The 115,343-nt window shown below is 55.6% G+C and carries 100 protein-coding genes and 1 other RNA gene (1 of these 101 running past the window's edge); 27 read left to right on the forward strand and 74 right to left on the reverse strand.

What is annotated here, in order from left to right; genetic code table 11:
• Positions 1-623: 623 nt before the first annotated feature.
• The 35 genes from E0E37_RS17725 to E0E37_RS17900 all read right to left on the reverse strand — a co-directional run bounded on the left by E0E37_RS17725 (position 624) and on the right by E0E37_RS17900 (position 41,556).
• The gene (locus E0E37_RS17725; RefSeq protein ID WP_130864301.1) at positions 624-1,409 is read right to left on the reverse strand and encodes a hypothetical protein; all 786 of its coding nucleotides are present in this window, start codon (positions 1,407-1,409) and stop codon (positions 624-626) included.
• Between the two features lie 590 nt (positions 1,410-1,999).
• The gene (gene cls, locus E0E37_RS17730; protein ID WP_130864302.1) at positions 2,000-3,496 is read right to left on the reverse strand and encodes a cardiolipin synthase; all 1,497 of its coding nucleotides are present in this window, start codon (positions 3,494-3,496) and stop codon (positions 2,000-2,002) included.
• 41 nt (positions 3,497-3,537) lie between these two features.
• A complete protein-coding gene (locus tag E0E37_RS19135) occupies positions 3,538-4,773 on the reverse strand; it encodes a hypothetical protein (protein ID WP_330548599.1) in 1,236 nt (411 codons plus the stop codon).
• A gap of 990 nt (positions 4,774-5,763) precedes the next feature.
• Positions 5,764-6,339, reverse strand: coding sequence for an indolepyruvate oxidoreductase subunit beta (locus E0E37_RS17745; RefSeq protein WP_130864303.1), 576 nt, complete (start codon positions 6,337-6,339; stop codon positions 5,764-5,766).
• The gene (gene iorA, locus E0E37_RS17750; RefSeq protein WP_130864304.1) at positions 6,340-8,115 is read right to left on the reverse strand and encodes an indolepyruvate ferredoxin oxidoreductase subunit alpha; all 1,776 of its coding nucleotides are present in this window, start codon (positions 8,113-8,115) and stop codon (positions 6,340-6,342) included.
• A 91-nt stretch (positions 8,116-8,206) separates the two neighbouring features.
• Complete coding sequence (locus tag E0E37_RS17755; RefSeq protein ID WP_130864305.1) at positions 8,207-9,226, reverse strand: tetratricopeptide repeat protein; 1,020 nt, start codon at positions 9,224-9,226, stop codon at positions 8,207-8,209.
• Complete coding sequence (locus tag E0E37_RS17760) at positions 9,223-10,773, reverse strand: B12-binding domain-containing radical SAM protein (RefSeq protein WP_130864306.1); 1,551 nt, start codon at positions 10,771-10,773, stop codon at positions 9,223-9,225. Before E0E37_RS17760 ends, E0E37_RS17755 begins: the two co-directional genes overlap by 4 nt.
• Before the next feature lie 131 nt (positions 10,774-10,904).
• On the reverse strand, positions 10,905-11,777 hold the full coding sequence (locus tag E0E37_RS17765) for a radical SAM protein (RefSeq protein WP_130864307.1): 873 nt from the start codon (positions 11,775-11,777) through the stop codon (positions 10,905-10,907).
• Position 11,778: 1 nt separating this feature from the next.
• Positions 11,779-13,497, reverse strand: a complete 1,719-nt coding sequence (gene argS, locus E0E37_RS17770) for an arginine--tRNA ligase (RefSeq protein ID WP_130864308.1) — start codon at positions 13,495-13,497, stop codon at positions 11,779-11,781.
• A gap of 12 nt (positions 13,498-13,509) precedes the next feature.
• Positions 13,510-13,977 carry a DUF523 domain-containing protein gene (locus tag E0E37_RS17775; RefSeq protein WP_130864309.1) on the reverse strand — a complete coding sequence of 156 codons (468 nt, stop codon included), beginning with the start codon at positions 13,975-13,977 and terminating at the stop codon, positions 13,510-13,512.
• Between the two features lie 42 nt (positions 13,978-14,019).
• On the reverse strand, positions 14,020-16,389 hold the full coding sequence (locus E0E37_RS17780) for an endonuclease MutS2 (protein ID WP_130864310.1): 2,370 nt from the start codon (positions 16,387-16,389) through the stop codon (positions 14,020-14,022).
• Positions 16,390-16,405: 16 nt separating this feature from the next.
• Positions 16,406-17,029 carry a cell division protein ZapA gene (gene zapA, locus E0E37_RS17785; protein ID WP_130864311.1) on the reverse strand — a complete coding sequence of 208 codons (624 nt, stop codon included), beginning with the start codon at positions 17,027-17,029 and terminating at the stop codon, positions 16,406-16,408.
• 22 nt (positions 17,030-17,051) lie between these two features.
• Positions 17,052-19,484, reverse strand: coding sequence for a phenylalanine--tRNA ligase subunit beta (pheT, locus tag E0E37_RS17790; protein ID WP_130864312.1), 2,433 nt, complete (start codon positions 19,482-19,484; stop codon positions 17,052-17,054).
• Between the two features lie 20 nt (positions 19,485-19,504).
• Positions 19,505-20,527 (reverse strand): phenylalanine--tRNA ligase subunit alpha, encoded by a 1,023-nt coding sequence (gene pheS, locus E0E37_RS17795; protein WP_130864313.1) that lies wholly within the window; start codon positions 20,525-20,527, stop codon positions 19,505-19,507.
• A 3-nt stretch (positions 20,528-20,530) separates the two neighbouring features.
• Entirely contained in the window at positions 20,531-21,439 is a 909-nt protein-coding gene (locus E0E37_RS17800) for a TrmH family RNA methyltransferase (RefSeq protein ID WP_130864314.1), read from the reverse strand.
• A gap of 279 nt (positions 21,440-21,718) precedes the next feature.
• Positions 21,719-22,885 (reverse strand): cell division protein FtsZ, encoded by a 1,167-nt coding sequence (gene ftsZ / locus E0E37_RS17805; protein WP_130864315.1) that lies wholly within the window; start codon positions 22,883-22,885, stop codon positions 21,719-21,721.
• A gap of 61 nt (positions 22,886-22,946) precedes the next feature.
• Positions 22,947-23,327, reverse strand: coding sequence for a small basic family protein (locus tag E0E37_RS17810; RefSeq protein ID WP_130864316.1), 381 nt, complete (start codon positions 23,325-23,327; stop codon positions 22,947-22,949).
• On the reverse strand, positions 23,327-24,061 hold the full coding sequence (locus E0E37_RS17815) for a DUF881 domain-containing protein (protein ID WP_130864317.1): 735 nt from the start codon (positions 24,059-24,061) through the stop codon (positions 23,327-23,329). Before E0E37_RS17815 ends, E0E37_RS17810 begins: the two co-directional genes overlap by 1 nt.
• A 3-nt stretch (positions 24,062-24,064) precedes the next feature.
• On the reverse strand, positions 24,065-24,826 hold the full coding sequence (locus E0E37_RS17820; RefSeq protein WP_130864318.1) for a DUF881 domain-containing protein: 762 nt from the start codon (positions 24,824-24,826) through the stop codon (positions 24,065-24,067).
• 107 nt (positions 24,827-24,933) lie between these two features.
• Positions 24,934-25,698 carry a cell division protein FtsQ/DivIB gene (locus E0E37_RS17825; protein ID WP_130864319.1) on the reverse strand — a complete coding sequence of 255 codons (765 nt, stop codon included), beginning with the start codon at positions 25,696-25,698 and terminating at the stop codon, positions 24,934-24,936.
• A gap of 2 nt (positions 25,699-25,700) precedes the next feature.
• Complete coding sequence (gene murA / locus E0E37_RS17830) at positions 25,701-26,987, reverse strand: UDP-N-acetylglucosamine 1-carboxyvinyltransferase (RefSeq protein WP_130864320.1); 1,287 nt, start codon at positions 26,985-26,987, stop codon at positions 25,701-25,703.
• 125 nt (positions 26,988-27,112) lie between these two features.
• On the reverse strand, positions 27,113-28,225 hold the full coding sequence (gene murG, locus E0E37_RS17835) for an undecaprenyldiphospho-muramoylpentapeptide beta-N-acetylglucosaminyltransferase (protein WP_165445438.1): 1,113 nt from the start codon (positions 28,223-28,225) through the stop codon (positions 27,113-27,115).
• Positions 28,226-28,353: 128 nt separating this feature from the next.
• Complete coding sequence (gene ftsW / locus E0E37_RS17840) at positions 28,354-29,481, reverse strand: putative lipid II flippase FtsW (protein ID WP_130864322.1); 1,128 nt, start codon at positions 29,479-29,481, stop codon at positions 28,354-28,356.
• Between the two features lie 88 nt (positions 29,482-29,569).
• Complete coding sequence (gene murD, locus E0E37_RS17845; RefSeq protein WP_130864323.1) at positions 29,570-30,928, reverse strand: UDP-N-acetylmuramoyl-L-alanine--D-glutamate ligase; 1,359 nt, start codon at positions 30,926-30,928, stop codon at positions 29,570-29,572.
• An 83-nt stretch (positions 30,929-31,011) separates the two neighbouring features.
• Positions 31,012-31,995 carry a phospho-N-acetylmuramoyl-pentapeptide-transferase gene (gene mraY / locus E0E37_RS17850; protein ID WP_130864324.1) on the reverse strand — a complete coding sequence of 328 codons (984 nt, stop codon included), beginning with the start codon at positions 31,993-31,995 and terminating at the stop codon, positions 31,012-31,014.
• Positions 31,996-33,429, reverse strand: a complete 1,434-nt coding sequence (locus E0E37_RS17855; RefSeq protein ID WP_130864325.1) for a UDP-N-acetylmuramoyl-tripeptide--D-alanyl-D-alanine ligase — start codon at positions 33,427-33,429, stop codon at positions 31,996-31,998. It lies immediately after the preceding gene.
• Complete coding sequence (locus tag E0E37_RS17860; RefSeq protein ID WP_130864326.1) at positions 33,365-34,936, reverse strand: UDP-N-acetylmuramoyl-L-alanyl-D-glutamate--2,6-diaminopimelate ligase; 1,572 nt, start codon at positions 34,934-34,936, stop codon at positions 33,365-33,367. Before E0E37_RS17860 ends, E0E37_RS17855 begins: the two co-directional genes overlap by 65 nt.
• 127 nt (positions 34,937-35,063) lie before the next feature.
• A complete protein-coding gene (locus tag E0E37_RS17865) occupies positions 35,064-37,118 on the reverse strand; it encodes a penicillin-binding transpeptidase domain-containing protein (protein ID WP_165445439.1) in 2,055 nt (684 codons plus the stop codon).
• A 178-nt stretch (positions 37,119-37,296) separates the two neighbouring features.
• Positions 37,297-37,740 carry a cell division protein FtsL gene (locus tag E0E37_RS17870; RefSeq protein ID WP_130864328.1) on the reverse strand — a complete coding sequence of 148 codons (444 nt, stop codon included), beginning with the start codon at positions 37,738-37,740 and terminating at the stop codon, positions 37,297-37,299.
• A 27-nt stretch (positions 37,741-37,767) separates the two neighbouring features.
• Complete coding sequence (gene rsmH / locus E0E37_RS17875) at positions 37,768-38,703, reverse strand: 16S rRNA (cytosine(1402)-N(4))-methyltransferase RsmH (protein WP_130864329.1); 936 nt, start codon at positions 38,701-38,703, stop codon at positions 37,768-37,770.
• Positions 38,704-38,732: 29 nt separating this feature from the next.
• Complete coding sequence (mraZ, locus tag E0E37_RS17880; protein WP_130864330.1) at positions 38,733-39,164, reverse strand: division/cell wall cluster transcriptional repressor MraZ; 432 nt, start codon at positions 39,162-39,164, stop codon at positions 38,733-38,735.
• Between the two features lie 280 nt (positions 39,165-39,444).
• Positions 39,445-39,762 carry a hypothetical protein gene (locus E0E37_RS17885; protein ID WP_130864331.1) on the reverse strand — a complete coding sequence of 106 codons (318 nt, stop codon included), beginning with the start codon at positions 39,760-39,762 and terminating at the stop codon, positions 39,445-39,447.
• 18 nt (positions 39,763-39,780) lie between these two features.
• Positions 39,781-40,440 (reverse strand): hypothetical protein, encoded by a 660-nt coding sequence (locus tag E0E37_RS17890; protein WP_130864332.1) that lies wholly within the window; start codon positions 40,438-40,440, stop codon positions 39,781-39,783.
• Positions 40,433-41,038 (reverse strand): hypothetical protein, encoded by a 606-nt coding sequence (locus E0E37_RS17895; RefSeq protein WP_130864333.1) that lies wholly within the window; start codon positions 41,036-41,038, stop codon positions 40,433-40,435. The genes E0E37_RS17890 and E0E37_RS17895 overlap by 8 nt, the downstream gene beginning before the upstream one ends.
• Entirely contained in the window at positions 41,035-41,556 is a 522-nt protein-coding gene (locus tag E0E37_RS17900) for an RNA polymerase sigma factor (RefSeq protein ID WP_246019777.1), read from the reverse strand. The genes E0E37_RS17895 and E0E37_RS17900 overlap by 4 nt, the downstream gene beginning before the upstream one ends.
• A 390-nt stretch (positions 41,557-41,946) precedes the next feature.
• On the opposite strand from E0E37_RS17900, the gene E0E37_RS18755 reads away from it, so the two are divergent.
• Entirely contained in the window at positions 41,947-43,242 is a 1,296-nt protein-coding gene (locus E0E37_RS18755; protein WP_207302985.1) for a hypothetical protein, read from the forward strand.
• Positions 43,243-43,391: 149 nt separating this feature from the next.
• On the opposite strand, the gene E0E37_RS17910 is transcribed toward E0E37_RS18755, so the two are convergent.
• The 16 genes from E0E37_RS17910 to E0E37_RS19140 all read right to left on the reverse strand — a co-directional run bounded on the left by E0E37_RS17910 (position 43,392) and on the right by E0E37_RS19140 (position 65,354).
• Positions 43,392-44,735: a CynX/NimT family MFS transporter gene (locus tag E0E37_RS17910; RefSeq protein WP_130864334.1), complete on the reverse strand. Its 1,344-nt coding sequence runs from the start codon at positions 44,733-44,735 to the stop codon at positions 43,392-43,394.
• 94 nt (positions 44,736-44,829) lie between these two features.
• Positions 44,830-45,138 carry a PadR family transcriptional regulator gene (locus tag E0E37_RS17915; RefSeq protein WP_130864335.1) on the reverse strand — a complete coding sequence of 103 codons (309 nt, stop codon included), beginning with the start codon at positions 45,136-45,138 and terminating at the stop codon, positions 44,830-44,832.
• A 9-nt stretch (positions 45,139-45,147) separates the two neighbouring features.
• Positions 45,148-45,993 carry an RDD family protein gene (locus E0E37_RS17920; RefSeq protein ID WP_165445440.1) on the reverse strand — a complete coding sequence of 282 codons (846 nt, stop codon included), beginning with the start codon at positions 45,991-45,993 and terminating at the stop codon, positions 45,148-45,150.
• A gap of 141 nt (positions 45,994-46,134) precedes the next feature.
• The gene (locus E0E37_RS17925) at positions 46,135-47,034 is read right to left on the reverse strand and encodes an RDD family protein (RefSeq protein WP_130864337.1); all 900 of its coding nucleotides are present in this window, start codon (positions 47,032-47,034) and stop codon (positions 46,135-46,137) included.
• Positions 47,035-47,345: 311 nt separating this feature from the next.
• Positions 47,346-49,706, reverse strand: a complete 2,361-nt coding sequence (locus E0E37_RS17930) for a glycyl radical protein (RefSeq protein WP_165445441.1) — start codon at positions 49,704-49,706, stop codon at positions 47,346-47,348.
• Between the two features lie 33 nt (positions 49,707-49,739).
• The gene (locus E0E37_RS17935; RefSeq protein WP_130864339.1) at positions 49,740-50,684 is read right to left on the reverse strand and encodes a glycyl-radical enzyme activating protein; all 945 of its coding nucleotides are present in this window, start codon (positions 50,682-50,684) and stop codon (positions 49,740-49,742) included.
• On the reverse strand, positions 50,668-52,122 hold the full coding sequence (gene nhaC / locus E0E37_RS17940) for a Na+/H+ antiporter NhaC (protein ID WP_246019778.1): 1,455 nt from the start codon (positions 52,120-52,122) through the stop codon (positions 50,668-50,670). The genes E0E37_RS17935 and nhaC overlap by 17 nt, the downstream gene beginning before the upstream one ends.
• Before the next feature lie 608 nt (positions 52,123-52,730).
• Entirely contained in the window at positions 52,731-53,615 is an 885-nt protein-coding gene (locus E0E37_RS17945) for a LysR family transcriptional regulator (protein ID WP_130864340.1), read from the reverse strand.
• Between the two features lie 337 nt (positions 53,616-53,952).
• Positions 53,953-55,275, reverse strand: a complete 1,323-nt coding sequence (locus E0E37_RS17950) for a sodium-dependent transporter (protein WP_130864341.1) — start codon at positions 55,273-55,275, stop codon at positions 53,953-53,955.
• 1,773 nt (positions 55,276-57,048) lie between these two features.
• Complete coding sequence (gene sfsA / locus E0E37_RS17955; RefSeq protein ID WP_130864342.1) at positions 57,049-57,828, reverse strand: DNA/RNA nuclease SfsA; 780 nt, start codon at positions 57,826-57,828, stop codon at positions 57,049-57,051.
• A 7-nt stretch (positions 57,829-57,835) separates the two neighbouring features.
• The gene (locus E0E37_RS17960) at positions 57,836-58,387 is read right to left on the reverse strand and encodes a hypothetical protein (protein ID WP_130864343.1); all 552 of its coding nucleotides are present in this window, start codon (positions 58,385-58,387) and stop codon (positions 57,836-57,838) included.
• Between the two features lie 108 nt (positions 58,388-58,495).
• Complete coding sequence (locus E0E37_RS17965; protein ID WP_130864344.1) at positions 58,496-61,102, reverse strand: ABC transporter permease; 2,607 nt, start codon at positions 61,100-61,102, stop codon at positions 58,496-58,498.
• Positions 61,099-61,782, reverse strand: a complete 684-nt coding sequence (locus E0E37_RS17970; RefSeq protein WP_130864345.1) for an ABC transporter ATP-binding protein — start codon at positions 61,780-61,782, stop codon at positions 61,099-61,101. Before E0E37_RS17970 ends, E0E37_RS17965 begins: the two co-directional genes overlap by 4 nt.
• Before the next feature lie 263 nt (positions 61,783-62,045).
• The gene (locus E0E37_RS17975; RefSeq protein ID WP_130864346.1) at positions 62,046-63,047 is read right to left on the reverse strand and encodes a sensor histidine kinase; all 1,002 of its coding nucleotides are present in this window, start codon (positions 63,045-63,047) and stop codon (positions 62,046-62,048) included.
• 62 nt (positions 63,048-63,109) lie between these two features.
• Positions 63,110-63,865 carry a response regulator transcription factor gene (locus E0E37_RS17980; protein ID WP_130864347.1) on the reverse strand — a complete coding sequence of 252 codons (756 nt, stop codon included), beginning with the start codon at positions 63,863-63,865 and terminating at the stop codon, positions 63,110-63,112.
• A gap of 100 nt (positions 63,866-63,965) precedes the next feature.
• Complete coding sequence (locus E0E37_RS19140; RefSeq protein WP_330548600.1) at positions 63,966-65,354, reverse strand: NYN domain-containing protein; 1,389 nt, start codon at positions 65,352-65,354, stop codon at positions 63,966-63,968.
• Positions 65,355-66,028: 674 nt separating this feature from the next.
• Between E0E37_RS19140 and E0E37_RS17995 the strand changes: the two genes are divergently transcribed.
• From E0E37_RS17995 to E0E37_RS18015, 5 genes are all read left to right on the forward strand, one after another.
• Entirely contained in the window at positions 66,029-66,832 is an 804-nt protein-coding gene (locus tag E0E37_RS17995) for a hypothetical protein (protein WP_130864348.1), read from the forward strand.
• Positions 66,833-66,870: 38 nt separating this feature from the next.
• Positions 66,871-67,326 carry a DMT family transporter gene (locus E0E37_RS18000; RefSeq protein ID WP_130864349.1) on the forward strand — a complete coding sequence of 152 codons (456 nt, stop codon included), beginning with the start codon at positions 66,871-66,873 and terminating at the stop codon, positions 67,324-67,326.
• Positions 67,327-67,360: 34 nt separating this feature from the next.
• Positions 67,361-67,927 carry a DMT family transporter gene (locus E0E37_RS18005; protein WP_130864350.1) on the forward strand — a complete coding sequence of 189 codons (567 nt, stop codon included), beginning with the start codon at positions 67,361-67,363 and terminating at the stop codon, positions 67,925-67,927.
• 1 nt (position 67,928) lies between these two features.
• A complete protein-coding gene (locus E0E37_RS18010; protein ID WP_130864351.1) occupies positions 67,929-68,645 on the forward strand; it encodes a DUF6873 family GME fold protein in 717 nt (238 codons plus the stop codon).
• A 155-nt stretch (positions 68,646-68,800) separates the two neighbouring features.
• Positions 68,801-69,334, forward strand: a complete 534-nt coding sequence (locus E0E37_RS18015; protein WP_130864352.1) for a hypothetical protein — start codon at positions 68,801-68,803, stop codon at positions 69,332-69,334.
• A 229-nt stretch (positions 69,335-69,563) separates the two neighbouring features.
• Here the strand turns inward: E0E37_RS18015 and E0E37_RS18020 are convergent, their stop codons facing one another.
• From E0E37_RS18020 to E0E37_RS18035, 4 genes are all read right to left on the reverse strand, one after another.
• Positions 69,564-70,775: an ABC transporter permease gene (locus E0E37_RS18020; protein WP_130864353.1), complete on the reverse strand. Its 1,212-nt coding sequence runs from the start codon at positions 70,773-70,775 to the stop codon at positions 69,564-69,566.
• A complete protein-coding gene (locus tag E0E37_RS18025; RefSeq protein WP_130864354.1) occupies positions 70,769-71,470 on the reverse strand; it encodes an ABC transporter ATP-binding protein in 702 nt (233 codons plus the stop codon). The genes E0E37_RS18020 and E0E37_RS18025 overlap by 7 nt, the downstream gene beginning before the upstream one ends.
• Positions 71,471-71,480: 10 nt before the next feature.
• Positions 71,481-72,782, reverse strand: a complete 1,302-nt coding sequence (locus E0E37_RS18030) for an efflux RND transporter periplasmic adaptor subunit (RefSeq protein ID WP_165445442.1) — start codon at positions 72,780-72,782, stop codon at positions 71,481-71,483.
• A 325-nt stretch (positions 72,783-73,107) separates the two neighbouring features.
• Complete coding sequence (locus E0E37_RS18035; protein WP_130864356.1) at positions 73,108-74,295, reverse strand: serine hydrolase domain-containing protein; 1,188 nt, start codon at positions 74,293-74,295, stop codon at positions 73,108-73,110.
• A 413-nt stretch (positions 74,296-74,708) separates the two neighbouring features.
• Here E0E37_RS18035 and E0E37_RS18040 point away from each other — a divergent pair, with 413 nt between their 5' ends.
• The 6 genes from E0E37_RS18040 to E0E37_RS18065 all read left to right on the forward strand — a co-directional run bounded on the left by E0E37_RS18040 (position 74,709) and on the right by E0E37_RS18065 (position 80,503).
• Entirely contained in the window at positions 74,709-75,071 is a 363-nt protein-coding gene (locus E0E37_RS18040; RefSeq protein WP_130864357.1) for a molecular chaperone Hsp90, read from the forward strand.
• 450 nt (positions 75,072-75,521) lie between these two features.
• Positions 75,522-76,286, forward strand: coding sequence for a prolipoprotein diacylglyceryl transferase (lgt, locus tag E0E37_RS18045; protein WP_130864358.1), 765 nt, complete (start codon positions 75,522-75,524; stop codon positions 76,284-76,286).
• A gap of 141 nt (positions 76,287-76,427) precedes the next feature.
• On the forward strand, positions 76,428-77,522 hold the full coding sequence (gene ychF / locus E0E37_RS18050; RefSeq protein WP_130864359.1) for a redox-regulated ATPase YchF: 1,095 nt from the start codon (positions 76,428-76,430) through the stop codon (positions 77,520-77,522).
• A 34-nt stretch (positions 77,523-77,556) separates the two neighbouring features.
• Complete coding sequence (locus tag E0E37_RS18055; RefSeq protein ID WP_130864360.1) at positions 77,557-78,333, forward strand: IclR family transcriptional regulator; 777 nt, start codon at positions 77,557-77,559, stop codon at positions 78,331-78,333.
• A gap of 236 nt (positions 78,334-78,569) precedes the next feature.
• Positions 78,570-79,478, forward strand: coding sequence for a bifunctional 4-hydroxy-2-oxoglutarate aldolase/2-dehydro-3-deoxy-phosphogluconate aldolase (locus tag E0E37_RS18060; protein ID WP_165445443.1), 909 nt, complete (start codon positions 78,570-78,572; stop codon positions 79,476-79,478).
• Between the two features lie 2 nt (positions 79,479-79,480).
• A complete protein-coding gene (locus E0E37_RS18065; protein ID WP_130864362.1) occupies positions 79,481-80,503 on the forward strand; it encodes a sugar kinase in 1,023 nt (340 codons plus the stop codon).
• Positions 80,504-80,731: 228 nt separating this feature from the next.
• Here the strand turns inward: E0E37_RS18065 and ilvD are convergent, their stop codons facing one another.
• The 3 genes from ilvD to E0E37_RS18080 are packed head-to-tail and all read right to left on the reverse strand — an operon-like array spanning position 80,732 to position 84,737.
• A complete protein-coding gene (gene ilvD / locus E0E37_RS18070) occupies positions 80,732-82,378 on the reverse strand; it encodes a dihydroxy-acid dehydratase (RefSeq protein ID WP_330548601.1) in 1,647 nt (548 codons plus the stop codon).
• Between the two features lie 22 nt (positions 82,379-82,400).
• Positions 82,401-83,369: an agmatinase gene (gene speB, locus E0E37_RS18075; protein ID WP_130864364.1), complete on the reverse strand. Its 969-nt coding sequence runs from the start codon at positions 83,367-83,369 to the stop codon at positions 82,401-82,403.
• A 54-nt stretch (positions 83,370-83,423) separates the two neighbouring features.
• A complete protein-coding gene (locus E0E37_RS18080) occupies positions 83,424-84,737 on the reverse strand; it encodes a hypothetical protein (protein WP_130864365.1) in 1,314 nt (437 codons plus the stop codon).
• Between the two features lie 232 nt (positions 84,738-84,969).
• Here E0E37_RS18080 and E0E37_RS18085 point away from each other — a divergent pair, with 232 nt between their 5' ends.
• A complete protein-coding gene (locus tag E0E37_RS18085) occupies positions 84,970-85,725 on the forward strand; it encodes an IclR family transcriptional regulator (RefSeq protein WP_130864366.1) in 756 nt (251 codons plus the stop codon).
• 126 nt (positions 85,726-85,851) lie between these two features.
• On the opposite strand, the gene E0E37_RS18090 is transcribed toward E0E37_RS18085, so the two are convergent.
• Positions 85,852-87,552, reverse strand: a complete 1,701-nt coding sequence (locus E0E37_RS18090) for a sensor domain-containing diguanylate cyclase (RefSeq protein ID WP_130864367.1) — start codon at positions 87,550-87,552, stop codon at positions 85,852-85,854.
• A 360-nt stretch (positions 87,553-87,912) separates the two neighbouring features.
• Here E0E37_RS18090 and E0E37_RS18095 point away from each other — a divergent pair, with 360 nt between their 5' ends.
• From E0E37_RS18095 to E0E37_RS18125, 7 genes are all read left to right on the forward strand, one after another.
• Positions 87,913-88,752, forward strand: a complete 840-nt coding sequence (locus E0E37_RS18095) for an ABC transporter substrate-binding protein (RefSeq protein ID WP_130864368.1) — start codon at positions 87,913-87,915, stop codon at positions 88,750-88,752.
• A gap of 89 nt (positions 88,753-88,841) precedes the next feature.
• Entirely contained in the window at positions 88,842-89,609 is a 768-nt protein-coding gene (locus tag E0E37_RS18100; RefSeq protein ID WP_130864369.1) for an SDR family NAD(P)-dependent oxidoreductase, read from the forward strand.
• 23 nt (positions 89,610-89,632) lie between these two features.
• Positions 89,633-90,313, forward strand: a complete 681-nt coding sequence (locus E0E37_RS18105; RefSeq protein ID WP_130864370.1) for an amino acid ABC transporter permease — start codon at positions 89,633-89,635, stop codon at positions 90,311-90,313.
• Positions 90,314-90,347: 34 nt separating this feature from the next.
• The gene (locus tag E0E37_RS18110; protein WP_130864371.1) at positions 90,348-91,196 is read left to right on the forward strand and encodes a polysaccharide deacetylase family protein; all 849 of its coding nucleotides are present in this window, start codon (positions 90,348-90,350) and stop codon (positions 91,194-91,196) included.
• Positions 91,197-91,198: 2 nt separating this feature from the next.
• Positions 91,199-92,068, forward strand: a complete 870-nt coding sequence (locus E0E37_RS18115; RefSeq protein ID WP_130864372.1) for a polysaccharide deacetylase family protein — start codon at positions 91,199-91,201, stop codon at positions 92,066-92,068.
• A complete protein-coding gene (locus tag E0E37_RS18120) occupies positions 92,056-92,808 on the forward strand; it encodes an SDR family NAD(P)-dependent oxidoreductase (protein WP_130864373.1) in 753 nt (250 codons plus the stop codon). The genes E0E37_RS18115 and E0E37_RS18120 overlap by 13 nt, the downstream gene beginning before the upstream one ends.
• 22 nt (positions 92,809-92,830) lie before the next feature.
• Positions 92,831-93,565, forward strand: a complete 735-nt coding sequence (locus tag E0E37_RS18125; RefSeq protein WP_130864374.1) for an amino acid ABC transporter ATP-binding protein — start codon at positions 92,831-92,833, stop codon at positions 93,563-93,565.
• A 91-nt stretch (positions 93,566-93,656) separates the two neighbouring features.
• On the opposite strand, the gene E0E37_RS18130 is transcribed toward E0E37_RS18125, so the two are convergent.
• The 9 genes from E0E37_RS18130 to E0E37_RS18165 form a co-directional block, all read right to left on the reverse strand.
• On the reverse strand, positions 93,657-94,337 hold the full coding sequence (locus E0E37_RS18130) for a M23 family metallopeptidase (RefSeq protein ID WP_165445444.1): 681 nt from the start codon (positions 94,335-94,337) through the stop codon (positions 93,657-93,659).
• Between the two features lie 514 nt (positions 94,338-94,851).
• Positions 94,852-95,250, reverse strand: a complete 399-nt coding sequence (locus E0E37_RS18135) for a GIY-YIG nuclease family protein (protein WP_330548602.1) — start codon at positions 95,248-95,250, stop codon at positions 94,852-94,854.
• Positions 95,250-95,849, reverse strand: a complete 600-nt coding sequence (recR, locus tag E0E37_RS18140) for a recombination mediator RecR (RefSeq protein WP_130864376.1) — start codon at positions 95,847-95,849, stop codon at positions 95,250-95,252. Before recR ends, E0E37_RS18135 begins: the two co-directional genes overlap by 1 nt.
• Positions 95,850-95,854: 5 nt before the next feature.
• Positions 95,855-96,211 carry a YbaB/EbfC family nucleoid-associated protein gene (locus E0E37_RS18145; protein WP_130864377.1) on the reverse strand — a complete coding sequence of 119 codons (357 nt, stop codon included), beginning with the start codon at positions 96,209-96,211 and terminating at the stop codon, positions 95,855-95,857.
• 78 nt (positions 96,212-96,289) lie between these two features.
• Positions 96,290-96,514 carry a hypothetical protein gene (locus E0E37_RS18635; RefSeq protein WP_165445445.1) on the reverse strand — a complete coding sequence of 75 codons (225 nt, stop codon included), beginning with the start codon at positions 96,512-96,514 and terminating at the stop codon, positions 96,290-96,292.
• Between the two features lie 44 nt (positions 96,515-96,558).
• Positions 96,559-98,205 (reverse strand): DNA polymerase III subunit gamma/tau, encoded by a 1,647-nt coding sequence (dnaX, locus tag E0E37_RS18150; RefSeq protein ID WP_130864378.1) that lies wholly within the window; start codon positions 98,203-98,205, stop codon positions 96,559-96,561.
• Positions 98,206-98,310: 105 nt separating this feature from the next.
• Positions 98,311-98,410: signal recognition particle sRNA small type (gene ffs / locus E0E37_RS18155), an RNA gene on the reverse strand.
• A 340-nt stretch (positions 98,411-98,750) separates the two neighbouring features.
• Positions 98,751-100,028 carry an adenosylhomocysteinase gene (locus tag E0E37_RS18160; protein WP_130864379.1) on the reverse strand — a complete coding sequence of 426 codons (1,278 nt, stop codon included), beginning with the start codon at positions 100,026-100,028 and terminating at the stop codon, positions 98,751-98,753.
• Between the two features lie 110 nt (positions 100,029-100,138).
• A complete protein-coding gene (locus E0E37_RS18165) occupies positions 100,139-101,563 on the reverse strand; it encodes an MFS transporter (RefSeq protein ID WP_130864380.1) in 1,425 nt (474 codons plus the stop codon).
• A 208-nt stretch (positions 101,564-101,771) separates the two neighbouring features.
• Between E0E37_RS18165 and E0E37_RS18170 the strand changes: the two genes are divergently transcribed.
• The 4 genes from E0E37_RS18170 to E0E37_RS18185 all read left to right on the forward strand — a co-directional run bounded on the left by E0E37_RS18170 (position 101,772) and on the right by E0E37_RS18185 (position 106,273).
• Positions 101,772-102,437 carry a response regulator transcription factor gene (locus E0E37_RS18170; protein ID WP_130864381.1) on the forward strand — a complete coding sequence of 222 codons (666 nt, stop codon included), beginning with the start codon at positions 101,772-101,774 and terminating at the stop codon, positions 102,435-102,437.
• A complete protein-coding gene (locus E0E37_RS18175; RefSeq protein ID WP_130864382.1) occupies positions 102,434-103,447 on the forward strand; it encodes a sensor histidine kinase in 1,014 nt (337 codons plus the stop codon). Before E0E37_RS18170 ends, E0E37_RS18175 begins: the two co-directional genes overlap by 4 nt.
• A 128-nt stretch (positions 103,448-103,575) precedes the next feature.
• Positions 103,576-104,334, forward strand: a complete 759-nt coding sequence (locus tag E0E37_RS18180; RefSeq protein WP_130864383.1) for an ABC transporter ATP-binding protein — start codon at positions 103,576-103,578, stop codon at positions 104,332-104,334.
• Positions 104,321-106,273 carry an ABC transporter permease gene (locus E0E37_RS18185; RefSeq protein WP_130864384.1) on the forward strand — a complete coding sequence of 651 codons (1,953 nt, stop codon included), beginning with the start codon at positions 104,321-104,323 and terminating at the stop codon, positions 106,271-106,273. Before E0E37_RS18180 ends, E0E37_RS18185 begins: the two co-directional genes overlap by 14 nt.
• Positions 106,274-106,394: 121 nt before the next feature.
• On the opposite strand, the gene E0E37_RS18190 is transcribed toward E0E37_RS18185, so the two are convergent.
• From E0E37_RS18190 to E0E37_RS18215, 6 genes are all read right to left on the reverse strand, one after another.
• Positions 106,395-107,564 carry an iron-containing alcohol dehydrogenase gene (locus E0E37_RS18190; protein WP_130864385.1) on the reverse strand — a complete coding sequence of 390 codons (1,170 nt, stop codon included), beginning with the start codon at positions 107,562-107,564 and terminating at the stop codon, positions 106,395-106,397.
• 66 nt (positions 107,565-107,630) lie between these two features.
• Positions 107,631-108,701 carry an ADP-ribosylglycohydrolase family protein gene (locus E0E37_RS18195; RefSeq protein ID WP_130864386.1) on the reverse strand — a complete coding sequence of 357 codons (1,071 nt, stop codon included), beginning with the start codon at positions 108,699-108,701 and terminating at the stop codon, positions 107,631-107,633.
• A 1-nt stretch (position 108,702) separates the two neighbouring features.
• Positions 108,703-109,257, reverse strand: coding sequence for a M48 family metallopeptidase (locus tag E0E37_RS18200; RefSeq protein ID WP_130864387.1), 555 nt, complete (start codon positions 109,255-109,257; stop codon positions 108,703-108,705).
• A complete protein-coding gene (locus tag E0E37_RS18205; RefSeq protein ID WP_130864388.1) occupies positions 109,250-109,882 on the reverse strand; it encodes a GerMN domain-containing protein in 633 nt (210 codons plus the stop codon). Before E0E37_RS18205 ends, E0E37_RS18200 begins: the two co-directional genes overlap by 8 nt.
• Positions 109,883-109,993: 111 nt before the next feature.
• A complete protein-coding gene (locus tag E0E37_RS18210) occupies positions 109,994-111,298 on the reverse strand; it encodes a polysaccharide deacetylase family protein (protein ID WP_130864389.1) in 1,305 nt (434 codons plus the stop codon).
• Positions 111,299-111,474: 176 nt separating this feature from the next.
• Complete coding sequence (locus tag E0E37_RS18215; RefSeq protein WP_165445446.1) at positions 111,475-112,677, reverse strand: M20 family metallopeptidase; 1,203 nt, start codon at positions 112,675-112,677, stop codon at positions 111,475-111,477.
• Positions 112,678-113,039: 362 nt separating this feature from the next.
• On the opposite strand from E0E37_RS18215, the gene E0E37_RS18220 reads away from it, so the two are divergent.
• The 3 genes from E0E37_RS18220 to E0E37_RS18230 form a co-directional block, all read left to right on the forward strand.
• On the forward strand, positions 113,040-113,939 hold the full coding sequence (locus tag E0E37_RS18220; RefSeq protein ID WP_130864391.1) for a GDSL-type esterase/lipase family protein: 900 nt from the start codon (positions 113,040-113,042) through the stop codon (positions 113,937-113,939).
• A 105-nt stretch (positions 113,940-114,044) separates the two neighbouring features.
• Complete coding sequence (locus E0E37_RS18225; RefSeq protein WP_165445447.1) at positions 114,045-114,599, forward strand: DUF4358 domain-containing protein; 555 nt, start codon at positions 114,045-114,047, stop codon at positions 114,597-114,599.
• A 73-nt stretch (positions 114,600-114,672) separates the two neighbouring features.
• Positions 114,673-115,343: the beginning of an MBOAT family O-acyltransferase gene (locus E0E37_RS18230; RefSeq protein ID WP_130864393.1), read on the forward strand. The gene runs 805 nt beyond the window's last position; 671 of the gene's 1,476 nt are visible here — the first part of the coding sequence; it begins with the start codon at positions 114,673-114,675; its stop codon lies beyond the right edge, outside the window.

Raw genomic sequence — 115,343 nt, forward strand, 5'->3', positions numbered from 1 at the left:
GGCAGGCTGCTTCCGAGCGGCGGGCTGCTTCCGGGCGGCAGGCTGTTTCCGGGCGGCAGGCTGTTTCCGGGCGGCAGGCTGCTTCCGGGCGGAAGCGCCGCCTCCAAAAGCCGGAAATAGCCCGGCCTGGGCCGGGAGCGGCGCTGAGCTGTTCTTAAATGAAACTATCTATTGAAAGAAACGCGCAAAAAAGCTGCCTGCCCTTCACAGCACGCAGCCTTCCGCTTATTTCCCTGCTATTTCATCCCATCCTGGCTGAACCAAATCTATATCACAGTATGCCAGGCCGATTTTTTCTTTTTGACGTACCGTTACATGCCAAAAAGAAAAAAATGCTCTCGGCATTTTTCTCTAATGGTGATTTACCCTACACATATGATTAATATTTTACCATTTTTTCTTTTTGGCAGTTTTCTAGCTCTGAAAAGAAAAAAATAACGATACTTCTGCATTAGAATCACCCAGGCAGCTCTCTTTTTTTCGTTTTTGACAGTCCAGGAGCTGCCAAAAAACGAAAAAAGCACTTGTTTTTACATATTTATCCACATCTTCAGCGGCCGGTACCCACGATTGCATTAAGATTTTTTCTTTTTCGTATCAGAAATAGCTGCAAAAAGAAAAAATCAGAGAAGAACCAGATCAATAGCCCGCTGTATGGTTCCTGTGTTCAGAACTCCATTCTTCTCACTGGTGATGATCAGATTATCAAAAGGAACAAACTCGTTTTCCAGATACAAAGATATTTTTTTCGCCGCCTGGCTTGCATACAGCGGGTCGTCCATCATTCCAAAATGCTCCCAATATACAGTTTTATTTCGTCGGACAGATTCCGCTTCGAAGTCCGGTCGTATCATATGGCCTCCCAGATCCAGTTCCGGCTCATAACAGTATGGCACCTTGTTAAGCCGCAGATGATCTGCAATACTGGCTTCTGATTTCGATCTCACCCAAATACCGTCGCCAGTCAGGTGGTGCAGCCCCGATTCCCGAAATGGAGTCCCGCACGTAGCAGAAGGCGCCGGCTCCCCGGCGGGAAGCAGACCGGAGCCAAATCGTCGGAACGCCGCCCCATATGGTTCTTTCAGTGATCTGTATATTTCATCCGCTGTATATTCCCTATATTCCTTATTCACCTTTTCTAAAAACAGAATATCCTGATCCAGCCGCAGATCTCCGGCTTTCAGATACTCGCGGTAGATCAGCGTCCAGATCCCCTGCGGTTCCAGCTTCATCAGTCTTCCGCCTGTATTCGCTCCATAAAAATAGTCCTTCCCCGACGCGGCTCTCTTCCTGACCAGACGTATTTTTCGTTTATTGTAAACATCCGGTTTGTACAGCTCTTCTCCGATCTCCTCTTTCATCATTCTCAGCCGCTTCAGCTCTGCCTGGAGCTCATCCCGTAAACCCATTCCTCTCCTATCCTTACAATCACATGCAGCTTCCGACACGGTCGGTATCGGCACCGTCCTGGTCAGTCCCACGCTCCGCCAGGGAAACCTTCCCGGGCAGAGCCTTGACCAGATTCAACAGCTTATATTCCGAATCTAGATTCATGTCTTCTGACCAATCTCCCAGCCTGATACGGAAACATAGCTGTGCCAAGACCATACAAAGACCGCGCAAAAGGTGCGCGCTTGCCGTTCGCCAGCGCATCTGCGCTAAGACGGCGCGAACAGCCACACTGCCCATCCGCACGCACGAATTCCATATCATTTAATTTAAACCATTATATTACATTATAGATCGTATGTCAACTTGTTCCTTCACGCTTTTCTTTACTCATTTGGCATTCTTCGCGGGATGAAGTGAGCCGCAGCTACTCCGTTCATTTTACAAGGAAACTTGATCTGCGCTGCGGGCTCATATAACCGAACCCCGCTTGGTGATATTTCCTGCACAATGAAAAGACCGGCACGCTGTTTCCACAGACGCCCCGGTCTCTCAGATATAATTCCGTTTTCCTTTATCTTCTGTCCAGCCGCCGCTCTCTATATTGCCATCAAGCCAGCGGAGCGATGAACCGGCAGACAGATTCGCATATGTAATGCCAGCGTCCCCGCTGTTTCCATTCTTCCGCACAGACCTCCCGAGAATCTGCGATATCCCGCATATACTGATCCTTGCAGGTCAGCGCAAATTCCGTGTCGTAGACCAGCGTGTTTACCTCATAGTCCAGCTTAAAACTGCGTATATCCAGATTCGTCGTACCAACAGACGAGACGTGATCGTCGCTGACGAATGTCTTGGCATGCACAAAGCCCTTGTGAAAGTAGACCCGTATGCCGGCGTCCAGAAGATCCTGCACGTAAGAAAGCGCCACATAGTACACGTATTTCTTGTCGGGAATACCCGGCAGCATCAGCCGCACATCGACCCCCGACTGGGCCGCCAGCCGCATGGTCTCAAAGAGCGTTTCATCCGGCACAAAATAAGGCGACTGCATATAAACGTAGTCTTTCGCCGATGAAATGATCTTTATATAACTGTCTTTGTGGGTCTGATACCGGCTGTCGGGACCGCAGGAAATGATCTGAACGCCGGCTGTCCCCGGCTGCGCTTCTTCACCCTCCAAATGGGGGAAATACCGCTCGTTCATCGCTGCGATATTTTCTTTATACAGGGGATCCCGCAGCTTTTTGTTCTGCTTTTCAAGGAAGATCCAGTCTTCCAGGAATCGGAGCTGCAGATCCTGCACCGCCGGGCCGGTCACCCTTACGGAGGTGTCTCTCCAGGGATTCATTTTAGGATACAGGCTGAGATAATCGTCCCCCACGTTGATCCCGCCCGTATAGGCGATCTTCCCGTCGATCACGACCATTTTTCGATGCAGCCGGTAATTCACCAGCAAAATAGTCCGCAGATGGGAGGGAAGAAAACGCTGTACCTTTCCCCCTGCCTCTTCGATGGGCCGGAAATCCCTGCGAAACGTCTTCAGCCAGCCAAAGCCGTCGTAAACGACCTTGACTTCCACCCCCTCCGCCGCCTTTTTCGCCAGCAGATCGACAAAATCTTTTCCGATCTGATCTCTGGTCTTGATGATAAAATACAGCACATGGATCGTCTTTTTCGCCGCGGCGATCTCTTCAAACATCCTCGGAAACTTCTCCTGGCCGTTCACCAGCAGTTCCACTTTATTGTTCCGCGTGTAGAGACAGCCGGAATTTCTGGAGTTCATAACGATCATATCCCGGTACTTTTCCGTTACCGGATCCGTGAACTCCATCTGGTCGTTTCGGATCGCGTTGAGTTCAAAATCCTGAACCTTCATGTAATGATCCTCGATGTCCTTCATGCGGTAGGTCTTTGACATGATCTCCAGTTTATGCGTGCTTCCGAAAAAAAAGTACAATACAAAGCCCGCCACCGGTAAAAAGATCATTACCAGCAGCCAGGCGAAGGTGGTACTCATATCCCGACGCCGGAAAAAGATCAGCGAAAAAATCGAGATCGCATTGATACCATAGATCATAACGGGCAGTACAATGCTCCAAAACATAGCTACCTCCAAACTGCATTCATTTTTATGACTGTTCAGCCTCAGCGATCACCGTCTCCGCCGTCATTCCTCCCAGAAGCCCCCTTTGCGCCGCCTTCGCCAGCCTCATGACCATCGCCTTCTCCAGGAACATGCCCTTCGCCGGTTGTATGCCCGCCGGCTTCATGTCCGCCGCCTTCGCCGGCTGCGTCAACTCCGGCCGCCCCATCTTTTTTTCCGGCGCCCTTCTTCCCTTTTCCCTCTTTTTTCCCCGGTCTCTCTCTCAGGTCCCACACCGGTCCGTTCAGCCCGCCGTGCCTTACGCCCTGCTCCTGACCGTTTATCATGCTGTTAAGCAGATTTCCCCGTTCCGCATCGAACTTTTCCAGCCGCTCCAGGGTATTGTTCCGCTCCGCCAGGTGATCGATCTCTTTTTCAATGCTCTGTGAGATCTTTTCCCTCCGGACCTTATCCTCCGCTTCCGTCTGCCTGATCTCCTCCTCGGTCTTCATCTTTGGTATGAAGCGCCGTGCAAAAGTTCCTTTTCCTCTGCCCTTGATATAGAACATGCCGATGACGGAGAATACCACTGCCCCGATAAAGTTTACGAAAAGATCCGACATGGTATCATAGAGGCCGATATCGATGTATCCGCCGTAGTTCCACGTCTCCCCGTTGACGACGATGCTGTCGATGGGTATGGTCACTGCCACATTCCTCCCCGCAGGGTTGAGCAGAACGGAGGAAATGGATGTCAGGATCGTATCCTTCTGCATATCCGTATGGGTAAAATAATCCATTCCAAACTCAAAAAACTCCCACAGCACGCCCACGGTCATGGAAAAACAAAAAGCCACCAGCGCCACGAAGGCAGGCGACATCTGTACTGAGATCCGTTCATTCTGATTCAGTATATCGATCAGTGAAAACCCGATGGCCGCCATGAGAAAGCCGTTCATGGTGTGCAGCATATCGTCCCATCCGGGATAGTGCAGGTAATATTCGTTGATCTCGCCCATGATCTCCGCCGCGAAGATGAACAGCAGGATGATGACCTCCAGCGTGTTCGGCAACGCGATGTGCAGCTTTCTGTCCACGAATACGGGTATCATGAACAGTACCAGCGTCAGCACGCACAGAAATACATTGTTCCAGTTATCGTTAAATATCTCGGCGATCATCACCAGTATCACAAGAATACGCAGCACGATGTAAAGCACCGTGGTCTTTTTATGTGATCTGGCGTAAGATACGACCTCCTGTTTCGCGTGTTCTCTCTCTTTTTTTCTGTTTCTCAAACCGCAATCCACCTTCTTTCTGATCGGCCGCAGCGCCGGCCCTTTCTGCCCAACCTACCGCAGGCTATGCTGCTAGCAGTACCGCCCGCCGTACCGGGAAGGCCGTACAACACTGCGGCTGCGGGGCCCGACGGGCTCTACCGTTCTGCAGCTCGCCGTACCGGGAAGGCCGTACAACGCTGCAGCTGCGGGGCCCGGCGGGCTCTACCGTTCTGCAGCTGGCCGCCCCGACGGGCTCTCCCGTTCTATAGCCGGCAGCCACGACGGGCCTGCGCTCTGTCGCCGTACCGCCCGCAAGCCTGCGCACCGTTTCATTATTCCTGAATGACCGGCTCATGGGCTTTCGCCCCTGAACCCTTCCGCATCATCCATATAAAATATATTCAAAGGTTCTTCCATCCAACGCCTAACTACATTTTATATGGGTCATGCTCCCGCTTATCCATGGCATGCTGCCGCTCGGCTCCGGGAGAACGCCAAACAGTTCTCCCATAGGTGAAATCTACAAAAAAAATCGATTTTCACCTATTTTCACGGAAAAACAGAGCCGAATAACCGGTATTTTAAAACTAAATAGGTGAAAAGTCATTATTTAAGAGCTTTTCACCTATTTATTAGTTTATTTTATGTGATCTCTCAAAAAAATCTCAGATCTCGCCTATCCGCCGGCGCAAGCCTATGGTCAGTCCGTGTCCGAGACCAGAAATCCCAGATCGCAGACCGCACCGCCGGCGCAGGCCTCTGAGCAGACGCACACATCGGCTTCTGCGCCGCCTCAGAACACAAATTCCGGCGCAGGTCTCAGCGCAGACGCGCACACGCAGCCCGCCGCCGCAAGACACAGACCGCCGCAAGACGCGAACCGCACCGCCAGCACACAGACCACAGCCCGCCGCCGGCGCACAGACCCCCCCCAACACACCCCCCCCGCCGGCCCGAGCCCCGCCCCTGCCCCCGGCCCCGCCGGTCTCTCAAGCCGTTCTGGCCTTATTATACCTGTTTCATGCCCAGCTCAAACGCTTTAATGTTAATTTCCTCAAAGCCTTTTTTCACGTTATCCCGGATGGCCTGCTCCCAGTCGATGCCGGAAATGTTCAGAGCCGCCACCAGAGCGCCCAGCAGAACGATGTTCATGGTCTTGGGATTGCCCAGCTCTTTGGCCAGTTTTCCAGCCTCGAACACGGAAACGTCAGCCTTTCCCTTCAGCTCCTCCAGAATGCCCTGAGGATACTGGGCCGCACCCATGAGAATGGGAACGGAGGGGATCTCGAAATCGTTTACCACCATTTTGCCGCCCATTTTCAGATACTCGATCCAGCGCAGCGCTTCCATCTTCTCAAACGCCACGATGACGTCGGCCTGTCCCTTCCCGATGATGGGGGAGAAGACTTTTTCACCGAAGCGGATCTGTGTGCTCACGTTGCCGCCCCGCTGAGACATACCGTGGATCTCGGACATTTTTACGTCATAGCCCGCCGCCAGAAGACCGGAGGACAAAATTTTGCTGGCCAGTATGGTCCCCTGCCCGCCTACGCCGACAAGCAGTATGTTTTTTGCTTCCTTCATTTATTTTACCTCCTTGATCGCGTCAAACGGGCAGACCTGAGCACAGACGCCGCAGCCGGTGCAGGATTCTTTGTTGATGGTGATGGTATCGCCGGTGTAGATCGCCGGGCATCCCGTCTTGCTGCACATTTTACATTTCTTGCACTTATCCTGATCGATGACGCACTTTTTCGGAGACAGATCGAAGTTATCCTTGTCCTCCTGGGTGAATTTTTTCAGGATGCAGGGCCACTTCGTAATGATAACGCAGGGCTCATCCTTTGACAGCGCCTCGTCCAGAGCTTTGTTCACCTCGTCCAGCTTCAGGGGATTGACCGTATAGATGTTCTCCTTTTTCAGACCGATGGCCTGGCACAGCAGCGGAATATCCACCTCTCCGGTGGGTTCTCCCATGAGAGTCAGACCGGTCCCGGGGTTCTGCTGATGTCCCGTCATGCCTGTGATGCGGTTATCCAGAATGACGGAGACGGATGTTCCTTTATTGTATGCCACGTCCATGAGACTGGTGACTCCGGAGTGGAAGAAGGTGGAGTCGCCCAGCACCGCCACTACTTTTTTGTCGGATCCGGCCTGCTTGAAGATATTGGCCGCGCCGTGCCCGGTGCTGATGCTGGCGCCCATGCAGATGCACGTGTCCATAGCGGAGAGCGGAGCTGCGGAACCCAGCGTGTAGCAGCCGATATCGCCGGTTATCATGATATTTTTTCTCTGAGACAGCGCGTAGAAGAAACCTCTGTGAGGACATCCGGCGCACAGTGCCGGCGGTCTCACCACCGCGGTCAGATCGGACGTCAGCGTTTCCTCCTCCGTGCCGAACACGCCTTTTCTCACCAGATCGGGATTCAGCTCATCGAAGGCCGGAATGACCTCTTTGCCGGTGACTTCAATGCCCGCTTCGCGGATCTGACGCTCCATGTAGGGATCCATCTCTTCCACCACGTAGAGTTTCTTGACCTTTTTGGCGAAGGCTTTGATCTTTTCCATGGGCATGGGGAAGGTGAGACCCAGCTTGAGATAGGAAGCCTCGGGTCCGAATACGTCCTTCGCATACTGATAAGCCACGCCGGAGCTGATCACGCCGATCTCCGTTCCGGCCATCTCTTCCCGATTGAGATCCGTGCTGTTGGAAAGCTCCGTCATCGCAGCCAGGCGGCCCACCAGATTCTTTCTCATGACCTTCCCGTTGGCCGGAGTGGCGACAAACTTCGTGATCTTCTTCTCATAAGGGATCACATCTTTTTCCACCCGGTCCTCATATGTAACGGCGCTCTTGCTGTGGCAGATCCTGGTGGTCATGCGCAGCAGCACCGGAGTGTCGTACTTCTCTGAGAGCTCAAAGCCCAGCTTGGTGAATTCTTTGGCTTCCTGGCTGTCCGACGGCTCCAGCATCAGCAGTCTGGCCGCCGTGGCGTAGTTTCTGTTGTCCTGCTCATTCTGAGAGCTGTGCATGCCCGGATCGTCAGCGGAGACCAGCACCAGACCGCCGGTGACTCCTGTGTAGGCGAAGGTAAACAGAGGATCCGCCGCCACGTTGACGCCTACGTGCTTCATGGCCGCCAGCGCTCTGCCGCCTGCGATGGAAGCGCCGATGGCCGCTTCGAGAGCGACCTTTTCGTTAGGCGCCCATTCACAGTACAGGGAATCCTTGTACTCCGCCAGATTTTCCAGTATTTCCGTGCTGGGCGTGCCGGGATAAGCGGAAGCAAAACGCAGGCCCGCCTCGAACGCGCCCCGCGCGACGGCTTCGTTACCCGTCAGTAAATGTTTCTCTTTCATGTTCTCCTCCATTTCATATGGGCGGCGCGCCTTTCACGCCCGCCGCCTGTTGAACACGCGGACCGCTCTGCGCCGTCCGCTGCGTTTTTACCTATTCCGGACTGCTCACCAGAGCCAGCTTGCGCCGGTACTTTTCCGCCAGCTCAGCCTCGCCCCTGCTTTCGTAGAGCCGCGCCAGCTCCTCCATGGACTCCCCGTGGGACGGCGACAGACTCAGAGCCTTCCGAAAGCTGGCTATGGCTTCTTCCTCCTCGCCCATGCGGGCAAAGCCCACGCCCAGGTAATAGTGAAGGGGCCACCACCCGTCGAAGGACGTCTCCCTGTAGGGAAGCAGCGTGTCCACGCCCTCCCCCCAGCGGCCGGCCAGAATGTGATTGCAGCCGCCTTCTATCTTTATGGGGTCCGTCAGCTGTTCCATGCGCTGGCGGATCTCCTTTTTGTCTTTGCCGTTTTGGGAGTACTTCAGAAATTCCTTCCACACCAGAGCGGTCTTCTGATACAGTCCCAGATTCAGATAGGCGTAGCCCAGGAAATACCACGGCTCCGCAAAGGTGGGATAGATCTGGGTACAGAGCTCAAAATACTCGATGGACTCCGCCTTGAACTGACCGATATAGTTGGGATCGCCCCCCTCCTCAGCCAGATACAGTTCGCGGCAGACCCTGGCGTAGCTGTACATGGCGTGCATATTGTCCGGCGCCAGCACCAGCGCCGCCCGAAAGTGCACGGCGGCGGGCTCGAACTGTCCCTGTTCCGCCTCGTCCCGTCCTTCCCGGATGAGCGCGTCGACGATCTTATCATTGAAATAGTGCCTGATATAGCCGATGTACTGCGGCACATAGGCAAACTGCGGATTGATGCCCATGATCCGGGCCATGTTCTCCGCCACGTGGGCCAGAGGCAGACCTTTGGCGTGGAAATCCACCACGTCCTGGGGCCGCAGGGGTATGGGCACGCCCGTCATCAGCTCCGCCAGCCCCTCCTTTTCAAGATGGCTTTTCTGAAACTCGTCGAAGACAAAATCGTCGGCCAGCTTTTCCAGAAATTTTCCTACCCGGTCCTTTCTCGCAATGAAATCCGGGGCCGTCGGCTTTTTCTGTTCCTTTATCAATCCAGCTCCCATCCTTTTTTCTCAAATTTTTTTACCGCGTCAGGGTTCATGGTCCGTTTCAGGTCTCTCTCCAGCAGCTCGAAGACGATGGTCTCCCGCCTGCCGGGATGATCTTCCAATTCCTCTGTTTTTCCGTTTCTCCAGTGAAAGAAGGCGTAAAGTATGCGGTAAAGATCTTCTTTCCTGTGGGACCGATGCTGATGCCCGGAGACATAATAGTAATTCGCAAGGTCCTGATAAAAATCAAACGGCGTTTCCCAGAGCACGCAGGCCGCCCGCTCTACAGTCTCCTCAAAGCCGCCCCGGTTATAGTACAGATCCAGCACGTTCTCCACCATCTTCAGCCTCGCCAGGCCGTCCGCCGACAGGAACGCGTTTGAGATGACTTCATAGGGCGCCTGTCTGCGAAAGACGTAGCGGTATTCTGCGGTCATGTCCCGCAGCGGCGTGCCGGGCAGCAGCTTGAGAAAACCCAGCTGCAGATCGTGGGGCCTCAGCCGGTAGACGTCGTTAAAGGACTTCTTGAATGTGAGGTAATCCTCGTAGGGAAGCCCGGCGATCAGATCCAGATGAAGATGTACGCCGCCGAAGTTCCTGATGCGCTCCACATTTCTGGCCAGCCGCGGGAAATCGCAGCGGCGGCGGATGCTCTCCAGCGTGGCCGGATTGGTGGACTGCACGCCGATCTCCAGCTGAAACAGTCCCGGCCGGGCTCTGGAAAGCAGCTCAAGCATGGCCTCGTCCATGAGATCCCCGCAGACTTCAAAGTGAAAATTGGTCACACCGTTATCGTTGGTCACTAAATATTCCATGATCTCCGCGCAGCGCCGGGGATCGTAGTTAAAGGTCCTGTCGATGAACTTGACCTGCTTCACCCTCTTGTATATGAAATAGCTCAGATCCGTCCTGACCCGCGACATGGGAAGCGCCCGGATGGTCTTATCCACGGAGGACAGGCAATAGGCGCAGCGGAAGGGACAGCCCCGCACCGATTCGTAGTAGGCCACCTTGTCTTCCTCACAGGGCAGCGTGTGGTAGGGAAACGGTATGCTCTCAAAGACTTCAGGCGCAGCGGGCGGATTGGCGCGGATCCTCTCCTCCCTCCGGAACGCCAGTCCCGGAATGCCCCTGAGATCCGCTTCCGTCTGTGAACGCTCCCCCTGGGCCAGTTCCTCAAGCAGCAGGGAGAAGACCCGTTCCCCCTCCCCCGCGATGAGAAAATCCACAAACGGATGCTCCCAGAGTATGCGTTCCACATCGAAACTGACCTCCGGTCCCCCCAGCAGGATCTTCGTCTCCGGTCTGGCCTTTTTCAGATTCTCAGCCAGATAGAGCGTCCGCTCAATATTCCACACATAGCAGGAAAAGCAGACCAGTTCATAATCCCCCCGGATCAGCTCGCAGAAGATATAATCGTCGTCGTTATTGATGGTAAACTCCCGCAGCTCCGCCGGCACCCGCTTTTCCATCGCCGCCGCGTAGAGATATTTCAGCGCCAGATTGGAGTGGACGTATTTGGCATTCAAGGTTGTCAGTAGCAGTTTCATCGCGGCCTCCCGCCGTTTTTTTTATAACATAGGAAATATCGTCCGAAGACATTTCCTATGTTTCAAAAAAGTTTGCCTTGTGGAAGTGAGCCCGCAGGGCGAATAAGTTTTCTAAGGAAACTTTTTTACATTTACAGCATGCGGAAGTACTCTTCCTTCAGGACGTCAGCGTGTTCCTTGGCATAGCGGATCTGGGACAGCATGCGCTCCTTGTCCTGCGGCAGGTCGCCTTTCAGGGAAAGATAGTTGGAGGCGTGGTTGCTGCGGAATACGCAGGGCCGGTTCACGTTGATATGTTCCAGCATGAGCTCCGTCTCCAGCATGACCTCCTGGGGACTCAGCAGCTGAAACCGTCCTTCCTGGATCTCCTTTGTCAGCGGAGCTCCGGGGCCTGTCATCAGCGTCAGCAGTCCCACGTAGGACGGCTCCATCTCGCTGATCATGGTACCGCTCTCCACGGCGTGCTCCCGCCATCCGTCCCGGCCGGCAAGACCGGAGATAAAGGTGACGGAGGAGGCGATGTCCGCGTCTTCGATCTTGCGCACGGCCTCGATGAGCTCAGCCCGGGTGGAACCCTTGCAGATGGCGCTGAGCACCTTGTCGCTGCCGGACTCCGCGCCGATATAGATGATTCCCACGCCGCTGCCGCGGAGCTCCGCCAGCTCCTCCGGCGTCTTTCTGCGCACATCCCGGGCGGATCCATAGATCCCTACCCGCCGGCACTCGGGAAAGATCCTGCGGATCTCCGCCAGGATCGCCAGCAGTTTTTCGTTTTTCAGGCACAGGGCGTCGCCGTCGGCCAGAAAGATCTTATCCACCCGGCTGTAATATTTGCGTGCCATGCGCAGGTCTTCCAGCACATCTTCCAGCTTTCGCAGGTGAAATTTCTTATCCTTGTACATGTCGCAGAAGGTGCACTTGTTGTGAGCGCACCCCACCGTGACCTGCAGAATATAGCTTCTCGCCTCGCTGGGCGGTCTGAATATATTTCCTTCGTAACGCATCTTACATCTTTTCGGGAGCCTGGATTCCCAGCAGCGACAGACCGTTCTTTATTGTCTGCTTTGCAGCGTAAGTGAGGATCAGCTTGGCTTCCTTCTCCTTTTCATCGTCCACGAGTATGTGCTCGTCGTGATAGAACTTATTGAAACACTGAGCCACGTCCACAATGTGCCGCGTGACCACGGAGGGCTCGTACTTTTCACCGGCATCCAGCACGACTTCAGGGAAGCGGTAGATCAGCTTCGCCAGCTCGTAGGCGCTGTCCCCGCCGATGTAGGACATGTCGGCTGAGGCCGCGTCCGCCAGGGCTTTATCCGCAGCCGCTCCGGCGTTGCGCAGAACGCTGGCGGCTCTGGCGTGGGTGTACTGGACGTAAGGTCCTGTCTCGCCGTCGAAATTCAGCACTTTATCCCAGGAGAACACATAGTCCTTGATCCTGTTGTTGGAGAGTTCCTGGAACATGACCGCGCCGATGCCCACCATCTGAGCGGTCTCGTCGATACACTCCGTGTTGACGTTCTTCTCTCTGATGACTTCCTTGGTCTGCTCCACCGCCCGGTTGAGCACGTCTTCCAGAAAGACCACGCGGCCGTGGCGGGTGGACATGGTGCCCTCCTCCAGGCTCACCAGCCCGAAGGGTACGTGGATGCAGGAACGGGCCCAATCGTAGCCCATGAGCTCCACCACCTGGATCCACTGCTGAAAGTGCAGGTTCTGCTGGGAAGCGACCACGTAAATGTTCTTATAGAAATCATAGGTCTCTTTTCTGTATACGGCGGCGGCGATATCTCTGGTTATATACAGGGAAGAACCGTCGCTCTTGGTGATCAGCGCCGGGGGCAGTCCGTATTTTTCCAGATCCACGATCTGGGCGCCCTGAGAATCTTCAAGCAGCCCTTTTTCCTTCAGTTCCTGCAGGATCCTGGGCATCTTGTCGGAATAAAAGCTCTCTCCTGCATAGGAATCGTACTCGATCCCCAGCATCTTGTAGACCCGGCTGAATTCCTTCAGACTCTCGTCCCGGAACCACTGCCACAGCTCTGTCTCTTCTTTCTCGCCGTTTTCCAGCCTGGTGAATACGGCTCTCGCCTCGTCCTCCAGCGTGGGATCCTTTTCCGCCTCCTCATGGAATTTGACGTAATAACTCAGGAGCGTCTTGATGGGCTCGTTTATGACGTCTTCCTTTTTCCCCCACCGTCTGTAGGCCACGATCATCTTGCCGAACTGCGTTCCGTAATCGCCCAGGTGATTGATGCGGATCACATTGTAGCCCAGGAAGGAATAGATCTTGTTGATGGAATTTCCGATGACGGTACTTCTGATGTGACCGATGTGAAAGGGCTTGGCGATGTTCGGAGAGGAAAACTCCACGACCACGGGGCGGTTTCCGCCCACGTCGCTGGCTCCGTAGCGGTCTTTTTCACTGATGACCGCCTCCATCACCTCTCTTGTGAATTCCGCCCGGTCAATGAACATATTCAGGTACGCGTTTACGCTCTCCACTTTTGCAAAGAGCGGATCTCCAGCGATCTTTCCCGCCAGCTCCGCCGCGATCTGGGCCGGCGCCCTGCGCATGGTCTTGGCCAGGCGGAAGCAGGGAAACGCGTAGTCCCCCATCTTGCTGTCCTGCGGGATCTCAATGAGTTTTGCGATCTCCGACTGGTCCAGTCCCTCGATATGGCCGGCCAGCAGACCCGCGATTTTTTCTTTCATGTTCAGCATGACACTATCCTCCTATTTTATCACCTTTTCAGCTTCCACGAATTGTTCGATAAACTCCTCCTCCGTCATGACCGGAATGCCTTTCTCCTTCAGGAGAGCGGCGAAGAGACCGTCTCCGTCCACGGTGACTCTGCTGAAAGTCCCGTCGTAGACTTTTCCCGATCCGCAGGAGGGACTGCGCGCTTTCAGTATGGCGAGAGTCAGCTCTTCTCCGGCTTCCTCCGCCTTTTTTCGCGCCCGCTCATAGGCTTTTTCCGCTCCCCGCTGAAACGCCTCCGTCAGGTCCTCTCCAAAGGGATTTTTCACCCTGCCCTGCTGCAGTTCGGCCGGGGGCCGTGGTGCTTCCAGGCCTCCCATGGTCTCCGGGCAGACGGCTACGTAGCTTTTTCCTTTCAGATAATCCTTCAGCGCCGAGACGGTATTCGTTCCTCCGTTGTACTTGCACGGTATCCCCACCAGACATCCGCTCACTATATACATATTGCACCTCTCTATGGTCGCTCGATCAGATACGATCCGACTTTATTTGATCGTGACGATGGTGACTCCGTCGCCGCCCTCGTTATACGCTCCCTTTCGGAAGCTGTCCACGTGTCTGTGGCGGCGGAACATCTGCGCCAGCCCTTCCTTGAGGATGCCCGCGCCCCGCCCGTGAATGACGGTGACCTCGTGCAGCCCTGCCATGAAGGCGTCGTCCAGATATTTATCCACCAGCATTTCCGCCTCATCCAGATTCTTTCCCACAACATTGATGCTCATGGAGACGCTCTGGGCTTTACTTCGGTACATGGCGCCGAAACGCGTCTTTTTCGCATCCTTCTTTGAACCGTTTTCCCTGATGACGGAAATATTTTTAATATTCACAGTGACCTTCAGCAGCCCAACCTGAACTTGAAGATCTCCCTTGTCGTCGGGCAGCGTCAGAACGTTGCCCTTCTGGTCCAGGCTCAGCACCCGCACCCGCATGCCGGGCTTCAGTTCGCCCGGTCTGACCGGATCGGCGTTCTCCTGTACCTCCACCTTATCCTGATAACGCCCGGAAACTTCTCTGATCCGTTTTCTTGCGTTCTCCTGTCTGCGGTTCCGCTCGGCGGGGTCTTTGACCCGCTCCAGCTCCCGCAGCTCCTTCTGCACCTGATCGGCGAACTCCTTGGCCTCCCGCAGCATATCTCTGGCTTCTTCTTTGGCCCTGGACAGGATCTTTTCCCGCTGCTCCGCAAGTCTCTGCTCCCGCTGCTCCAGCGCTTCCTTCTGCTTTTTCATGGCCAGATTCAGGGCGATAGCCTCGTCTCTCTCATCCTCCGCCTCTTTCTTGTCCTGCTCGATCTTGGTGATGACGTCCTCAAACTCGATGTCGCCCTTTTCCAGCAGCGTTCTGGCGTGACCGATGATGGACTGAGACAGGCCCAGCTTTCGGGAGATCTCGAAGGCGTTTGACTTGCCGGGTATGCCGATGACCAGCCTGTAGGTGGGCGACAGCGTCTCCACGTTGAATTCCATGGAAGCGTTCTGCACGCCCGGGGTGGAGATGGCATATTTTTTCAGTTCCGTGTAATGGGTAGTGGCGATGGTCTTCGCCCCTCTGTCTCCCAGATATTCCAGTATGGAGATGGCCAGGGCCGCTCCCTCCGTGGGGTCCGTCCCCGCTCCCAATTCATCCAGCAGTACCAGAGTGGCATCGTCCGCATCCTCCGCGATTCCCACGATGTTTTGCATGTGGGAGGAAAAGGTGGACAGGCTCTGTTCGATGCTCTGTTCATCCCCGATGTCCGCAAAGACTTTGGCGAACACCGGCATCTCCGTCCCCCCCAGAGCGGGGACGTGCAGACCGCTCTGAGCCATCAGCACAAACAGTCCGACGGTCTTCAGCGTTACGGTCTTTCCTCCCGTGTTGGGACCCGTCACCACCAGCGTGTCGTAGTCCTTCCCCAGCGCAACGTTGATAGGGACTACCTTTCTGGGATCGATGAGGGGATGGCGCCCTTCCCTGATCCGCAGATATCCTCTGTCGTTGATCAGGGGCTCCGTGGCCCGCTGCGCCGCGGCCAGCTTGCCCTTGGCAAAGATAAAATCCAGCTGTACCAACAGCTTCTGATTGCTCTGAAGCTCTGCGGACGCCCCTCCGATCCGGGCGGAGAGCTCGGACAGGATACGGTGCATCTCCTTCTTTTCCGCCAGCTCCAGCTCCCGCAGCTCGTTGTTCATATCCACCACGGCCTGAGGTTCGATGAACAGCGTAGCGCCTGTGGAAGACTGATCGTGGACGATGCCGGGGAACTTTCCCCGGTTCTCCTGCTTGACTGGAATAACGTAGCGGCCCTGCCGCATGGTGACGATGGCGTCCTGCAGCAGCGCCCTGTTTTCCGATGAGGATAAAATGCTGCTGATCTTGGCCCGCAGACTGTCGTTCTGGCGCAGAATGCTTCTGCGTATGCGGCGAAGCTCCGGACTTGCGCTGTCCGCCATCTCGTCCTCGGACAGGATACAGCGGTCGATCTCCTCCTCCAGCGCCTTCTGCGCGCTGATCAGCTGCGCCAGCTCTCCGATGATGGGAAGCTCCGGCAGATCTGAAGTCAGAAAGGATCTTGCGTTTCTGGCCGCCTGCAGGTTGTACAGCACCTCCAGCAGCTGCTTCATAGTCAGTACGCCGCCTTTTTCCGCCAGGTGGACCCAGCCGGAAACGTCGTAAAACCCGCCCAGAGGCAGCGCCCCTTTATGCATAATAACGGAAACCGCTTCCGTGGTTTCCGCCAATGCGTCTTTTATCTCATGTATATTTTTATAAGGCGCAAGCTTCCCGATGCGCTCTTTTGTCATCGGGGAAGCCGCCTGTTCGCCTAAAAGGTCGATGATCTTGTTGTACTCCAAGACCCTGAAGGCCTTCTCATTCATATATCTGTTCTCCCGTTTACGGGCTCACCGTCTTTTTCAGACGGTCCAGCTCGCCCTTCAATTGAATGTTCTCCATCTGAAGGTCAAAAAAGCTGCTTTCCACATCTTTGCACTTGGCTTCCAGCTCCTTTACCAGAGCGCTGTTCTCGCTGCTGTTGCCTTCCTGACTGGCCAGCTTCTTCTCCAGCTCCTGATTCTCGGCCGTAAGACGCGCGCACTTCTTTTCCAGCTCCGTATACGCATTTGAGAGGTTCGTCAGCTCCATGATCTTTTCGCTGACAGTTTTCTGCAGCTGGTCCTTCTGCTCCAGGCTGCTCTGCGCCTCCTGCTTATACTGCAGAAAGTTTTTCTTCGCCTCGTCCCAGAGCTCTACGTAATGCTGCGTGTCCTTCTCCAGCTGAGCGCTCTTGCTCTGCAGCTGAGCGGCCATAGACGCCGCGGAAAAATAATCGTCCGCCGCGTTGACCGCCGCCAGCACTGCCAGCGCCGAAGTGGAGCCGTTGGGCAGAGCGGCGGCTACCTCGTGCATCTTGGAATCCACGTAGTCCGCCACCCGCATGATGTGTTCCCGGGACATCTCGCCGGAAACGATGTATTCCTGGCCGTAGATCTTGACCGTGACCTTGTTTACTTCTCCCATGGGACCGCCCTCCTAAATCTGCTTACATTTCACGGAGCTGAGCGCCGTATTCGTCCCGCAGACCGCCGAGCACTCTGTCGTGCACCTTGGACACTTCCTCATCCGTCAGCGTGTGATCCTGCGCCCTGTACACCAGGGTGAAGGCCACGCTCTTGCTTCCCGGAAGGATCGGCTTTCCTCTGTATACGTCGAAGAGAGCAACGCTCTCAAGCAGCTTCTTTCCTTCTTTTTTGATGACTGCTTCCAGCTGAGCCACCATGATCTCTTCTTTCACTACCATGGCGATATCCCGCTTGATGGAGGGATATTTGGGCAGCGGAGAATAGAGTTTCTCCGTGTCCGCCAGCTGGCAGAGTTGGTCGAAATCCAGTTCTGTGCAGAGCACCCGCGTTCCGATCCCGTACTTTTCCGCCACGTCGGGATGGATCTCGCCGATGATCCCCAGTTCCCTGTCGCCGGCGAAGATCTTCGCGCAGCGGCCGGGGTGGAAGGTCCCCACATTTTCCTCCGGACAGAAGCACAGTTCCCGGATACCCAGCTTGTAAAGCATCTCGCTCAGGATCCCCTTCAGAGTAAAGAAACTCTCCTGCTCGCCGTAGCAGGCGGCGCAGAGCATATCCTTTTCCTCCGGCAGCGGGTCCTCCAGATGGTGATTGTTGATAAATGTATTTCCCAGCTCAAATGCCCTCATGGCCAGCGTGTTTCTGGAATAGTTTCTCCCAAAAACCTCCAGCATATTCGGGATCAGCGTCGTTCTCATAACGCTGGTATCCTCTCCCAGAGGATTGATGAGCTTGATCAGCTTTCTTCCCTCCGCATCGTCTGCCATGCGGATGTTGTCCAGGCCCTTCGGACTCACGAAACTGTAGGTCTGGATCTCGTTCATGCCCAGTCCCAGCAGCGCGTCCTTGGCCATGTCCCGCAGCCGCTGCTTTCTGGACTTTTTCGCCTCGTCGTTGCTCCTGGGCAGCGTCACGGGGAGTTTGTCGTAGCCGTACATTCTGGCCACTTCCTCCACGAAATCCACCTCGGTCAGCAGGTCCTGCCGCACCGTGGGAGGCGTGACGTTCATGGTGTTGCCCAGACGGGAGACCTTCATCTCCAGACTCTCGAATATCTCCTCCATCTCCTTTGCGGAGAGCTCCACGCCCAGCATGGCGTTGACCCGTTCCGCCCGGACCTTGACGGACTCTGCCCTGTATTCCTTCGGATAGACGTCCACCGTTCCCCTGAGCACGGTTCCCGCGTTCAGGATCTCGATGAGACGGCACACCCGGTCCACGGCCTGTACGGTCAGATTGGGATCGATGCCCTTCTCAAAGCGCGCGGATGCTTCCGTGCGCAGTCCCAGTCTCTTCGAGGTCGCCCGGACGTTGTCCCCGTTGAAATTGGCGCCCTCTACCAGGATCATGGTCGTATCTTCCTCGATCTCCGAATTCAGACCGCCCATGATGCCCGCGATGCCGATAGCTTTCTCCGCATCCTTGATCATCAGCGCGTCCCCGGTCATCGTCCTCTCCGTGCCGTCCAGCGTGGTGAACGTTTCGCCTTCCTGGGCCGTATCTACGATGATCTGGTTTCCCGATACCGTGCGGATGTCGAAGGCGTGCAGGGGCTGGCCGTATTCCAGCATGACGTAGTTGGTAATGTCCACGATATTGTTGATGGGACGCATGCCCGCAAAGATCAGACACTTCTGCAGCCACCAGGGGGACTGCTCGATCTTGATGTCCTTCACCACTCTGGCCACGTACCGCCGGCAGTACTCCGGCTTTCTTATCTCCACGCTGATGAAATCCTTCGTCTTTTCCGCGCCCTTTTCCTCGCACTTCGTGTCGGGATAGCGAAGCTCCGTTCCAAACGTGGCCGCCGCCTCCCTGGCCATGCCGATCATGGACAGGCAGTCGGGACGGTTGGGCGTGATCTCGAAATCCACCACCGCGCATTCCAGTTCCAGCGCTTTTACGATATCCGTGCCTGCAGGGTACTCCCGATCCAGGATCCAGATCCCGTCTCTGTGGGCCACGGGCACGACCTTGTCCTCGAAGCCCAGCTCGGAGCAGGAACACAGCATGCCGTTGGATTCCACTCCTCTCAGCTTGCCTTTTTTGATGGTGACCCCGCCGGGCTGCTTGGGCTGACCGTGCAGCGGTCCCGGGATCCTGCTTCCGTGGAGAGCCACCGGTACGTAATCCCCCACGCTGATATTCGCCGCGCCTGTAACGATCTGCACCGGCTCGGACGCTCCGGTGTCGATCTGCGTGATCACCAGCTTATCCGCGTCGGGATGCTTTTCGATGGAGAGGATCTTTCCCACCACCACGTTCTCGATGCCCTGACCGAAATATTCCACAGTCTCCAGGTTGGAGCCGGACATGATCATCCGGTCGCAGAACTCATCCACGCTGACGTTGACGTCTGTATATTCTTCTAACCATTTAACAGGTACTAACATAATTGATTGCCTCCTCTGATCTATTTGAACTGCTGGATAAAGCGAACGTCGTTTTCGTAGAGCAGACGGATATCGTCCACCTCATATTTCAGCATCGCGATCCGCTCTACACCCATGCCGAAGGCAAAGCCGGTGTATTTCTCCGTGTCCACGTGTCCCACGGACAGTACGTTGGGATGGACCATGCCGCAGCCCAGGATCTCGATCCAGCCGCTGCCCTTACACACCTTGCATCCCTTGCCGCCGCACTTGAAACAGGATACGTCCATCTCTGCGGACGGCTCCGTAAACGGAAAGTGATGAGGGCGGAACTTGGTCTTTGCGTTAGAGCCGAAGAGCTGCTTGGCGAAAGCGTCCAGCGTTCCTTTCAGATCCGCCATGGAGATCCCTTCGTCCACCACCAGTCCTTCGACCTGATGGAACATGGGCGAATGGGTGGCGTCCGGCGTATCGCAGCGGAAGCACCGGCCCGGCGAGATCACCTTGATGGGCGGATCCTGCTTCATCAGCGTGCGCACCTGCACCGGAGACGTCTGCGTCCGCAGCAGCACATCCTCCGTGATGTAAAACGTATCCGACATGTCTCTGGACGGATGGTTTTTCGGCGCGTTCAGCGCGTCGAAATTGTGAAATACGGTCTCGATCTCCGGTCCCTCGGAGATGGAAAAGCCCATGCTCATAAAGACGCGGGATATCTCGTCGATGGTGATGGAGATCAGGTGCTTCGTCCCCAGGGGGGTAACGACGCCCGGCTCCGTCACGTCGATTTTTTCTTCTTTAAATTTCAGAGCTCTCTGCATATCCTTGAAGGCAGCGAATTTCTCATCCAGCAGGCGCTCGATCTCTGCTCTGGCGCTGTTGGCCGCCTGACCCATGATCTTTCTCTCTTCCGGCGAGAGCTTGCCCATGCCGCGGAGGATCTCCGTGATCCTTCCCTTCTTGCCCAGAAGCCGGACGCGCATCTCTTCCACTTCCGCCACGGCCTTCGCCGCAGACAGCTGCTCCCGCGCTTCTTCCATTATCGCCTTTAACTGATTCTGCATTGTCTATCCTCCATTTCTTTGTCTGACTGTTTCATACATCAATATGCCGGCGGCCACCGCCGCATTCAGGGATTCCAGATTCCCCGCCATGGGGATGGACAGGAGGCCGTCCGCCTCCTCAAGGAATTCGGCGCAGACGCCGTTTCCCTCGTTTCCGATGACCAGTGCCAGCTCGCTCTTCAGATCGCACTCATAGTAGAGCCGGCTTCCGTTCAGAGCGGTCGCGTAAACTTTTTTATGATTTCTGTGAAGCAGCTCCAGCGCCTGCCCCGGCGTGCCGCAGAAGTACACGGGCAGCCGAAACAGCGTGCCTGCGCATGCTCTCACCACCTTGGGACTGTAAATGTCTCCGCAGCCGGACAGGAGCAGCGCTCCTGAAAAGCCGGCTCCGTCCGCGGTCCGAAGCGCCGTCCCCAGGTTTCCCGGATCCTGCAGCCGGTCGAGGACCAGAATGTTGCCGTTGGATCTCCGCCCGCAGGGGGCTGATGAACGCCCAAACAGTTCTTCCTCCGTCCAGGTCCGTTTTTTCACCACGGCCATGACGCCCTGAGGGGTGTCCGTCTGCCCCAGGCGGTCAAAGAGACCGTCCGCCAGAAGCAGCACCTCCGGCCGGGTCTTTGGCCCGCCCTCCGCGCCGCCGCGCTCCAGAAGATCCAGCAGATCGCGGTACTCGCCGGTGTTCCTCAGCCCCGCAGGCAGCTCTCCGGGCCCGCATCGGCTCTCCCGGCCGGAAAACGCCGATCTCCTGAAAAGGACCAGCTCCGGGTCCACTCCGTTTTTCAGGGCTTCCATCAGCAGATTCGGTCCTTCTATGATGTAGCGCCCCTGCTTATCCCGCTGTTTTTTTCGGGTAAGCGCGGCAAAGTTTTTTACTTTTGAATTGTCCGGTGATGATATTTCCCGCAAATTCAAGCGTATTGTTCCTTTCCATTTTTCACGCGGAACACGCTGCGGTCTTACGCCCGCAAACGCCGGTTCCGATCTGGGAGAAGACTTATTGAAACGGCTGAAACCGGCCGCACGGATGGCTGCCGGTTTCCCCTCTCCTTGCTCTCTCCGGCAAAGTCCGGGCCTTCGCCCCTGATTCGCCGCTTTCTCCAAAAGAAGCCGGTATCACAACCGGCTTCTCATCCATACATGTGTAGAGCCAGACTCATGGCCGCCGCGGGTTCTTCACCCTGCCGGCCGGACTTAGAGGTTGCTCATTTTATCTCGTTTCAGGAAAGTCGGTATCTCGAAAGCCTCAGTCATCCTCTTTGTGAAGGAATCTTCCTCTTCAGCCGCTGCCGCCGGCTCCTGCTCATGGACCGGACGTTCCGTCTGAGTCTCCTCGGCGAATTTGCTGTTGATCTCCGCTCTGGCGTCCGAACTCTCCTTGCTGCCCGCCATCAGAATATCCGTCTGCCTGTCCTCAAAACCCGTGGCGATGACCGTGATGATGATCTCGTCCTTCAGTTCTTCTTTGACCGACGCTCCGAAGATGACGATGGCGTCTTTGTCCGCAGCCTGTTCGATCTGGTCGGCGGCCTCGTTGACCTCCAGCATTCCCAGATCGTATCCGCCCATGATGTTCAGCAGGATCGCCTTGGCCCCGCTGATCGAAGTCTCAAGCAGCGGACTTTCGATGGCGTCCTTGACCGCAGCGGCCACCCGGTCTTCGCCGGCGCCTCTTCCCACGCCCATGTGGGCGATCCCGCGGTCGCTCATGACTGTCTTCACATCGGCGAAGTCCAGATTGATGAGTCCCGCCTCTGCGATCAGATCCGAGATTCCCTGAACGCCCTGCTTCAGCACTTCGTCCGCCATGCTGAACGCCTGGACCATGGTCGTGTTTTTATCCGCGATCTCCAGCAGCTTGTCGTTTGGTACTACCACGAGGGAGTCTACATATTTTTTCAGGAACTTGATGCCCAATTCTGCGTGTTCTCTTCTCTTTTTGCCCTCAAATTTGAAAGGCCTGGTGACCACGCCCACGGTGAGGATGCCCTGATCCTTCGCCGCCTTGGCCACGATAGGCGCGGCTCCCGTTCCCGTTCCGCCGCCCATGCCGGCGGTGATGAACACCATGTCCGCTCCGGCGATAAATTTTTCCAGGTCGTCGATATTCTCTTCCGCGGCTTTCTGTCCCACCTCCGGGTTGGCGCCGGCGCCCAGCCCCTTTGTCAGTTTCTCTCCGATCTGGATCTTGGTCTCCGCCCTGGAACCTGCCAGAGCCTGCTTGTCCGTGTTGATCGCCATGAAGGTGACGCCCTTCAGGCCTGTCTCTATCATACGATTAACGGCGTTGCTTCCGCCTCCGCCGATACCAATTACTTTTATCTGTGCATTTTTCTCTTCACTAACTTCAAATTGTAACATCAAAGTAACCCCCCGTTACCAAAATAATATTAATTATATCACAATAGCCCCTTGACTGCACCTATTTCTTGTCGATATTATCATCTTTTTTCGGCTCTTTTCGCATGACATAGCGCTCCAGAAGGTGATGCCGGATCACGGCCAGATTATTGAACAGTCTTCCGCCAAAGGTAAATATTGCCGCATAGTAGATGGGCACGCCCAGCAGATCTCCAAGGTAGGTCAGCGCCCCCGCCAGAATGGCGTTGGTCACAAAGCCCGTCACAAAGACTACGCTGTTGTACTTGCCCTCCATCTGCGACCGTGCGGCTCCCATGAGGGAGTCCAGCGCCGCAAGCAGGGCCATGGTGATGTAAAACGCATACTCCGTGGGATAAGAAATGTTCAGCACGAAGCCGGCGATCAGACCGATCCCCAGTCCGACCAATATGATAAGAAACATCAATTTGTTTCACCTTCCTTTGTGATCGTCATATATTTGTACGAAAGCGGCCCGGTATAAGCCGGTATCTCAATATCTTCTTCCACCGTGCATTCAAAGCGCACGAATTCTTTGAGGATCAGACCGTTGCTTCCCGGCGCCATCATGGCCCCGTAAAGCCGCCCCGGATCCCCGATGGCCCGGATCACAAAAGGATTGGCCGTAAAGATACCGTTGATGCGGATGGTGTATCCGGAGCAGGTGATGGCCGACATGTCCACTACCCGGTGTCCGTTGATGGAGACTGCCTCCGCCCCTGCGGTCAGCAGGTCGTTCAATATCATCAGCACGTCGATATCGTGGACCAGCAGGTCGTTGACATTCTCGCCCTCGAACAGATCCCGCTCCGAATCCGCGATGACGATCTTTACGCCGTCGCCCTTCACCGGCACGCGGCCGCTGGCCATGCGGTAGTAATTCAGTTCCGCCTTCCCGCTGGCGATGAGCTCTTCCGTGTTGTCGTCCGCCGAGAGAGCCTCAAAATCGTCGATCTGCTTCTTCGCATCCTCGATCTGCAGTTCTGTGCGCCGTATGCTCTCTTTCTCGCTGTCGATGAGGACCTTCATGTCGTCCAGCGCTTTCGCCGAGACGTAGAGCTTCTCGCCTGTGGGCATCCCCATCTGCGTGGACAGCATGATCCCCGCCGCCAGCGCCACGAGAAGGACCGCCGCCGTTCCCTTTTTCAAACTCTTCACGGCCTAATCCTCCGCAGACGCGTCCGCGCCTTCCGCGTTTTCCTCATTGGGTTTTGCGTAGCGGAAATTGTAGGTCCCGCTGTATCGGGGGATCACCACGTCGTCCCGCCGCGCGATATCCACGCGGATGTTGTAGGGGTCGCTCTTCATCTTCTCTATAATGCCAAACCGGATGGTGATGGTTCCTTCCAGCGTGTCGGGGTCTCCGATGGCCTTCACCACATAGGGGGGCGCCGTAGGCCGGGTGTTGATGTTCACATTGTCGCCCGCAAGGCTGATCTCCGTGCTGGACACGATGCGCTCTCCGTTGATGGAGATGGCCTCCGCCCCCGCGTCTTTCAGCCGGTTGACCAGACTGAGCAGCAGTTCGTAATTGTACATCAGCGAACTGTACGTCTCGCTGTACTTATCTTCCGGCTCCGGATCCTCCAGCGTGATCACGATGCCGGGTCCCTTTACCTCCACCAGCCCCGCGGCCAGCTTGTACTTTTCCCGCTCGTCGTAGATCTGCTTCAGCGACTCGTCCTCCGCCGCCTTGTCGTTCATCATGTTTTCCAGACGGTCTTCCAGCTCGATCAGCTGCTGCGTCTGCGACTCATTCTGCGCCCGGAGCTTCTGCAGCTCCTGCTCATAGGCCTTTACCTTTACGCTGGGAACCAGTCCCCCCTGATCCGACCCCTGAATGCTGCTGATCTGCACCGAGATGATCAGACCGATGATGAGGGCCAGTATGCCGATCATAATGAGCCCGCCGAATTTTTTCATCCCTAATCCCCCTGTTTTCCTCTTGTTCCTTTCTGTTCAGACGGCGGAAACGGCGCGTCTCCCGCCGCTCCTCCGCTGTTTTCTCTGTCCTTGACGGCTTGTCCGCTCTATTCGATAAGCGGGCTCCAGGCCCACATATCGCTGGAATTGACCTTGATCACTCCCCGCTCGATGCCGTTCTCATACATATTATAAATAACCTTGCGGATATCGTCCATCCCATTCAGAATATTTTCCGGCTTGCCCTCGCAGATCAGATAATCGTAGATATAAGCTTTGATCAGCACGTTCGATATCTCGATCTTCTTGAAGTAGAGATCTCCCTCTTCCATGGCCGCCAGCAGCTTCAAAGTCTCTTCCAGCACATTGTTTTCTTCCACTTCCAGCGTATTTCCCGGCTCCATGCTCTTCACCGTCATACCCATGAGCAGCGGCAGCCGCGGCTCCTCCGATGTTCTGGAAAGCACGACCGCCGCGTCGTCGATGAGGATATATTCCGTGCCGTATGGAACCGCCGCGTATTCCACCCGTTCCTTAACGGTTATCACCACGGTCCCCGGCAGTTTTCTCTGGAGCTTAACGTCCTTCATGTACGGATCCGTCATCAGGCGGTCCTTCGCGTCTGACATGGAGGTCTCAAAGAGATTGGTCCCCTTCTTGATCCCGGACAGATCCACCACCTGCTCTTCCGTATAGTGGGATATACTTTTTACATCGATCCTCTGAATATCAAACACTTCTGAAGTGAGAAAATAATAGAGCCCTGTGCACAGAGCGATCAAAAGCAAAAACTTGAGCAGATAATGCTTTTTCTTCCTCTTCTTTTTCTTTCGTTTTTTCTTCCTTTTTAAGGCTTTTTCTTCTTCAGTCATGGTTATATTCTCTCTATTTTAGCGCCGAGATCGTTCAGCACTACTTCCAATTTATCATATCCACGGTCGATATGGCAAATATTTTCTACGACAGTTTCACCCTCCGCGGCCAGCCCCGCCAGGACCAGCGCCGCCCCGCCTCGCAGGTCTTCGGCCTGGACTCTGGCTCCATGGAGACCGGCAACTCCTGTAATATGAGCGGTCCTGCCGTCCACCGCCACATCCGCGCCCATGCGCAGAAGGCCGTCCACGTGCTTGAATCTGTTCTCAAAAATAGTTTCCGTTATTTTGCTTTCCCCCTCCGCCAAAGTCAGCAGAGAAAGAAACTGGGACTGCATGTCGGTGGGGAAGCCCGGATACGGCAGCGTCTTGATCTCCCGCACGGATCTGAGCCGGCGCGGCGCGGTGAGCCATATGGAGGTTTTATCCACCTTAACTCTGCAGCCCGCTTCCTTCAGTCTGGCCAGCGTCTGCGCCATCTGACTGGGCGCCGAATCCAGCAGCCGGATCTCGCCGCCCGTGATGGCGGCCGCCGCCAGATAGGTCCCCGCCTCGATGCGGTCCGGGATCACCCTGTGAACGCAGCCCGAAAGAGGCGCCGTCCCGCTTCCCGGCCCCGCCGCCCGGCGGTCTCCCACCCCGCAGATCACGATCTCGCCGGTTCCCGCCCCAGCCACCTGAGCGCCGCAGGCGTTCAGGAAATTCTGCAGGTCCTCGATCTCCGGCTCCCGGGCCGGATGAATGATATGTGTTTCGCCGCAGGCCGCAGCGGCGGCCATCATGAGATTCTCAGTGGCCCCCACGCTGGGAAACTCCATACGAATGGTAGCGCCCGTCAGCCGGCGGGCCCGGCAGACGATGCGGTGCGGATCTTCCTCGATCTCCGCCCCCAGCATTCTCAGTCCGGAAAGGTGGATGTCGATGGGCCTGTCGCCGATGGCGCAGCCTCCCGGCTGAGTCATGGCCACCTGGCCGCACCGGGCCAGAAGCGGGCCCATTAAAAAAACAGAAGACCGCATGCCCTTCATCAGGCGTTCGGGTATTTCCCACTGGTCCACTGTTTTCGCATCTACCCTTATGTTGTCCTCATCCCAGGTTACACTGCAGCCCAGCGACCTCAATATTTCGACCATCGTATGTACATCGGAAAGACTGGGGCACGAACAGATCTCGCACGGCTCTCCGGTGAGCACCGTTGCCGCCAGAATGGGAAGAACGCCGTTTTTCGCTCCTTTGAGCCTGTGATCTCCGGCCAGCTTCTCCCCGCCGGTTATATGATAACTATCCAATGAATTCCAACACCTCCACAAGAACATCTCTTTCTCTCATGCCTGATACTGTCATGATATGATATTCCCGCGAAAGCGTGACAAAAGACGTCAAAAAAGGACGGACCCTCAGGTCTGCCGCCGCCTCACTCTTTCTCTGACGCCGGTATGCTCAGATTGTCGTAAATGATATCCACAGCGTCCAGCTTGCCCGCCGCCGCGCTGGCCTTCGCCATGCGGTTGAGGATCTCCTTGTTGTTCTTCAGACGCATAATGGAACCGATGAGTTTTTCGTCGGTGAGGTCCTTTTCCTCAATGAGAATAGCTCCTCCTTTGTCCGCCACCACCTTGGCGTTGAAGTACTGGTGGTTTCCCGTCACGTTGGGCGAGGGGATGAGGATGCAGGCCTTTCCGCAGGCCGTGATCTCGGAGACGGTCAGCGCGCCGGACCGGCTGATGACCAGATCCGACGCAAACAGGTATTCGTGCATGTTGTCCGCGTAAGGCATCAGCGTCACATTGCCGCTGAGATCGACCCCGCTCTCCGCCAGCTCCTTCTTGATCCGCTCAAAGTAGATGCGCCCGGTGATGAAAAACAGCTTCACGTCCTCCATGCCGTTGACCGCCGCCACCACGTCCTTCATGGTGCTGTTGATCTTGCCGGCCCCCCGGCTGCCGCCGAAACACAGGATCACGAAATCCCGGTCCCGCACGCCCAGTTTCTCACGGTAATTGAAAGCGCCGCCCACCAGAAAGCTCTTGCGTATGGGATTGCCCGTCACCACCAGTTTTTCCGGATGCCGGAAGTACTGCTTTGCCTCCGCAAAACTGACGAATACTTTGTCCACATGCTTTTCCAGCACCTTGTTGGTCACGCCGGGGAAGGCGTTCTGCTCGTGGATATAGGTGGGTATGCCCATCTTGTGCGCCGCCCGCACCACCGGACCGCAGACATATCCCCCCGTGCCGATGACCAGATCGGGCTGAAATTCTTTTATGATCGCCCGGGCCTCCCGATCTCCTTTCAGCAGGTCCATGGCCGTTTTCACATTTTTCCAGATCTGTTTTCTGTGAATGCCGCTGACGGTGATAAACCGGATGGGATATCCGTTCTTCGGCACCAGTTCCTTTTCCATCCCTTTTTCCGTTCCCACGAACAGGATCTCCGCCTGGGGATGTTTTCTCTTAATCTTGTCTGCGATGGCGACGGCGGGGTAGATATGCCCTCCCGTGCCGCCTCCGGTCATGATTACCTTCATAAAAGCACGCGACTCCTCTCTCAAAAGCGCCCGCATATCCTGCGCCGGGCGCGGCGCATCAACAGCGCGCCTGCGGCGCGCCGGCAGCAGGTCAGCGCATCGGCGGCGCGCAGGCGGCCCATCAGCCGTCAGTTGGCCGAATGACGCGAAATATTGATCATGACGCCCATGGAAGCCATCATCAAAAGCAGGGCGTTGCCGCCATAGCTGACCAGCGGCAGAATGATGCCTGTGGGCGGCATCGAGGACGTGACGACGGCGATATTCAGCACCACCTGCACGCCCACCATAACGGAGATCCCCGAAGCCAGCAGCATGCTGAACAGATCCGGCGCGTTAAATGCGATGTGACAGCAGCGCCAGATCAGGACCAAATAGACCGCCATCAGGATCAGACAGCCGATAAATCCCAGCTCCTCGCCGATGATCGCAAATATGAAATCGTTCTGGGGCTCCGGCAGATACAGCGTCTTCTGGATGCTTTTTCCCAGCCCCACGCCAAACAGCCCGCCCGAACCCAGAGCCAGCAGGGACTGGACTACCTGCCACCCCGTGCCCAGAGGGTCGGCGAAGGGATCCCGGAAACTCATCATGCGCGCCAGACGATAGTCCCCTCCCGGCACCACGTAGATCATTGCCAGCACGGCGGCCACGCCCACGGCGCCCACGCCCCCCAGATAAAACCAGTTCAGCCCCGCCATAAACATAATGCCTACGATAATGCCCGCGATGGTGATGGCTGTGGACAGATTGGGCTGCATCATGATCAGCCCGCAGATCAGTCCCAGAAGTCCCACCATGGGCAGCACGCCATCTTTGAAGGACTTGATCACATCAGGCCGGCGACTGAGATACCAGGCCACGAACATGATGCAGGCCACCTTGGCGATCTCTCCGGGCATGATCGTTACCGGTCCCAGGGGGATCCACCGGGCCGCGCCCTTGGCGCTCTTGCTGATGCCGGGGATCAGCACCAGGATCAGCAGGACCACGCTGACGGCCATGGCCGGCGCCGCCAGCTTTTTGTACCATTTGTAATCGAAAAGCGAGCAGAATATAAAGGCGCAGGTGCCCAGCACAGCCCACATGATATCCTGCCGAAGCCAGTAATATGGCGTTCCCTTCTGACTGATGGAAACATAGTAGCTGGCTGAAAATACCATAATGATACCGAAGACCACCAGTCCCATGACGATGAAAGTCAGCAGAAAGTCCCCCGTTTTCAATTTACTTGTCAGTCTTTTCGTCTTTGCCATCCCGTTCTCCCATACCTGTTATTTTGCTCCGGCGGTCCGGGCCCTCCGCTGTTCCCCTGAGTCCGACGCCTCCGCCCCCCGAAGAGACCTACCGTTCCAGTCTTCTAACACAGTCCTTGAAATGCCGTCCCCTTTGTTCGTAGCTGTCGTACATATCCCAGCTGGCGCAGGCCGGCGAGAGCAGGACCGTATCGCCGGGTCTTGCCAGCTCCGATCCCTTCCGCACGCATTCTTCCATATCCCGGCACATTACGATATCCGTAAAATCCATGAAGCGGGCCGTCTCTGCGATCTTCTCCGCCGTATCCCCCAGCAGCAGAAGATAGCGCACCTTGCCGTCAAACGCCCTGATATATCCCTCAAAAGACGCCTTCTTATCGTACCCGCCGGCGATGAGCACCACGCCGGTCTTCATGGCCTCCAGCGCTTTGATCGCCGCGTCGGGGTTGGTCCCCTTTGAATCGTTTACATAGCGGACGCCGTTTACTTCCCCGGCAAATTCCAGCCGGTGCTCCACCCCCTGAAACTCCCGCAGCGTCTTTCCGATCACTTCCGGTTCCACGCCGGAAAAATAGCTGATGGCAGCGGCGGCCAGCGCGTTTTCCAGATTGTGCGCGCCGGGTATGATCAGTTCGGAGACGCCGCAGATGTCGGACAACTCCGCTTCCTCGTCCAGAATGACGATCCGTTCGTCCCTGACGAAGGCCCCCAGCGGCAGCTCCGCTTTTCTGCTGAACGGCACCACTCTGGCTCTGCAGCCGGAGGTGAGCTTCCAGCTCGTCTCGTCGTCGTAATTGACCACAAAATAGTCCTCCGGACATTGATTCTCAAAGATCCGGGCCTTGGCGGCCGCATAGTTTTCCAGATTTCCGTGGCGGTCCAGATGATCCGGCGTCACATTGAGCAGAGCGGATACGATGGGATGAAAGGTATCGATGGTCTCCAGCTGAAAGCTGCTGGTCTCCGTCACCATCCAGGTGTCTTCGTCAGCTTCCACGGCCCGCTTTACCACGGCCACGCCGATATTGCCCGCCACTTCCGTCCTTCGCCGGGCATTGCGGAAGATCTCTCCCACCAGCGTGGTGGTGGTGGTCTTTCCGTTGGTTCCCGTTATGGCCACGTACTTGCCTTTTCCCAGTCTCCAGGCCAGTTCCAGCTCTCCGATGATCTCCGCGCCCGCCTCCTTCGCCGCCTGTACAAAGGGGATGGAGAGCGGCGCTCCCGGGCTCATGATAAGGCAGTCAAAACTGTCGATCTCCTCCGGATCCTGGGCGAAAAAGCCCCTGATCCCCTTGATCTTCAGATAATTCAGCAGCTGCGGATCCATTTTTTCCTCCGGCTGTTTGTCGTACACGCTCACGTCCGCCCCCCGCGCCGTCAGCACTTCCGCCGCAGCCACTCCGGATTTTCCCATTCCGACGACTAAATATTTCTTATCCTGTTCCATCTTTTTCCCTTCTTTCTGCGTCATATCATTGTAGCGGGACGACGTCCGTTGATCCGCTTCCTCACCCGAAACGTTTCATCTTATTATATGATCAGCAGGCTGAGCACGCACAGGGCCAGCGTGACCAGCCAGAATACCAGCACGACCTTCGTCTCCTTCCAGCCGCCCAGCTCGAAGTGGTGGTGCAGCGGCGCCATGCGGAATACCCGCTTGCCGTTCCTCGTCTTGTAGCTCACCACCTGAATGATGACGGAAAGAGCCTCTGCCACGTAGACTCCCCCGGCAATGGGAATGATCAGCTCGATGTTCATTAAAATAGCCGCCGCGGCGATGCCGCCGCCCAGGGCCATGGATCCCGTGTCCCCCATAAAGATCTTCGCGGGATATTTATTGTACAGAAGAAATCCCATACACGCGCCGGCAATACTGGCGCAGAACGCCGTGGGCGCAGTAAAATGAAAGGCGGTCCCCACGATGGCCAGAAACAGGGCCACGATAGCCGTCACCCCGGAAGCCAGACCGTCCAGACCGTCGGTCAGGTTGACGCTGTTGGCCATCGCCACGATGACAAAGGCCACGAATGGAACGTAGAACCATCCGAAATCCCAGTGCTGATCGATGACAGGGACGAATATGGTGGTGCCGTAGACGGAGACCCGGCACTGGTAGAAGGCCACCCCGCAGGCGATGGCGATCTGCAGGATCAGCTTCTGCACCGCTGTCAGGCCCAGGTTCCGCTTCATGGCAACTTTGACGAAATCGTCGATGAATCCGATAGCGCCGAATCCCACGAAAGCGCCCAGCAGGATCCAGAGATCCGTATTCATGCGGCCGGAGGTAAAACAGGTGATCAGAACGGCCACGATCATGGCCAGTCCGCCCATGGTGGGCGTACCCGATTTGACCATATGGGATTTCGGTCCCTCTTCCCGGATGCTCTGCCCCGCTTTGATCCTCCTCAGCACCGGTATAAAGATCGGCACTGCCGCCGCCGTGATGATGAAGGATACCAATAGCTTCACCGCCAGCGGAAAATATTCCCCTGTCATTATCTGTGTGTCGTTCATTTATAAGCTCCTTATCGCGCCCGCCACCTCAGTCATCCGCATGCTGTTGGAACCCTTCACCAACACCACGTCCCCCGGTTTTATGATCTGGGATATGGCTGCGAGAAGCGGCTCTTTCGTATCGTGCCAGATCACTCTGGCGGCGCCGGCGGAAGCGGCTCTGGCCCCCTCCGCTATGTATTTGGCATTTTGCCCTATAGATATTACCACATCTACTTTCTTTTGGGAAGCATATTCCCCCACCGACCTGTGATATTCTTCCGCCGTGTCGCCCATCTCCAAAATATCGGCAAGGATCGCCACTTTTCTGCGTCCCTCCACCGACATGAGAACGTCGATGGCGGCCATCATGGAGTCCGGGCTGGCGTTGTACGTGTCGTCGATCAGTTTGATCCCGCTGCACTCTTCGATCTGCAGCCGTCTGGATTCGGGTTCCATTTTTTCCAGAGCTTTCGCCGCTTCCTCAAGGGAAACGCCGCACTCCACGCCCGCCGCCACGGCAAGCATGGCGTTAAAACCGTTGTGATTTCCCAGAAGGGGCAGGTGAAAATCCTGCGTCTGCCCTTTGTAGGTCAGCCGGAAAGAGATGCCCCCGTCGCCCAGATCTTTTCGCTCCGAGAGCCGGCAGTCCGCGCCGCTGTTTTCGCCCGCCGTGATGATATCGAAATTGCCTCCGTACTTATAATTCTCCCGATACTTCTCCTGCATACATGCTGAAACAGATTTTGTTGTTAAAAGATCGTTGTCAGAGTTTATGATGAGGCAGTCGTCTTCTGACATAAAGTCTGTGATCTCCATCTTCGCTTTCAGAATGTTTTCTCTGGTCTTCAGGTATTCGATGTGGGACGTTCCGATGTTGGTGATGACGGCGATCTCGGGCCTGACGATATCCGCCAGAACACTGATCTCCCCGAAGCTGCTCATGCCCATCTCAAAGACCGCGGCCTCCGTGTCTTCCTCCACCGTAAAAGCCGTCAGCGGCATACCGATCTCATTGTTGAAATTCCCCAGATTGCGCACAGCCCGGTACTTCGACGAAAGGATCGCATAGAGCATTTCCTTCGTGGTAGTTTTTCCCGTACTGCCGGTGACCGCCAGCTTTTTGATCTGAAAGAGTCCCAGGTAATAACGGGCCAGTTCCTGAAGCCCCTTGGTGGTATCTTCCACCCTGATGATGTTGGCCTCCCGGCAGCTGTCGGAGAGTTCTGCGATCACAGCGTCGTCGGAGAGCAGAAAGGACCGGCATCCCGCTTCCGCCGCATTTTTGGCAAACCGGTGGCCGTCCTGCTTTGCTCCCCTGATGGCCACGAACAGATCGCCCTGCTGTGCATTCCTCGAATCGATGACGATCTTCTTCACCAGATCGTTCTCATTGCCTCTGGCAAGGCTCCCCTTTGCTCCCTGCGCAATTTGTCTGATTGTAAGTGCTTTCATCCTTTACCTCCTTCAGCGCCCTGCGGACCGTGTCCCGGTCGCTGAAATAATTTTTTGAACCCCCGATAAGCTGGTACGTCTCATGGCCCTTTCCGGCAATGACGATCACATCTCCCGGTTCGTATCGTTTTAAGGCTCTCTCTATGGCCTCTTTTCTCCCCTCGATCACTTCGTAGCGGCCGCCCGTCTCTTTCATCCCCGCCTCGATCTCCGCGGAGATGACTTCCTGAGACTCCGTTCTGGGGTTATCGCTGGTGATGATGCTGAGATCTGCCAGCGTTCCCGCGATCCTGCCCATGACGGGCCGCTTGCTTCTGTCCCGGTCTCCTCCGCAGCCAAACACGGTGATCAGCCGGCCCTTTGTAAAGCTCCTGGCGGTGCGGAGAACGTTTTCCAGCGCGTCCGGCGTGTGAGCGTAATCCACGATGACCGTCATATCCCTGTCGTTTGGCACCAGTTCAAACCGCCCCGGAGCGCCGCCGAAATCCGCCAGCGCCGCCGCCACGTCCTCCGGAGGTATTCCCAGCAGCACTCCGCAGGCCGCGGCCTCCACGGCGTTGTACACGTTGAACAGGCCCGGCACCGAAAGTCTCAGTTCGCAGAGGAGCGAGTTTTCCGCTCCCCGCGCGGCGTCTCCCGTTCTGCGGTACAGTTCCACCGTGCTTCCCCGCTCTGTCATGCAGCCGGTCTTCCCGTAAAAATCCGCGTCGGGATCGGAAAGCGAACAGCTGTACACTTCCTTCCCATCCTCCCGCAGTTCCCGGCAGAGCCTGGCTCCGTACCCGTCGTCCAGATTGACCACGCTCACCCCCCGGGTCATGTAAAACAGTTTCTTCTTGGCCTGATAGTAGTCCTCCATGGTCTTGTGAAAGTCCATGTGGTCTCCTGTCAGGTTGGTGAAAACAGCCCCGTCGAATTCGATCCCTTCCACCCGGCCCAGGGCCAGGCCGTGAGAGGATACCTCCATGGCGCAGTCTGTCAATCCATTTTTGTGCATGGCGCTGAGAAGATCCCATATCTCAAAGGATTCCGGCGTGGTGCGCCCTGCGTCCCGATCTTTGCTCCCGGCACCCACGTGATAGCCGATGGTGCCGATGACGCCGCAGTCGCGTCCCTCCTGAGTAAAGATCCGCTGCAGCATATAGGTGACGGTGGTCTTGCCGTTGGTGCCCGTCACCCCCAGGATCCTCATGTCCCCTGCCGGGTTGCCGTAAAAAGCCTTGGCCACTCTGGCCAGCACCGCCCGGGTGCTCTCCACCCGGATCACCGGGAAGGGCCTCCCTCCGATATCTTCCTCCGTCAGCACCGCCGCCGCGCCTTTCCACGCCGCGTCCGCCGCGTAGATATGGCCGTTGGTATGTTCGCCTGTCAGACAGACGAACAGATTCCCTTCCTCAACTTTTCTGGAATCAAAGGCAATGCCTGTGATCTCCGTTTTTTCTGCCGTATCTCTGATGTCCTCCGGACACTTTATCCCCGTTTCGTGAAGCAGTACTGATAGCTTCATACGGGTACTTCCTTTCCTTCTTATTTATATTTAATTATAAATATCGTATCAAACGGGACCCTTCGGTCTGCCTTTCAATCCGGCGCCGCATCTTCCCGGGGCTCCGCCTTTTCTTTTCCCTTTCCCTCTATTTATAATAGATCGTTACGGTGGAATCGATGGGCACCTTCTCCCCGGCTTTGGGATACTGATCCACCACGGGCAGATCTCCCGGCGATTCGACAGCGGGGGAGATGACGTATTTCAGCTGCTGGCCTCCCAGCACGCCGATGGCTTCCTCCGCGGTCTGGCCGACGACATTGGGCACCTGGGTCATCTGACTGTCAATCTGCTTTTGCTCTTCCGCCGTATACTGGGGCGCGATGTTCAGATAGCGCAGCACATCTTCCAGAATGATCTTGACGCCGGGCGCGGCCGTCTGGCTTCCGTAGTGGAGACCCTGAGGCTCGTCGACGATGAGCAGCACCGCGATCTGCGGATCGTCCATGGGCGCCATTCCCAGGAAGGACGAGTAATACTTGCCCTCGGCGTAACGGCCGTTTTCCGGCTTCTGCGCCGTAGCCGTCTTTCCTCCGATGCGGTAGCCCATGATCTTTGCCGTTCCGCCGCCTCCCTTGGAGACCACGGCTTCCATCATCAGCCGCACTTCAGCCGCCGTCTGCTCCGAGACGACCTGACGCACCACTTTCGGTTCGATCTCCTGCACCACGTTGCCGTCGCTGTCTGTCAGCGCCTTGACCAGATGGGGCTCCATGAGCTTTCCGCCGTTGCCGATGGCGCAGATCGCACGGATCAGGCTGACGGGCGTCACGGCGATGCCCTGACCGAAAGACATGGTGGCAAGACCCACAGGTCCGGCCGATTCCTTTTTCTGCAGGATATTTTCTCCCTCTCCCGGGAAGTCGACCCCCGTCTTTTCCCCCATGCCAAATTTCATGAGTCCGTCGTAATACTTATCCCAGCCCATGCGCTGAGCCAGCGCGATAAACACGGGATTACAGGAGTTCTGCACGCCTTCTGTCAGCGTTTCCGGCCCGTGGTTCTGCGGAAATTTGGAGCAGCGGATCCTGGTCCCCGCCACGTTGACATAACCCTGACAGACGAAATGATCGTTGGGATAGGTCACGCCTGTCTCCAGCGCGATGGCTGTGGTCAGCAGCTTAAAGGTGGAACCGGGCTCGTATGTATCGCTGATCAGCGGATTTCTCCACATCTCATTCCAGTATTCCTGTTTTTCTTCGTTGTTCATGGCTTCCACTTTAGCCGCCTCGGCGGGATCCGTAGGCGTACGCGGATCGTTGGGGTCAAAATCAGGCGTCACCGCCATGGCCAGGATCTCTCCGGTGGAAGGCTGCATGGCGATGCACATGACGCGTTTCGCCTGAGTATTTGCCATGACCTGATCCATGGCCTTTTCCACGTAATGCTGGATGACCTCGTCGATGGTCAGCACTACGTTCAGCCCGTCTTCTGCCTGAAAGTATTTTTCCACTCCGTACGTCAGGCTGCGTCCGCCGATGTCTTTGCTCTTGATCCATCGGCCCGGTATGCCCGACAGGTACTTATTGTATTTCAGTTCGATGCCCGACAGCCCCTGATTGTCGTCGGTGGTGCTCCCCAGCAGATGGGATGCGAAGGCCCCCAGCGGGTAGTAACGCTTTACATCCTCTGCGATCTCGATTCCGTATATCTTTTTCTCCGGCTCTTTCTTCATATCGGCGTTCAGACCGGCCCGAATGAGATCCGCCTTGTCCTTATCCACGTATTTGGCCACGCGCACCAGCAGCCGGTCGGCGGTGATGATCTCCCTCACCTCGGTCTCGTCCATCTCCAGGATCTCAGCCAGATTTTTTGCCGTGCGGTTGATCCGTATCTCATTCTCATCCTTCTTCAGCGTATTGTCCTTTACCGACGACGGGCGCACCCAGATGGTGTTCGTCACGGCGCTCACCGCCAGTTCCTTGCCGTTTCTGTCATACAGGATCCCCCGCTTGGCCGAGATCGGCACGTCGCTGGTCTGCTGCTCGACGGCCTTGCGGGAGTACTCTTCCCCGTCCACGATCTGGACCCATCCCACGCGAAGGGCCAGCAGCGCTGACAGCACGCAGATGACTCCGAAGAAAAAGATCAGCCGTTTTTTGTTTTTATTGGTGCTTGGTATGATGACCTTGGATTCTTTCATGTATCGTTCCCCTTTTTTCGATCTCCCAGGCCGCCGAAGCCTGCGCTTAAGACCGCAGCGCTTCAACCTCTCCGGTCCCGGCGGCATCCCCTTCGTATTAAAAAAGCCGAGTTCCTCATTTTCCCTAATGCAATTACCCGGCTTCTTCTATTCTCTATGAAATTATATCGCTGCAAATTTAATTATATGCCTGCTCCTTCAGCGCCATGGCGAAATTACCGGCCGGTTCGGTGTCGGCCTGAATGTAGATCACCTCGCTCATCGAGGGGTAGACCATGCCCAGTCTGGCGACGGCTTTTTCCTCAATGATCTGAATGTTGGTGGCGCTTTTGATCTTAACGTCCAGATTCTGGATCTCACCCTGAAGGACTTTGGAATCCTCCATCATCTTATTGATGTCGTACTGAATCTTGGCCGAATAGGCGGTCACAGCGATAAATCCGATGAAAAGTGCGCCAAAAAGCACGGTCAGCATCAACATGCGCAGCTTGTCCTTAGCGGACAGCGCAGCAGTTCCGGTCTTTGGCTTCTCCTGTCTGATCCTTTCCTGAACGGGCTTCATATCAATTCCGTACTTTTGATAACGAACCTGCTGTTCATACCACTTTTCTGCTGCAATCATGTGAAATAACCTCTTAACTTCTCAAAATTATTTTTTCTCGATCACTCGTAGCTTAGCGCTCCTGGCCCGCGGGTTCAGCCGGATCTCCTGTTCCGACGGCACGAAGGGCTTTCCGCTTACCTTTTTTACATCCGGTTTTTTCCCGCAGACACACACCGGAAATTCCTTTGGACACGTGCAGGGCGAAAGCCTGGCGGCAAAACGCTCTTTGACGATGCGGTCTTCCAGGGAATGGAATGTAATAATGCACAGTCTTCCCCCCGGAGCCAGCACGTCGATAAACGCGTCCACGGCCTTTTCCAGCTGACCGAGCTCATCGTTCACTTCTATGCGGATGGCCTGAAACGTCCGTTTGGCCGGATGTGGCCCTTCCCTTCTCGCCGAGGCGGGAATGGCCGCCTTGATAATTTCCACCAGCTGCCCGGTGGTTACGATGGGCCTGTTCTTACGTTCTCTTACGATAAATTGACTGATCCGGGCGGCCCACCGTTCTTCCCCGTATCTTTTTATGATTCCGGCGAGCTCTTCCTCACCGTAGGTATTGACCACAGTTTCCGCGGTCAAACCATCGTCTCTGTTCATTCGCATGTCCAGAGGCGCGTTCTGCATGTAGGAAAAGCCCCTCTCGGCGTTGTCGAGCTGGAAGGACGAAACGCCCAAATCCAGCACGGCACCGTCAATCGCTTGAATATCAAGCTCTTCTAAGATTTGTTTGATGTCAGAGTAGTTGCTTTGAACCAGCCGTTTCCCGCAGTCGTACCGCTTCAAATTTTCCCCTGCGGCAGTCAGCGCGTCCCGATCCCTGTCAATTCCTATCAGAATCCCCTTTTGACTGAGGCGTTCACAGATCCCACTTGCGTGGCCTCCGCCGCCCAGGGTCCCGTCCGCGTAAATGCCGTCCGGCCTGATGTTCAAATTCTGAATGGATTCTTTAAACAGAACGGAAACATGTTTAAATTCCATACTCAACCTCTGCTTCACTGGTCATGTTTTTAAATTTTGTACAGCTCCATCTGTGCGGCAAATTCGTTGGGGTCCAGATTGCCGCCGTTCTCAGCGCTTTCGTAGATCTGTTTGCTCCAGATCTCCACCCGTTCGAGCACTCCGATCGTGACCAGTTCCTTATCGATGTGCGCGTACGTTCTCAGGCCGGGCGGAATGGTCAACCTCCCCTGCTTGTCCACTTCGCTCTCCACCGCGCTGGCGTAAAAATAGCGGACAAAGGATCTCGCTTTTGCGTCGGAAAGCGGCAGCGTGGCCAGCTTTTCCTGCAATTTCATCCACTGCTCCATGGGATAGATGTAAAGGCACTCGTCCAGTCCCTTTGTAAGGACACACTTATACCCCAACTCATCCCGGAACTTGGAAGGGACGATCATCCTGCCTTTGGCGTCTATTGAATTTTGATATTCGCCCATCAGCATCCGAGAATCCTCCACTGTTTTTACGGTATCTCCACTATACTCCACTTCACTCCACTTCGCAACCACTTCACCTCAAAAAATGGGGCAATTATGTCTAAATTATTTCAGATTCTTTAAATTTTGAAATCTAAATAATTTCATTTTACAAGATATTGTGTGTTTAATTTTTATTTATACCGATATATAGGCGTGGAGCAAAAATCAAAAAAGTGGAGGGATTTGTTCTCCTTTTTCTGGAAAAACAGATCCGCTCCACTTTTATTCTTTCATTTCCGCGCCGCTAATCGTACCAGACGCCGTTGTGCCACACGACTCCGGAGTGCTCCAGGAACAATTCTCCCGCCGCCATGCACCAGGCAAAGCCGATGAGACAGATGATCAGGAAGATCGCCCAGCCGTCGTAGCGCATTTTATCATCCTTATTGATGAAATACGAGATCAGCACCTCCATGCCCAGCAGGATCAGCACCACGGGCCAGAACCGCATGACAAAGAGCAGATCCACGGCCCCCGGCGCGAACAGATGGACAAGATAGACCGCGCCCACGGCGATCAGCATCGCGCCCAGCGTAAAGGTCCCCACCCTTCGGTTTTTCATAATGGTCGTCCCCCTTTTTTACAGCTCCTCCGAGCGATCCTCGGAGCAGCTCTCCAGCCTGCCCGCATCGCCGTATCCATGACCGGCTTCCCCGGCGTTTCGCTCCGCAGCGTCCGCTTCAAAGGGATCGCTCTTTTTCATTTCGTCCTCCGGTCCATAAAACATTTCCCGCTTCTTCCCTTTCACGAGGGCCAGCCCCACCAGAATGATCAGCACGCCCACGATCAGCTGCGGAATGACATAGGAGATCTCCGAGATCGCCCGAACCACCACATGGGGCAGCAGCCCGTAATTCCACACAAAATGCATCACTACATTATTCCACAGCGCATAGACGCCTACGATGATCAGACCGATGCCCACCGCCCCTCTGATCCTGGAGTCCCCCAGATTCAGCATCCGCAGCGCGCCCAGGTCGAACAGGTAGCCGTCTTCCTGCATATAAAAGTCTTCGTCATCCTGAAACCGCAGGTTGATGCAGTCAAAGAAGGAGTAGAACCATACCACCGGCGCCAGCAGACCCAGCGCGCCCAGGTTCAGCCACGACGCCACAAACCAGATGACCGCGAACAGCCCCATGATGGAAACGCCGCGCTTCATGAACCCGTTGAACATATGTCCCGCTCCCGGGACCATCGCAAATACGATCGTCCAGAATTTACTTCTTTTCTTAATCATTATTTCTAACCTCCCAATGGATTATCTCTTTTGAAAAATCGCTCAGATCCTGCGTGATCCTGTTGATCATGCTTAGATCCGGGTTCAGCACTCTGCTCTGGGACAGCGCGCTCATGCTCATGGTAAACGTGCCCGAGAACAGCATGATCAGCGTCACACAGGCCGCCACCGCCACCCGGCAGGAATACCTGCGGTACTCCCGTTTCTTCTCCTGGGGCGTCTGCCGCCTGCCCGGCTCCAATGAGCCTTCCGTCCGCCGCGCCGGCACATTTGCCCGCCGCCGGTCCTCTGCAGAGCCTCCGCCGGAAGTTCTCTGCGGATCTTCGCCGGAATTCTGCAGCAGCTTTCTTCCCAGCGAGAGCGGAGTGGCCGTTATGCGCAGCCGGCTCATCTTTCGTTCCACGCCCTCTGCAAACTGCGGAGGCAGCGGGATCAGATCCCGCTCCGCAAAGCTTTCCGCGAAACTCTGCGCGCACAGATCGCATTCTCCGATGTGAAGGAGCGCTCTCTGTTTCTCTTCCGCCGAGAGCCGGCCGTTTTTCAGCATTTCGATCATCTGATCTGACAGATGGATCTCTTTCCTTTCGTTTCCGCTCATGCGGATCCCTCCTTCCACAACTTTTTCAGCATAGCTTTCGCCCTGTAGATCTGAGTCTGAACGGTCTTTACATTCTTGTCCGTCCGCCGGGCGATGTCCTGCGGACTTTCCTCATTCAGGAAGTAGGACACGGCGATGCTCTGATAGGGCTCTTTCAGTTTCCTGCAGCAGGCCAGCATCCGTTCCCGCACATCCGCGGAAAGGAGAGCTTCCTCCGGAGACTGACCGTCTGACGCAATGGCGGCGAAGACTTCGTCCTCCGCCGGTTTTACTTTATTGTTGGCAGCGCTCTTGAGAAAATCCCTGCACTTATTCGTCGCGATCCTGGTGAGCCACGCTTTCTCGTTCTTTCCGTCGAAGGAATCCAGATGGCGGTAGGCGGAGACGAAAGTCTCCTGCGCCAGGTCCTCGCTCTGAAAGTAATCCCCTGTCATCGAGTAGCATACGGTAAACACCAGCCTGCCATATTCTTTCATATAATATTCCAATTGTTCTTTGTGGTCGAGAATCGCTTTCACCTCCCTGTCATTATCCCGACCCCAATTCCCCTTTTCACTTATTAAAACGAGACTGCCCGATGGATGTCTTCAGTTTTTTTCAGCTTTTACGATTCTATCATCCTTTTTTTCATCGGGAAACAATGCCGGCTTTCTTTCTTTTCAGAAATTACGGTTTTCCGGTAGCACTCCGGCGGCCTTCTCATATACTGTAAGTAACTGAAGCCCCAGCGCTTCAGTGGATCCGTCTGTTTTGGCGCCTCTTTCGCGCAGAAGTACCCTTACATATTGCGCAATATGAGCCAGAGCGGCCTACCATATGCGCAGGACCGGCATTTTCAGCCGGGAGCGCGGTCCGCCGCAGGGCTTATCAATATGTGAATGATAAATTCAGAAAGAGGTATATCAATCATGAGTCAAAATAAAGCGGGTTCCTGCCTCCGTCGTAGAAGCTCCTGCCTGGGCAATGTCTGCGGCACCAGCATCGATCTGGAGGATGTTCGCTTCACAGCGAAGAAATCTAATTTAGTATACATGGATAAGGTATTTTCTTATAACGACGCAACCGGCTGCCCTCTGGTCGTGCCTATCAACACGGGCGGAGACAGCGCACCTTACTACAAAACCACGCTCACCTTATGCCAGAACGGATGCGGCTGCGGATGCGGCTGCAACTGCGGATGCAGCGCCGGGCTTGACGCCAACGCTCAGTTCACAGTAGAAGACTCCTACGTCCTGGTCGAGGTATTCCAGCCGGCGGCCAACTCGATGCTCTCTCCCTGTCAGGTAACGGTAGACGGCTATCCCGTCGACAGCGTCACCCAGATGGGCGGACAGTACCTGGCGGAGACCACCAACCTGATCCCCAGGATCCAGAAAGACCGCTGTCTGGAAGCCGGTCTTCCCACGAAGACGTTCTTCCTGATCAGCAACGCAGGTCCCTGGGTCTTCCGGGCCAAGTTTGTCCTGACCGGAACGGTATCCACCGGCGGTCAGTGCAGCAACTTCCGTCTGGAGATCGAGAACGCCCCCGAATGCCCGAATATCGCTCTGCCCAGCGACAGATTATCCAACTTTGTTATCAACGATCTAAGCCTTCCCTGCACCATCAAGGGCATGTCCCCGGCTATCCGCTTCCAGTTTGGCGCTAACGCCCAGCTGCAGAATCCGCGGCTCACAGTAGCCTGCGAAGGCGCCGGCGTAGGTACGCCCTGCGAGACCTGCGCCTGCAATGTGGGCCTGACCGCAAATATTGTATTCGAACCGACTGTCCAGACAGAAGTCATCAGAAAGACTCTGTTCTGCGTAGACGCCTGCGAAGCAATGATCCCGTGTCAGGGCTCCCTCGAAGAGCAGCTGGCGGACGAAGATGAAGTCTGCCCCGACCCCTATGCTCCGGACTGCCGCTGCGGTTCCGGAAACACCGGTGTCGGCGGCGTCTCCACTGGATGCGGCTGTGAGAACAACTGCACCGCCGGCGGTTCCTGCAGCTGCGGAGGCAGCGTAGGCGGAACGGCCACTACAGGCTGCGGCTGCGGCAATTCCACTGCCGGCGGCTGTGGATGCGGCGGATGCGGATGCGGCTCCTGCGGAGGAAACAGCGGCTGCGGATGCGGATGCGGCGACCACTGCCACAATCCCGGAATTCAGCCCAGAACCGCTCCGGCTACCTACCAGGCGATCGGATGCAACGGCTGCAGCTGGTAGACCCGGGCTCCGTCCCGCCTGCGGCTTTCCGCCTCAGACGGGCGAACAGGTCCGGCCGTGCTGATTAGATTTTCAGTTGACCGACGCGAAAAACACGCAAAACCCGCCCTGCCCGGATACTTCTGTCCGGGAGGGCGGGTTTCTTCATTTTATTTCTGCGGGCTGGCGTACAGCGTTTTTTTCCTGCCCACCAGAACGCCGAACACAGCCATGGCGCTTCCCACCGCCAGATAGAACAGCACCGCTGCAGACCACGTTTCCGTCAGATCGTACAAAACGCCAGACAGCGCCGGGCCCACGGCCGCCAGCAGATATCCCACGCTCTGGGCCATGCCGGAAAGCTCCGCCGTCTCCGCCGCGTCGCGCCCCACCACACCGATGGTCGTCAGGATCCACGAGAGCGAGGCTCCGCTGGCCAGCCCTGCCACCGCCATAAAAACGGCGCCCAGCGCGAAACCTGTGCCGGAAGGAGCTACAAACAGCATGCCGGAAAGCCCCACCACAAAAGCAACCGCAATGCCGCTTCCAAGCAGGCTCTGATTCCTGCTGCGTTCGTAGATCACCGCCGTGGCCATGTTGGCCGCGATCCCCGCCGCCTGAAAGATCAGCGCCAGCAGGCTGGCTCCCTCTGGAGAAACGCCTCGCGCCTGAACGATGGTCGGCATCCACGATGAGGTGGAGTAAAAGAGCAGCGACTGCAGCCCCATAAACAGGGTGATACACCATGCGGCTCCAGAGGTCCAGACGCCGGATCTGCCGGCAGACCGGTCCCCGGTCCCGCCGGTCCTGCCGTCTTCATTCGGAGCTTTGGGCCCGTGCCCTCCCCCCTTTCCGGCTGTCCCACTGTTTCCGGCGCCGGCTGCGGCCGGCTCCCCTTTCTTCATCTGGATCAGCCACATCAGCAGCGCCGCCAGGGCCGGGACAGTCCAGATGCCCAGAGCCCCCCGCCATCCCCAGCCCAGACGCAAAGACATGGGAAGACTGGCTCCCGCTCCCACGGCGGCAAAAGTCCCCATGGCCGCCGTGTAGATACTGGTCATGGACCCTACCTTATCCGGAAACCACTTTCTGATCATGCTGGGGATCATAACGTTGCCCACGGCAATGCCCAGTCCCATGAGGACCGTGCCGCCGAACAACCCCGCCGCCCCATCCGAGCAGCGGATGGCAAGCCCCGCCAGAATGGCCGTCAGCGCGATCAATATGGTCTTCGGAATGCCGAGGCGTTTTCCCATATTTCCCACAAAGGGAGAAAAAAATCCGAAGGCCAGCGGCGGCAGAGTGGTGATCAGCCCCATGAGGCTGCTGGAAGCGCCCAGTTCTTCGCTGATCGCGCTCACCTGGGGTCCCACCACCGTGATCGGACCTCTCAGAGTAAAGCTGATAAAAACGATGCACGCAAGAAGAAAACCGCCCGAGGCGGCTTTTCCGATCACTTTTTTTTCGCCGTCCCCCCCTGCGCCGGACAGACGGCCGTCTCTTTCTTTGCCCATTTACATTTCCTCTTTTCTCCTGTTCCCTATATTCTAATGTAGATCGGCCATTCTGTCCATGCCGGATTTTTCCCTGTGCGATTTTGCGCGCCGTCTAACGCATCCTTTCCACGCTCTCCGTCAGCCGTTCCCATTCGGAAACCATGCGCGCCGTGTACTCCAGACCGGCGGGCGTAATGTGATAATACTTTCTCTGGGGGCCGCCGGAGGGTACGTCCTTCATATAATTTTCCGTATACGCCTCGCTTTTCAGCCGGCGCAGGATGGTGTAGATCGAACCGTCGTACACCTCCGGGAACGCGTCCTGAATGATCTTCATGATCTCATAGCCATACATGTCTTTCTTTCTGAGCTGAAGAAGAATACACATTTCCAGAACGCCTTTCTTCAACTGTGCGTCCATATCCCCCTCCTACCCTCTTCTCTCATCGAAGACCACGGTCGTATCCGCCACCAGATCCTGAACGGTCTTATTAAAATCCGAGCTGCATCCCCATATAAAGGAAAACAGATTGAGGAGCCCCGAAGTCATGCCGCTGGCGATGCCCTTGATCAGAAACTCTCTCATGACAGCCTCCATAAACGTTATTTTTTGCCCGCTGAGACGCACGACCCTGATCTTAAACAGCCATTTGCCCGGAGTATAGCCGTTGGTAGCCCAGACGAAAACAGCGGTCAGCAGGTTCATGCACCCCACCGCAGCCACCAGCAGCAGAGTCATAAGCTGAAAATAGACAGTCAGCCTGCCGCCCCAATAGCCGTAACGTCCGTCGGACAGCAGCATGGGAATGCCCAGAATGACCAGACCGACGAATATCAATAGTGCGATCTGGATCACCCCGTCTGTCAGATAGGCCGCAAGACGGGTCCCCATGGGAGCCATGCGTCCGGCGAAGGGTCCATATCTGGCATCTGCCGCCGGCTCTTTCCGAAATGCATCCCTGGCCTGATCAGCCGCGGCGCGGGCCTCCGCTTCCGCCGCTCTGGCCGCCCTGGCCTCATTCTCCGCCATGCGGGCCCGCTCTTCCGCCTCCCTGGCCGCCGTCTCCCTCTTTTTCAGCTCGTCCTCCTCCAGGATGGTCCGCGCGATCTTTGCCGGCGACCCAAGCTCGTCGGCCACTTCCTGCTCGCTCTTTCCCTCCGCCGACGCGTTCTCAAACACGTCGCCGTAATCCGAGGTGATCTCCCGGATATCCGCGTCCGGCAGCCTTCCCTCCAGACTGTACCGCAATTCTTTTAAGAATTCCTCTTTTCTCATCCCCTGCATTTCCTTTCTTATATCATTCTCCCTGTTTTTCCACACCTTCCGCCGGCGGGGACGCCGACGCCCGCTCCGCTGCCGCACTGCGGCACTACTTCTGCCGCAGTTCCCCGGTCTTTCTTCTGTTGTGCCGCTCCTTTACCGCCTCGGCGCTCTTACCACCGTGGTCTGGGCGGCCAGATCCTGCACCGTTTTATGGTCCTCCGTCACGCATCCCCACACGAAGGACGCCATATTCAAAAATCCCTTCAGCAGACTGTTGGCGATCCCTTTGATCAGGCATTCGCGAAACAGCGCGTCCAAAAAACGGATCTTCCCGCCGGAGAGCTTTACCACCCGGATCTTCATCAGCCACTTTCCCGGCGTATAGCCGTTGGTCAGCCACAGACAGAGCGTGGAGAACAGCATAACGCCTCCGAACACCAGCATGGACACGGCGTAGATCCCGGAAAAAATCATCGGTACAGAACCGTAGTACATATTCTTCAGATATCCCGGAACCTGCTGGAACATGCCGTGCCTGTGCATCATCCCTTCAAAGGAAGATCCGTGACCGCTCCAGCTATAGTCGCCATAGCCGCTATAGCTGCCGAAAGTCCTCCAGACCAGGGCGAGAAACAGCGTCAGGATCAGGATGGCGGCCAGACCCAGCAGATTGTCGATGAGCCAGGCCCCGAACCTTGCGCCCATCGAGGCCAGATCCCTGCACGCCACATCCGGATCCGCCTGCGCCACTCTGGACTTCACCGACTCCGCGGCTCTGTTTACTTTCTTTTGAAAATCGGTATACTGCCTGTCCCCGGTTCCGCCGGATCCAGTTTCCGCTGTCCCGGCCTGGACTTCTTCTCTTTCCAGGAGCCGCCTGCTCAGCTTCGCAGGCGAACCTATTTCCGCAGAGATCTCGTCCTCTGTCCTTCCTGCGGACAGACCTTCTTCAAAACGGTCCGCGTACTCCCCCGTCAGCGCGGAGACCCGCGCCGCATCCAGGCGCCCCTCAAGCCCATACTGCAGTTCCCGCAAAAACTCGTCTTTTCTCATCTTCCCCTCCCTGCTGCCCCGCACTGCATCTGCCCATGCAGCTATTATTCATTGATTACTATTTACTAAACAATAGTTTGATATCATCATACTAGCACACTACTATTCATTGCGCAATAGTAACGGGACATTTTTCTCAGATTCTCCCCCCTCCGGCCATTTCAAAAGGGAGCGTGCGGATCCCGCACGCTCCCTCTATAGATCGAACCACACCCTGCCGGTCCGGAGACCGGCACTTCAACGACGCCGCGCCGTCAGAGCGTCATGCATCATGCCTTCCAGCGTCTGTCCGGCGGCGCTCCTCACCTTCCTTACAACCCCTGCTGGGCTGTCCGGGCGATGATGTTTTCCTGAACGTCCTTATCCAACTCGATAAAGTAGGCGGAATATCCCGCTACGCGGACCATCAGATTTCTGTGTTTTTCGGGGTGCACCTGCGCGTCCCGCAGAGTCTCTTCGTCCACTACATTCACCTGAACGTGCTCCCCGTACTCATCGAAGTAGGATCTCACCAGAGTTCCCAGGATCTCCAGACCCTTTTCCCCCTTCACGATCACCGGATCGAATTTCTGGTTCAGCAGCGTTCCGATCAGCGGCCGGAACTGATCGATCTTGGAAACGGACCGCAGAGCCGCCGTCGGTCCATTCACGTCTCTGGACATGACCGGCGACGCGTTGTCCGCAAGTGCGTCGAAGGCGAAGCGCCCGTCAGGCGTCGCTCCCACGCTCTTTCCCTGCAGAACGTTGAAGGACTGGGACAGCACTGACAGCACGTATTTCCCGTATCTGGAATCCGGGTACTTTTCTACTTCGTCCACTGCGCTCTCCACGATCTGACGCGCGATCTCATCTACGTAATCGTCGTCGTTTCCGTACTTCGGCGCTCCGTTCAGCAGCATCTGGCGCAGTCTCTCATGTCCCTCAAAATTGACGGACAGCGCCTCCTTCAGCTCGTCGAAACCGATCTTTTTCTCATCGTAGACAAATTTCTTCACCGCCGCCATGGAGTCCGCCGCGTTGGCCAGGGCCGTGATGAAGGAACCGGAGAAGTTGTACTTCGCTCCGCCCTCCTGCAGCGTCTTGCCTTTTTCGATGCAATCGTCTACCAGGCAGGAAGACAACAGCGCAGGCACCATGTTTGCCTGACAGGCGCCTACCACGTTGTACGCGTCGCACATCAGCTTCGTGAAATATTCCATCTGTCTGCGGTAAGCGGCCATGAAGTCGTCAAAGGTTTCAAAGGTTTTCGGATCTCCCGTCTTTATCCCTACCTGCCTGCCGGTCAGCGGATCGATCCCGTCGTTGAGCACGAACTCAACCAGCTTCACCGTGTTGATATAGCCTACTACCGGACGGCCGTCGGTCTTTCCCGTCACGTAGTTTTCCACACAGCCTTCGATGCTCCAGTCTCTGGCTTCCTTGATGGTGGCGCCCTTTGACAGGACCAGCGGAATGATCAGCTTGTCGTTGAACATGGCCGGAGTGGCCAGGCCATCCTGGATCATCGTCAGCGCCTTTTTGAAGAAATTCTTGTCGATATTGTCGTGATAGCGGAAGGAAACGGTGGGCTGCGTGGTCTTCACCTCGCTGGTGGCCTGCAGGATGCAGAAGGAGAACTCGTTTACCGCGTCCTTGCCGTCCGGCGTCACGCCTCCCACCGCGCAGTTCTGCCACATGGGATAGCCGGCGAAGGCCTGCGCGTCGAAGTCGTCTCTCACTTTGATGATCTCCGTGATCTTGATCCACAGGCATTCGATCATCTCAACGCACTGATCGAAAGTGATCCTGCCCTCCTCCAGGTCTTTCTTGTAGAAGGGATACATGGTCTGATCGAACCGACCCAGGCCGATCGAATGGCCGTTGGTCTCGATCTGCATGATCAGGTGCATAAACCAGAAGAACTGCAGGGCCTCATAAGTGCTCTGGGGCGCCTTCTCAGGCACGTTGCCGCAGTTCGCCGCGATCTGCAGAAGCTCTGCTTTCCGCTTTTCATCGCTTTCCTTCTCTGCCATCTCCCGGGCCAGCTTCGCATAGCGGTGTGCAAACGCGATCGCTCCCTCACAGGCGATGATCACGCCCTGCCAGAAATCGATCTGCCGCTGTGTGTCGTGATTTACGTATTCCACAGCAGCGATCTTTTCTTTTGCGCGCTCTATCACGCCCGACAGACCTATGCTCAGGATCCTGGGATAGTTAGGCACCACGTGACCGGTGGAAGTTGTCCGCGATCCCACGGACAGTACGCCCAGCTGTTCCGCCTGCAGCACTTCCGGCGTCAGCTTTTCGTCCACCAGTTCCTTGAAACTGCTGTCCCTCCAGAATTCCAGCGTTTCAGCCAGCTGTTTTTTCTCTTCGTCTCCGATCATAAGAGGGTCCGTGGGGCGGGTGGAGAATGTGTCGATGGTATCCATGATCCAGTTCGCGCCAAACTCCGGAAATACCGGTACGCCGCGGTACTCTTTCGCCTGATTTCCGGCAAAGAGTTCGTCGTCCGCTATGTAGATCGTCATATTTTCCAGCAGGTATTTCAGAAGTTTTGCCCGCCGCAGCATGGGCGTATCACAGGAACACTGCCTGTAAAATTCCGTCATCAGCTGCGCCCGCTCGATACAGATATGCGGTTTTGTCTCGCGCATCCGGTCTCTCAATTTTTCCACACGATTTGTCAGCATTTTTCTACCTCCCATAAATCACTTTGCAGAATCCTAATTTTTTCCCTCGAACCGGCAGGCTTTTCCCGCCGGATGAAGGATTTTGTTCATTAAATCCACATAGCCGTACATGGTCTCATCCGGAGGCGTCTGCAGACCCTTCAGCGGATACTCCCTGCCCAGCATCGCGTACTTATGTTCACCCAGAGCGTGGTAAGCCAGAAGTTCCACTTCCCTGACTCCGGGAACAGACGCCGCCAGCCGGGCGATGCCCTCCAGATTTTCGGTCTCGTCATTGCAGCCGGGGACCACCGGCACTCTGACTGTCATGCTGTGGCCCGAGGCGCTGATCTTTAACAGGTTTTCTATGATCTTTTCATTGCCTTTCCCCGTCAGCTGCCTGTGACGCTGAGAATCGATATGCTTAACATCGAAAAAGATATCGTCGATGTACGCCAGCGCCGGCGCAAAATCGTCATAATCTGCGCAGCCGCAGGTCTCGACAGCCACGCTGATCCCCAGTTCTTTACAGGATCTCGCCGCCTCCAGCAAAAATTCTGGATGCGTCAGAGGTTCGCCTCCTGAAAAGGTGACGCCTCCGCCGGAATTGGTATAATAAGTCCGGTCTCTGGCGATGGCTTCGGTCAGTTCAGCCACTGACCGGGCCTCCCCGACGAAACGCTTGGACCTCGCATAGCACGCCTCTGTACAGACGCCGCAGAGATCGCAGCGGCTCCGGTCGATCATGCCGCGTCCGTCCTCCCGGCGAACGATACATCCCCGGGGACATTCTTCCATACACACATTGCAGCCGATGCACCGCGATTCTGTTTCCGCGATCTCCAGACCGTACTCCTGCGATTCCGGATTGGCGCACCAGAGGCACCGCATGGGGCATCCCTTGAGGAAGACCAGCGTGCGTATGCCCGGGCCGTCGTGAATGGAACATTTCTGAACGTTGAATACCAGAGTTTCCCGTTCGTTATGCTTCCGCAACATCTTTCACCTCGTCTGATTTTCCGGGTTTCTTCGTGTACAGTACGCCGAAACCGGTAATGGCGCAGATCACCGCAAAGATCGGAGTGGCATATCCCATCAGATAGTACGGCGCGTATTCCGCCACGGCCACGCCCAGGGTCAGCGAACAGTAGATGCCGTTGGTGCCCCAGGGGACCAGCGGCGCCATAACGGTGGCTCCATCCTGGATAGTCCTTCCCAGAACTCTGCGGTCGATGCCCTGTCTGTCGAAGTTTCTTCCCATAGCGTTGGCCGGAAGCAGCATGGCCAGATAGGGGTCCGCCGCAAAGAAGCTCAGCGCCATAGCCATGACCAGCGTAGTGGTGATCAGGCCCACGCGGTTTTTCGTGAGGTTGCTGATCTTTCCGATCACTTTGCTCATAACGCCGGTGCGTTCCAGACAGCCAGCCAGCGCCAGCGAAAACAGCATCAGCATTACCGTGGAGGTCATGGAATTCAGACCGCCTCTCGTGAGCAGGCTGTCAATGACGGAGACTCCCGTATCGGACACGTATCCGGTATGCATGAACTTCAGACAGGAAGCGATATCCTGTCCCTGGACGACAAAGGTAAAGGAAGCTCCCAGCAGGGACGCGATGATCATCGTGGGAATGGCAGGCACTTTCATGATGATCATGGACAGCAGCAGGATCAGAGGGATGAGCAGCACCGGCGTCAGATTGAAAGACGCTTCCAGTCCGCTGGTGATCGCCTGGATCTGGGAGGTATCAGCCGTGCCCGAGCCGTATCTGAATCCCAGCACAACAAAGATGACAGCGCTGACCACCAGGGACGGACCCGTAGTGTAGATCATCGCCCGGACGACCTCGTAAAGACCGCCCCTGGACACTGCCGCAGCAAAGTTGCATGTATCGGAGACAGGCGACTGTTTGTCGCCGAAGTAAGCGCCGCAAAGGATCGCTCCGGCGGTCAGTCCTACCGGGATGCCCAGGCCGATGCCCACGCCCATGAAGGCCACGCCGATGGTGCCTACCGTGGTCCAGGAAGAGCCTGTGACGATGGACATGATACAGCAGAGCAGCAGGATGGAGAGCAGAAACCACTGAGGCGAAAAGATCTGCAGTCCGTAGTAGATGACCAGAGGAACGGTGCCGCTGGACATCCACGTGCCCACCGTCACGCCGATCAGGCAGATGATCAGGATCGCTTCAATGGATTCCGAGATGCTCCTGCAGATGCTGTCTCTCATATCATTCCACGGAATATGTAAATAAGAGCTGTAGATCAGCAGAACGGTCACGCTCAGTAAAATAGGCATATGCGGATCGAGTTTAAGCCCGACGACGCCGAACAGCAGCACGGCGATGGCCAGCAGCAGAACAATGATGGACATGCCGAAAGACGATTCTCTCTCCGGCACGATCTCTTTTGGTTTCCCGTTATTTTTAAGTAATGTCATGATTGCACTTTCCTTTCCCCATAAGGTCAGGCACAGCCGGCATTCACCCGTCTGTGCCAGTGTAATGCACATAGATTTTATAATTTTCAAACAATTGCTTTTGGATCATACCATTTTGTTTCTCATAAAATTGTCTCGCTTTTGAATAATCAGACAATTTTTCGCGGACAAACTTCAGATCTACCGTTCTGCATCACCACCGTTCCCTCCATGTCAACTGTAATTATGAACCAAATTAATGCTGATCAGGCAAAATTCGTCCACTACAATTCTGCATTGTGGAATTCGCGATTCCGAATTGTTGCGTTCATTATAGCTCTGTGTTATAAATCTGTCAATCCTATTTTTTCATTCCACAATACGGAACAACAGCGGTCAGAAGATGCTTCGAGGATCCTTTCACAGCCGCTGCCCGGGCATTTTTCAGGGAAAAATATGGCATCTGTTCTTTCTGCCAAATCAATAAATTCCGAATATTTAAATTGCAAAAAAATACATACTGCGGATCGCCGCCCGGCAGTATGTACGTTCAGAAAAAGTATTTTTTTATTATGTGTAAAAAATTGGTTCGTCAGCTGCGCCCCGCTGCCGGCAAACGGCAGATCGGATCACAGAACATCAAAGCAATCTGTCTCCGCGAGATACTTGAGAAATGTCTTGGCGATGACGGATGTGTTTCCCACCGGCAGAGACGCGATCCCGATGGTTCTGTACTGCGGCGGATCCAGCGGTTTTACGGAAAGGGCAAAAGTGGTTTTCCTCAAGATCAATTCCGGCATGATGCCCACCCCGAATCCGTGCGCCACCATCGAGAGCACCGACAGATCGTCATTGAGGGCGTATTTCACTTTGAGCGGACCTTTACAGCCGCAGAGAACAGCCTGAATATCTTTGTCACATCCTTCCATGGGCACGACAAAGGGTTCCTGTATGACTTCCTCCAGCGTCAGCGTCTCCTTCGAGGCCAGAGGATGATCCGGATGCAGCAGCACCAACATGGGATCCTTCTTCAGCGGCCGGAAGACCAGCGGCGCCGCCACCGGGGCGGTCAAAAAACCGCAGTCGATCCTGCCCTGAAGGATCCAGGCGATGATATCGCCGTAATCGCCGGTAAGCAGTTCAAACTCCACCAGCGGATATTTCTCTCTGAACGACAGGATAATGTCCGGCACCCAATGGGCCGACACGCTGGTAAAGGTTCCGACTCTGATCGTTCCGGCGACCACATTGTTGATGCGAAAAATAGTCTGTGCCAGATTCCTCTGCTGGTTGACCAGATTCTGGATCGGCTCCAGTATCCGCCTTCCGTCGTCGGTGAGCGCCACGCCGCTGCTCTTTCGCACGAACAGGGGAAAGCCCGTTTCCTTTTCCAGCGCTGCGATGGCATGGCTGACGCCGGACTGGGTATAGTTCAGCACCTCGGCGGTCTTTGTTATATTTCCCAATTCGACCACTTTTAGAAATATCTCATAACGGTTTATGTTTGCGTTCACTTCCACTCGCCTCCAAGTCAGTACAATTTGTAATACCGGCCATTAACAACATTCTCTTGCCGAATGCCGCGGTTTCACTATAATGGATTATGACAGGAAAAACAAGCAGAAATATCAGTCAACTGTGGAGGAGTGATCGAATTGTCCGACAAAAGGCAGACAGGAAAGCGGACCGCCAGGGCCGCTGGGATCATCGCGCATAAAAACAAAACTGCGGTATGCGTCCCCAGTGGGAGAGCATACCGCAGCTTTGCCGCCGAAGGATCCTTTTGCATTTGACCTGCGGCTCTGCCCGCAGTGCAAGATGATCCTTCGTCATTGTGTTATGTGTTATCAGTTAAAACAGAGAGAGAATTGCAGTGATTGCAAAGTATGCGAAGGCAGGTACGGCGATAAACTTGTAAAGAACATCGACCCAGCTTCCATACTGCAGAGCGGAAGTCGGATTGTACCACTCCGTTCTGATCTTCTTGGCTCCGATGATCCACGCCAGGTAGAAGGCGATCACCGCCGCAGTTACGCAGTAGAATACGTTTCCTACCAGATTATCGGTGAAGGCGAAGAACGCATCGTTCCAAACGCAGGGGATCGCACCCAGACACGAAACGATCGTTACTACCGCGATACCCTTGGCACGGCTCCACTTCAGACCATCCATGAGACAGGTTACCGGGATCTCCATCATGGAAAGCGTGGTGGACAGTCCCGCGAAGAACAGAGCCACCATGAAGAGTACAAACCAGATCATTCCTCCGGAGATCTGCGAGAATACCAGCGGCAGCGACTGGAAGATCAGTCCTTTGCCTGCCGTGGGATCCAGACCGAAGAGCACTACGGCGGGGATCGTGGCAAATCCGCAGAGTACGCAGATCAGCAGCTGTGTAATGTTGACTGTTACAAAGTCCGTGGCAAGGTCGGCTTTATCCGACATGTAGCTTCCGTAGGTCAGCAGATATCCAGGTCCAAGGCCTACTGCGAAGAGCGCCATACCGGCCGCTTCCATCCACAGGTTTACATTGCCCAGTCCTTTCAGATTCGGCGACAGATAGAAGTTCAGACCTTCCGTGATCCCATCCAGCATGAATACTCTCACGCAGATGATGATCAGGAACAGGAACATGATCGGCAGCAGGATCTTGCAGCATTTTTCAACGCCCTTCTGGATGCCTTTCAGGCTGATGACCGCCGTCACGATGATGATCGCCACAACGCACAGATAGATGGCGAGCCGGTTGTCATTCACGCTGGTGTAAAAGGCTTCCGAATTTTCCAGGAACGGCGCGCCTGCAAACGTGTAATAAATGTACATGAGAACGGTTCCCATGATGACCGGATAATAGAACATCAATCCCAGAGGAGTAGCCGCCATCAGGTAACCAAACGCGGTTCCCTTCTTGCCTGCTATTTCTCCCAGCGTGCCGACAGCGCTCTTTTTATATTTCCGTCCCAGAGCGCTCTCCGCCCATCCGGCGGGGATTACAATAATTATACTGATGATAACAAAGGCGAGAACAAAAGCTCCGCCGCCGTACTTGGCCGTGAGCATCGGGAACCGCCACATGGCGCCCACGCCTACGGACATTCCCAGAGTGGAGAGTATGTAGCCGATTCTGGATCCCCAGCCATCGCTTCTTGCAGCATTTGCGTTGTCATTACTCATAGGTAAAAACCTCCATAAATCTTAATGCATCTCGTATTCTAGTATACACCCATCTTAAATTTGGTCTTTTTTCAGCGAATAAGCGATCAGCGCCAGACTACCGCCTCCCAGTCCGCCTAAATACAGGATCAACATGATCCATGCGCCCATTGACATACCATCTACCTCCTTTCCTCTCTTACTCTCTCCCGCAGCCGCGGATCACACGATTCCATACCATTGTCAGATTTTTTGGATTTTCATTGCCAGGTTCAGTATTCACACCCATTTCGATGTCTACAGGTTTAGAATAATCAGACAATTTTCTTTATGATTGCCCTTCCTCATCCTTTTTCCATTTTGTTTGCCCCACAAAACGTTTCTGCAATGTCCTTTCTGACATTCATCCGCCGCCCGTATCAATTCGTTCATTCTACAATGCGGAATCATAAATTCCATTTTTAATTATAGTCCGTTGTTATAAAAGTGTCAATATGGAATTTTAAATTCCGTATATTTGAATAAAATAAATCAAAATCACCCTGTCAACAAAAAATAATTTTCCTGAATCGACAAAAAGCTTTAATATGTGATCGCCCCGCCCAGACATTGATCAGCCGCCCGTCACCCGTTTCCAAGCCGTCAATCAGGCATTTGTCAAGGTCGCCCGGGGGTTCGCGCTCCTGCCGTTTCCTTTCGCCGAGACAGATCGAGTCAGTTCAGGGCAGTACAAAGCAGTTCAGAGCAGATCGCCGCCCCATCTCATCCAATTCCATTTTCGCCGATTTCAAAAGTCAATTTCTTTCCGATTGTTGAAACGCCTTACAGGAATTCCAGGCCGCAGGGGCCCCGCTTCCCCAGATCGTTACGCCCCCCATCGTCTCTGCCGAGGACCGGCGGACCGCCAATTTGACTGCGAATCTGCCTGACTTCAGGCGCCCCGGGCACCAGGGGCCCCGCTTCCCCAGATCGTTATGCCCCCATCGTCTCTGCCGGGACCGGCGGACCACCAATTTGACTGCGAATCTGCCTGACTTCAGGCGCCCCGGGCACCAGGGGCCCCGCTTCCCCAGATGGTTGCGCTCCCCCCATCGTCTCTGCCGGGACCGCCGGACTGCGGATAGGTGAAAACACCAAAAAAAAATGTAAATCCCCGAAATACACTCAAAATTCAGCGATAATCTCGCAATATTTGCCGCCAAATAGGTGAGAATCAATTTTTTGCTAAATTCTCACCTATCCGGTAGCCCTTTTTCGGTGAGATCGGGAAAAAAATCTTCATTTCACCTATCTGCCCTCAGCATCCTCAGCCCTGTAGATACTGACAGTCGTCAAGCGCCGGCAATCCGCCGCGCAACATCCTCCCCGCCGGCCCCACCGGCCCCGACAGCCCCAACGACCCTCAACATTCCCCGCCGCCCTCCGCCGAAGCTGGCCCCCGGGGACCGGCACCCCTGCTGGGGCCTGTAACTTGACAAAGACCTCCCCTCGGGGACCCCGCGCCGCCGGAAACCAACGATCTGCCAAGGACCGCTGAGCCCCGCAGGCTGCCGGCAGACCCGGCGCCCCTGCAGAATAATAAAAAGTTTCCCTGGCAAACACGGTCCGCCCTGCGGACTGGCTTTCACAAGGAAACTTTTAAGGTAGGCTTTTTTGTTATTCCGTCAATATCGCCAACGAAAGGCGATATTTCCTACATAAAAAAGCGCCCCTTCCGGCTGTCTCCTGCCGGAAAGAACGCTTTAAACAGAATGCCGCCACATTTTTGAGCCATCCTGTTCTCTTTTATTGTTGTTATCTTTTCCCCTCATCCGGTCCATGTGCGAAAAGCTGCACCGGGATCCTCTGATCCACCGTCAGGGAGTCCGGCTCCACAATGCAGTCCCAGGCCAGCACATGCACTCCCGCCTCAGCCGCCTGCCGCAGCGCGTCGCCGAAGGCTCGGTGGGTCCTGTCGTTGGGCTCCACCCGCGTTATGGATTTCATCTGCACCACAAAGATAAGATAGGCTTCCATGCCCTGTTCCTTCACTCGACAGAGCTCGCCGATATGCTTCACGCCCCGCTCCGTGGGGGCGTCAGGAAAACGTGCCACCCCGTCTTCCTCCAGCGTCACGCCCTTTACCTCGATGTAAGCCTTTCCGCTGGGGACTTGCCCTTCGACTTGCGATTCCAGATAAAAATCGAACCGCGAACCGCCGAACACGGACTCCGGTTTCAGAAGTCCGATCTCTCCGGGAAAGCCCGGCAGCAGAATCCCTCCGCTTCTCAGTGCTTCCGCTACCACCTTGTTGGGCGCCTGAGAGTCCATATTGATCAAAAGCGTTTTCTCTTTCTTCCCCGGCTTCGCCGGGATCCTTTTCTCCACCGCAATGAGATCATAGCGGGTCTTCCGGCTGCCCATGGCGTCCCCGTGATCCTCCAGATATACGGCGGCGCCGGGCAGGAGCAGTTCCCCGCATCGGCCGGTGTTCTTTACGTGGACTGTTTCCACCGTTCCCTGGATCTCCACCCTGGCCACAAAGCGGTTGGGCCGTTCCAGAAAAACGCCTTGTTTTACTCTGCCATACTTCACTTCAACATCACCGTCCCAGGGAGGCTCCGCCCGCTCCGTCCTTTTTCGTTCTGGAGACCATCCGCGCGGGTTTTCTTTTCACGCGGTAGACCGGATACCGGCCCCGGCCTTTTTTGTCCGGATCAGGGATCTCCCCCCGATCAATGGCTTCCTGCTGCTTTACGGACTGAAAATTGAACGTAGCGTGCAGCAGACACATAAAAACAAAGATGACGCCGAACAACGCTTCAAAGCCCGGGCCATTATGCACATAGAGAGAAAACGTCCAGATCATCCCGAAAATTCCCATGCCCACGGAGATCGCGCCGCTGGTCTTCGACGGTCCTTTTTTTCGTTTGCCCTTGCCACCGCCGCCTTGCCTTGCTCTGGCTCCGGCGCCGTACCTCCCTCTGACTCCGCGCCCGGCCCTTTCTCTAACTCCGCGCCCGGCCCTTGATCCAGCCCCGGCCCCGGCCCCGGCTCCGCCGCCGTACCCTGCGCCGTCCCCGCCGCTTCTTCCCTGCTCGCACATAATATTTATCCCGGTTTGCCTGTCGTCCCTGTTTTTCCTAAGTACCATACCGCTCTCCTCCATTATTAAAGACACGATATTATTCTAGCACAGTTTTCATAAAAAAGCGAGAAAAGCGCGGTCCCTGTCCGGATATGGGCAGGGACCGCGCTGCTATCAGATCGTTTCTTCTCTCAGGCTTTCGATAATATTTTCTTTTTTGATCTTGGCGGAGGCGTATACCATGGTGGAAAAGACCATGAGAAATACGGCCAGCACCGCCACGGCTACGCTCTTCCACGGGATGAGGAAGGGATAATCGAAGCTGTTTGCCAGACTCCTGTAGAGGAGCAGCATCACCAGCAGGGACAGCGGCAATCCGTAGATCAGCGCCTTCAAGCCGTAGAAAATGCTTTCGTATCGGATCATGCGGCCAAAGCCTCCGGGCGTCATGCCGATGGAGCGCAGCATGGCAAATTCCCGTCTGCGCAGCGCCACGCTGGTGGAGATCGTGTTGAAAATGTTCGCCGCGCAGATCAGGGTGATCAGCGTGATGAATCCGTACACGAACACGCCCATGAGGAACATCATCTGTTCTTCGCTTCTGCGCATCTCCGCCACGCTGAACACGTAGATGTCCTGCTGGTCCATGGCCTCCAGCTCCTCTGCCAGCTTCAGCGGCTCGGTGCCGGACAGGTACACTGTGTGGTTAAAGCCGGCGTGCAGCGAGTTCTCCTCCAGTTTGCTGATCAGTTTGTCCTGTACTGCCATGGACACCACGAATACGGCGTCTTTGGGAGCATATTTCGTGGACACGCCCACAGGAAGCTCGTCGGTAAAGCCCGCCATGGTCAATTCATCCACCGCGACCATCTCCGATCCTTCCTCCTGTGTATCGGGACTGCTGTAAAGCGACCATTTTTCCCCGAATTTCGGCTCTATGACTGTTTTGGTCACATATTTTCCCGCCATATCGTCGATGTAGGTGATGGTGTTGACCACCACAGCCGCCATGGCGTCCGGATCCAGAAGCGTCCGCACATCGACGCCCGCGGCTCCGGCGTAGTCCCTCAATGAATCGTCGTCCAGTGCGATGACTCTGCTCTGCAGAAAGTCTGAGGATTCCGGCGTCTCAAAGTAGAGTTCCCTCACCTCCACCGAAGAATCGGCATACGCGGCGTTTCTGATCTCTGCGACGAGAGCTTCCGCATTTTCCGCCCCCTGATAGATGTTCACATGGGTGTCGTACTCGATGTCATCCGTGGTCATCTGATAGGAACGTTTCAGATTGTCCCCGAAGTATGACACAGAGAGAAACAGGACCAGGCTGATGACCAGAGAAAAGACCGTAGCTTTGTACCTCCGCCTGTTGCGCTTCAGATTTTTAAGCGCTACATCGCCCTCGATGCCGAAGATCTTCGCTGTCAGCTTTGAGGTTCGGACCGTTCTGCCCGTGAGCTTTACATCCGTGGTCTGCCGGATGGCGTCGATGGGCGCTACCTTTGCGGCCCGCCTTGCCGGAGCGTACACGGAAATAAAGATGGTCAGCGCCGACAGCAGCACAGCCGCGGCGATAATGCCCGGGCTGACCAGCGCGTGAAGCTCCGTCTGGACTGTGAGCAGCTCCTTCATCGTGGGATTGATGAATCGGAACGTGATCTCGATCCCCGCGATCCCGCTGGCGATGCCGATGGGAATGCTGATCAGACCGATGACAAGTCCTTCAAAAAATACGGAATTCCGTTTCTGCCGCGCTGTAGCTCCCACGCTGGACAACATGCCAAGATGCCGGAACCGTTCTGACACGGAGATAGCAAACGCGTTGTAGATCAGCGAGACGGAGCCGATGATGATGATCCCCATGATGACGATGGAAAGCCCGGTGAGCGTGCTTCTCACCTGGTCATTTCCCACGATCCCCATATAGCGCAGGAGATCATTGTTGAATTCATACTCGGAAACGCCCAGTTCTTTGGCCATTTCCTTGGCGTGCCCGAACAAATTTACATCCGGCGCCTTCAGGATCACATACGCCCTGCATGTAGCTCCGTAATCCGCCGGCTGCCGGGATCCCGATCCTGTCCCGGCCAGGGCCGTTGGATCCAGATAAGACAGACAGGTGTATCCCGGAAAAGACGAGTACTCAAAGGACGGTGTTTCAATGATGCCCACGATCGTATAGGTGCGCATCTCCAGGGGCTTCAGATATTCCTTCTGATCGGCAGTGGTCTTCATATAACTATTGTATTGTCCCAGGGACGCCTGGTAAGGCTCCCCGGTGTCGGGCAATACGCCGATTCCGATCCGTTCCCCCAGATTCAGAGTCAGCGTATCGCCCACCTGCCACGTTCCCTTCTCCCTTTTCAGAAGTCCTTCCGTGACCACCAATTCTCCGCTGTTTTCCGGAAGCCTCCCCTCTCTCAGATGGACGGGCATATTTTCAAAAGCCGTGCTGTTAAACTCCTGAACAAACAGATAGGGCCGGTAAATGCTTTTGGGATCTGCGATCTCCGCCCAGCCTACGTCCCTTTTGACCGACACCGCCTGAGTGTCCGGGTCCTCTCTCAGCGCAGAGAGCTGATCGGCGTCCACGCCCACATACTGCACGTGCCACAGGCCGTTTCTGGCGATGCTGTCCCGGACCATCATGTCCAGAAAAGACAAGGAGATCGTCGCCACCGCAGTGATCATCGCCGTGGAGATGATCACGCCCACGATGGTGACCAGCGTCCTTCGCCGGTTCATGAGCATATGTTTCATAGTCAGTTTGTTAACGATATTCATTGGCGGATCACCTCGTCTTTGGCGATGCTGCCGTCCTCGATGGCGATGATCCGATCGGCCTGCAGCGCGATCTTCTCATCGTGAGTGATGATGATCAGCGTCTGCCGGTAATTCCTGTTGAACATTTTCAGAAGCGAAACGATGTCTTCGCTGTTTTTGCTGTCCAGATTTCCCGTAGGCTCGTCCGCCAGCACGATGGCTGGATTGTTGGCCAGAGCTCTGCCGATGGACACTCTCTGCTGCTGTCCTCCGGAAAGCTGATTGGGCAGGTGACCTAGCCTGTCTCCAAGTCCCAGAATGCGGATCAGCTCGTCGAAATGGCTCCGATCGATCTTCTGCCCGTCCAGGAGCAGCGGCAGATTGATATTTTCTTCCACGTTCAGAACGGGGATCAGATTGTAGAACTGATAGATCAGCCCCATCTGTCTCCTGCGGAAGATCGCCAGATTCGTCTCGTTCAGCGCGTAGATGTCCGTATCATTTACATAGACCCTGCCTGACGTGGGCCGGTCCACTCCCCCCAGCATGTGCAGCAGTGTTGATTTTCCACTTCCCGATGGTCCGATGATAGCCAGAAACTGGCCCTCGGGCACAGTGAAGCTCACATCGTCCAGCGCCCTCACCGCCGTTTCCCCTGAACCGTAGGTTTTGCACAGGTGCTCTACCTTTAAAATCTCCATACAGATACCCCTTTCACAGTTTGCTCTCTCCGATCTCAGGTCCGGAGATACCGGCGCCTGCGGACAGAACCGAGCGTTTCTTTTGTGTTCATCGTCTATGATATGCGGCGCAGATTACGGTTTCGTGACTGGTTTCTTACAGAATTGTCACTGTTCCCATGTTTTTCGTCCTGGACGTCAGCCGGCTGAATACAAAGAGGAACGGCCCGCGCCGTTCCCCGTGCTTGTCCATTTTTATTCCCGGACGTTTTCCTCCGGCCTGCTCAGACCACCTGCTTGTAAAATCGAAAACGAAAGGCGCTCCCTTTTCCTTCCTCGCTGTCCACGGTCAGATCTCCCCTCTGCCGTTTCACGATGCTCTGGGCCATGGCCAGGCCGATGCCCGCGCTGTCCTTTCCCGCGTTTTTCCCACGGTAAAAGCGTTTAAATATGTATGGGAGATCCTCTTTGTCGATCCCGTTTCCACTGTCCGCCACAATGATCTCCGTGAACAGCGGATTTTCCGAAAAAGTAACCGACAGACGCCCGCCCTCCGGTGTGTGCTCCACACAGTTTTTCATTACATTCAGCAGCGCCTCCGCCGTCCAGTCTATGTCCCCTGTAAAACTGGCCGCGGGGTCTCCCTCCACGGTGACCGTCTGATTTTTTACATCCATTGGAATGATGATCGGCTCGATGGCCTGTTCGATCACATCCGTCACGTAGACCTTTTCCTCGGAAAAGACAGCTGTTCCCGCATCGATCTTGGAGAGTTTGAGCAGGGTGGTCAAAAGCCAGTCCATTCTGCATACCTGCGACTGGATGCGCTTTGTAAACGTTTCCCTCTGCTCCCGGTCCAGATCCTCATTTCCCAGCAGGTCTGCCATGAGCGTCATGGAAGTCAGCGGCGTCTTCAGCTGATGCGAGATATCCGCGATGGCGTCAGCCAGCCGCTGCTGGTCGTTTTTGTACATGGCTCCCTGCTCGGACAGCATGCGGGTGACTTTGTATATCTCACTTCTGAGGATGGAGAGCTCCCCTTCCTCGTTGTCTCTCACGTCCAGTTCAGTTTCCCCCGCGCAGATGCGCCGCAGCGCTTCCGCCAGCTTCTCGATCTTTCCGTAGCGATTCTTCAGAAAGCCCCACTCCACGGCCAGCATGACCGCGGAAAAGATCGCGCATGCCAGACCATAGACCGGTCCTGCAAAAAATGCCGCGGCTGTCAGCGCGGCGCAGAACGCCCCCATTGCCGTGAACTGCCGCCGGATCTCTTTATTTCTCCACATACCCTTATACCTTTACTATCCTTATCCCCGCATTGCCGCAGCCGATCCCCTGCCGGCCGCCGTCAATCCCCGGCGCGGTATCCGAAACCTCTGACCGTCTCGATGAGCCGCGGTCTGGCCGGATCTTCCTCCAGCTTCTCCCGCAGCCGTTTTATGTAAACGCTCACCGTGTTGTCATTGACAAAATCCCCGGCTACGTCCCATATTCCCTCCAACAGCTGGCTGCGCGACAGCACCTGACCTTTGTGTCTGGCAAAGGTCAAAAGCAGCCGGTATTCCAGCGCCGTCAGCTGCACCTCTCGCCATGTCCCGTCTCTGCGGAATACCCGCGCCTCCGCCATGCGGATCTCCAGATTTCCGAAATGGATCACGTCCTCCGCCTGACGGGCGGCATTTTTTCCCGCCCCGTTTTTCTCCGCGGAGCCGTCGTCCCGGCTCACTCCGTTCTGACCGGAACACCGCCGCAGGACGGAGCGGATGCGGGAAATCAACTCCCGTATCCGAAAAGGCTTGGTGATGTAGTCGTCCGCTCCCATATCCAGTCCCATGACCACGCTCACTTCCGCGTCGCACGCTGTCAGAAATATGACCGGGATCTGCCGTTCCTGCGCTCTGGCCAGCTTACACAGATCATAGCCCGTACCGTCCGGCAGCGTCACATCCAGCAGACAGAGGTCCGCTTCCATCCGAACGATGTGCTCCGCCGCCGCAGCGGCCACCGAACAGGACAGGACTTTAAATCCCTCCTGCTCCAGCGCATATTGCAGTCCCTGGCGGATATCGTCGTCATCCTCCGCCACCAGAATCCGTGTTTTCATATCTTTAAGCCCTGTCTCCATAAGTCCCGGCCGCTGTGGCCGTCTCCCCCCGTCTGTTCACCGGCGCTTCACCCTGTCCTGTGAAGCCTCCGATTTCCCATCATTCCCGTTCTCTGACATAGACCAGCCTGTTGTTGGAATTTCCGCCCGGCTCCGATTTGATCTCGAACAGGTCCAGCGATTTGATAAATGGCGTCAGCTTGCTGAATCCATAATTTCTCACGTCAAAATCCGGATACCGCTTGGTCAGCCGATTTCCCAGATCTCCGATAAACACCCACTCGTCCTCGTCGGCGCTCTCTGCCACCATGGTGGCCAGCGCTTCCCGGATCGTTTCCAGACTGGTCATCTCCGCAGGCTCGTCCTCATATTCTTCTTCGCTGTCAAAGAGGATGATCCCCACGTCCTCAGGCCGCAGTTTTCCCCCTCTGCCCATGTCTTTTGCATCCCTGGCCGGGGTCTCCTGCGCCGGTACATCCTGACCAGAAACTTCCTGGCCTGCCGGGATCCCCGACACTGCTCCGGCTTCCTTTGACGGATCCGCGCCGTCGGCGGCATGCTGCTTCCCTCCGGCGTTCTGTCCGGCTTCCTGGCCGCTGTTTTTTCGGCCGGCGTTCTTCCCGCCTCCGCTCTTCTCCATCTCGGGGACCTGAACAGACTCGTGTTCCGCATCGGCGGCCGCCTGATCCGCTTTGCCCGTCCTCCCCTTCTTTCTGGAAGCGCCTCTGGCCGCCTTTTCCTTTTCCGGCTTTGGCTGGTCCGCTTTTCCGCCTACATTCTGAGCCCCATCGTCCCTGGCGCCGTCCTTCTGCGCTGTCTTTGCCGCCGCTTTCTCCGCGGCAGCCGTCTCCGCCGCTTCTTTCGCCGCAGCCGCTTCCGCCGCTCTTGCGGCGGCCTCCCGTTCCAGCTGCGCTTCTCTGGCGGCGTGGGCCGCCTTCTCGCCCGCAGCCGCTGCCGCAGCTGAAGCAGCCGCTTCCTTCTCTGCTTTTGTCATGCGGCCTCTCTTCGCCGCTTGACCCGACCGCCTGGTCTCCTGCGTCTTCGGCGCAGCCTGTCCCGATAAAATATCCAGATATTTAAACTTATTGCAGGCTGAGATGAAGGCTTTCGGCGTCTTCTGCTCGCCCATTCCCACCACCATCATGCCGGATTCCCGCAGTCTGGACGCCAGACGCGTAAAATCGCTGTCGCTGCTGACCAGACAGAACCCCTCCACATTTCCTGAATACAGAATATCCATGGCGTCGATGATCATTGCTGAATCCGTGGCGTTTTTTCCTGTAGTATAGCCGTACTGCTGGATCGGAGTGATGGAGTGCTCCAGCAGCACCCGTTTCCACGGTCCCATCTCCGCTCTGGTCCAGTCTCCATAGATCCTCTTGTAAGTGGCGACCCCGTCGTTTGAAATCTCATCCAGAATCACCTTTACATACTTATTTGAAATATTGTCTGCGTCGATCAGAACGGCAAACCTTTTGTCTCCCGGCATACATGCCTCTCCTTCCTCTGCTGAAGCCGCCCGCGGCTCGCTGTCCGCCGGCTGTTCCCACACTTAAAAATTTAACCCCGCTGCCCGGATCTGCCTGCAGACCTCATCGTCCATCTGCGTCATGCCCTTTCCCCGTGGACCCGTCTGTCCGGAGGTAAAAACATTTCACCCTGTCCGTCCGCAGCGCGGTACTTATTTATGTAAAGAAGAAGCGCCCCCCGCAATCAATATAACGAGTTTGAACGCGATCTTCTTTCATTTTATCCCGAATATTTACTTTTTCTGCTGGCCGCAGGCCATCATGCTGCGATCCGCCCATGGCGTCCGCCGCGCACAGAATCAGATATAATAGCCGGCCCTGCGGCTATTCTGTCCTGACCGGACGCAGGCCGTCGGGACAGAATCCGCGCATGGCGTCCGCCGCGCACAGAATCTATATAATAGCCGCCCTGCGGCTATTATATCACAAATACGCGCCAGTTACGGCGCAATCTTCGCATTATACCATTCCAATACAATATTTATCCCGAAACCGCCGGGTCTTCTGGGACGCCTGCGGAGGAAATGAAAAACCTCAGGCCTTCACAGGTAATCCGAATTTTTTTCTTCATTTATATCTATACTAAATGTGCGGACCGCCGTCCGCTTTTATTTCTCAGTGCAGGAGGCGCGGTATGAATAAACCGTACATTAATAAAGCGTACATGAAGTGGTGGATAGCCATGCTCGTATTCACCATCGCCCTCGTAGTCCCCTGCGCGCTCATGCCGCAGATCCTGGATTATTATGACAGGCCGGGAAGCTGGGTCTATAATAGTCCTTTCCACAAAGACGATCTCTTAAACTTCTACGCCGCTTTTTTTACATTTCTGGGCACGGTCCTTTTGGGCGTGGGCGCCGTTTTTCTCAGCCAGCAGGCCAATGATATGAACAAGCGTCTGATCAAAATTGAAGAAAACAATTACATCCCGACCATAGACATCAACGGCATGGCGCCGGAAGAGCTGAAAGAATTTCTGCCCAAGGACGTTTTCGCCATCAATCTGGACGATTCCTTCACGGACATCACCGACAGCATGGAGCTGAGTCCGGAGACCGACGGAGACGTACTGGTCCTGACCATGACCAATGTCAGCCGAACGGATATCATCAATATCGAGCTGTTCAAACTGGGACTGAAGCTGAAATACGACGACGGCCGTTCCCAACCCATTACTTACGAGACGCTGACCATTTCGCTGAATAATAAAGTGCCCTATCAGAGCACCATACCCTTTCTCATCGGGGGCATCCGCCTGACGGACGAAATGCTTCAGGGAAATCCCATGCTCTCTCTGACCGTGGAATTTCATTCCACCAACTTTCTGGGCGAAGTCTACGTACAGAAGATCAAGTTCGATCTCATCTCGCTCTGGGACCGGCAAATTAATTTCCCCGCGGTGGAAAACAAGCGCAACATTATGGTATACTCATATTGATCGCGCGGCCTGAGCGCCGCTTTTCAGGAGGTCTTATCATGTATGCCATTTATGCTCTGATCAGTTTTCTCGTGGGCGTCGCCACCAACGTGCAGTCCGGCGTCAACGGACAGATCCGCCTTCTCACCGGCAACGCCGTCTTTGCTTCTTTCGCCAACTTCATAGGCGGAACGATCCTTCTGGTGATGCTGCTGATACTGTTTGCAGGACTGGGAGTCTGGCCCATGCCGGAACGGGGCCTGCTCTCACGCACCCGTTGGTGGACATGGATGGGCGGGCCGCTGGGGCTGATCTACGTCATGGCCCTGGTCCTTCTTCCCCCTCTCATCGGGTACGCCGCCTTCTTCAGCATGCTGGTGGCCGGTCAGCTCTTCCTTTCCGTCACGCTGGATCACAAAGGCTGGCTGGTGGAGCGCATCCGGCGTGCGGATAAGGTCCGGGCAGCGGGGGTCCTTCTGCTCCTGGCCGGGGCGGTCCTCATCCAAAATTCTTAAGAGCAAAGCAAGTCAGGAAAGGCGGCTTTTACATATGAGTCTTTTATTCAGCATGATCAGTTTTCTCACGGGCGCTGCCGTGACGATGCAGTCGGCGGTCAACGGCCGGCTGCGCGCAGCCTCGGGCAACCCTGTATTCGCATCTCTGTTCAGCTTTCTGGGCGGAATGGTCCTTCTGGTCGTCATGCTCCCGCTGGCGTCCGCTCTGGGCATTTATCCCCTGCCCTCCTGGGACGTGCTCCTCAGCACGAAGTGGTGGATGTGGACGGGCGGCGTCTTCGGCACCGCTCTGGTATTCTGTTCTATACTGATCCCCCCGAAGATCGGCTTCGGCGCCTATTTCAGCATGATGGTAGCCGGTCAGCTGACCGGGTCCGTTCTGGCGGACGCCACAGGCTTTCTCGGCAGTCAGGTCCATCCTGTCTCCCCTCTGCGGCTGCTGGGGGTGATCCTGCTCATCGCCGGCGCCGTTCTGGTCCAGCGTCCCGGAAGATCATCTGATGCAGATGCCTCAGCCGCCGAAATAGACGCTCCAGTCTCAGATGCGGATGTGGCAGAGAACGCTGAGACTGTTTCCCATGTCAAAGGCGGGGATGCCTGATATGAAACAGCAAACGGAACGGAGACCCGGACGGGAGCCGGCGGCGTATTCCCCAATACCGGCCCGCCCAATACCCAACGTATATTATTCACAGGAAATATATCCGCAGGTAAAAGCCTGCATCTCCCGCTTTCCCGGGGCCGTGCCCGCTGAGATCCGACCCTCGGCGCTCACCTACGCGGCTGTGGCTTCCCACGCGGATCTCTACTGCTGCGCTCTGGGGGACCGCATCCTCACCGGCGTTCCCGCCGGTCCCGATTATCCGCTGAATACAGGTTTCTGCGGCGTACAGCTGGGAGAATTCTTCGTCCACAATCTTCGCTTCACAGCGCCGGAGGTCCGCTCCGAGGTAAAGCGGCTGGGACTGACGGAGATCAACGTCCGGCAGGGTTACACAAAGTGCGGCCTGGTGGTGGTAAACGGCGGCCGGAAGCCCGCCGTGATTACTTCCGACCGCGGGCTGGAGAAGGCTCTCGCCCCCTATCCCATCGACGTCCTGACCGTTTCCACGGGCCATGTGCTTCTGCCCGGTTTTCCATACGGGTTTCTCGGCGGCGCTTCCGGTCTGCTGGGCCATACCGTACTCTTTCACGGCGATCTGTCCGCCCACCCTGATTTCCACCGGATCTGCGCCTTCATCCGAGCCCGGGACAGAACTCCCCTGTGGTTTCCCGGTCTCCCGCTGTCGGACATCGGCTCGATTATTACACTTCTGTGACATTGTGATTACTCTTTTCCGATGCTATTGAAAAACCACCGGGCCAGGCATAGAATGATCCATATAGGATGCCAGACTCTCGCCTGTTGGTTTGAGAAAAATGGCTGCGTTCAGTTTGGAAAGGAGGACTCGGAAGTCGTCCGGGGCTATTTAGAATGAAAAAACTCATACACCGCGGGTACTCTCTCGTCCTGATCCTCCTGCTGCTCTCAGCTGTGGCCGCCGCCGCGCTGACCGGCTGCGGAGACGCCATGGGCGATGAGGAAACTCCGGAAATAACCATCGCTTACCTCGAAGGGGCGTATGCGCAGCAGCTGATGAACGACGGAGCAGAAAAACTTCTCGGTTCCATCGAGCTGAACAAAAACGAAAGCGATGAGATCGAAATGATCCTTCATCCCAAAGAGATCGTGGAGGACAGTTCCGCGCCGGACGGATACCGCATCGACAGCTTTGCTCTGAATCGCACGTTTACCATACCGGAGCAGGCTTACACAACTTACCTCTCTCCCGACGGAGACGGGGAGCCGCAGATCCTCACCCCGGCGGATTTTTACACGGCGGTCACATCCGATTATGAAAAATCCGGGGCAGACTTTTCCGAGTACGGCAATCACATCCTGTACGATGTATACGCGCTGGAAAATCAGACTCTGCTGATCCTGGCTCACCACACATCATACGAATAAAAGGCTTACATGCGCCGCGGCTCTGGCTGCGGCTTTTTATTTGCCTTCCCGCAGCCGTCGGCCCCCCGGTCTGCGCCCACATCAGCTGTGAGAGAGGCGATCACCGGATATGCCACGCAGCGTATAGACGGAGACTTTACGGATCTGTTCGGTAATGAAAACGGGCGGCCGCGCGGATATGCTCCGCGCAGCCGCCCGCTTCCTTTATGTTTGGGTTGACGTAAGCGATTTATTCGAAGCGCAGCGCCTCGATGGGATCCAGCTTTGCCGCCCGTCTGGCCGGATAGATTCCGAAGAAAACGCCGACCACGGCGGAAAAGCCCACCGCCAAAACGATGACCATGGGGTTGATGACAAAATCCACCCCGAAGGCAGACATACCTACGGCCGCGATGCCGCAGCCCAGTGTCGTTCCAATAAGTCCGCCGATGGCTGATATGATCATGGATTCCGTCAGGAACTGAAACAGTATGTCTCCCGTCCTGGCGCCCAGTGATTTTCTGATGCCGATCTCTCTCGTCCGCTCTGTCACGGATACCAGCATAATATTCATGATGCCTATTCCGCCTACCAGAAGCGAGATTCCGGCGATGATGCCGATGGCCGTGGATACCGTGGAAAGCATACTGGTCATCATATTGGCCTGGGCCTCTGCAGATTCGTACATGTAGTATCCCTCCGGCATGCCCTTCATCTTGGCCATGTAAGCCGTGATCTTTTCACCTGCCTCCGTCTGGTTCACGCCTTCCGCCGTATACATGTAAAAGTATGCGGTCCAGTCGGCCTGGCTGGGCATCAGCGAGTAGGGAATGTAACCGAAGTCGTTCTGACTGGTGTTCATGGCGGTGAAGATCGAGTCTTCTTCCTTGTAGACGCCGACCACCGTGAATTCCTTGAGTTCTTCTTCCACGGTCAGGTCCACGGTCTTGCCCACCGCGTTCTCCGTGCCGAACATCTTTTTTGCCGTCTTTGCCTCGATGACCAGACGGGGTTTGGCCCCATTTACGTCGGCCTCGTTGATGTAACGGCCGTAGATCATATTCAGATTCAGCATCTTGTCCCTGCCCGCCGCCGTTCCGGACATGCTGATCTTTCCATCCAGCCTTCCGATGCGATAATCGCTGGAAGCGCTCACATTTGGATCAATATAGGCGATGTACTCCGGGAACTTTGCCTTCAGGGTATTCATGTCATCCCTGTCAAACAGCGCGTCTGAGGGGATATAATCGTCGATCATGTTCCAGTTTGGATAGGTGACCATGGCGCTTTTTCCCACGGAAGCGAACTGTTTATCCAGAACTCCCTGCATGCTGGAACCGATAGCCGTGATGGCGATGACCGAGCTGATGCCGATGATGATGCCCAGCATGGTCAGAAAGGACCGCATTTTGTTGATGCGGATCGCATTCAGCGCCAGCTTTATGTTTTCAATGATCAGCACGGCGCTCCCCCCTTCCTCTCATCGCTGATGATGCAGCCGTCACGGAAGGTGATGACGCGGTCTGTAAATTCTGCGATGTCCGGTTCGTGGGTCACGATGATCACCGTATTGCCCTCTTCCCGGTTCAGGCTTGTAAAGATATCCATGATCTCCACAGATGATCTGCTGTCCAGATTTCCCGTTGGCTCGTCGGCCAGGATGATGGGCGGCTGGTTGGCCAGCGCTCTGGCGATAGCCACCCTCTGCTTCTGCCCGCCGGATATTTCGTTGGGCATGTGAAACGACCGCGCTCCGATGCCCACTTTGTCCAGCAGCAGCTGCGCCCGCTCTTCCCGCTGCGCCGCCGGCACCTTGGCGTAGACCATGGGAAGCTCCACGTTCTTCAGGGCGCTGGTCCTGGGGATCAGGTTGAAAGACTGGAAAACAAAGCCGATCTTCTGGTTTCTGATCCATGATAGCTCGTTGTCGTCCAGCTCCCGCACATCGACTCCGTCCAGATAATAATGTCCGTCCGTGGGCCGGTCCAAGCAGCCCAGTATGTTCATCAGTGTCGATTTACCCGAGCCGGAGGCGCCCATGATGGCGATGTACTCGCCCTTATTCACCGTCAGGTTGAGCCGCTTCAGCGCTTCCACCTGAATGTCCCCGTTCTGATAGACCTTCACCAGATTATCAATTCGTATAATCTCTCCCATCACCGGCCTCCTACTCTGCCGCCGCGCCGTCGGGAACGCCGCCGTCCGCTCCTGCCGCGCCCGCGCCGGCGGGTACGATGACCTGGCCGTCGGTCATACCAGGAGTGGGACTGAGCACGATGATGTCCCCTTCCTTCACATTATCGGAGGTGACCTCGATATAAAAATCGCTTTCCAGCCCGGTGGTGATCACCTGCTTTACCAGCTTGTTGTCCTTGGACACGGTAAACAGGTAGGTCTCTCCCGTGGCCTGGTCAGCCTGGATCGCATCCAGAGGCACCGCCACCGCGTTTTTGCTCTCATTTACGAGAATATCTGCTTTGGCCGTAACGCCTGCGATCAGTCCCGAACCGTTGGTGACGTCGATCTTGACCGGAATGACCATTTCTTTTCCGGAGGAATCCTTCAGCTCTCCGGTGGGAGCGATGTGGGATACCACGCCTTCCGCCGTATTTCCGCCCAGTACCTCAGCGGAGATGTTTACCTTCTGGCCCACCTGTATCTTGCTGATGTCGTACTCGCTGGCCTTTACCTGCATCTTCAGGCTGGACAGATCCTCGACCACGAACAGCGCCGTACCGTTGGCCATTTGGCTGGCGGTAAAACCTACCTTGGCGTTTACACGGGTCACAACGCCGCTGATGGGGCTGGTGATCCGCAGGTCTTCATTGTCGGTCCGGTCCACCTTGGCGATGGCCAGCGACGTCTTCGCATTCTCGTAAGCGGTCTCCGCCTTCTGGAACTCCTGCTCGGAGATCACGCCTTCCGAATAAAGTTTTTTCGATGTATCGTAATCGAATTTCGCGGACTCCAGATTGTTCTGGGCCTGCTGAATATCATACTTCTGCGTTCTGTTGGAGGTATCTTCCTTATCCTTCAGCGTCGCCAGCAGCTGACCCGCAGATACTGTATCTCCCTCCCTGACGGAGATAGAGACGATCTCCCTGTCCAGCGCGGAACTGACCTCCGCCCGATCGTTTCCTTCCACAGTTCCCTTGATGGAAATGACCTGCTGAACATCCATGCGTTCGACCGTACCCGTAGAAGTGGGCATCACCGGTTCGCCGCCGCCCATAAATACCTTCGCCGCTGCCACTACTATCAGCAGTACCACCACTGCGGCGATTATTTTCTTTTTCTTGCCCTTCTTCTTGCCTTTTGGCATGCCGTAAGGCGCCTTACTATGACCCTCAGGCGCCGCGGCGTTTCCCGCCGGGCTCTCCGGCGCGTCCGCCCCGGAACCATCGCCGGCTCCCCCGATGATCGCCGACTGCGATTTCTGCATCTGATCTGATTTCTTTTTCCCAAACATGTTTTTTCCTCCCTTTTGCATCAGCCGCTTTTCTCGCGTCCGCAGACGCCTCGTCGGCGCGCCTGACCGACAGTCTCTGTTCGGTCTGTCCCGCTGCCGGCATGCTGTTCTCTCTGCGGCGCGGCCCTGCCTCGGACCGCCATCCGCGTTTCCGCGGTCCCCGTGCGGCAGCCGGTCCATTTCCCCGGCTTTTTTCATTTACAACTACAAAACGAAGTATAACACAGATTATCTTCATATTTCTTGTCAAATTTCTTACGATAAAGTGACTAAATTGATACAATCCGCGGTCAAAACCCTCTGTCTGGGTGAATGCAGCTGATTTTTAACACGATTCCAGAACCGCTTTCAAAAGACGCTTGGCCACCCGTTTGACCGGAGCTTTGGTCACATTGGAATTGACCAGCAGCGTCAGATCCAGTTCCGGACAGATCCAGAAGCTGGCCCGGAATCCCTGATCCGTCCCCTCGTGGCCGTACAGCGTGTAGCCCTCCTGCTCCCGAATAAACCAGCTCAGCCCGATGTGCTCCCCGTTGTTGGGAACGACGGCCCGCGGTCTCCATACCTCCTCATAATACGCCGGCGGGAACAGCTGCGGTCCGTGGCCGCCGCAGGCGTGGGCCAGATGGGCCCGCGCGAACCGCTCCATATCCTCCTGACATGAACTCAGCGTTGAGCTGGCGCAGTGTTCCCGGTTGTAGGGATAGTGCGTCTCCAGTTTCAGCTTCCCCTCCTCCGTTCTCCCGTGAGGCATGGCCATGGGCGGATCCGACAGCCGCGCCAGATTCTGCAGGTCAAGCAGGCGCCTGAGTTCATCTGTCTTCCCCGGCGATCTCCAGTCCCCGCTCTCCAGCCCGGCGAATTCCCGCAGCTGAAATCCCCTCTCGAAGGTCCTCAGCGTAGAACGCTCCATGCCGAGAGGTTCAAATATATTCTTTTTTATATAATCTTCCAGCGTTTCCCCGGCTGTCTCCTCGATCACTGCGCCCAGTATCTCATAGCCCACATCGGAATAAGAAAAACTATTTCCTCTGTCTTCGTGAACGAAGGGCATGGCCATCACTTCCGGTGAAACAGCGTAACGTCTCAGAGCGCCGTCGTCGGTCTCCGGCTTTTCCCAGCCAAAATGCTCCACATTGCTCAGTCCCGAGGTGTGCGTCAAAAGCTGCAGCAGCGTCACGTCCCCCAGCCCCCGCGGCGCCTGCCGGTATTCCGCAAGCAGATCGGCCAGCCGGTCCTCCGGAGCCAGCAGGCCCCGTTCCCACAGCTGGACCGCCGCCGTGCCCACGAAGAGCTTCGTCACTGACGCCATATGAAAAATATGGTCGGGGGTCAGCTGCCTGCCGTTTTCAACGCTGTCACGTCCCGCAGCCCCTCTCCACGCGAATCCGGCCCCGAACTTCTTCCCTCCGCCGCCTCCGCTGACGCTGGCAGCGATCCCCGGAAGCGCGTATTCTTCCAGAGCTTCCTCCAGCAGACCATCCAGTTTATCTCCAATTCTCTTTTCCAGCATAAAAATCCTCCTCCAAGTTTCTGTCTCTTATCTTACCACAGCACCGCCGGAAAGCACCACCACTATTCTGGGTTCCGGCAGCAGCAGCCCGGCGCTTTTTTCCAGTCCGGTCCGCGCGCCGCGGTCCCCCACGGCAAGATCACCCTGTCCCGCCTTCGGCGCCGCCGGCAGACAGACCGGCCGGAGGGCGGCTGGCAGAACAATACAGGCAGACCGGTGGACCGGCGGGACGCGGCCGTCAGAATAAGACCGGGAGACCAAAAGATCGGCAGCCCGGCAGAGCAAAACTGACAGAACAGCAGCATGGCAGAGCGGCTGGGCATCCTGCGGGAAATGGAATTGCAACCGCCGAATGATCGTGGTAAAATTTAAACATGGATAAAATTCAGAAAGCAGGAAAGGGGAGATCAGCTATGGATAAAAAAGAAGTAATGGATTTTGTTGTTCAAAAGACCCGTGAATTGATCGAGGCGCCCACATGCAGCAGTGAAACAAAGGCCGCGGCGCAGGCCTGGCTGGAAGCGGTTGGAACCGGTAAGGAAGCCGAAGAAACGAAAAAATATATCGAGGAACTGGAAGCGGATATCATGCCCATCGACAATCTGATCGCTTTCGCGGGATCCGACGCGGGAGTTCAGTACTTCGGAGCGGAAACCGCCGGAAATATTGTGGAACACGCCAGGGAGATCAAAGCAGCAGGAGCAGCGTACTGCGATTGTCCGGCCTGCGCCGTGGTGGCCGAGATCCTGGAAAAGAAAGACTCCCTTCTGGGATAACGCACAAAACCGAACCTGCGCGGCCGCGCTCTTACACGGCCGCGCGGCGTCCCGTTTCATCTGCCTTGCTTTATAACACGAACAGTAAAAGATCGTTGTTTTTCAGGCATCTGGAACACATTTTAGGGCATCCGTCAGCATTGACCGATGCCTTTTCTTTCTTCTCCCGCTGTTCAGAGTGACCGCCGCTTTTTGTTTTTTTATGTGTAATCCGTGAACTTCCCTCTGTTTTCCTTGTACCCCAACCGGTTCTATTGTATAATGAAACATTGAAACGACAGGCGGAACCGATGTTTAAAACAGCCCTGCCTCAGCAATAATAGAAATTGAGAAAAACTTCCGGATCTCCCGCCGCCCTGGCGGCCGTGGGGCAGACCGCATTTCCGAATTCCGCGCAGGTTTTGAACAGAGACAAAAGAAATAACAGCTGTAAAGGAGAACCCAACAGAGATGCCTACACCTACATCGCGCATTGCGTTTACCATCTTCGGACTGGACGTCATGTGGTACGGAATACTTATCACCCTCGGCATGGCCCTGGCGCTGGTCTTCGCCTATAAACGGGCGCCGCGCCATCACATTGATTCCGAGCACATCATCGACATCGGTCTGATCTGCATCCCCGCCGCCATCGTTGGCGCGCGGCTGTACTACGTCGCCTTCCACTGGGAAAATTACGCGGGCGACATCATGAAGATCATCAATATCCGCACAGGAGGCCTGGCCATTCACGGCGGCCTGATCTTCGGCATGATCGCCGGGATCCTGCTGTGCCGGCGCTGGAAGATCCAGCCTCTGAACGGTCTAGATCTGGTGGCCCCCGGGATCGCTCTGGCTCAGTCCATCGGCCGCTGGGGCAATTACTTTAACGGCGAAGCCCACGGCGGTCCCACGAACCTGCCCTGGGCCATCGAGGTAAACGGCCAGATGGTACACCCGACCTTTCTCTACGAATCGATCTGGTGTTTCCTTCTCTTCTTCCTGCTGCTGTATATCGACAACAATCGAAAATTTGACGGACAGACCTTCCTGCTCTACGGGATCCTCTATTCCTTCGAGCGTTTCTTCGTGGAAGGACTGCGCACGGACAGCCTGATGATCGGAAATACGATCCGCACCGCGCAGCTGGTCAGCGCTGTGGTCTTTGTGCTCTTTATTCTCTGGTACATCTATCTGGCCAGAAAAAACAGCACGAAGGGAAGGATCTTCTATTGAATATTCCCTGACCTGCATTGACAGATCTGTCTGACAGGTCGACCCATCCAGTCATATAAGGAAAAACTATTCATCAATCGGCGGCCGGCGGTCTGACATCAGGTCCGGGACCGGCGCCGCAGAACCGGAGGTAAAAGTAAAATGAAATTAGGTATTGTCGGACTGCCCAATGTGGGAAAGAGCACACTGTTCAACGCCATCACCAAAGCCGGCGCGGAAGCGGCCAACTACCCCTTCTGTACCATTGAACCCAACGTAGGCGTGGTGACCGTTCCGGACGAACGGCTGAAGGTGCTGCACGAAATGTACAACTCCAAAAAGACCGTATATACGGCCATTGAGTTTTACGATATTGCCGGACTGGTAAAAGGCGCGTCCAAGGGAGAGGGCCTGGGCAACAAATTCCTGGGCCACATCCGCGAGGTAGCCGCCATCGTCCACGTCGTCCGCTGCTTCGAGGATCCCAACGTGGTCCACGTGGACGGAAAGGTCGATCCCCTTTCCGATATCGAGACCATCAACATGGAGCTCATCCTCTCCGATCTGGAAGTGCTGGAACGCCGCATTCAGAAGACCCAGAAAAACCTGAAGGGCGACAAGAGTCTTCAGGCAGAGCTGGACATGCTGAAAAAAGTCCAGTCCACTCTGGAACAGGGACTGACGGCCAGGACACTCGACCTGACGGAAGAGGAAGACGAATTCGTAAAAAGTCTGGACCTCCTCTCCTACAAACCGATCATCTATGTGGCCAACGTAGCCGAGGATGAAGTGGCCGCAGCCGACGAAAACGAATATGTAAAAAAAGTCCGCGAATTTGCGGCCGGCGAAGGCTCCGAAGTGGTCGTCATCAGCGCCAGAGTGGAAGCGGAGATCGCAGAACTGCCCGACGACGAACGCGCCATGTTCCTGCAGGAACTGGGCATCTCAGAATCTGGACTGGATCAGCTGGTAAAAGCCTGTTACCGCCTGCTGGACCTCATCTCCTTCCTCACCGCAGGGGAGCCGGAAGTGCGGGCCTGGACCATCAAACGCGGTTCCAAAGCGCCTCAGGCCGCCGGAAAGATCCACTCCGACTTTGAAAAGGGCTTCATCCGCGCCGAGACCATCGCCTACGACAAGCTGATCGAGTGCGGCGGCAATCTGGCCACCGCCAAGGAAAAGGGTCTGATCCGTTCCGAAGGAAAGGACTACATAGTAAAGGACGGGGATGTGATGCACTTCCTCTTCAACGTGTAGTCTCCCTCTTCTGTGGATAGAAAGGAGACCGTGTATGTCAGAAATTCCCAATAAAATTGCTGTCATTGAAAAAGCAGTCCGGATCCTGGAATTCATGGTCGACTACCCATACGGTATCTCCCTGAGCGAACTGGAATCCGGCGTTCAGCTCAACAAGAGTACCATATATCGCATCCTTTTTACGCTGAAAGACAATGGGTATATCATACAGAATCCGGACGACGCCAAGTACCGCATCGGTCCCCGCTTTCTGCTCTATCAATCGGTCTTTGATGAAACGGATCTGGCAAGGGCCGCCTCGCCTGAGCTTCGACGCCTGGCTGCTTCCACAGGTGATATCTGCCATCTGGTCATCCGCGATCACTGCGAGGGCGTTTACATCGACAAAGTGGATCCTCCGGAGTCCAGTGGTATCGCAGTCCGTTCCCGCGTTGGCGCCAGAGTCCCACTGCACTGTACTTCCGTCGGTAAAGTTCTGCTGGCCGACCTGTCTGAAGGCGAAGTGGATGATATTATCGCTGCGGCCGGTCTGCCGGCTCGAACCCCCCAGACCATCACTGACCCCCTGCGCCTGAAGCGCGAGCTGGACTTAGTCCGCCGTCAGGGATATGCTGTGGATGATCTGGAAAATGAAGAAAACGTGCGCTGCGTGGCTGCTCCGATCCGAGACCATGTGGGCAAAGTCGTCGCTGCCGTCTCCTCGACCGGTACCATCCTCAGCGTCACTTCGCAGACGATGCCCTCCATCATCTGTGAAGTGCGGCACTGCGGCGAACAGATCTCCCGAAGTCTGGGCTACAGAATCAAATAATCCTGACCCACGCCGTCCCGGTATGAGAAAACTCTCACGCCGGGGCCTTTTATTTTCAGTTGAATCTGCGTCCCATATTTACTTTGTCACGCTTACCTGCTATAATTAATTTATGAAACAACGTTTTACTATGTGAAATAAACGATTAATATCCATGGCCGTGGCTTTTTGCAGGCAGGACTGTTATTTCCCCTGTCCCGGAGAAAGCACGGCAATGTATGAAAGGAAACGCTGTTATGAATCAGACAATGGAAAAGCTTAATCAGATCGGGATGATTCCAGTTGTCAAGCTGGAAGATATCAGCAAAGCTCTGCCTTTGGCCCGAGCGCTGACGGCGGGCGGCATTCCTGCGGCGGAAGTCACCTTCCGAGCGTCGGGAGCTGAAAAAGTGATCGCCCAATTACGGGAATCATTTCCCGATATGGTTGTGGGCGCGGGCACGGTCCTCAATATCCGACAGGCCGTTCAAGCCATAGACGCCGGTGCTCTCTATATTGTATCTCCCGGATTGAATCCAGAAATTGTATCCTTCTGCCAGGAAAAAAATATTCCTGTCATCCCTGGCTGCGCTACGCCTACTGAATTGGAAAGGGCCGTCTCCCTGGGCGTGAACGTCGTAAAATTCTTTCCAGCGGAGCAAAATGGAGGTCTGGCAGGAATTAAAGCTCTCTGCGGGCCTTACGACGGTGTCCGCTTTATTCCCACTGGAGGCGTTAACCTCCGAAATCTTTCTGATTATCTCTCCCATCCCCGCATCTTTGCCTGCGGCGGCACTTTTATGGCTCCCCCGGAACTGATTGAAAAAAACGATTGGGACGGGATCGCCGCGCTCTGCCGCAGCGCTGTGGACGAGACGCTGGGCATCACCCCCTGCGGCTCTCTCTCTCTGCTTCTGGAACAGTTGATCGGCGTTACGCCGGCCTCCGAAGATCAAACCCCATGCGATCATTATGAAAAAGAAGTTTCCTGCCTGCAGATCACAGTCAATTCTCTGCCCCGAGCCTGTTACTGGTTAAAGCAGAAAGGGATCGAAGTCCTTGACCCCGCCCTGGAAGAGGATGCCGGCGTCTCTCATGCGTCTGTCCTCATCAAAGGTGTTCCCCCCTTCTCGATCCGGTTGATTCAGAAACAGAGAGGAGCATAGCTATGGCAAAGTACATTACGTTTGGAGAAATCATGCTCAGACTTGCCCCTGAAGGATATCTGCGTTTCTTCCAGAATAGCATCCTGGAAGCCACTTTCGGCGGCGGCGAAGCGAATGTGGCTGTATCCTTAGCCAATTTCGGCCTGGATACAGCTTTTATCACCCGTCTTCCCGATAACGAGATCGGGCAAAGTGCGGTAAACGGTCTGCGATATTTTGGTGTGGATACGTCAAAGATAGTGCGCGGAGGCAGCCGCATCGGAATTTACTTTATGGAAAGGGGCGCCTCCCAGCGGCCATCCAGAGTCATCTACGACCGTGCTCATTCCGCGGTCAGCGAAGCGTCGGCAGACGATTTCGACTGGAATGTTATTATGGAGGGCGCACAATGGTTTCACTTTACCGGAATCACGCCGGCCCTGGGCGCCAATGTGGCGGAAATCTGTCTGGAAGCCTGCCGGACCGCAAAAGAAAAAGGACTCATGGTCAGCTGTGACTTAAATTTCCGCAAGAAACTGTGGACTGTCGCGGAGGCGGGCCGCGCTATGGAACGGCTGATGCCCTACGTAGACGTATGTATCGCCAATGAGGAGGACGCGGAAAAAGTATTTGGCATCAAGGCTCCAGATACCGATATCACCGGAGGCAGACTGAGCTGGAAGGGTTACTCTGCCGTAGCCCGGCAGCTTGCGGACCGCTTTGGTTTTCAAACCGTGGCGATCACTCTGCGCGAAAGCATCTCGGCCAACGACAACAATTGGTCTGCGATGTTGTATCAGGACGGGCAATTCTACCGCTCTCAAAAATACCCGATCCGTATCGTTGATCGCGTAGGCGGAGGCGACAGTTTCGGAGCCGGTCTGATCTACGGCCTATCCTGCGGTATGACACCTCAAGCTTCTCTGGACTTCGCAGTGGCCGCCTCCTGTCTAAAGCATTCCGTAGAGGGGGATTACAACCGGGTATCTGTCTCAGAGGTCAAAGCTCTGATGAACGGCGACGGTTCCGGTCGGGTACAGCGGTGACCGGCCTTTTATAAACTGCTTTCCGTCAATATGGCCCAGCTCAGCGCCGTCGATACAGCTGGTACTGAGCGGGCCATTATCCTGCAGAAATGAAAAACAGGTGAACCATTTTTCCAATGAGTCTCACCTGTTTTTCTATTATACCATGATTGGCCGCAGGCCATCATGGTATAATCCCTGCATGGCGTCCGCCGTGCACAGAATCATATAATATCCGCTATGCAGATATTATCTCATGTAACCGCCATCCATAGCGCAGACAGCATTCCGTCGATATAATGTCAACACGGACCCGCATCCCAGGATCTCCGTCTCTTGTTTTAAGAAATCGCTCTGTCGGGCTGCCTCCTTTTTCCGCAACAGAAAATCGATATCGGGAGCGTCCAGCCGCCGATTTGCAATGTCGATCACGATCAGATCCCCGTCCCTGAGCAGACCGATATTTCCCCCTTCTGCTGCTTCCGGCGAAACGTGGCCAACGCACGGTCCTCTGCCGGCTCCGGAAAAACGTCCGTCCGTGACGATAGCCGTAGAATCGGACAGTATACGGTCGGAACACAGGGCTTCCGTGGTATAGAACATTTCCGGCATTCCTCTGCCCTGGGGTCCGGCAAAGGGGATCACGATCACATCACCCGGTTTTATTCTCCCTTCGAGGATCGCTTCTCTGGCCTGCCGTTCTTCTGCAAAAACTTTAGCCCGTCCTTTAAAACAAAGCATTGACTCCGATATTCCGGTACATTTGATCACGGCCCCTTTTTCTGCAATGTTGCCTTTCAATACGGCCACAGCGCCGTGATCCGCTATTCTCCGGATCAGATCACCGCGCTTCAGTCCGAAATTGTCCAGATAGCCCTCCATATATTCCATATATCCGCTGCATCTCAGATCTTCCAGATTTTCTCCCAGAGTTTTCCCTGTAACAGTGAGCGTATCCAGACACAGGTGGTCTCTGATCTCCATCATCAACCGCGGTACGCCTCCGGCATACCAGAAAAGATCGGTGGAATACTGTCCCGCCGGTCTGGTATTTACCATGAAGGGTACACGGCGGTGGACTGCGTCAAATTCCTCTGCTCTGAAACTTATACCTACCTCTCTCGCCACAGCGGGCAGATGAAGCAGAGCGTTGGTGGATCCCCCCAGCGCACTGTGGACGGCGGCCGCGTTTCGAAACGCGTTTTCTGTCAGTATATCCGCGGATGTAATTCCGCGTTCCGCCAACACGGCTGCCTGCTGTCCTGCCGATCTCGCTAAACGGTCTGCATAATTTGTATTGGCCGGTACGAGCGCGCTCCACGGAAGCGACAATCCAAGTGCTTCCGCCATAGCCTGCATCGTGCCGGCCGTACCCATGAACTGACACGCGCCGCAGGAAGTACAGGCGTCGATCTGATACCGCTTCATTTCTCCTTCAGAAAGCTGCCCCCTCCGGAAATCGGCGGACATCGTTCCGATCTGTTCCAGTGTCAGCCCGGCGGCAGCGCGTTCCATGACTCCGCCGGGTACGAAAATGGACGGAAGCTTCATACGGGCCATCGCCATGAGATGAGCGGGCACAGACTTATCGCACGATGCTGCGCAGACCATGCCATCAAAAGCGTTGGCTCTGCAGTGGATCTCTATCATTCCCGCCATGAGATCCCGGGAAAGAAGCGAATAGTTCATACCCTCGTGTCCCTGAGCGATACCGTCGCAAATATCAGTAACTGTAAAACGGGAAGGTTTTGCCCCGGCATATTTCAGCCCATCCTCCGCCATGCGGGAGAGCCGGTCCAGATGCACGCTTCCGGGATGGCTGTCGCCGAAAGATGTTTCCACCAGGATCTGCTTTCTATCCAGATCCTCCCCGCTCCATCCCATCCCCTGCCTCAATGCCGCTATCTCCGGCGCCTGTTCATCCAGCCGCATAACTCTCGCTGTCCCGTTTTTTCCGCAGTGCCAAAATAGAGATAAATTCATGGATCACATTAGCGGCCATCTGCGCGGTGATCCCCGCTGGATCCAGCGCCGGCAGTACCTCTACCACATCGAAGCCTATAAAATTCAGATCCTTTGCCTCCCGGATAAGCGCCATGGTCTCATAGCCTGTAAATCCCCCGACTTCCGCAGTACCAGTGCCAGGCGCATAGGCGGGATCGACAAAATCGATGTCAAATGAAAAAAATACTTTTCTGTCTCTCACTCGCTGCCGGATCAATTCACCTGTTTGTCCCACACCCAGTTCGTGGATCTGATTTGCAGTAATAACCTCGATCCCCAGTCTCTGCGAAACTTCCAGATCCTCTGCCGCGTACTGAGATCCCCTTATGCCAACCTGAATGGATGCGGTTCCATCGATAAGACCCTCCTCTGCCGCTCTGCGGAAGGGAGTTCCGTGAGTATATTTCTTGCCCCAATAATTATCCCATGTATCGGTATGAGAATCAAAATGGAGCAGCGCCACCGGACCGTACTTCTTTGCAGCAGCCCTGAGTTCCGCCAGTGTGATGGAATGATCGCCGCCAATAGAAAGAGGTACCACACCCGCTTCAAAAAGAGGCGTCAGTTCTGCTTCGATCAAGCGGTAAGAGTCCTCGATAAAGCCGGGCAGTACGCTGAGATCTCCATAATCCACTCCTGATAACCACTCAAAAATATCCACACCCAGATTCAGACTGTAGGGGCGCAGCAAAATCGAGTTCTCTCTTACTGATGCCGGGCCAAAACGCTGCCCCGGTTTAAATGCCGCGCCGGTGTCAAACGGAATGCCCACTACAGCAAAATCCATTTCTTCTGTCGTTCTCACACAAGGCAGCTTCATAAAGGTCCGTATACCGCAAAATCTGGGTGTCTCCAATGCGTTTGCAGGAAAATATTTCTTCATTTTTTTCCTTTCCCCGCGCCTGCGGACGCCGTCCGGCGGCGCGGCCTCCCCGTCCTAAAAGTCGATCCGGTAAGTGAGATCCCTGATTCCCCGCATGGACATATGGGATCTGCAAAGTTTCTGATACAGACGCCACTGCTCATCCGTATTCTTTGTCATCGCTTTGTAGTAGTCTCTCATCACATCGCGGGCGTAATCATGCGACACAAAATGACCGTCGTCGGCAGCCAATCGGTCCACAGTCTGTGCTCCCGACCCCGGAGCCGCAAATAGATATTTTTCTAAAAAAGCTCCCGCTTCTTCTTTGTCCCAGACGCCGTTCCACCTGTTTCTGGTCGCTTCCAGCTTTCCATAACCTGCGAGATCGCGGAACCGATGCCATAAAGGCATGCAGGCAGCCAGACTTTTATCCAGCCGGCCTTGCTCAAAGATCACTTCCCTTTCAAAATCCACCAGCTGTTCTATGGAATGATCAAAGCACATGTATACCGCCATACGGGCCGAACCCTCGCAGAATGCGCTTGAGGGAGAATACTGCGCTATGATCTGCATTTCCGGAAAACAAGTGTCGATCATGGTTTTCAAACGCAGTTCAAAATAAGTCAGATGTCCCGGCTCCATCTCGTGACCGATCATCTCTACTACCTTGTCCACGGTAAATGGATAATCCAGCGCAAAATTCCGTTCCATTTCGATGTGGTCATACTCATAGCCAAACAGGATGGAAAGGAACTCCATCTCTCCGCCCAGATCCCGAAATCTGAGGCGCGGCATATTGCCTGACGAAATGTCCATGTTTTTCACGGCGCAGTCATGAAAAACATGTGTGGCTGCTGTGAGTACCGCGGGAACCCGGTCTCGGGGGATCGTTATTCTGTTCTCAAAATTCATTACACGCTCTGCGACTGGTCCCTTCCCCGGCAGTGCTGCGTCCAGTTCCTGCTTCATGGCGTCAAAAACTGCGTAATCGCAGTCAGGGGCCCTCAGACTGTAACATCCCTCCGTCATCGCGTCATAGGACATCGTCTCGCCCAATAGTACTCTGGTGCGTGTCTGTAAATTTATAGTGTGATCGATCAGATAATTTACTCGGTCAAGCTCGGCTTCCGCCGCGCTCTTCCTGTAAAGTTCCAGACTTTCCTGCAAATGCACCGACTCGTCCAGAATATTCTTCAGTGTTCGTCCCTCTTTCTTCTCGCCGAGATCCACATAGGGATATATTTTATACTCCCTGCTAAAATTCATAGATTCCCGTCTCCAAAAAGGCTTGTCGGCGTACCAATAGACGTCCCATGGATCATATTTGGTTTTGCACAGTGTCAGATCCACATACCTCTGGGCCAACGAATTCAAAATGGTTTCAGACATTTGGGCACCTCCTTCTTTTATCTCCTTCGCGATCAGTTTGTTTCATTATACGAAATAAGTTTCAAAATTATTTATTTTCTGATATTTTAGCATTGCATTTTACCCCTGTCAACTGTTAATATTCTTGTGAGAAAAGAAACATCCTGATATAATAAATATGATTTTCACAGATTTTACCTTAGAAAGGAAATGCTTTTGATCTGTCGTCACAGTGAAAAAGCCAGGTTAAAACATGGAAATACAACCTGTTCAATCTCTCGAAAGAGCGCTCACGCTTTTGGAGCAGCTTGCCCTCAACCATCCTTCCGGTGCTACTCTGACCGAACTGGCGTCTGAAACCTCGCTGAACAAAACGACAGCCTACAGATTACTGGCGACGTTTATATCTTTTGGTTACATCAGCAAGGATCTGAACGGCACATATCGGCTGACCAGAAGGCTTCTGGAATTGGGCGGCACAGCCATGCCGGACCGCGACCTGCTAACAGTGGCGCGGCCCTATCTTGATAATCTCTCCGACTTTTGCGGAGAAGCCGTACATTTTGTCGTCCCCGAGGGACCGAATATACTTTATATCTACAAAGTGGATTCCGGTGTAAACTCTGTGCGTATGGCCTCCAGTGTGGGCAAAACCGCTCCAATGTACTGTACCGCCGTGGGCAAGAGCATACTGGCAGCTATGAGTGTTCAGGAAACAGAGGAGATCTGGCATTCTAGTGATATCCGCCAGTTTACGAAAAACACAGTGACAGATTTTTCGCGTCTGACTGAACAACTGGCACAGGTCCGCACCTCTGGTTATGCTCTTGATGATGAGGAAAATGAGACCGGAGTTCGCTGCATCGCAGCAGCCGTTTTGAATCACAAGAAAAGACCGGTGGCCGCTCTCAGCATCTCCGCTCCGGCAGTCCGGCTGGATGAATCAAGAACGAAGCTGCTGATTCCTTATGTTCTGGAAGCTGCCAAAAAGATCTCTTTTTTTCTGTAAGTGATCTGAACAGTTTAATTTAACAGAATATGCGGAAACATAAACGAATGATATTTCCTTGATATAAAAAACCGGAGTGCCTCTCACTCCGGTTTTTACCATTTGCTTCTTTTCTTTTAGATGGAATTATTTAGTCTCTCGATTTTGCGCCTCTTTCCAGCGGCGTTTGTCCTGATACATCAACCCGTCAGCCCGTGACAGAAGTCTTGACATGGTATCCGCTTCAGAAAAGTGGAAGCGGTCGCAGCCCAGTGCAATACTCAGTTCCAGCGTATGGCAGCGGTTATATTGTTCCAGCGCGGCGTCCAGCCGAGACCGTACCGCCCTGGCAGCGGATTCAGACCGGTCGAACAGCAGCAGAACGAATTCGTCTCCGCCTACGCGGTAGACTGTGGCTTCCCCGCCCACGGCGGTGCACAGGATCTGAGCGGCCTGTCGGATCAACCCATCTCCGGCGGCGTGACCCAGCGTGTCGTTCGTCTCTTTCAGATTGTTGATATCCGCAGAGATGCACCAGATAGAAGAATAACTCTCCAGCTTTTCCTGCACTTCGATGAGCTTCTCCTCAAAGGCCGTCCGGTTTGCAAGCCCGGTGAGCGCATCCGTATATGCCATTTGACGGTAGGCCCCTGATCGGAGATAGCTTTCGTAATAGCGCAGGTTCTGCCGAAGCAGGTAACCGGTCTGAAGCAGCAGAAACACCAGCACGCCCAGCTGGAATCCCACCGCTTTTTGGTAAAATGCCGGCAGATAAAAGCGAAAAATATCTGCCAGCGCACCCACCAATACCGGGAAAAAGGCCAGAAGCGACCACCACCGTCCGTTTTGCTTCCGACCTGCCGATACCAGCGCCGGGAACAGCAGAAGCGCAGACAGAGTCATCAGCAGATGGGTGACTGTCAGACCTCTGCGCAGTTCCCAGCCGAGACAGAAATGGAACAGTGTCTGGATCGTAAAATTGATAAAAAGAATACAGCAGCCCGCTGTCAAAAGCATTCGGAACCGCGCCGTGCAGACTTCCACCGCCAGCGCCAGAAGCGGGATAGGCATCAGCATGAACAGCAGGAATTCCATCAGGTAGATCAGATATGAATTCGGTACGAACAGGTGAATGGTGTCGGTGATGATGAGAGAGTATAGGGAGAACATCAGGGCGAACAGGCCGATATGTAAATAGCTGGCCTGAAAGGTCTGCGTATCCTCCTTCTGGGCCGTCGTGCACAGTGCCTGCAGGCCGCAGATCAGCAAAAACAATCCGAAGCAGAAGATAGCGGCGGTGATGATCAGCCCCAACAGCTCGTCGGCTATCATCCCATGGATCAACGCGCCTGCGGAACCGATCTGCGGAACGGATATTTCATAGAGGACGCTGTCTCCCAGCAGGGGCTGGGTCTCGATCCGCAGCACACCGCTCTCCTCCGGCAGCGGAAACAGGGTAAAGACCTTTCCCCGGGTCTTATCCCGGCCCTCCGGCCTGCATAGACAACGACCCAGCTCTTCCCCGTTCCAGAACAGCCGCGCGTTCTGATATTTGGCGTAAAACAGCAGACTCCGGAGACTGCCGTCCCCGGCCGGGAGGACCCTTTCCAAACTGCGGCCCTCCGGCCGGTAGGTCTGCTTGACAGGCAGTTCCACGCTGTTTCCCTCTTCATCCGTCCAGCCGCTTTCCAGCAAGGTCACGTCTTTGGGCAGCAGCGGACTTTTGTCCGCGCAGCGGGCAGACAAAAGGGCCGCCAGAAGGATCCCGGCCGATACGCCCACAAGCAGCAGAATCAAACGCCGGGATCTCTGCGGTCCCTGCCTCATGTCACAAATGATCTGCTTCATATCCGTTCCTCCGCTCCCAGATAATCGTTCTCTGTTCTCATTTTCGATCCGGCAGACTGACTAGACCGGGTCTTTTTTCTACTGCATATTTTAGCAAAAAGAATCTGGTCTGCGGGGCAAAGTGCGGATTTGGTATCATTTTGCGCGAAATTTGCAAACCCGAATAAATCAAAGCGGCAAAAAATTTATGAATAGTAGGTCGATGCTTTAAATGTATTCGTCTTTCTCTGTTCTGATTTTTCAGAAAATAATGTTGACACAGAATGAAAAAAGGGTTATTTTAAACTTAACAATAGTGAAACTTGTTTCATAATACGAAATCACTGCGATTGCTTTAGAAAATGAGAAGGGAGTACAATTATGAAAAAACTGAGAAAAAGCTTACTGTTCATCCTGACAGGTCTGTTGTCACTGACCCTGATCGTGGGCTGTGGGGACAGTGAGACTTCCGGACCGGATTCCGGTGAGGCAACGACAGGGCTTCCTCTGTCCGGGCAGCATTTCATCATTGCCGTCAATGCAGAAAATGCGCCGATGGAGAGCGTCGATCCCAGCGGTGAATACATCGGTTTTAGTGTAGATCTGGCGGCGGCTCTGGCGGACAGACTTGGATTTACCTATGAATGGAGCGATATGGAATTCTTTGGTCTTATCGGTTCTATTCAGGAAGGCCGGGCCGATATGATCCTTTCCTCCATCTCCGCCACTGACGAGCGGCGCGAGATGGTAGACTTCTCCGATGGGTATTTTCAGCCGATCACCTGTATTATTTCCGCCAAGGACAGCGGGATCTCCACTATTGAAGATCTGAACGGCAGGAAGGTCGGCGGAGCTACAGGCACCCTCTTTGAAAAATACGCCCAGACCATACCCGGTGTCAATTACGTCAGCTTTGACAGTACGGTTCCGGCGATCGAGATCATCGGCACCAGTCAGCTGGACGCCATCATTGAAAGTTCAAGTTACGGTGAACGCTATGCAGCGGGCAAGGATCTGGATGTCCATGTTATTCCTAAAAGCGTGATCAGAGAATACGCTCCGTTTTATGCGATAGCATTCCCAAAAGGTTCCGATGAAAATGTAAAACTGTTCAATGAAGCACTGGCTGAACTGGAGACGGACGGAACTCTCCAGGAGCTGCGCTCTGAGTGGCTTGGTCAGGATTATGTTGACAAACTGGCTATTTTCAATGAAGAGTAAATCGCTCCTCCATATTTCCGCGCCAGTCCGCTCTCCTCAGGGGACGCGGACCGGCGCGGACTAGCATCTGAATGCGGAAAGGGTTCTATATGAATAAAATGATCTCCGAAAACATTTACTCCTTTTACGCTCTGGAAGGAAAATCAGCGATCGTTACAGGCGCCGGCAACGGTATCGGAAAGGCAACTGCCCGGCTGCTGGCAGCCTTCGGCGCAAACGTTATGCTCTGCGATATCGAAGAAGAAAGCGCGGAAGCCGCAGCCGGGCAGATCTGTGCAGAAGGTGGACGTGCCGTCTCGATGTACTGCGATATCACCGATCGAGATCTGATCGAAAAGACCGTAAACAAAACGGTGGAGGAATTCGGCACTGTGGACATTCTGGTCAATAACGGCGCTACACTAGGCGGAGGCAAGCCCATTGCGAAAGTCGACCCGCCCGAGTTTGCCCGCCTGATCGATACAAATCTGACCGGCGTCTTCTATTTTATTTACGCAGTGCTGCCCATTATGCGTGCAAAAAAATATGGTAAGATCATCAACATCAGCTCTGGAGCCGGAGTAGTGGGAGGTGAAACGGACTTCCATTATGCGGCAGCGAAAGGCGGGGTCATCGCCATGAGCAAGGGACTGGCAAGAGAATTGGGGCATGAATCGATCAACGTCAACGTAGTCGCTCCCGGGCTGACCAACACACGCATGGCCCACGAATGGGAATTTGAGCCGGCCCTCAAGCGATTTTACCGCGTCGGCGAGCCCGTGGATATGGCCGCCGCCGTTGTTTTTCTCGCCTCTGACGCCGCAGGTTATTTCTCGGGGCAGGTCATCTCCCCCAACGGCGGCGAATACATGATCTGATACAATTTCAGGAGGTGAATCAATTGACTGCGTTCATGGACCATATGATCACGATCTCCGCCTACACACCGCGGTTTATAGACGGGATAGGCATTACTCTGTATATGACAGTGGTCTGCGTCGTCGGCGGCTTTGTTCTGGCTGTTCCTATTGCCCTTATGAAGATATCGAGAGTGCGGCTCCTGCGCACGATCGGTTATGTCTATACGGACATCTTCCGCAGTGTGCCGGCGCTGGTCATCCTGTATATCTCATACTTTGCGATACCTTCCATGTTTAAGGTCTCTGTCTCCGCTACCACCGCTGCTTTTATCACACTTTCCATGGTGTCGGCGGCCTATGTTTCGGAAGCTCTGCGCGGCGGCGTAGAAGCGATAGACGTCGGACAGAAAGAAGCCGCCAAAGCTCTGGGAATTCCCTACAGCCGTACAATGATGAGCATCGTGCTTCCCCAAGCCCTTCGCTCCATTCTGCCTTCCCTGGTCAACGAGATGGTCGGAAACTTGAAAAGCACATCACTCATATCGATCATCGGCGTAGCCGATCTGATGCGCGTTTCCCGTCAAGTCATGGCCGATACCTTCATCACGTTTGAACCACTGCTCATCGCTGCAGTAATTTACTACGTTCTTACAAAAATACTGTCAGTCTTCGCAAAAAAATTGGAAACGAGAATCAACAGAGGGGCCCGAAAAGCGCTCTGATCCCGCAGCCGGACTCTGATACGGAGGTTATTCGATGAAAAAAACAACTTGGTCCGGACATGCAAAATGCGCATTTTCTTTCGGCTGGGATCTGGACGGTGAAACGATCTGGCGTAACAAGTCCAAAAATTTCCCCGGCGGAGAAACATTTATCCGCAGCCGCTCCGTGGGTGCTTTCGGGCCCATGAGAGGCGCCTACCGTATCCTGGACATAATGGATAAATACCATCTGAAAAGCACCTGGTTCATTCCCGCCGAAAATGTGGCGCGTTATCCTCAGCTGGTCAGAGAAATTCAGGCGGCTGGTCATGAGATAGCTAACCACGGACTTGATCACAGTCCCTTTTATGGCAGCACGCCCGAGGCGCAGCTGGATAATATCCGACGCAGCCAGGATATTTTTCTTCAGGTACTGGGAAAAAAGGCAGTCGGTTTTCGTCCTACCGGGCCCCTTCTGCCGGAAACAGAAGACGCCCTGTTCAGCGACAGTTCCACCCTCTATTACAGCCGTGGATTGGCCGAGGAAGAAATCTGCTTTTGTACGGCATCGGATGGGAAGCAGACCGGCGTCGTCAGCCTGCCCTGCCGTCAGGAACTGGACGAGTACATACAAATGGTTTATTGCTCCTACCCTCCTATCCCTACCGGTCAGGATCGGATCGCGCCGTACGCCGACGTACTCGCCGGATTTCTGCGGGAATTACAGGGAGGCGCCCGTTTCGGCAGCGCAATGAGCACAGCTTTCCATCCGCAGGTGTCCGGCACCCCCGGTAAATCTCTCATCATTGAAAAGCTGTGTGAATATATTGCCTCCACACCCGATATCTGGTGCGCCACCTGCGAGGAGGTCGCCGCCCTCTGGAAAAAATCCATGGAGGAATAAATATGTTTATCAAAAAGACACAATGGCCCGGCGGAGCCGAATGCGCAGTCATGATCTCCGTCAATCTGGATGCAGAATATTTTCCCAGGGTCTTCGACCCTGATCTGGAAGTAGAAAATGTACAAAATTTCTGCCGCATGGGACAGACTGGAATGGAGATCGGACTTCCGCGCCTGCTGAAACTGCTGGTCCGCTATCGGCTCAACGCTACCTTTTTCGTCCCCGGCGCCATAGCTCTGCGCTATCCGGAAGAACTGCGCTCCGTTGCTGCTGCAGGTCATGAGATCGGATGCCATGGTTTCTCACATGAACACTTGGCGCGTCTTTCCCCCGACGCGCAATTGGAAGCCATCCGCCGCGGCCGGGACGCCATTGGAACAATCTGCGGGGATAACCCTGTTGGATTTCGCGCTCCTGAAGGCGAGATCACGACGGACACTCTGCGTGCTGTAAAAAAACTGGGTTTTTACTATTCCAGCTCTCTTTCCTGCAGTGACGTTCCCTTCCGCACGGTCCTAGCGGGTTCCGGCCATAGTGCCGACACTCTATTTGAGATCCCTGTCCACTGGGCACTGTATGATCTGCCCTACTTCTCTTTCCACTTCTGGCCTCCTCTTCCTCTGGGCCAGCCCCGGGTCTCCTGCAGCGACAGAGTGCTGGAGAACTGGAAATGGGAATATGACGGTCACTGCAGATCAGGCGCCTGTTTCGTCTTACAGTTAGATCCTCAGTGCATCGGGGCACAGGGAAAAATCTATATGCTGGAGGCTCTTCTGGACTATATCGCGGAAAAAGGAAATGCCTGGTTTGCCACCGGCCGGGAAATATACGATCATCTTTCAAACAAGGAGGTAGAAACATGGATTATTTGAATCTCACAGGTAAAACAGCCGTTGTCACCGGCGGCGCACAGGGCATCGGTCTTGCCGTAGCGGAAGAACTGGCCGCTTTCGGCGTCCACGTCGTAATCTGCGATATAAAAGAACGGGAAGGCAAGGATGCGGCAGAAAAAATAACTGCCCTCGGTGGAAGTGCCATTTTCTGCCGCTGCGACGTCACGTCTCCTGCTGAGATCAAGCAGGCCACGGACACTGCCATCAAGGAGTTCGGGCGATTGGATATCCTGATCAACAACGCCGGGATCGGAAGCGATTGCCACGCCACCGATGAACTCACCGACGCGGAATGGAACCGCATGATGGATGTGGATCTGAAAGGACCCTTCAATTTCTGCCGGGAAGCTGTCCCCCATATGCGCCGTCAAAAATACGGAAAAATCGTTAACATCAGCTCCGGCGGCGGGATCGGCGGTATGCTTTTCCTCGCTCATTATTCTGCTGCAAAGGCCGGTCTCTTCGGCTTTACAAAATCACTGGCCAAGGAGCTGGCGCCGCTGGGGATCAACGTGAACTGCATTGCCGTTCCCACCACGCTCACACCGGCAACTACTTTTTACGACTATGATTCCGACTGGCAGGAGGAACTGAAGCTGATCCCCATGGGCCGGATCGCTCAGCCGAAGGACATTGCCGATATGGTGCTATATCTGGTCTCCGATGCTTCCGCTTATGTGACCGGGCAGGTCCTCTCTCCCAACGGCGGCAAACGATAGACATGAGAAAGCGGGGATATTTATGAGCGATGCAACAATACAGGTCAAGGACCTTCACAAATCCTTCGGAGCCCTGGAAGTACTTAAAGGTGTCGACCTCGAAGTTAAAAAAGGGGAAATTCTCGCTGTTATCGGTCCCTCCGGCTCCGGAAAATCCACGCTCCTGCGCTGCATTAACCTGCTGGAACAGCCAAATTCAGGGCAGATCCTGGTGGATGGTACCGATATTACGGCTTCTGTGGAAGCCGCCCAGTCCGCCAGGCAAAGAGTCGGCATGGTATTTCAGAACTTTAATTTATTTCAAAACTTTACTGTTCTAAAAAACATGGAGTACGCGCCGGTCACCGTCAAAAAACAACCTCGTGATCAGGTCAGGGAAAACTGTATGCGGCTGTTGAAACGCGTCGGGCTGGAGGATAAGTCCTCCAGTTATCCAGCTATGCTTTCCGGAGGGCAGCAGCAGCGGGTGGCCATCGCCAGAGCCTTGGCCATGGATCCGGAGGTCATACTCTTCGATGAACCCACCTCGGCCCTTGACCCTGAAATGGTCTCTGAAGTACTGGAAGTCATCAAGGGGCTGGCCGATACAGGTATCACCATGCTTCTGGTCACTCACGAGATGGGATTTGCCCGTGAGATTTCCGACCGCATTGTTTTTATGGACGACGGAAGGATTCTGGACAACTGTCCGCCGGAAGAATTCTTTTCTGATCCAAAATCAGCGCGGGCCAAAGAATTTCTGAAGAAAATGCTATAGGGCGCTCTTCAAAAAACCGAAAACCGCCGGTATCCTCATCGTTCGGGCATATGCCCGCGGATTCCGGCGGTCTGTATTCTACATCACATTTTTACTCCACGGCCGATTCGCTTCCGATCAGATCGTACAGCTTTTTCAGCATGGTCACGGTCTGTTCCCGGGTGCAGAGCCCCCTGGGATTGCTTCCGTCCGTTATTCCATTTTCCGTTCCCCACTTCCAAAAGCCGGCGGCCCAGTCAGAGGGCCGGCTTCCTCCGTTAGTGAATATCTCAAGCCTTTCCAGCTCATCCCGAACGATGGCCCGCACTTCTGTTTCTGTCAAATCGTATTCCTCCTCCTGAACGTTTTTCAGGTATGGTTCCGGATCGATGGGAACGCCGCCGAATTGCAGTTCAAAGTGCAGATGCACCGCCACTTTCAGCTTATCCGGATCGCTGCTGTTTCCCATGATACCGATCACCTGACCGGTCTCTACCTTCGTACCCGCAGACAGACCTTTATACTTCATATGCTGAGACAGGGTCCTGTAATCTCTGTGTTGGATCACGCTAACCCAGCCCCTGTAATCGTTCCAATAGGATTCTGCGACGGTGCCCGGCGCCACGGCGAGGATCCTGGTTTCCGGCTTGTAGATATCCCGTCCCAGATCGATTCCCGAATGATACGTGGTGGCTCCCGGTATTCCCGTATCCCTTTGGCCAAAGGGACTGGTGATCCTCAGGGGCGCGTCCACCGGGAGGCTGTGGAACTTGATACTGCTTTCAATGTTCAAAAGCGTCACCTCCTCCCTTTCAGTTTATGCGGCAAAGGCGATTTCGTCACAGGGACAGCGGGCAGACAGCCTTTACAGAGCCCGCCCGCCGCGTAATCTGTCGCCATATTTTGTTTGACGCGCCCGTCCATTTAGCGTATGATGGAAATAAAGAGCCGTCAGCCTTTGCAGGCGCGGCGTTTCAACAGAAATACACGAGATACGGAGGTGATAAAATGAAGTTATTTGCAAGGCTGGGTTTCATTCTTGGGATCGTCTCCACTGTGGCCGGCACTGTGGCCATCGTCTTCGGCGCCATCGGCATGGCTAAATCGAGAAACAACTATTGATGTTTTATCAGCCGCCGGAATGCGTCCGCACCGTAACGCCGCAGATCAGATAAACGCGGCCGGTGACCTTCAGGACCCAGCGTGACGCCGACAAAACAGCGTGAAGATCAAAGCCGCGCGGCGCAATCTCTATGATTGCACCGCGCGGCTTTTCTCTTCACTGCCATTCACAGCATATTTCTCTGTCATCTGCGGGGGACGTCATCCGCCCCGGTCTTCTGCCCCTGTCCGCCGCCGTGGATCAGCTTCAGCTTTTGAGCTCTGCTCAGCCGTTTGATCCCCGCCTCTCTGGACATTGCCTCCGACTTCGTGGCGTGCGCCTCAAAGTACACCAGTCTGACCGGACGCCTGCCTCTGGTGCATTTCGCTCCCTTCGCCGCGCCTGCAGCGCCGTTGTGAGCGGCAAGCCGCGCCGGCAGATCCGTGGTCCAGCCGGTATACAGGCTTCCGTCCCGGCACTGTAGAATGTAGACGTAATTCCCGTCTTCATCAGGCGCCGGACAGGCCTGCAATTCATTCTCCCTCTCTGGCTCCGGTACAGAATGCTGTATCTCCCTGCCGCCGGTCTTCTTCATCCGTTCCATTACAGCTCCCGCCGGCCTTCCATGGCCTTCGACAGCGTCACTTCATCGGCGTATTCCAGATCTCCTCCCACGGGAATACCGTGGGCGATCCGCGTGACCTTAATACCCGCGGGTTTGATCAGGCGGGAGATGTACATGGCCGTAGCCTCCCCTTCGATGTTGGGGTTGGTGGCCAGTATCACTTCTTTGATGTCGTTTTCCTGAAGCCGGACGATCAGCTGCTTCAGATTGATATCCTCGGGTCCGATACCGTCCATGGGGGAGATGGCCCCGTGAAGGACATGGTACTGCCCGTGAAACTCCTTGATCCGCTCCATGGCGCTGACGTCTCTGGGGCTTTCCACCACGCAGATCACGCCTTTCTCTCTGGTCTGATCGCTGCAGTAACTGCAGGGATCCACATCCGTCAGATTTCCGCACACCGAGCAATACTTCATATTCTTTTTCGCATCGACGATGGCCTCTGCCAGATCAAAGGCTTCCTGATCCTCCAGCGACAGGATGTGAAAAGCCAGGCGCTGTGCGCTCTTGCCTCCGATCCCGGGCAGCTTGGACAGTTCGTTGATCAGCCTGGTAAGCGGCTTGGCATAGTACTTCATATCTTTTACATCAGTCCCGGGATAGAGAGACCGCCTGTGAGCTTGCCCATCTCGCTCTGCGAGAGTTCCTCGATCTGGCGCATGGCTTCATTAGCCGCGACCATGATCAGATCCTGCAGCATCTCCACGTCGTCGGGATCCACCACTTCCGGCTTGATGGCGATCTTGCAGATCTCCTTCTTGCCGTTTACAGTAATGCTCACCGCTCCGCCTCCGGCCGTGGCTTCCACTTCCTTCTCCTCAAGCTCCGCCTGAAGTTCTTCCATCCTTCTTTGCATAGCCTGTACCTGAGCCAGCTGCTTCTGCATGCTGCCCGCTCCGCCGCCGCCCGGCTTTTTACCGGCCCTCATTCCTTTTCCCATTCCGATTCTCCTTTTCTGTTCTCTATTCTCGCCGGATATCCGCGCCGGCTCCATAACATTTCAATGACGTCCGCCTTTTTACCTGACTTCGATATTGAGGCCCAGCTTTTTGCCCATGTCCTCCGCCAGCCGCTGCGCTTTATCGCTCTCCTGTTCCTGATCGGCCTTAGGATAACGGACCACCAACCGCCTTCTCTTCCCGGTGCGCCTTTCCATGAAGGCTTCCAGCTCATCCCGGTTTTCTTTGGCGAAGTGCTCCATCATGTCGTTGCCCACCTCCACCGTGAAAGTCTCGCCGCTCACCTCAACCAGCGCCGTTCCCCGGCGCAGCAGATTGAAGCTGCCCTTCAGCGCCTCCCCGTCCTCAAAGACCCGGTGCCACAGCTCGTCGAGGTCCAGATCGGCTTCCGGCTCCGATGCCGTTTCCGGCCCAGATCCTGTTTCCGGTCCCGGTCCGGCCTCCGCTGCGGGCATACTCGTCCCCGCGGTATTTTCGGCCTGCTCCAGCGCCGGGTCCCCTCCGCTCTCCGGCGATCCGGCCGTCTCATGACCGGCTCCTGCGCTTTCCGCCTGACCAATGCGATCCAACGCCGCAGATGATCCCGTCGATCTTCCTGAACCGGGGCCGTTTTCCAAAATGCCGGCCGGCGCAGACCGCAGACTGGAGCCGGACGGGGCCTGTGGGACCGCCGGTCTCGCCCACCCCCTGCCGCCCCGCCCCCTGCTTGGGTGGCCCTGCAACCCTTCATTTTTTCCCCCGCCAGCGCCGCCCCAGGCAGGAAGAATGGACCTTGTCTTTTACCCCCACCGGACGGGGCCTGTGGGACCGCCGGTCTCGCCGTCTGGCGGCGCGCTGCCGCCCCGCCGTTTACTCCCGTGCTGAAGCCGGCGGATCCGGGAGCGCCTCCAAAGTTCCCCGCGCCCATGCGGACGATGGCCAGTTCCAGCAGGATCCGGGGCTGCGTGGACCACTTGGCGTCGGCCAGCGTCTTCGACAGTTCCAAAATACTGTCGTTGATCACCGGCAGATCCAGTCTTTCGCTCTGCGTGCGGATCCGTTCCACATTCTCTGTGGACATATTCAGCATATCTTCGGGATTCTTTATAAATTTCGTCATCAGCAGGCCGCGGAAATGCGTGATCCAGTCACGCATGAACTGGCGGACGTCCTTCCCGTCGGAGAGCACCCTGTCCACCAGAAGCAACGCTTCCGCCACCTGCTGGGTATGAATGAAATCGGTAAGTTCAATAAAAACTTCTTCACCTGACGTACCCAGGAGCGTCAGCACGTCCTCGCGGCTGACCTTTTTCTCTCCGCCGGAAATACACTGATCCAGCAGACTCAGTCCGTCTCTGGCGGAACCGTCCGCGTTGGCCGCGATCAGCCCCAGGGCGCTGTCGGATATCTCCACGCCGATAGACCGGCAGATCTCTTTCATCCCATTTCGCAGCTGCGTTTCCGGAATGCGGTGAAAATCCAGCCTCAGACACCTGGAAAGAATGGTGGCGGGCAGTTTCTGCACCTCTGTGGTGGCCAAAATGAACATTACGTTCTCCGGCGGCTCCTCCAGCGTCTTCAGCAGCGCGTTGAAGGCCCCGGTGGACAGCATATGTACCTCGTCCACGATATATACCTTGCACCGTCCCGTCACCGGCGGATACTTCACGCTCTCCCGCAGCTCCCGGATATTTTCCACTCCGTTGTTGGACGCCGCGTCGATCTCCACCACGTCCATAAAACCGCCCTCCGTAATGCTTTTACAGTTGGCGCACACGCCGCAGGGACGGCCTCCTTCCGGAGCCAGACAGTTGACGCCCTTCGCCAGAAGCCGCGCGGTAGACGTTTTTCCCGTGCCTCTGGTCCCGCAGAACAGATAAGCATGTCCGGTGGTATCGGAATTGATCTGATTTTTTAAAATTTTAACGATGTGTTCCTGCCCCAGGACCTCATCGAAGGTCTCCGGCCGGAATCTCCTGTAAAGCGCCTGATACATGCCCGTTCCTTCCCTCCCCCTTCGGGGATCTCTGCAATGCGGAAACCCTCAGCCGAAAGGTTTCATCAGACTAAAAAAATTGTCCTGTAGCAGCCTCGCCGATATGTGGAAAAGGCGTATCTGCGGCACATAAGAGATTCCGCTTATCGCTGCTTCCTTCCGGACCTGACGAGGTTCACAGATTCTTATTGCGCAGGACCCAAGCCACCACCAACGAAGCTGCTACAGGACAATGCTGTTGTTCTTATATAATGCTGCCATCGTTTCCGATGTATCAGCCTTTATATTATATTTGGTTTCAGATCAAAAGTCAATACGCACTTGCGCCATTTGACGGCTGGTAAAAAACGAAAAAACGACCTCCGAGCCTTTCCCGGCTCGGAGGCCGTCAGAAGTGTGATCCCGCGGCGGCCGCCGCGGTAAAAGCGGTATTTCCGGCGGTTTCCGCCACGCGCCAGCTGTGTAGGCCGGTGTTCAGATCCTAATCAAAACTGCCGCGGGACGCTCCCACGGCAGCTGCATTCTATACTGATCACAAGCCGGCCCTACAGATTCCAGCTGTGCAGGTATTTTTCCTGGACAGGCGTCAGCCTGTCGATGGCGATGCCCCAGGCGTCCAGCTTGCGCCGGGCGATCAGCAGGTCGATCTCCTCCGATACGTCGATCACCTTATTTTCCAGTTTTTCATGATTTTCCAGAATGTACATGGCGCTGAGACACTGCACCGCAAAGCTCATATCCATGATCTCCGCCGGGTGTCCGTCCGCCGCCGCGATGTTGACCAGCCTTCCCTCGGCGATCACATTGATCCACTTGCCGTTTTCCAGCTTGTAGCCCATGATATTTTTTCTTGTCTCTTTCTTTTCCACTGCGCGCCGCTCCAGTTCGATCATATCGATCTCCACGTTGAAATGGCCCGCGTTGGCCAGGATCGCGCGGTCTTTCATCAACAGCATGTGATCCACGGTGATGACCTGATTGCAGCCGGTGGCGCTGACGAAAATATCGCCTCTGGGCGCCGCCTGTTCCATGGTCATAACTTCAAATCCGTCCATCACCGCTTCCACCGCCGCTACGGGGTCCACTTCCGTGACGATGACTCTGGCGCCAAGCGCCTTGGCCCGCATGGCTATGCCCTTCGAGCACCATCCGTATCCGGCCACGACCACTTCTTTGCCGGCTACGATCAGGTTGGTATTGCGCATGATGCTGTCCCAGACCGACTGGCCGGTGCCGTAGCGATTATCGAACATGTGCTTGCACTTGGCGTCGTTGACCGCCACCATGGGCACCTTCAGCGCTCCGTCCGCTTCCATCGCCTTCAGCCGGATGACTCCCGTGGTGGTCTCCTCACAGCCGCCCCACACGTCGGACAGAAGGTCGGTCCGCTTGTTGTGCAGCATGTTGATCAGATCGCTGCCGTCGTCGATCACGATATTGGGTCCCAATTCTTTCCCCGAGGCGTCCTCGCCGTGGACCAGCGCCATCTCAATGTGGCGGTCGTATTCTTCCTGTGTTGCGGCGTGGTATGCATAGACGTGCATGCCGGTAGCAGCCAGAGCGGCGGCCACGTCGTCCTGTGTGGATAACACATTGCTTCCCGTCACCGACATATCCGCTCCTCCGGCTGCCAGTACCTCGCACAGGTACGCCGTCTTCGCCTCCAGATGGACAGAAAGGGAAATGCGCACGCCATCGAAGGGACGTTCCCGTTTGAACTGCTCCTCCAGACCGCGCAGAAGGGGCATATTGTTTCTCACCCATTCGATTTTCTGTCTCCCCGAGGGAGCAAGGTTCATGTCTCTGATCTCGTTCTGTTTCATTTTCTACCTCCATACCGGCCGAAAATCACTGTCTTTCCGCCGGTTTCACTCTTCGCTTCATCTGAGGGTAAGTATAGCACATCTGCGCCGTTTGCACAATGCGCCGCCGGTCATGTCCTCCTGTTTCTTCCCCGTTCTTTTGTGCTGTAAACGCACAGCAGCGCGGAAAACGCCACAAATATTCCAAAATAAAAGGCGTCCCGCTGGGCGGGCAAATATGCGGCCGTTCCGGACAGGCCGCCGGCCAGGTAGACCGGCTGCCGCAGCGCGATCACCGCCCCGGCAAAGGCTACGCCCAGCGCCTGCCCCAGATTGCGCATGGTGGCCACCATGCCGGAGGCCGCGCCGGAGTGCTCCCGGGGAACAAAATCGAATATGGAGGCGTTTACCGCCGGAACGCTGAGGCCGTTTCCCACCCCAAAACAGATCAGACACCCTGCGACGTAAGCTGTGGACGATCCCGCGCTCAGACGGCTCATCAGAAAACACCCCATGGCGATGATGAGAAGTCCCAGACCCGCAGGCAGCTGAAAGCCGAACTTATCCTTCATCCTTCCGCCGGCTGCGGAGCACGCCATCATAGTCAGCGGCGTAGCCAGCATCACCATGCCGGATACGCTTTCCTGCAGACTCAGCACATTGATCAGAAAGAACGGCGTGAGAAAGGTGGTAAGCTGCTGACTCATGTAGGAAAGCATGCTGGTGATATTGCTCAGCGTAAACCCTCTGCTGCGGAAAAGCGCCAGCTGCATCATAGGCGCTTCCGCCGATCTCTCCCGCAGGATAAAACCGGTCAGCGCCGCCGCCGATAATATGAGACACGCGGAAAACGCCGGCGACAGGACGCCCCAGTCGCCTCCCCGGTTGACCGCCACGATGAGCGCGCCCACAAACACGGCAAAAAAAGCGGCGCCCGCCCAGTCCATGGCCGCTTCCCCCCGCTCAGCGCCTGCCTGCTCAGTCCCTGCCTGGGTGGGCCTGTCATCCTTCATTATTTTCCACGTCAGCAGCGCTCCCAGCAGGCAGAATGGAACGGCTATATAAAACATGGCCTGCCAGTCGAAGGCGGAAAGCAGAATTCCTCCCACCGACGGCCCGGCCGCCAGACCTACGGAGACGAAGACCGTGTTGATCCCCAGCGCCATGCCTCTTTCCTCCGGCGGAAAAGTACGGCTGACCATCCCCTGGGTAATGGATATGATCATGCTGTATCCCAATCCCTGCAGCGACCGGAAAAAGATCAGCACGGGAAGCGTCTTCGACAGCAGCGGCAGCAGCAGCGACACAGCTCCGAAGAAAAGGAATCCCAGAATGAATTGATTCCGGTACCCCTTCAGATCCGCCAGCCTGCCAAAGAGCAGCAGCGTACAGGTAGGCACCACCGCGTAGACCAGCGACAGCCAGCTGACGCCCCCCACGTCGGTCCCAAATTCCTCCGCCAGGACAGGCAGCGCCAGATTGATACTGTTCACCGCATACGCGCAGACCAGATTTGCGATCCCAGTGATATAAAATATTTTCCACTTGTATTCCATATTAACGATCCCACTCCTCCTCAGCGCCTGTTCGGGCGCCGGTAAGACTCCTTCTTCATCCTCTGATATTATAGTGCATAATCGTCTCTCTGTCAGTATTCCCCGGCCGACTCCCAATAAAACTCTGTGTTTGTCTTCGGTAGACAGTTTCCAGCCCCCCGTGCTAAGATAGATGAGATAGAGATAAACAGACAGAGGGGGAAATCGCATGCAAAAAATCATGATCATTGAAGACGATCCCGCGATCCGGGAAGAACTGGCTCTCCTGCTCGGAAACGAGGGCTACCGGGCGCTGACGGTTACCGAATTTGTAAATGTCCCGGAGCAGGTGACAGACGCGGATCCGGACCTGATCCTCCTGGACCTGGGGCTGCCGGGGCGGGACGGATTCTCTCTGTGCGCTGACATCCGCAGAAACTCCGGCGCCCCGATCATATTCGTCACCAGCCGGGATTCCGCCATGGACGAACTTCAGGCGCTGAGTCTGGGCGGCGACGATTACATTACAAAGCCCTACAATATGCTCGTTCTGCTGGCCCGTGTCAAAGCCGTCCTGCGGCGCAGCGAGAGCTCTGCGGACGCGGATATTCTGACAGCCGGGAAACTCAGCGTCAGTCTCACCAGAGGGACCGCCTCCTTCGGTTCCAAAACAGCAGAGCTGACCAGAAACGAGCTCAGGATCCTGGTCCGGCTGATGGACCGCCCCGGGGAGATCGTCTCACGGGAGGACCTGATCGAAGCTCTTTGGGACAGCCGCATTTACATCGACGATAACACGCTGAGCGTCAATATGACCCGCCTGCGCTCAAAGCTGGAAGCCCTGGGGCTGCCCGATTATATCAAGACCCGCCGCGGTCTGGGGTATCAGCTGTGAGCCCCGGCGAATTTCTGTCCGATCGGCTGGGCGGTCTCCTTCTCCACCTGATCGTCATGGCCGCCACCGGCGTCTTTCTGCTGGCGTCGGGTACGGAAAGCGGCGTGCTGGTCATCGTCTTCCTGGCCTGGGCGCTGGTGCTGCTCACGGTCCACGTATGGGATTACCTCCGGCTCCGCGCCTATCTGCGGGAGCTGAACGCCATCATGGACGGACTGGATCGAAAATATCTGTTCGCCGAATGCGTGCCAAGGCCCCGCGGGATCTTCCAGCGCAGATCGTTTGATCTGATGCGCAGGTCGGGTAAGGCAATGATCGAAGCAGTGTCCGACGCGCAGGCTTCCCAGCGCGACTATCGCGAATACATCGAAAGCTGGGTCCACGAGATAAAGACGCCCATCACGGCGGCGCAGCTCATCTGCAGACAGACAGATCCGGACATCAGACGCCGGCTCTCCCGGGAATTGGCGGCCATCGACGATCACGTGGAGCGCGCCCTGTTTTATGCAAGAGCCGAGAGTCCTGAAAAAGACTTTATCATCCGCCAGATCAGTTTGGATGATATCGTGTCTCAGGCCCTGGATCGCCACCGGGCGCTCCTCATCCAAAGCGGCGTGCACATCGAGACGAAAGACCTCTGCCAGACTGTATATACCGATGATAAATGGGTCAGCTTCATGGTGGGGCAGCTGCTGCAAAACGCCGTTCGCTACCGCCGCGGCCAGGACCCGGCCATCACGCTGTCCGCCTGTCCTCTGGGCCGTCAGGTCCAGCTCACCGTCTGCGACAACGGAATCGGCATCCCGCCGCGTGACCTCTCCCGTGTCTTTGAACGCGGTTTCACCGGCGCAAACGGCAGGTCCCGCGGCGGTTCCACCGGAATGGGGCTGTATCTCTGCCGCAGGCTGGCCGGCTTTCTCGCCGTCGATCTTCAGATCCGGTCCCGCGAAGGCCGCAGCACAAGCGTGACGTTGACCTTTCCTGCAAAAGAAGACCTTTCAAAAATGTAAGATAAGATCATGGCAGTTCGATACCTGCCGTCTTGCCTCTGATGTATCCTTTTATTATCCGCAGCCGGCAGGGATGCATACATTTTGCGGGCCCTGTCAATATGGATGATACAAAAGGAGGCATCGAAATGCTGCATGTAGAAAACATAGAAAAATATTACGGGAGCAGAAATAACGTCACAAAAGCTCTGGACCGCATCAGCTTTGATGTGGCGAAGGGGGAATTTATCTCCATCATGGGGGCCTCGGGCAGTGGAAAAACCACTCTGCTCAACTGTATTTCCACCATCGACACAGTCAGCGCCGGCCGCATACTGCTGGACGGAGAAAACATCGCGGAACTGTCCGATCGCCAGCTGGCCCGTTTCCGCAGGGAACGGCTGGGCTTTGTGTTTCAGGATTTCAACCTGCTGGATACTCTCACGCTGGAGGAAAACATCGGTCTCGCCCTCACCATCAACCACGCGGACCCGCAGACCGTGAAAACGAAAGTGCGGGAAGCGGCGGAGCAGCTGGGCATTCAGGAGACGCTGGACAAATTCCCCTATCAGGTGTCCGGCGGACAGAAACAGCGGGCGGCGTGCGCCCGGGCCATGGTGGCGGGGCAGTCCCTGATCCTTGCTGACGAACCCACCGGCGCCCTGGACTCCGGCGCTTCGAAAAACCTACTGGAGATCATGACGCGGATGAACCGGGATATGGGGGCTACCATCCTCATGGTCACCCACGACGCATACAGCGCCAGCTACGCGTCACGGGTACTCTTTCTGAAGGACGGCAGGCTGTTTAACGAGCTGATCCGGGCGGACCGCACACGTCCGGTCTTCTACCACGAGATTCTGGACGTGCTGGCCCTTCTGGGGGGTGATATCAGTGACGTTATCTAAGCTGTCCCTGCGAAACGCCCGGCGTCAGGCCAGAGACTATCTGGTCTATTTCGTCACGATCATCATGGCGGCGGCTCTGGTCTACGCCTTCAACGGTCTGGTCTTCTCCCGGGAGCTCCGCAGACTGGGAACCATGATGGACAGCCTGCCTCTGGTGATCGTTCTCACAAGCATAGTCGTAGTCTGTATCGTGGGATGGCTGGTCCAGTACACCACCGCCTTCATGCTGGCAAGACGCAGCCGGGAGCTGGGCACCTATATCCTGATCGGCCTTGAACACCGTCAGGTCGCCGGACTCTTTTTTCTGGAGAACCTGGCTGTGGGGACGGCGGCCCTGGCCCTGGGAACGGTTCTGGGCAATCTACTCTTTCAAGCCCTGCGGGCCGTCACGCTATCTCTGTTTCACGTCCCCTACGTCTTCGGATTTTCTTTTTCTCTCAAGGCGGTGGGACTGACGCTGTTTTATTTTGCGCTGATCTATCTGTTTGCCCTGTTCCGATGTCACAGGCGCATTCAGTCCATGAAGATCTGCGGCCTGATCGCTTATGACCGCCAGAACGAAAGAGAAGTCATCCGGAAAAAGCGGGGCCGGCAGAAGATCTTTATCGCTTCCATCCTCTCCGGCCTGATCGGGACCCTTCTGCTTCTTCTCCGCCATCTGCCTGCGGGGATTTTAGGCGCAGCCTTGATCATCTTTTTCCTGTACGGCTTTTTTATCAGTTTTTCCTCCGGCGTTCCCTCCTACTTTGAAAAACGTCCGGAAAAGAAATACAAGAACGGCGTGCTGCTCATATTCCGGACTCTGTCGGCCAAACTGGCCACCATGGGCGTGGTCATGGCCACCATCTCCCTGCTGTTTACCGCCACCCTGATCTCAGAGGGCTCTGGTATGCTGTTTAACGCCTTGTTTCAGAGCCGCAGCGAGCAGACCACCTGCTACGATCTGTTCATCGCCTCCAGCAGCCTGGAGGAAGATCACTTTGAGGATTATTTAGCCTATATTGACCGGAATATCTCTGTGCGGGAATCCATGCGGTATGATATCTATCAGGGCGAGGATCAGCAGGTCACCGATCATATCGGTGCAGCCGCCGACTACTGGAGCTGTTTTGATTATGACACATTGATGAAAGCCAGCGACTACGCCGCCCTGCGCTCTATGCTTGGCTATCCGGAGATCTCCCTCGGCCCCGGCCAGTACCGCGTCCACTGCATGCCCTATCTGGCCAAGATCCTGAAGGAGTATTCCCTGCCGCTGTCAGTGAACAGACATACTCTGGCTCCGGCAGGAGTCAGCACAGAAAGTTTCACTCAGTCTCTGTGGGACGGCAACGGCCGGGGATTCATTCTCGTCGTGCCTGATGAAGTCCTGGTCTCCTGCCCGGTCAGCCACAGCATCTACGCCGCCATGACCGACGAGCCGGTGAGCGCCGGCCAATTTCAGGCCCTCTGCCAAATACGGGATGAAAAGGATACGGCGGGCGGAAGTTATGACACGCTTTTTTCCAAGGCTGCAGCAGAGGCTGAAAGCGCCTCCATGTATGCGGTCATCGTCTTTCCCCTGTATTATCTGGCCCTGGTGCTCACCATGGTGGCGGCGACCATCCTGACCATTCAGCAGCTCAGCGAATCAGACCGTTACCGGCGTCAATTTGAACTGCTCCGTAAACTTGGAATGGACCGCCGCGAAATGAAACAGGTCCTGTTCCGGCAGTTTGCCATATTCTATATAATGCCCGCTCTGCCTCCGCTGTTCATCGGCATCCCCTTCATTCTGTCCCTGGGAGGCGCCTTCGATCCCGGTACGCTTTCGGGACCGGCGCATCTTCTAATGACCACCGGGTCGGCGCTGGGATCGTTTTTCTCCATCTATCTGGTGTATATCCTGACGGCGTACGCCAGCCTGAAACGGAATGTGCTGCCGGAACCGTACGGCTAGAGAACAGCAACAAAAAACCGGGCGGAAGATCCCTGTCCTGCCGCCCGGCCCCGATTCTCTTTTTCTTATCTTCGCCGGTCTCCGCCGGCCTTCGCTGGTCTTCTCCAGTTCTGATCTTTTATCAGAACTTCACCGCTTTTCCCTCATAGATGCAGTGCAGCAGCTTTTTGATGTCCTCTTTGTCCGCCAGTCTGGGATTGGACGACGTGCAGGGATCGGCCGCGGCCTCCGCGGCGATCTCGTCTACCCTCAGGCGGAACTCGTCCTCCGGCACGCCGTATTCTTTCAGCGACTGAGGGATCTTCATGGCGTCTGACATGGCCTGAATGAATTCAACCAGTTTATCCACCAGTTTTTCCTCATCCTTTTCTTCCACTCCCACCGCTCTTGCGATCTGCGCGTATTTTTCGCGGGCCCGGGCGTCCTCCGCGTTGAAAGCGATCACGTAGGGCAGATAGATGGCGTTGGCCAGTCCGTGGGGCAGCCCGAAAATATGTCCGGTCTTGTGGGCGATGCTGTGGGTAATGCCCAGCAGCGCGTTGGTGAACGCCATGCCCGCCAGACATTGGGCGTCGTGCATTTTCGTACGCGCTTCCTTATCTCCTTCGTAGGATTTCACCACGTTGTGGAATACCATCCTGATGGCCTGCAGAGCCAGCGGATCGGTAAAATCGGAAGCGTTTCTTGCCACATATGCCTCGACGGCGTGCGTCAGCGCATCCATGCCCGTATGGGCCGCCAGTTCCGCAGGCATGCGGTCGGCCAGTTCCGCGTCCAGGACCGCCACGTCCGGCACGATGTTGTAATCGGCCAGAGGATACTTGATCCCCGTGGTCTCATCGGTGATGACGGAGAAGGCGGTGACTTCCGCCGCCGTGCCCGAAGTAGACGGAACGGCCGCGAAACGCGCCTTCTGTCTCAGCTCCGGAAGGCTGAACGGTTCTTTGATCTTTTCAAAATCGGTCTGCGGATACTCGTAAAAGATCCACATGGCTTTCGCCGCGTCGATGGTAGAACCTCCGCCCAGAGCCACGATCCAGTCCGGCCGCTCTTTTTCCATAAACTCCGCTCCCCGCTTGACTGTGGTCAGGCTGGGATCGGGTTCCACTCCCTCATATACGGCGATTTCCATTCCCGCCTCTTCCAGATGTCTGCGCGCCTGTCCCAGAAAACCGAAACGCTCCATAGACTGACCGCCGGTGACGATGACCGCCTTCTTTCCTCTCAGCTCTTTCAGCGCGGCCAGGGAGCCGCGGCCGAAATAAATATCTCTCGGAATTGTAAACCTCATAAAAAAACCTCCTGTATGCGTTGAAATAACGTGTGTCAGGAGGTAGTTTTTGTAGATTTCAGATTCCTATTCTTCTTCCTGCAAAGCGCGAATCATTTTGTCCGCGCCGTGGACCATCAGATCCGCCAGCTCCACCTGCAGGATCCATTTAAACGGGATCTCCATGCTTCCCAGGTAAGCCCCCAGTATATTGCCGCAGATCGCAGCCACCGTATCGCTGTTGCCGTCGTGATTGACCGCCAGATACATGGCCGATTCAAAATCATTGGGATAACGCATAGCGCAGTAGACGGCCAGAGCCAGGGCTTCTTCTCCCGTCCATCCGCCGCCGATGGCCGCGATGTCCAGCAGATCCGCCGCGGCCTGATCGCTCTTTCCCAGCGTCTGATCCTGGCTTTTCGCCAGGCTGACGGCCCGCGTCACCGCTTCCAGCGTCTCCTGAAAACCCTCATACCGCTGCAGTTCTTCCAGCGCTCCTGCCAGCGCGCTCTCCAGATTGGCCCCCGAAATGATCTCTGCGATAACGTAGGCCAAAACGCCTGCCGGAAGATATGCGCTGGGATGTCCGTGGGTGATCGCCCCGCTCTCGCAGCCGATCTTGAAGGCCATCTTTGAATCATCGTAAAAATACAGGCCCACCGGCGCGGCGCGCATGACCGCTCCCGATCCTTTGCTGCCGTTGATGCGGTTGGTCATAGTCCCGTACTTTCCGTTGATGCATCCCGCCAGGGTGGGTATGCTGGTGCGCCCGGGTCCCCTTTGAGTGTACAGTTCTTCCCACTCCAGCACTTCGCCCTTCAGCAGAAATTCATAGTTCTTGTCCGCGAAATATCCCGTCTGCGTATACAGCCATTTCTGATAAGCGTAAAAGATGCAGGGCGTATAGCCGTATATGCCCCGCTCCTTTGCCCTGGAATCGGCCCAGAGCAGACCGTCCACCGTAAAAGTGGTCATCTGCGTGTCGTCGGAGATCAACGCCTTGCCGCTGGTGCTGTCCAGCACCAGCCGGCGGATCCCTTTTTCCCCGTAGCTGTTCTGTATCTCTTCATTTGAAAGCATTTCCACCGGATACCCCAGCGCGTCGCCCACAGCGCCGCCCAGCAGGCAGCCTCTGTAATAATCCTTGCTGTTTTTCACGTCAGTCTCCTTCTTCGATCGAGATGTCCCGCTGGAACTCCCGCAGCGCCGCCCTGCGTTTTTTATAATCAGGCAATACTTTTTCCACCACTGCCCAAAACTCCGGCGAATGATTCATCTCCCGCCGGTGGGCCAGCTCGTGGACCACGATATAGTCGATCAGCTCCGGCTCCGCAAAGATCAGGCGATATGTAAAGTTCAGATTGCCCGCCGACGTGCAGGAGCCCCACCGCGTTCTGGCGGAGTTCACTTTGACGCTGCAAAAATCCACGCCCATCCGCGGAGCAAAATACTCGCACCGCCGGGTCAGATATTCTTTCGCCTGTTTTTTCGCTGTCCGGACCTGAGCCGGAGAGAGCTGGATCACCTGCCGCCGCTCTCTCCGATCCGCCATCTTTTGCTGCGTGCTTCTGATCCAGCCTTCTTTTTCTCTGACGAAGGCCTCTATAAAGTCCATCTTCGCCCGGAAGGGAGCCCGCACTTCCACGCTCCCGTCAGGCCGCACATAGATCGCCACCGTCTTTCTCCGGCATCGGACCAGTCTGTAACTATTCATAGAGCGGCATCACCATCTCCACGTCCTCTCCCTCTCCGCTGTCTACCTCCTGTATGCCGTAGGGCACCGTAGTATCCAGATGTCCCATGAGCGTGTCCGCCGGCGCGCCGCCCACTGTGAACCGCACCCGTTCCACCTGATCGAAGGATTCGGTCAGCGTCCGCACGATCTGTTCCACCAGAAGAGATTCTTCCGTGGATCCGCCGGAGAGACCCTGAGACATGAAGTCCACCGTCACTGTTTTTCCATCCTCATCAAGGGACGCTCCGTCCACCTTAATATTGTCTCTCAGCATCGTGGTATAGTTATCGCCGTCGGGCACCTGTGAAAGAGCCTTCAGGGTTTCCAGATAGACGGCTCCGGGAGTGGCCGTGATCGTGGCGTCCATCTCGGGCATCAGATGCCCCAGCGATTCGTCGCCCTCATTCACATACTCCTGATTCACATAGTAGAGCTCCACCTGGTAATTCTGCTCTCCGTCCCCCAGCGTCCCCGGGTTTGCCTCGCTGTCGCTGCATCCGGCGAACATGGCCCCTGCCAATACCGCGGCGAAACACAGAGCCGCGGCCAGCCATCTGCGCCCCGCCCTGCTTCTTCCGATCTCACTTTTCCTTTTTCTATTCATGTTTCTCTCCCCTTTCCGCCCTTTCGGGCATCCCTTATCCCCTGTTTATGCTCTCATGTCCGGCCCCTTTCCGGGTCAAAGTCCGCAGAGATCGTTCCCCTGCCGGAAGCATCAGAGCTCAAGCGGCGGCCGGGCTGTGTCCAGCACATCCCGCACATCGAAGTACCAGGTCTTAACCTCCTCCGCTCTCCTATTCATAGTATAACCGTCCAGGTTCACTCTTGGCATGACAATATGATCGCCATTATTTCTGATCGTTCTACTGTTTCCTACAGAGCAGAAGATCCGATAGCCCCCCTGACCGATGATATAACGATATCGTGGATCGCTGTTCTTCCACGTAAAACCGAAGGGGGAAATGTAAATGTCCGTCTCCCCGACCCAGGGCTCGATCTTTTCCTTCCAGCGGTCCGTATCGTATTTCACCTGCCCCAGCGTGGCCCTGCCCGCCTGAAACCAGGAACTGTTATGCGTATAGCTGTGACACGCGAAATTCCAGCCTTCCGACCGCAGCGCGGCGGCGATGGTCTTCACGGTCTGCTGCCATTCCGCCTCCTGGGGCAGACCATCGGTGATCCGGTAACCCAGGGCTCCTTCATAGCCGGTGAGAGCCAGCGTGCCCTTGGCTCCACGGAAGGAAAAATCGGGATACTGTTCCACAAAATCGTCTAAGATCGGAACCACGTCGCCGTCCCGCGTGACGGTCTTCACGCCCTCCGGCGTCTCCACCTCCGTCCAGACCCGGCCGTCTTCTCCCATCACCAGCCGGTCCGCAAAACCGTCCGGCTTCATATAATCATAGTAGTTCACATCATCCACAGAGAGGACCAGCGGGACCTTTCCCTCCGGCAGATAGATATCCCTGAGCACCACGCTGCCGGGATGTTCGGGATCCTCCTGTATGTATTCTTTCAGATCGTAGAGCACATAGCCCTTTTCCCGCAGCAGCGGAAGCATAGCCTTAAACTCTTTGACCGTGGTCATCCACATATTGTAGCCCTTTGCCGGATGGCCCTTATCGTCAAAGGCCAGCTGGGGATAGACGATGAGACTGTGAAAAAACACATGGTGCACCGGCCCGTCGTAGCGGACCAGCGATCCTTTTGCCGTCTCGATCTCCCCGATCTTCGCCGCGATGAGACCGGCCGCGTCATCGCCGGCGCTCTCCGCCGCCGCGCTCAGCTCCGGATCTTCCCGCAGTACGGCAAGCGCCTCGTCGTAGTAGTAACCCTGATAAAGCCGCTCCGCTTTGGAAAGCGCGTCCGTTATCAATTCCATGCGCGCCGCTCTGGCAGCCTCAGCCTCCGCAGCGGCCGCTTCCGCCCGCGCCCGCTCTTCCCCGGCGCCCTGAAACAGAAAAACTCCCAGGATGACCGCCGCGGTCAGTCCCGCAGCGATCAGAACATTCGTCTTCATCTCCGCCCTCTTTTCCCGAACCCTTTATCTCGTGTTTGCCCGCTTTGCTCTGTATTAGTGAGACGTATGGTTTTTCATAAAGTTCCCGGAATACGAAACGGCTGCGTCCGCCGCGCACAGAATCTGTATAATAACCGCCCTGCGGTTATTATATCACAGATCCCCACGTCCTTATATTACGATTTCATGAGATCCCCCGCCGCCGGACGAAGGGCCCGGTCCAGAAACTCCGTCAGCACCAGCGCGGCCTCCTCCACGTCCGCCGCCCTTACTTTTTCGTGGGATGTATGGGCGTCGGACAGCGCCCCCGGCCCGTAGATCACTGTGGGGATATTCCCGCAGGTGATCAGCCAGTCTGCGTCTGCGTGAGCTACAAAGCCCCTGTCTGCCGGCGTTCTGCCGGTCACCGCCTCCACGCTCTCCCGCATCAGTCGCGCCGCGGGCTCTTCCCGGGAAATAACGGCGGCGTTTCCCTCGCCGGCGACGTTGATCTCATAGTTCAGTTCCGGTATTTTTTCCTTGACTCCGTCGCAGATCCGCCGGAGCTCCGCCAGGGATCCTTCCGCCGTCTGGCCGGGGACCAGCCGCCGTTCCACCTGCGCTCTGGCCGTCTCAGGCACGATATTGATCTGTACGCCCCCTGAGATGGTCCCCACGTTCAGCGTCCCCTTGCGGCCCAAAAGATCGGACCAGCGCCTCTCCGCCTGCTCCTCAAGCGCGATGAGCAGATGAGCCATGTGTATGACAGCGTTGATCCCCTTCTCCGGCGCGCTGCCATGGGACGGCTTTCCATGGGTTATGATCTCATATTCCATTTTTCCAAACTCGCCGATACAGGGAATATTGTCGGTGGGTTCCCCGCAGATGGCCATATCGGCTTTCACCAGCCCGTCCTTCACCGCTTTCCACGTGCCTTTCGCGCTGGGCGGCGATATCTCCTCCGCCACGGCGCCCATAAAGATCAGCTTGCCCTGCCGCCGGCCGCCCTCCGGCGGCCGCTGCGTGACCACAGTGTCCACAGCAGTCAGCATGGCGGCCATAGCCCCCTTGGGGTCGCAGGCTCCCCTGCCCCAGATGACGCCATCTTCCTCTTCCGCGGCGAAAGGACCGCGCTCCCAGCCGTCGCCCACCGGCACATTATCCAGATGGGTATTCAGTAAAATGACCGGCCCTTCTGCGTCTCCGAAGGAATACTCCCCGTACAGATTGCCGTGACGGTCCCGGTACACCTTCATTCCCATGTTCTCCAGCTTTCCGGCCACGAACTCCGCCAGTTCGTTCTCCTCCCCGCTCATACTTCGGATCCGGATCAGCTCCTTCAGCAGAGCGGCCGCGCTTTTTCCGCAGCCGCCGGCCTGTCCGCTGTTTTCATATTTCATATCCCAGCCTCCATCTCTTCCTCTATGGCATTCCGCCTTTTCCGGCGGGTCCATATGGTCTGATCTGACTGAACTCTATTTTATATAAATGCGGCAAAAATTGCAACCGAAGGCGAGAAACGGCCATCTTTCAACAGCCCGTGCCCTCCGGCAGTTTTTTCTGCCCGATCCCTGAATAAATCCTATAAATACCGCTAAAAAAACGAGTCGATCTGTGATAGAATGAATACAGAAAGAGACAGGATCCGTCATGCGGATCAATTGATTTTTCTCTAAAATATTTAGAACTTTTTCCGGCTGATCTCCGTCTATTCCATGGACGAAAAAAACAGACGGATTTACGATGATAAAGGGGATTGGATATGATAAAGGGAAAACGCGCGGCTCTGGCCGCTTTACTTGCTGTGTCCTTGATGACGGGCGCTCTGCTCACCGGCTGCGGAGGCGGCTCCATACAGGCCAGCAGCACGGCGGGAGGCCCGCCTTCAGATCAGGAGAACGCCGGTCAGCAGAGCGACGATCCCGGCAGAGATCCCGCCGGAGCCGCCGCCCCAAAGACAGATGAAAACGCGGATCAGACAGATCGTTCCGACGCCGGCGGGAGCGACGCAGCCGAAAGGACCGACGGCGCGCCCAAAGCTCCCGGGGCAGACGCCGGGGGAACGGAAGACGCGCAGTCTCAGAAGAGTTCCGCCGAAGACAGTTACTTCGACGACGCTCTCTTTATCGGAGACTCGCTGACGGAAGGTTTTCAGCTGCACGGCGGCATAACGAACGCCACTTACTACGGCTTTAAAAATCTCAATGTAAAAGAAGTCTTCAGCAAACCTCTGGTCAGATCCGGAGGAGGAAAAATTACCATCGCCGACGCCATCAGAAAAAACAGTTTCGGCAAATACTATATCATGCTTGGCGCAAATGAGCTGGGCTGGGTATACCCGGAGGTGTTCACAGAAAAATACGGCGAGCTGATCGATCTGATCCGCCAGGTAAACCCGGAGGCGAAGATCTATCTCCAGTCCGTATTGCCCGTCTCCGAGGAAACGTCCAGGACCAGCAAAATCTACAGCAATGACCGCATCGATTATTACGATGAACTGATCTCCGCTCTCGCCGCCGAAAAAGGCGTGACTTATCTGAACGTGCGCGAAGCGGTTGAAAACGAAAACGGCGTGCTGCCCGATGAAGCCGCCACGGACGGCGTTCATCTGAACAGGGATTACTGCCTGAAATGGGCTGACTACCTGCGCCAGAACCAGTGATCCAGCTGATATCCGGCATGCCCGGACACGCTCCGTTTTAACGCCCGTATTTGACTATAGAAAGCGGCGCCGGACCCCGGCGGCGAACGAGAGGAGATGACCGCAATGAACAAACGGCACGGACAATACGATAAAGACTTGGACAGATCCGCAGCTGCTGCCAACAGGTTTTCCCGCAGGCTTACCGCCCCGGCGGTTTTCCTGCTTTCCGCACTGCTCCTTCTGTCGCTGGCGCTCACCGGCTGCGGAGGCGGCGACAGCGATCAGCCGGTGACCATCGATATGGATAAACTGGCGCTGGAACTGCAGGAAGGCATCGCCTTCAAGGATACCATGAGCGAGGTGGATTCCGCCGTATTTTACATGCTTTACGGTCTTACCGAGGAGGACGTGGACCGGGAGGTCATGATCAGCAGCACCGGCGCTACCGCAGAGGAGATCACCATCATCCACGCGGCTTCCGCCGACAAACTTGAAGGGATCCGCAGCGCGGTGGACGCTCACATTCAGGCTCAGAGGGACGGATTTGAAAACTACGTTCCGGAGGAGCTCGACAAGCTGGCGGAGCCTGTCATCAAGGAGATCGGCGATTACATCATCGTCTGTGTATCCGACGACAATTCCGGCGCGGAAAATATCATCGCACAGTACGGAAAGTAGCCCTGCCGCCAAGAATGATTGCCCGGAGCGAAAGCTCCGGGTAAAAAAATGACCGAATGGAGCAAATGATTTTATGATATTCAGCAGTCTTGTATTTCTGTTTTATTTCCTGCCTGTCGTTCTGGCCCTGTATGCACTGGCTCCCCGCAGAGGAAAAAACGCGGTTCTCTTTGCGGCGAGCCTTCTTTTTTATGCCTGGGGAGAGCCGGTGTATGTGTTTCTCATGCTCTTTTCCATCCTGGCCAACTACCTGCTGGGTCTGAGCATTCACCGGGCGCTGGCCGGTGATACAAAGACCGGTCTGAACGCAGCAGGGTGCGCTGAGACCACGGGCTATCAAGGGACAAGTCCCGCCGCACGCAGACGGCTCATTCTGGCCTGCGCGCTGAACCTGGCTCTGCTGGGCTTTTTCAAGTACGCAGGCTTTTTTATCGCAAACCTGAATCTTGCGCTGGGTCTTCACATCGCAGACCCCGATCTTCCGCTGCCTCTGGGCATCTCTTTTTATACGTTCCAGGCCATGTCCTACATCATCGACCTGTACCGGGGAAAGGTGGCGGTCCAGAAAAGTTTCGTGGCCTTTGGAACGTATGTGGCGCTCTTTCCGCAGCTCATCGCCGGGCCTATCGTACGCTTTCAGACCATCGCGGAGGAACTGACCCTCCGAAGCCATTCTTTGGCCGGCTTTTCCCAGGGAGCCCTGCGTTTTACCGCGGGTCTGGGAAAAAAGGTGCTGCTGGCCAA

The sequence above is a fragment of the Bacilliculturomica massiliensis genome, from assembly GCF_900605495.1.
Taxonomy (GTDB): domain Bacteria; phylum Bacillota; class Clostridia; order Peptostreptococcales; family Anaerovoracaceae; genus Bacilliculturomica; species Bacilliculturomica massiliensis.

Bases quoted from the DNA above. Each gene is read 5' to 3' on its own strand.
- E0E37_RS17865 (WP_165445439.1), bottom strand. From the start codon at position 37,118: ATGAAAGAATCCAAGGTCATCATACCAAGCACCAATAAAAACAAAAAA.
- E0E37_RS18100 (WP_130864369.1), top strand. From the start codon at position 88,842: ATGAATAAAATGATCTCCGAAAACATTTACTCCTTTTACGCTCTGGAA.
- E0E37_RS18000 (WP_130864349.1), top strand. From the start codon at position 66,871: ATGTATGCCATTTATGCTCTGATCAGTTTTCTCGTGGGCGTCGCCACC.
- zapA (WP_130864311.1), bottom strand. From the start codon at position 17,029: ATGGGAGAAGTAAACAAGGTCACGGTCAAGATCTACGGCCAGGAATAC.
- E0E37_RS18165 (WP_130864380.1), bottom strand. From the start codon at position 101,563: ATGGAATACAAGTGGAAAATATTTTATATCACTGGGATCGCAAATCTG.
- E0E37_RS17925 (WP_130864337.1), bottom strand. From the start codon at position 47,034: ATGAGAAAAGACGAGTTTTTGCGGGAACTGCAGTATGGGCTTGAGGGG.
- E0E37_RS17825 (WP_130864319.1), bottom strand. From the start codon at position 25,698: ATGACTGAAGAAGAAAAAGCCTTAAAAAGGAAGAAAAAACGAAAGAAA.
- nhaC (WP_246019778.1), bottom strand. From the start codon at position 52,122: ATGACATTACTTAAAAATAACGGGAAACCAAAAGAGATCGTGCCGGAG.
- E0E37_RS18085 (WP_130864366.1), top strand. From the start codon at position 84,970: ATGGAAATACAACCTGTTCAATCTCTCGAAAGAGCGCTCACGCTTTTG.
- E0E37_RS17895 (WP_130864333.1), bottom strand. From the start codon at position 41,038: ATGAGCGGAAACGAAAGGAAAGAGATCCATCTGTCAGATCAGATGATC.
- E0E37_RS17855 (WP_130864325.1), bottom strand. From the start codon at position 33,429: ATGAAAGCACTTACAATCAGACAAATTGCGCAGGGAGCAAAGGGGAGC.
- E0E37_RS17960 (WP_130864343.1), bottom strand. From the start codon at position 58,387: ATGGTACTTAGGAAAAACAGGGACGACAGGCAAACCGGGATAAATATT.
- E0E37_RS18135 (WP_330548602.1), bottom strand. From the start codon at position 95,250: ATGGAACGGATGAAGAAGACCGGCGGCAGGGAGATACAGCATTCTGTA.
- E0E37_RS18755 (WP_207302985.1), top strand. From the start codon at position 41,947: ATGAGTCAAAATAAAGCGGGTTCCTGCCTCCGTCGTAGAAGCTCCTGC.
- E0E37_RS18200 (WP_130864387.1), bottom strand. From the start codon at position 109,257: ATGAATAGTTACAGACTGGTCCGATGCCGGAGAAAGACGGTGGCGATC.
- E0E37_RS17870 (WP_130864328.1), bottom strand. From the start codon at position 37,740: ATGATTGCAGCAGAAAAGTGGTATGAACAGCAGGTTCGTTATCAAAAG.
- E0E37_RS18060 (WP_165445443.1), top strand. From the start codon at position 78,570: ATGAATCAGACAATGGAAAAGCTTAATCAGATCGGGATGATTCCAGTT.
- rsmH (WP_130864329.1), bottom strand. From the start codon at position 38,703: ATGGAATTTAAACATGTTTCCGTTCTGTTTAAAGAATCCATTCAGAAT.
- pheS (WP_130864313.1), bottom strand. From the start codon at position 20,527: ATGCAGAATCAGTTAAAGGCGATAATGGAAGAAGCGCGGGAGCAGCTG.
- E0E37_RS17910 (WP_130864334.1), bottom strand. From the start codon at position 44,735: ATGGGCAAAGAAAGAGACGGCCGTCTGTCCGGCGCAGGGGGGGACGGC.
- E0E37_RS18095 (WP_130864368.1), top strand. From the start codon at position 87,913: ATGAAAAAACTGAGAAAAAGCTTACTGTTCATCCTGACAGGTCTGTTG.
- E0E37_RS17915 (WP_130864335.1), bottom strand. From the start codon at position 45,138: ATGGACGCACAGTTGAAGAAAGGCGTTCTGGAAATGTGTATTCTTCTT.
- E0E37_RS19140 (WP_330548600.1), bottom strand. From the start codon at position 65,354: ATGCCGGGAGACAAAAGGTTTGCCGTTCTGATCGACGCAGACAATATT.
- pheT (WP_130864312.1), bottom strand. From the start codon at position 19,484: ATGTTAGTACCTGTTAAATGGTTAGAAGAATATACAGACGTCAACGTC.
- E0E37_RS18110 (WP_130864371.1), top strand. From the start codon at position 90,348: ATGAAAAAAACAACTTGGTCCGGACATGCAAAATGCGCATTTTCTTTC.
- E0E37_RS18025 (WP_130864354.1), bottom strand. From the start codon at position 71,470: ATGGGAGAGATTATACGAATTGATAATCTGGTGAAGGTCTATCAGAAC.
- mraY (WP_130864324.1), bottom strand. From the start codon at position 31,995: ATGAACGACACACAGATAATGACAGGGGAATATTTTCCGCTGGCGGTG.
- E0E37_RS17970 (WP_130864345.1), bottom strand. From the start codon at position 61,782: ATGGAGATTTTAAAGGTAGAGCACCTGTGCAAAACCTACGGTTCAGGG.
- E0E37_RS18145 (WP_130864377.1), bottom strand. From the start codon at position 96,211: ATGGGAAAAGGAATGAGGGCCGGTAAAAAGCCGGGCGGCGGCGGAGCG.
- E0E37_RS17760 (WP_130864306.1), bottom strand. From the start codon at position 10,773: ATGAAACTGCTACTGACAACCTTGAATGCCAAATACGTCCACTCCAAT.
- E0E37_RS18225 (WP_165445447.1), top strand. From the start codon at position 114,045: ATGAACAAACGGCACGGACAATACGATAAAGACTTGGACAGATCCGCA.
- E0E37_RS17935 (WP_130864339.1), bottom strand. From the start codon at position 50,684: ATGTTGCGGAAGCATAACGAACGGGAAACTCTGGTATTCAACGTTCAG.
- argS (WP_130864308.1), bottom strand. From the start codon at position 13,497: ATGCTGAACATGAAAGAAAAAATCGCGGGTCTGCTGGCCGGCCATATC.
- E0E37_RS18035 (WP_130864356.1), bottom strand. From the start codon at position 74,295: ATGCTGGAAAAGAGAATTGGAGATAAACTGGATGGTCTGCTGGAGGAA.
- E0E37_RS18040 (WP_130864357.1), top strand. From the start codon at position 74,709: ATGGATAAAAAAGAAGTAATGGATTTTGTTGTTCAAAAGACCCGTGAA.
- lgt (WP_130864358.1), top strand. From the start codon at position 75,522: ATGCCTACACCTACATCGCGCATTGCGTTTACCATCTTCGGACTGGAC.
- speB (WP_130864364.1), bottom strand. From the start codon at position 83,369: ATGAAGAAATATTTTCCTGCAAACGCATTGGAGACACCCAGATTTTGC.
- E0E37_RS17920 (WP_165445440.1), bottom strand. From the start codon at position 45,993: ATGAGAAAAGAGGAATTCTTAAAAGAATTGCGGTACAGTCTGGAGGGA.
- E0E37_RS17745 (WP_130864303.1), bottom strand. From the start codon at position 6,339: ATGAAGGAAGCAAAAAACATACTGCTTGTCGGCGTAGGCGGGCAGGGG.
- E0E37_RS17810 (WP_130864316.1), bottom strand. From the start codon at position 23,327: ATGTTTCTTATCATATTGGTCGGACTGGGGATCGGTCTGATCGCCGGC.
- E0E37_RS17885 (WP_130864331.1), bottom strand. From the start codon at position 39,762: ATGAAAAACCGAAGGGTGGGGACCTTTACGCTGGGCGCGATGCTGATC.
- E0E37_RS17980 (WP_130864347.1), bottom strand. From the start codon at position 63,865: ATGAAAACACGGATTCTGGTGGCGGAGGATGACGACGATATCCGCCAG.
- cls (WP_130864302.1), bottom strand. From the start codon at position 3,496: ATGTTTTGGAGCATTGTACTGCCCGTTATGATCTATGGTATCAATGCG.
- murD (WP_130864323.1), bottom strand. From the start codon at position 30,928: ATGGAACAGGATAAGAAATATTTAGTCGTCGGAATGGGAAAATCCGGA.
- E0E37_RS17950 (WP_130864341.1), bottom strand. From the start codon at position 55,275: ATGAGTAATGACAACGCAAATGCTGCAAGAAGCGATGGCTGGGGATCC.
- E0E37_RS18170 (WP_130864381.1), top strand. From the start codon at position 101,772: ATGCAAAAAATCATGATCATTGAAGACGATCCCGCGATCCGGGAAGAA.
- E0E37_RS18180 (WP_130864383.1), top strand. From the start codon at position 103,576: ATGCTGCATGTAGAAAACATAGAAAAATATTACGGGAGCAGAAATAAC.
- E0E37_RS18030 (WP_165445442.1), bottom strand. From the start codon at position 72,782: ATGTTTGGGAAAAAGAAATCAGATCAGATGCAGAAATCGCAGTCGGCG.
- E0E37_RS18160 (WP_130864379.1), bottom strand. From the start codon at position 100,028: ATGAAACAGAACGAGATCAGAGACATGAACCTTGCTCCCTCGGGGAGA.
- mraZ (WP_130864330.1), bottom strand. From the start codon at position 39,164: ATGCTGATGGGCGAATATCAAAATTCAATAGACGCCAAAGGCAGGATG.
- E0E37_RS18115 (WP_130864372.1), top strand. From the start codon at position 91,199: ATGTTTATCAAAAAGACACAATGGCCCGGCGGAGCCGAATGCGCAGTC.
- E0E37_RS18210 (WP_130864389.1), bottom strand. From the start codon at position 111,298: ATGAAGACGAATGTTCTGATCGCTGCGGGACTGACCGCGGCGGTCATC.
- E0E37_RS18065 (WP_130864362.1), top strand. From the start codon at position 79,481: ATGGCAAAGTACATTACGTTTGGAGAAATCATGCTCAGACTTGCCCCT.
- recR (WP_130864376.1), bottom strand. From the start codon at position 95,849: ATGAAGTACTATGCCAAGCCGCTTACCAGGCTGATCAACGAACTGTCC.
- E0E37_RS17820 (WP_130864318.1), bottom strand. From the start codon at position 24,826: ATGAAAAAATTCGGCGGGCTCATTATGATCGGCATACTGGCCCTCATC.
- E0E37_RS18080 (WP_130864365.1), bottom strand. From the start codon at position 84,737: ATGTCTGAAACCATTTTGAATTCGTTGGCCCAGAGGTATGTGGATCTG.
- E0E37_RS17780 (WP_130864310.1), bottom strand. From the start codon at position 16,389: ATGAATGAGAAGGCCTTCAGGGTCTTGGAGTACAACAAGATCATCGAC.
- E0E37_RS18220 (WP_130864391.1), top strand. From the start codon at position 113,040: ATGATAAAGGGAAAACGCGCGGCTCTGGCCGCTTTACTTGCTGTGTCC.
- E0E37_RS18055 (WP_130864360.1), top strand. From the start codon at position 77,557: ATGTCAGAAATTCCCAATAAAATTGCTGTCATTGAAAAAGCAGTCCGG.
- murG (WP_165445438.1), bottom strand. From the start codon at position 28,225: ATGAAGGTAATCATGACCGGAGGCGGCACGGGAGGGCATATCTACCCC.
- E0E37_RS17995 (WP_130864348.1), top strand. From the start codon at position 66,029: ATGAATAAACCGTACATTAATAAAGCGTACATGAAGTGGTGGATAGCC.
- E0E37_RS18090 (WP_130864367.1), bottom strand. From the start codon at position 87,552: ATGAAGCAGATCATTTGTGACATGAGGCAGGGACCGCAGAGATCCCGG.
- iorA (WP_130864304.1), bottom strand. From the start codon at position 8,115: ATGAAAGAGAAACATTTACTGACGGGTAACGAAGCCGTCGCGCGGGGC.
- E0E37_RS18125 (WP_130864374.1), top strand. From the start codon at position 92,831: ATGAGCGATGCAACAATACAGGTCAAGGACCTTCACAAATCCTTCGGA.
- E0E37_RS18205 (WP_130864388.1), bottom strand. From the start codon at position 109,882: ATGAATAGAAAAAGGAAAAGTGAGATCGGAAGAAGCAGGGCGGGGCGC.
- E0E37_RS17860 (WP_130864326.1), bottom strand. From the start codon at position 34,936: ATGAAGCTATCAGTACTGCTTCACGAAACGGGGATAAAGTGTCCGGAG.
- E0E37_RS17965 (WP_130864344.1), bottom strand. From the start codon at position 61,102: ATGAATATCGTTAACAAACTGACTATGAAACATATGCTCATGAACCGG.
- E0E37_RS17930 (WP_165445441.1), bottom strand. From the start codon at position 49,706: ATGCTGACAAATCGTGTGGAAAAATTGAGAGACCGGATGCGCGAGACA.
- E0E37_RS17975 (WP_130864346.1), bottom strand. From the start codon at position 63,047: ATGTGGAGAAATAAAGAGATCCGGCGGCAGTTCACGGCAATGGGGGCG.
- E0E37_RS17890 (WP_130864332.1), bottom strand. From the start codon at position 40,440: ATGATTAAGAAAAGAAGTAAATTCTGGACGATCGTATTTGCGATGGTC.
- E0E37_RS18010 (WP_130864351.1), top strand. From the start codon at position 67,929: ATGAAACAGCAAACGGAACGGAGACCCGGACGGGAGCCGGCGGCGTAT.
- E0E37_RS17775 (WP_130864309.1), bottom strand. From the start codon at position 13,977: ATGTATATAGTGAGCGGATGTCTGGTGGGGATACCGTGCAAGTACAAC.
- E0E37_RS18215 (WP_165445446.1), bottom strand. From the start codon at position 112,677: ATGAAATATGAAAACAGCGGACAGGCCGGCGGCTGCGGAAAAAGCGCG.
- E0E37_RS17725 (WP_130864301.1), bottom strand. From the start codon at position 1,409: ATGGGTTTACGGGATGAGCTCCAGGCAGAGCTGAAGCGGCTGAGAATG.
- ftsW (WP_130864322.1), bottom strand. From the start codon at position 29,481: ATGGCAAAGACGAAAAGACTGACAAGTAAATTGAAAACGGGGGACTTT.
- E0E37_RS18005 (WP_130864350.1), top strand. From the start codon at position 67,361: ATGAGTCTTTTATTCAGCATGATCAGTTTTCTCACGGGCGCTGCCGTG.
- dnaX (WP_130864378.1), bottom strand. From the start codon at position 98,205: ATGTATCAGGCGCTTTACAGGAGATTCCGGCCGGAGACCTTCGATGAG.
- E0E37_RS18015 (WP_130864352.1), top strand. From the start codon at position 68,801: ATGAAAAAACTCATACACCGCGGGTACTCTCTCGTCCTGATCCTCCTG.
- E0E37_RS18190 (WP_130864385.1), bottom strand. From the start codon at position 107,564: ATGAGGTTTACAATTCCGAGAGATATTTATTTCGGCCGCGGCTCCCTG.
- ftsZ (WP_130864315.1), bottom strand. From the start codon at position 22,885: ATGTTACAATTTGAAGTTAGTGAAGAGAAAAATGCACAGATAAAAGTA.
- E0E37_RS17765 (WP_130864307.1), bottom strand. From the start codon at position 11,777: ATGCGTTACGAAGGAAATATATTCAGACCGCCCAGCGAGGCGAGAAGC.
- ychF (WP_130864359.1), top strand. From the start codon at position 76,428: ATGAAATTAGGTATTGTCGGACTGCCCAATGTGGGAAAGAGCACACTG.
- E0E37_RS18120 (WP_130864373.1), top strand. From the start codon at position 92,056: ATGGATTATTTGAATCTCACAGGTAAAACAGCCGTTGTCACCGGCGGC.